This is a genomic window from Paraburkholderia sp. MM6662-R1 (assembly GCF_050436245.1).
Lineage (GTDB): Bacteria > Pseudomonadota > Gammaproteobacteria > Burkholderiales > Burkholderiaceae > Paraburkholderia > Paraburkholderia tuberum.
On the sequence record NZ_JBNDLV010000004.1, the window covers coordinates 1832148 to 1945887 of the forward strand.

The 113740-nt window shown below is 63.0% G+C and carries 95 protein-coding genes and 12 pseudogenes (1 of these 107 running past the window's edge); 70 read left to right on the forward strand and 37 right to left on the reverse strand.

The features are described 5' to 3' along the window. From OKW39_RS38305 to OKW39_RS38345, 9 genes and pseudogenes are all read left to right on the forward strand, one after another. Positions 1 to 157 carry the final stretch of a hypothetical protein gene (locus OKW39_RS38305; RefSeq protein ID WP_429565014.1) on the forward strand. Its footprint begins 614 nt before the window's first position, so only the last 157 of its 771 coding nucleotides appear in the window; the start codon falls outside the window, past its left edge; the stop codon is at positions 155 to 157. Between the two features lie 5 nt (positions 158 to 162). Then, positions 163 to 1167 (forward strand): LysR family transcriptional regulator, encoded by a 1005-nt coding sequence (locus OKW39_RS38310; protein WP_090809103.1) that lies wholly within the window; start codon positions 163 to 165, stop codon positions 1165 to 1167. Positions 1168 to 1405: 238 nt separating this feature from the next. Continuing rightward, positions 1406 to 2428 carry an AAA family ATPase gene (locus tag OKW39_RS38315; RefSeq protein ID WP_018424618.1) on the forward strand — a complete coding sequence of 341 codons (1023 nt, stop codon included), beginning with the start codon at positions 1406 to 1408 and terminating at the stop codon, positions 2426 to 2428. Positions 2429 to 2449: 21 nt separating this feature from the next. Further along, positions 2450 to 3361, forward strand: a complete 912-nt coding sequence (locus OKW39_RS38320) for a DUF58 domain-containing protein (RefSeq protein WP_429365073.1) — start codon at positions 2450 to 2452, stop codon at positions 3359 to 3361. Further along, positions 3358 to 4281 (forward strand): calcium incorporation protein MxaA, encoded by a 924-nt coding sequence (locus OKW39_RS38325; protein WP_429565015.1) that lies wholly within the window; start codon positions 3358 to 3360, stop codon positions 4279 to 4281. The genes OKW39_RS38320 and OKW39_RS38325 overlap by 4 nt, the downstream gene beginning before the upstream one ends. Beyond that, positions 4278 to 5265, forward strand: a pseudogene (locus OKW39_RS38330) (vWA domain-containing protein). The gene OKW39_RS38325 and the pseudogene OKW39_RS38330 overlap by 4 nt, the downstream one beginning before the upstream one ends. Next, a complete protein-coding gene (locus tag OKW39_RS38335) occupies positions 5262 to 5807 on the forward strand; it encodes a tetratricopeptide repeat protein (RefSeq protein ID WP_429565016.1) in 546 nt (181 codons plus the stop codon). The pseudogene OKW39_RS38330 and the gene OKW39_RS38335 overlap by 4 nt, the downstream one beginning before the upstream one ends. Next, a complete protein-coding gene (locus OKW39_RS38340) occupies positions 5804 to 6799 on the forward strand; it encodes an MxaL protein (RefSeq protein ID WP_429565017.1) in 996 nt (331 codons plus the stop codon). The genes OKW39_RS38335 and OKW39_RS38340 overlap by 4 nt, the downstream gene beginning before the upstream one ends. Positions 6800 to 7175: 376 nt before the next feature. Continuing rightward, the gene (locus OKW39_RS38345) at positions 7176 to 7736 is read left to right on the forward strand and encodes a hypothetical protein (RefSeq protein ID WP_090809118.1); all 561 of its coding nucleotides are present in this window, start codon (positions 7176 to 7178) and stop codon (positions 7734 to 7736) included. Positions 7737 to 7772: 36 nt separating this feature from the next. Here the strand turns inward: OKW39_RS38345 and OKW39_RS38350 are convergent, their stop codons facing one another. After that, on the reverse strand, positions 7773 to 8747 hold the full coding sequence (locus tag OKW39_RS38350; RefSeq protein ID WP_429565018.1) for a GlxA family transcriptional regulator: 975 nt from the start codon (positions 8745 to 8747) through the stop codon (positions 7773 to 7775). 160 nt (positions 8748 to 8907) lie between these two features. On the opposite strand from OKW39_RS38350, the gene OKW39_RS38355 reads away from it, so the two are divergent. The 6 genes from OKW39_RS38355 to OKW39_RS38380 all read left to right on the forward strand — a co-directional run bounded on the left by OKW39_RS38355 (position 8908) and on the right by OKW39_RS38380 (position 13451). After that, positions 8908 to 9585: a DJ-1/PfpI family protein gene (locus OKW39_RS38355; protein ID WP_429565019.1), complete on the forward strand. Its 678-nt coding sequence runs from the start codon at positions 8908 to 8910 to the stop codon at positions 9583 to 9585. A 107-nt stretch (positions 9586 to 9692) separates the two neighbouring features. Next, entirely contained in the window at positions 9693 to 10133 is a 441-nt protein-coding gene (locus OKW39_RS38360; protein ID WP_018424627.1) for a zinc-finger-containing protein, read from the forward strand. A gap of 262 nt (positions 10134 to 10395) precedes the next feature. Beyond that, a complete protein-coding gene (locus OKW39_RS38365) occupies positions 10396 to 11802 on the forward strand; it encodes a selenium-binding protein SBP56-related protein (RefSeq protein WP_429565020.1) in 1407 nt (468 codons plus the stop codon). Between the two features lie 8 nt (positions 11803 to 11810). Further along, on the forward strand, positions 11811 to 12482 hold the full coding sequence (locus OKW39_RS38370; protein WP_316251716.1) for a hypothetical protein: 672 nt from the start codon (positions 11811 to 11813) through the stop codon (positions 12480 to 12482). A 126-nt stretch (positions 12483 to 12608) separates the two neighbouring features. After that, entirely contained in the window at positions 12609 to 12761 is a 153-nt protein-coding gene (locus OKW39_RS38375) for a DUF6496 domain-containing protein (RefSeq protein WP_018437257.1), read from the forward strand. A 27-nt stretch (positions 12762 to 12788) separates the two neighbouring features. Then, positions 12789 to 13451 (forward strand): UdgX family uracil-DNA binding protein, encoded by a 663-nt coding sequence (locus OKW39_RS38380; RefSeq protein ID WP_184039215.1) that lies wholly within the window; start codon positions 12789 to 12791, stop codon positions 13449 to 13451. On the opposite strand, the gene OKW39_RS38385 is transcribed toward OKW39_RS38380, so the two are convergent. Beyond that, positions 13443 to 14354, reverse strand: a complete 912-nt coding sequence (locus OKW39_RS38385; protein ID WP_429565021.1) for a DUF72 domain-containing protein — start codon at positions 14352 to 14354, stop codon at positions 13443 to 13445. The genes OKW39_RS38380 and OKW39_RS38385 overlap by 9 nt on opposite strands. A gap of 62 nt (positions 14355 to 14416) precedes the next feature. Then, positions 14417 to 14650 carry a DUF2795 domain-containing protein gene (locus tag OKW39_RS38390; RefSeq protein WP_429565022.1) on the reverse strand — a complete coding sequence of 78 codons (234 nt, stop codon included), beginning with the start codon at positions 14648 to 14650 and terminating at the stop codon, positions 14417 to 14419. A gap of 201 nt (positions 14651 to 14851) precedes the next feature. Here OKW39_RS38390 and OKW39_RS38395 point away from each other — a divergent pair, with 201 nt between their 5' ends. Next, positions 14852 to 15790, forward strand: a complete 939-nt coding sequence (locus OKW39_RS38395) for an NADP-dependent oxidoreductase (RefSeq protein ID WP_429565023.1) — start codon at positions 14852 to 14854, stop codon at positions 15788 to 15790. Positions 15791 to 15810: 20 nt separating this feature from the next. Here OKW39_RS38395 and OKW39_RS38400 read toward each other — a convergent pair whose 3' ends face one another. After that, positions 15811 to 16311, reverse strand: a complete 501-nt coding sequence (locus tag OKW39_RS38400) for a MarR family winged helix-turn-helix transcriptional regulator (RefSeq protein ID WP_429565024.1) — start codon at positions 16309 to 16311, stop codon at positions 15811 to 15813. A gap of 185 nt (positions 16312 to 16496) precedes the next feature. On the opposite strand from OKW39_RS38400, the gene OKW39_RS38405 reads away from it, so the two are divergent. Both OKW39_RS38405 and OKW39_RS38410 read left to right on the forward strand, forming a co-directional pair. Further along, positions 16497 to 17582 carry a Rieske 2Fe-2S domain-containing protein gene (locus OKW39_RS38405; protein WP_429565025.1) on the forward strand — a complete coding sequence of 362 codons (1086 nt, stop codon included), beginning with the start codon at positions 16497 to 16499 and terminating at the stop codon, positions 17580 to 17582. Next, positions 17579 to 18544 (forward strand): PDR/VanB family oxidoreductase, encoded by a 966-nt coding sequence (locus OKW39_RS38410; RefSeq protein ID WP_429565026.1) that lies wholly within the window; start codon positions 17579 to 17581, stop codon positions 18542 to 18544. Before OKW39_RS38405 ends, OKW39_RS38410 begins: the two co-directional genes overlap by 4 nt. Positions 18545 to 18587: 43 nt before the next feature. Here the strand turns inward: OKW39_RS38410 and OKW39_RS38415 are convergent. Beyond that, positions 18588 to 20935 (reverse strand): annotated as a pseudogene (locus tag OKW39_RS38415) (penicillin acylase family protein). A gap of 264 nt (positions 20936 to 21199) precedes the next feature. Here OKW39_RS38415 and OKW39_RS38420 point away from each other — a divergent pair. Beyond that, entirely contained in the window at positions 21200 to 21529 is a 330-nt protein-coding gene (locus tag OKW39_RS38420; protein WP_429565027.1) for a hypothetical protein, read from the forward strand. 491 nt (positions 21530 to 22020) lie between these two features. On the opposite strand, the gene OKW39_RS38425 is transcribed toward OKW39_RS38420, so the two are convergent. From OKW39_RS38425 to OKW39_RS38435, 3 genes are all read right to left on the reverse strand, one after another. After that, entirely contained in the window at positions 22021 to 22494 is a 474-nt protein-coding gene (locus OKW39_RS38425) for a DUF2778 domain-containing protein (protein ID WP_429565028.1), read from the reverse strand. Positions 22495 to 22635: 141 nt separating this feature from the next. After that, positions 22636 to 22911 (reverse strand): hypothetical protein, encoded by a 276-nt coding sequence (locus OKW39_RS38430; RefSeq protein ID WP_429565029.1) that lies wholly within the window; start codon positions 22909 to 22911, stop codon positions 22636 to 22638. Continuing rightward, entirely contained in the window at positions 22908 to 23345 is a 438-nt protein-coding gene (locus OKW39_RS38435; RefSeq protein WP_429565030.1) for a DUF2778 domain-containing protein, read from the reverse strand. Before OKW39_RS38435 ends, OKW39_RS38430 begins: the two co-directional genes overlap by 4 nt. Positions 23346 to 23702: 357 nt before the next feature. On the opposite strand from OKW39_RS38435, the gene coxB reads away from it, so the two are divergent. The 5 genes from coxB to OKW39_RS38460 are packed head-to-tail and all read left to right on the forward strand — an operon-like array spanning position 23703 to position 29174. Further along, entirely contained in the window at positions 23703 to 24764 is a 1062-nt protein-coding gene (gene coxB, locus OKW39_RS38440) for a cytochrome c oxidase subunit II (protein WP_429565031.1), read from the forward strand. A 28-nt stretch (positions 24765 to 24792) separates the two neighbouring features. Next, positions 24793 to 26790 (forward strand): cytochrome c oxidase subunit I, encoded by a 1998-nt coding sequence (gene ctaD / locus OKW39_RS38445; protein ID WP_429334304.1) that lies wholly within the window; start codon positions 24793 to 24795, stop codon positions 26788 to 26790. Between the two features lies 1 nt (position 26791). Further along, positions 26792 to 27433 carry a cytochrome c oxidase subunit 3 gene (locus OKW39_RS38450; RefSeq protein WP_429334303.1) on the forward strand — a complete coding sequence of 214 codons (642 nt, stop codon included), beginning with the start codon at positions 26792 to 26794 and terminating at the stop codon, positions 27431 to 27433. Continuing rightward, entirely contained in the window at positions 27430 to 27846 is a 417-nt protein-coding gene (locus OKW39_RS38455; protein ID WP_090810418.1) for a hypothetical protein, read from the forward strand. Before OKW39_RS38450 ends, OKW39_RS38455 begins: the two co-directional genes overlap by 4 nt. Beyond that, positions 27846 to 29174, forward strand: a complete 1329-nt coding sequence (locus OKW39_RS38460) for a c-type cytochrome (RefSeq protein WP_429565032.1) — start codon at positions 27846 to 27848, stop codon at positions 29172 to 29174. Before OKW39_RS38455 ends, OKW39_RS38460 begins: the two co-directional genes overlap by 1 nt. Before the next feature lie 16 nt (positions 29175 to 29190). Here OKW39_RS38460 and OKW39_RS38465 read toward each other — a convergent pair whose 3' ends face one another. Continuing rightward, entirely contained in the window at positions 29191 to 29595 is a 405-nt protein-coding gene (locus OKW39_RS38465) for a Fis family transcriptional regulator (protein WP_184067430.1), read from the reverse strand. 173 nt (positions 29596 to 29768) lie between these two features. Then, the gene (locus OKW39_RS38470; RefSeq protein ID WP_090809155.1) at positions 29769 to 30509 is read right to left on the reverse strand and encodes a 3-ketoacyl-ACP reductase; all 741 of its coding nucleotides are present in this window, start codon (positions 30507 to 30509) and stop codon (positions 29769 to 29771) included. 370 nt (positions 30510 to 30879) lie between these two features. Here OKW39_RS38470 and OKW39_RS38475 point away from each other — a divergent pair, with 370 nt between their 5' ends. Both OKW39_RS38475 and OKW39_RS38480 read left to right on the forward strand, forming a co-directional pair. After that, complete coding sequence (locus OKW39_RS38475) at positions 30880 to 32580, forward strand: Na/Pi cotransporter family protein (RefSeq protein ID WP_429565033.1); 1701 nt, start codon at positions 30880 to 30882, stop codon at positions 32578 to 32580. 329 nt (positions 32581 to 32909) lie between these two features. Further along, positions 32910 to 33182 carry a hypothetical protein gene (locus tag OKW39_RS38480; protein ID WP_013091148.1) on the forward strand — a complete coding sequence of 91 codons (273 nt, stop codon included), beginning with the start codon at positions 32910 to 32912 and terminating at the stop codon, positions 33180 to 33182. A gap of 272 nt (positions 33183 to 33454) precedes the next feature. Here OKW39_RS38480 and OKW39_RS38485 read toward each other — a convergent pair whose 3' ends face one another. The 3 genes from OKW39_RS38485 to OKW39_RS38495 all read right to left on the reverse strand — a co-directional run bounded on the left by OKW39_RS38485 (position 33455) and on the right by OKW39_RS38495 (position 35455). After that, positions 33455 to 33856, reverse strand: coding sequence for a DUF3597 domain-containing protein (locus OKW39_RS38485; RefSeq protein ID WP_090809158.1), 402 nt, complete (start codon positions 33854 to 33856; stop codon positions 33455 to 33457). A gap of 219 nt (positions 33857 to 34075) precedes the next feature. Beyond that, on the reverse strand, positions 34076 to 34870 hold the full coding sequence (locus OKW39_RS38490) for a molybdopterin-dependent oxidoreductase (protein WP_429565034.1): 795 nt from the start codon (positions 34868 to 34870) through the stop codon (positions 34076 to 34078). A gap of 3 nt (positions 34871 to 34873) precedes the next feature. Further along, on the reverse strand, positions 34874 to 35455 hold the full coding sequence (locus OKW39_RS38495) for a cytochrome b/b6 domain-containing protein (RefSeq protein WP_429565035.1): 582 nt from the start codon (positions 35453 to 35455) through the stop codon (positions 34874 to 34876). Between the two features lie 219 nt (positions 35456 to 35674). Between OKW39_RS38495 and OKW39_RS38500 the strand changes: the two genes are divergently transcribed. The 5 genes and pseudogenes from OKW39_RS38500 to OKW39_RS38520 all read left to right on the forward strand — a co-directional run bounded on the left by OKW39_RS38500 (position 35675) and on the right by OKW39_RS38520 (position 39490). After that, entirely contained in the window at positions 35675 to 35821 is a 147-nt protein-coding gene (locus OKW39_RS38500) for a hypothetical protein (protein WP_167368753.1), read from the forward strand. Positions 35822 to 36247: 426 nt separating this feature from the next. Continuing rightward, positions 36248 to 36985 (forward strand): annotated as a pseudogene (locus OKW39_RS38505) (MFS transporter); the annotation flags it as partial. Between the two features lie 71 nt (positions 36986 to 37056). After that, complete coding sequence (locus tag OKW39_RS38510; protein WP_429565036.1) at positions 37057 to 38082, forward strand: amidohydrolase family protein; 1026 nt, start codon at positions 37057 to 37059, stop codon at positions 38080 to 38082. Positions 38083 to 38084: 2 nt separating this feature from the next. Further along, positions 38085 to 38768 carry a 4-carboxy-4-hydroxy-2-oxoadipate aldolase/oxaloacetate decarboxylase gene (gene ligK / locus OKW39_RS38515; protein WP_429565037.1) on the forward strand — a complete coding sequence of 228 codons (684 nt, stop codon included), beginning with the start codon at positions 38085 to 38087 and terminating at the stop codon, positions 38766 to 38768. A 14-nt stretch (positions 38769 to 38782) separates the two neighbouring features. Beyond that, positions 38783 to 39490 (forward strand): substrate-binding domain-containing protein, encoded by a 708-nt coding sequence (locus OKW39_RS38520; protein WP_429365093.1) that lies wholly within the window; start codon positions 38783 to 38785, stop codon positions 39488 to 39490. A gap of 152 nt (positions 39491 to 39642) precedes the next feature. Here the strand turns inward: OKW39_RS38520 and OKW39_RS38525 are convergent, their stop codons facing one another. Both OKW39_RS38525 and OKW39_RS38530 read right to left on the reverse strand, forming a co-directional pair. Next, the gene (locus tag OKW39_RS38525) at positions 39643 to 40659 is read right to left on the reverse strand and encodes an ATP-grasp fold amidoligase family protein (RefSeq protein WP_429565038.1); all 1017 of its coding nucleotides are present in this window, start codon (positions 40657 to 40659) and stop codon (positions 39643 to 39645) included. 58 nt (positions 40660 to 40717) lie between these two features. Then, positions 40718 to 41650 carry a GlxA family transcriptional regulator gene (locus tag OKW39_RS38530; RefSeq protein ID WP_429334293.1) on the reverse strand — a complete coding sequence of 311 codons (933 nt, stop codon included), beginning with the start codon at positions 41648 to 41650 and terminating at the stop codon, positions 40718 to 40720. 808 nt (positions 41651 to 42458) lie between these two features. Here OKW39_RS38530 and OKW39_RS38535 point away from each other — a divergent pair. The 6 genes from OKW39_RS38535 (at position 42459) to OKW39_RS38560 (ending at position 51086) form a co-directional block, all read left to right on the forward strand. Next, positions 42459 to 44780 carry a polysaccharide biosynthesis tyrosine autokinase gene (locus OKW39_RS38535; protein ID WP_429365094.1) on the forward strand — a complete coding sequence of 774 codons (2322 nt, stop codon included), beginning with the start codon at positions 42459 to 42461 and terminating at the stop codon, positions 44778 to 44780. A gap of 59 nt (positions 44781 to 44839) precedes the next feature. After that, positions 44840 to 45955, forward strand: coding sequence for a glycosyltransferase family 4 protein (locus tag OKW39_RS38540; protein WP_184064855.1), 1116 nt, complete (start codon positions 44840 to 44842; stop codon positions 45953 to 45955). 18 nt (positions 45956 to 45973) lie between these two features. Then, complete coding sequence (locus tag OKW39_RS38545) at positions 45974 to 47431, forward strand: hypothetical protein (protein WP_429565039.1); 1458 nt, start codon at positions 45974 to 45976, stop codon at positions 47429 to 47431. A gap of 69 nt (positions 47432 to 47500) precedes the next feature. Then, positions 47501 to 48511, forward strand: a complete 1011-nt coding sequence (locus OKW39_RS38550) for a glycosyltransferase family 2 protein (protein ID WP_429565040.1) — start codon at positions 47501 to 47503, stop codon at positions 48509 to 48511. Between the two features lie 16 nt (positions 48512 to 48527). Further along, the gene (locus OKW39_RS38555) at positions 48528 to 49844 is read left to right on the forward strand and encodes a lipopolysaccharide biosynthesis protein (RefSeq protein ID WP_429565041.1); all 1317 of its coding nucleotides are present in this window, start codon (positions 48528 to 48530) and stop codon (positions 49842 to 49844) included. A 51-nt stretch (positions 49845 to 49895) separates the two neighbouring features. Further along, positions 49896 to 51086 (forward strand): glycosyltransferase family 4 protein, encoded by a 1191-nt coding sequence (locus OKW39_RS38560; RefSeq protein WP_429565042.1) that lies wholly within the window; start codon positions 49896 to 49898, stop codon positions 51084 to 51086. On the opposite strand, the gene OKW39_RS38565 is transcribed toward OKW39_RS38560, so the two are convergent. Continuing rightward, complete coding sequence (locus OKW39_RS38565) at positions 51062 to 52375, reverse strand: O-antigen ligase family protein (protein ID WP_429565043.1); 1314 nt, start codon at positions 52373 to 52375, stop codon at positions 51062 to 51064. The genes OKW39_RS38560 and OKW39_RS38565 overlap by 25 nt on opposite strands. 634 nt (positions 52376 to 53009) lie before the next feature. Here OKW39_RS38565 and OKW39_RS38570 point away from each other — a divergent pair. From OKW39_RS38570 to OKW39_RS38590, 5 genes are all read left to right on the forward strand, one after another. Continuing rightward, positions 53010 to 54530, forward strand: a complete 1521-nt coding sequence (locus OKW39_RS38570) for a mannose-1-phosphate guanylyltransferase/mannose-6-phosphate isomerase (protein ID WP_429565044.1) — start codon at positions 53010 to 53012, stop codon at positions 54528 to 54530. 41 nt (positions 54531 to 54571) lie between these two features. Then, on the forward strand, positions 54572 to 55954 hold the full coding sequence (locus OKW39_RS38575; protein WP_090809184.1) for an undecaprenyl-phosphate glucose phosphotransferase: 1383 nt from the start codon (positions 54572 to 54574) through the stop codon (positions 55952 to 55954). Positions 55955 to 55956: 2 nt separating this feature from the next. Next, positions 55957 to 57042, forward strand: a complete 1086-nt coding sequence (locus OKW39_RS38580) for a sugar-transfer associated ATP-grasp domain-containing protein (RefSeq protein WP_090809186.1) — start codon at positions 55957 to 55959, stop codon at positions 57040 to 57042. 36 nt (positions 57043 to 57078) lie between these two features. Continuing rightward, positions 57079 to 57414, forward strand: coding sequence for a hypothetical protein (locus tag OKW39_RS38585; protein ID WP_429565045.1), 336 nt, complete (start codon positions 57079 to 57081; stop codon positions 57412 to 57414). Between the two features lie 256 nt (positions 57415 to 57670). Then, the gene (locus tag OKW39_RS38590; RefSeq protein ID WP_429565046.1) at positions 57671 to 59008 is read left to right on the forward strand and encodes an MFS transporter; all 1338 of its coding nucleotides are present in this window, start codon (positions 57671 to 57673) and stop codon (positions 59006 to 59008) included. On the opposite strand, the gene OKW39_RS38595 is transcribed toward OKW39_RS38590, so the two are convergent. Continuing rightward, complete coding sequence (locus OKW39_RS38595) at positions 58983 to 59918, reverse strand: LysR family transcriptional regulator (protein ID WP_429565047.1); 936 nt, start codon at positions 59916 to 59918, stop codon at positions 58983 to 58985. The two genes, OKW39_RS38590 and OKW39_RS38595, sit on opposite strands and share 26 nt — an antisense overlap. A 137-nt stretch (positions 59919 to 60055) precedes the next feature. Here OKW39_RS38595 and OKW39_RS38600 point away from each other — a divergent pair, with 137 nt between their 5' ends. From OKW39_RS38600 to OKW39_RS38610, 3 genes are read left to right on the forward strand one after another with little or no spacing between them, the layout of a single operon-like run. Then, on the forward strand, positions 60056 to 61396 hold the full coding sequence (locus OKW39_RS38600) for an MFS transporter (RefSeq protein WP_429565048.1): 1341 nt from the start codon (positions 60056 to 60058) through the stop codon (positions 61394 to 61396). A 31-nt stretch (positions 61397 to 61427) separates the two neighbouring features. Beyond that, positions 61428 to 62603, forward strand: a complete 1176-nt coding sequence (locus OKW39_RS38605) for an L-rhamnonate dehydratase (protein ID WP_429565049.1) — start codon at positions 61428 to 61430, stop codon at positions 62601 to 62603. Between the two features lie 23 nt (positions 62604 to 62626). Next, positions 62627 to 63628, forward strand: coding sequence for a 4-hydroxythreonine-4-phosphate dehydrogenase PdxA (locus OKW39_RS38610; protein WP_429565050.1), 1002 nt, complete (start codon positions 62627 to 62629; stop codon positions 63626 to 63628). A gap of 4 nt (positions 63629 to 63632) precedes the next feature. On the opposite strand, the gene OKW39_RS38615 is transcribed toward OKW39_RS38610, so the two are convergent. Then, positions 63633 to 64649, reverse strand: coding sequence for a LacI family DNA-binding transcriptional regulator (locus tag OKW39_RS38615; RefSeq protein WP_090809209.1), 1017 nt, complete (start codon positions 64647 to 64649; stop codon positions 63633 to 63635). A 205-nt stretch (positions 64650 to 64854) separates the two neighbouring features. On the opposite strand from OKW39_RS38615, the gene OKW39_RS38620 reads away from it, so the two are divergent. From OKW39_RS38620 to OKW39_RS38645, 6 genes and pseudogenes are all read left to right on the forward strand, one after another. After that, positions 64855 to 65181: an ATP-binding cassette domain-containing protein gene (locus OKW39_RS38620; protein WP_429565051.1), complete on the forward strand. Its 327-nt coding sequence runs from the start codon at positions 64855 to 64857 to the stop codon at positions 65179 to 65181. A 171-nt stretch (positions 65182 to 65352) separates the two neighbouring features. Further along, a complete protein-coding gene (locus OKW39_RS38625; protein ID WP_429565492.1) occupies positions 65353 to 66552 on the forward strand; it encodes an ABC transporter substrate-binding protein in 1200 nt (399 codons plus the stop codon). A gap of 90 nt (positions 66553 to 66642) precedes the next feature. Beyond that, a complete protein-coding gene (locus tag OKW39_RS38630; RefSeq protein WP_090809213.1) occupies positions 66643 to 67548 on the forward strand; it encodes a carbohydrate ABC transporter permease in 906 nt (301 codons plus the stop codon). Between the two features lie 27 nt (positions 67549 to 67575). Next, positions 67576 to 68427: a carbohydrate ABC transporter permease gene (locus OKW39_RS38635; protein WP_429565052.1), complete on the forward strand. Its 852-nt coding sequence runs from the start codon at positions 67576 to 67578 to the stop codon at positions 68425 to 68427. Between the two features lie 60 nt (positions 68428 to 68487). Beyond that, positions 68488 to 70452 carry a beta-galactosidase gene (locus OKW39_RS38640; protein WP_429565053.1) on the forward strand — a complete coding sequence of 655 codons (1965 nt, stop codon included), beginning with the start codon at positions 68488 to 68490 and terminating at the stop codon, positions 70450 to 70452. Between the two features lie 34 nt (positions 70453 to 70486). Continuing rightward, positions 70487 to 70660, forward strand: a pseudogene (locus OKW39_RS38645) (glycosyl hydrolase 53 family protein); the annotation flags it as partial. A gap of 12 nt (positions 70661 to 70672) precedes the next feature. Here OKW39_RS38645 and OKW39_RS38650 read toward each other — a convergent pair. From OKW39_RS38650 to OKW39_RS38660, 3 genes and pseudogenes are all read right to left on the reverse strand, one after another. Continuing rightward, the gene (locus OKW39_RS38650; protein WP_429334277.1) at positions 70673 to 71005 is read right to left on the reverse strand and encodes a hypothetical protein; all 333 of its coding nucleotides are present in this window, start codon (positions 71003 to 71005) and stop codon (positions 70673 to 70675) included. 384 nt (positions 71006 to 71389) lie between these two features. After that, complete coding sequence (locus OKW39_RS38655) at positions 71390 to 72748, reverse strand: MFS transporter (protein ID WP_090809219.1); 1359 nt, start codon at positions 72746 to 72748, stop codon at positions 71390 to 71392. A gap of 500 nt (positions 72749 to 73248) precedes the next feature. Next, positions 73249 to 74331: pseudogene (locus OKW39_RS38660) on the reverse strand (tartrate dehydrogenase). A 177-nt stretch (positions 74332 to 74508) separates the two neighbouring features. Here OKW39_RS38660 and OKW39_RS38665 point away from each other — a divergent pair. The 3 genes from OKW39_RS38665 to OKW39_RS38675 all read left to right on the forward strand — a co-directional run bounded on the left by OKW39_RS38665 (position 74509) and on the right by OKW39_RS38675 (position 76333). Beyond that, positions 74509 to 75339 (forward strand): hypothetical protein, encoded by an 831-nt coding sequence (locus OKW39_RS38665; RefSeq protein WP_429565054.1) that lies wholly within the window; start codon positions 74509 to 74511, stop codon positions 75337 to 75339. A gap of 12 nt (positions 75340 to 75351) precedes the next feature. Further along, a complete protein-coding gene (locus OKW39_RS38670) occupies positions 75352 to 75702 on the forward strand; it encodes a hypothetical protein (protein ID WP_221307645.1) in 351 nt (116 codons plus the stop codon). A gap of 355 nt (positions 75703 to 76057) precedes the next feature. Next, positions 76058 to 76333: a hypothetical protein gene (locus tag OKW39_RS38675; protein WP_090809227.1), complete on the forward strand. Its 276-nt coding sequence runs from the start codon at positions 76058 to 76060 to the stop codon at positions 76331 to 76333. Between the two features lie 58 nt (positions 76334 to 76391). On the opposite strand, the gene OKW39_RS38680 is transcribed toward OKW39_RS38675, so the two are convergent. Together OKW39_RS38680 and prpR are read right to left on the reverse strand one after the other, a co-directional pair. Further along, positions 76392 to 76724: a hypothetical protein gene (locus OKW39_RS38680; protein WP_429565055.1), complete on the reverse strand. Its 333-nt coding sequence runs from the start codon at positions 76722 to 76724 to the stop codon at positions 76392 to 76394. A 54-nt stretch (positions 76725 to 76778) separates the two neighbouring features. Continuing rightward, the gene (gene prpR / locus OKW39_RS38685; RefSeq protein ID WP_429565056.1) at positions 76779 to 78737 is read right to left on the reverse strand and encodes a propionate catabolism operon regulatory protein PrpR; all 1959 of its coding nucleotides are present in this window, start codon (positions 78735 to 78737) and stop codon (positions 76779 to 76781) included. Between the two features lie 237 nt (positions 78738 to 78974). Between prpR and prpC the strand changes: the two genes are divergently transcribed. From prpC to OKW39_RS38705, 4 genes are all read left to right on the forward strand, one after another. Then, a complete protein-coding gene (prpC, locus tag OKW39_RS38690; protein ID WP_090809234.1) occupies positions 78975 to 80144 on the forward strand; it encodes a bifunctional 2-methylcitrate synthase/citrate synthase in 1170 nt (389 codons plus the stop codon). A 112-nt stretch (positions 80145 to 80256) separates the two neighbouring features. After that, entirely contained in the window at positions 80257 to 82854 is a 2598-nt protein-coding gene (gene acnD / locus OKW39_RS38695; RefSeq protein WP_429334269.1) for a Fe/S-dependent 2-methylisocitrate dehydratase AcnD, read from the forward strand. A gap of 106 nt (positions 82855 to 82960) precedes the next feature. After that, complete coding sequence (gene prpF / locus OKW39_RS38700) at positions 82961 to 84148, forward strand: 2-methylaconitate cis-trans isomerase PrpF (protein WP_429565057.1); 1188 nt, start codon at positions 82961 to 82963, stop codon at positions 84146 to 84148. Positions 84149 to 84369: 221 nt separating this feature from the next. Then, the gene (locus tag OKW39_RS38705) at positions 84370 to 85611 is read left to right on the forward strand and encodes an MFS transporter (protein ID WP_090809240.1); all 1242 of its coding nucleotides are present in this window, start codon (positions 84370 to 84372) and stop codon (positions 85609 to 85611) included. Between the two features lie 13 nt (positions 85612 to 85624). Here the strand turns inward: OKW39_RS38705 and copM are convergent. Further along, a pseudogene (copM, locus tag OKW39_RS38710) lies at positions 85625 to 86019 on the reverse strand (CopM family metallochaperone). Positions 86020 to 86209: 190 nt separating this feature from the next. Here copM and OKW39_RS38715 point away from each other — a divergent pair. Further along, positions 86210 to 86524, forward strand: a complete 315-nt coding sequence (locus OKW39_RS38715) for an antibiotic biosynthesis monooxygenase family protein (RefSeq protein ID WP_018424703.1) — start codon at positions 86210 to 86212, stop codon at positions 86522 to 86524. A 99-nt stretch (positions 86525 to 86623) separates the two neighbouring features. Next, positions 86624 to 87631 (forward strand): zinc-dependent alcohol dehydrogenase family protein, encoded by a 1008-nt coding sequence (locus OKW39_RS38720; protein WP_429565058.1) that lies wholly within the window; start codon positions 86624 to 86626, stop codon positions 87629 to 87631. A gap of 335 nt (positions 87632 to 87966) precedes the next feature. On the opposite strand, the gene OKW39_RS38725 is transcribed toward OKW39_RS38720, so the two are convergent. Then, the gene (locus tag OKW39_RS38725; RefSeq protein ID WP_429334266.1) at positions 87967 to 88590 is read right to left on the reverse strand and encodes an ABC transporter ATP-binding protein; all 624 of its coding nucleotides are present in this window, start codon (positions 88588 to 88590) and stop codon (positions 87967 to 87969) included. Positions 88591 to 88718: 128 nt separating this feature from the next. After that, the gene (locus OKW39_RS38730; RefSeq protein WP_429565059.1) at positions 88719 to 89567 is read right to left on the reverse strand and encodes a shikimate dehydrogenase family protein; all 849 of its coding nucleotides are present in this window, start codon (positions 89565 to 89567) and stop codon (positions 88719 to 88721) included. 603 nt (positions 89568 to 90170) lie between these two features. On the opposite strand from OKW39_RS38730, the gene OKW39_RS38735 reads away from it, so the two are divergent. Further along, positions 90171 to 92069: an ATP-dependent metallopeptidase FtsH/Yme1/Tma family protein gene (locus tag OKW39_RS38735; protein WP_429565060.1), complete on the forward strand. Its 1899-nt coding sequence runs from the start codon at positions 90171 to 90173 to the stop codon at positions 92067 to 92069. A gap of 113 nt (positions 92070 to 92182) precedes the next feature. Here OKW39_RS38735 and OKW39_RS38740 read toward each other — a convergent pair whose 3' ends face one another. Both OKW39_RS38740 and OKW39_RS38745 read right to left on the reverse strand, forming a co-directional pair. After that, positions 92183 to 93307, reverse strand: coding sequence for an acyltransferase family protein (locus OKW39_RS38740; protein ID WP_429565061.1), 1125 nt, complete (start codon positions 93305 to 93307; stop codon positions 92183 to 92185). 249 nt (positions 93308 to 93556) lie between these two features. Next, positions 93557 to 94360, reverse strand: coding sequence for an IS5 family transposase (locus tag OKW39_RS38745; RefSeq protein ID WP_429363759.1), 804 nt, complete (start codon positions 94358 to 94360; stop codon positions 93557 to 93559). Positions 94361 to 94548: 188 nt separating this feature from the next. Between OKW39_RS38745 and OKW39_RS38750 the strand changes: the two genes are divergently transcribed. Both OKW39_RS38750 and OKW39_RS38755 read left to right on the forward strand, forming a co-directional pair. Then, positions 94549 to 95925, forward strand: coding sequence for an IS4 family transposase (locus tag OKW39_RS38750; RefSeq protein WP_090812824.1), 1377 nt, complete (start codon positions 94549 to 94551; stop codon positions 95923 to 95925). A gap of 150 nt (positions 95926 to 96075) precedes the next feature. After that, positions 96076 to 96371, forward strand: a pseudogene (locus OKW39_RS38755) (IS6 family transposase); the annotation flags it as partial. Positions 96372 to 96418: 47 nt separating this feature from the next. On the opposite strand, the pseudogene OKW39_RS38760 reads toward OKW39_RS38755, so the two are convergent. The 5 genes and pseudogenes from OKW39_RS38760 to OKW39_RS38780 all read right to left on the reverse strand — a co-directional run. After that, positions 96419 to 96985, reverse strand: a pseudogene (locus tag OKW39_RS38760) (YadA family autotransporter adhesin); the annotation flags it as partial. Positions 96986 to 97105: 120 nt separating this feature from the next. After that, positions 97106 to 97396: pseudogene (locus OKW39_RS38765) on the reverse strand (hypothetical protein); the annotation flags it as partial. Continuing rightward, positions 97278 to 100268, reverse strand: a complete 2991-nt coding sequence (locus tag OKW39_RS38770) for an ESPR-type extended signal peptide-containing protein (RefSeq protein WP_429565062.1) — start codon at positions 100266 to 100268, stop codon at positions 97278 to 97280. The pseudogene OKW39_RS38765 and the gene OKW39_RS38770, both read right to left, overlap by 119 nt. A 904-nt stretch (positions 100269 to 101172) precedes the next feature. After that, a pseudogene (locus OKW39_RS38775) lies at positions 101173 to 101254 on the reverse strand (IS6 family transposase); the annotation flags it as partial. Between the two features lie 127 nt (positions 101255 to 101381). Continuing rightward, positions 101382 to 101450 (reverse strand): annotated as a pseudogene (locus OKW39_RS38780) (transposase); the annotation flags it as partial. A 66-nt stretch (positions 101451 to 101516) separates the two neighbouring features. Between OKW39_RS38780 and OKW39_RS38785 the strand changes: the two are divergent. The 4 genes and pseudogenes from OKW39_RS38785 to OKW39_RS38800 all read left to right on the forward strand — a co-directional run bounded on the left by OKW39_RS38785 (position 101517) and on the right by OKW39_RS38800 (position 106263). Further along, positions 101517 to 102632 carry an OpgC domain-containing protein gene (locus OKW39_RS38785; protein ID WP_429365117.1) on the forward strand — a complete coding sequence of 372 codons (1116 nt, stop codon included), beginning with the start codon at positions 101517 to 101519 and terminating at the stop codon, positions 102630 to 102632. A 35-nt stretch (positions 102633 to 102667) separates the two neighbouring features. Further along, positions 102668 to 104322 (forward strand): annotated as a pseudogene (locus OKW39_RS38790) (tannase/feruloyl esterase family alpha/beta hydrolase). Between the two features lie 256 nt (positions 104323 to 104578). Then, positions 104579 to 105505 (forward strand): ABC transporter ATP-binding protein, encoded by a 927-nt coding sequence (locus OKW39_RS38795; RefSeq protein ID WP_090810431.1) that lies wholly within the window; start codon positions 104579 to 104581, stop codon positions 105503 to 105505. Beyond that, positions 105502 to 106263: an ABC transporter permease gene (locus OKW39_RS38800; RefSeq protein WP_184060479.1), complete on the forward strand. Its 762-nt coding sequence runs from the start codon at positions 105502 to 105504 to the stop codon at positions 106261 to 106263. Before OKW39_RS38795 ends, OKW39_RS38800 begins: the two co-directional genes overlap by 4 nt. A gap of 76 nt (positions 106264 to 106339) precedes the next feature. Here OKW39_RS38800 and OKW39_RS38805 read toward each other — a convergent pair whose 3' ends face one another. Next, positions 106340 to 107341: an autoinducer binding domain-containing protein gene (locus OKW39_RS38805; RefSeq protein WP_429565063.1), complete on the reverse strand. Its 1002-nt coding sequence runs from the start codon at positions 107339 to 107341 to the stop codon at positions 106340 to 106342. Positions 107342 to 107523: 182 nt separating this feature from the next. On the opposite strand from OKW39_RS38805, the gene OKW39_RS38810 reads away from it, so the two are divergent. From OKW39_RS38810 to OKW39_RS38820, 3 genes are all read left to right on the forward strand, one after another. Next, positions 107524 to 108435 carry a helix-turn-helix domain-containing protein gene (locus tag OKW39_RS38810; protein WP_429334259.1) on the forward strand — a complete coding sequence of 304 codons (912 nt, stop codon included), beginning with the start codon at positions 107524 to 107526 and terminating at the stop codon, positions 108433 to 108435. 300 nt (positions 108436 to 108735) lie between these two features. Beyond that, complete coding sequence (locus OKW39_RS38815) at positions 108736 to 109161, forward strand: DUF3830 family protein (protein ID WP_018424716.1); 426 nt, start codon at positions 108736 to 108738, stop codon at positions 109159 to 109161. Positions 109162 to 109292: 131 nt separating this feature from the next. Continuing rightward, positions 109293 to 110327 carry an SGNH/GDSL hydrolase family protein gene (locus OKW39_RS38820; RefSeq protein WP_429565064.1) on the forward strand — a complete coding sequence of 345 codons (1035 nt, stop codon included), beginning with the start codon at positions 109293 to 109295 and terminating at the stop codon, positions 110325 to 110327. A 74-nt stretch (positions 110328 to 110401) separates the two neighbouring features. Here OKW39_RS38820 and OKW39_RS38825 read toward each other — a convergent pair whose 3' ends face one another. From OKW39_RS38825 to shiA, 3 genes are all read right to left on the reverse strand, one after another. Further along, on the reverse strand, positions 110402 to 110530 hold the full coding sequence (locus OKW39_RS38825) for an MFS transporter small subunit (protein ID WP_090809263.1): 129 nt from the start codon (positions 110528 to 110530) through the stop codon (positions 110402 to 110404). Between the two features lie 10 nt (positions 110531 to 110540). Continuing rightward, a complete protein-coding gene (locus tag OKW39_RS38830) occupies positions 110541 to 111944 on the reverse strand; it encodes an L-lactate MFS transporter (RefSeq protein ID WP_429565065.1) in 1404 nt (467 codons plus the stop codon). A gap of 414 nt (positions 111945 to 112358) precedes the next feature. Further along, complete coding sequence (gene shiA, locus OKW39_RS38835) at positions 112359 to 113678, reverse strand: shikimate transporter (protein ID WP_429565066.1); 1320 nt, start codon at positions 113676 to 113678, stop codon at positions 112359 to 112361. Positions 113679 to 113740 lie beyond the last annotated feature (62 nt).

A 113740-nucleotide genomic window follows, 5' to 3' on the forward strand; every position in this document is an offset into this window, starting at 1 on the left:
GGTCGTGCAGATCCGCACCGACGTGCCGGGCCCCCACAACGACTTTGCGCATCCGGCGCATACGGAGTCGTTGAGCTTTCAATCCGCACTGAACAAGTTGCCTTCGGGCAAGGCGCCGGCGAAACCGTCATCGAATGCGCCGCGAGCGAGTCGCTGAATCAAATGCAGAACGCGAGTTTCGCGACGAACCGGGTCAAGCTGAATTTCGTTCGCACGCTGACCCTGCGGCAGTTGCAGATTTTCGTCGTCGCGAGCCGCTATACGAGTTTCGCGCGCGCGGCCGAGGAGCTGCATCTGACGCAGCCGGCGGTGTCGATGCAGATTCATCAGCTCGAAGAGGCGGTCGGCCTGCGGCTGTTCGAGCGCATCGCGCGCAAGCTCACGCTGACCGAAGCGGGCGAGGTGCTGACCCATCACGCGAGCCGCATTCTCGGCGAAATCAAGGACACCGAAGACGCGATGATGTCGCTGAAGCAGGCCGACAGCGGCTCGATCAACGTGGGCATCGTCAGTTCGGCGACCTACTTCGCGCCGAAACTGCTGGCGATGTACTCGCATCTATACCCGAAAGTCGACGTGCACTTCTCGGTCGGCAATCGCGACGCGTTGCTGCGTCTGTTGCAGGACAACGCGATCGATCTCGCGATCATGGGCCGCCCGCCGCCCGAACTCGATACGACGGCCGAGCCGCTCGCGAGTCATCCTCAGGTGGTGATCGCGCCGCTCGATCATCCGCTGTGCGGCGCGCGCCGCTTCGATCTGCAGGAGTTGCGCCGCGACACCTTCCTGCTGCGCGAGCCGGGCTCGGGTACGCGCATGGCCGCCGAGGCGATGTTCCGGCAGCATCTGTTCACACCCGCGAAAACCATCACGCTCGGCAGCAACGAAACGATCAAGCAGGCGGTGATGGCGGGCATGGGCGTGAGTCTGATCTCGCTGCATACGTTGCAGCTGGAGTTGCGCACCGGCGAGATCGCGCTGCTCGACGTGAACGGCACGCCGATCGAACGCGCGTGGCAGGTCGTGCATCTGCGCACGAAGCAGCTTTCGCCGACCAGCATGATGTTCCGGCAGTTTCTGCTCGAGCATGCGGCTGTGCATCTGGAGCAGGAATATGCGCAGTTTGCCGGGGTGTTTGCGAAACCGCCGGTCGGCGCGCAGCGGTAGCGTCATGCGCTCGTCGGCTTGCTGGTGAACGACGCGTCCCAGCCAGCGTCGATGGCACAGTCTGTACCCGGCTGTCGTGACAGGCTGCCAACTTTTCGCATTCGATTTAACTCCTGGGTCCCGTGCGCACGATCGGCATAAACCATGCTTGAACGGAAGGCTGGCGAGCGCTTGAAGCGCGTCGACGTTCGAGCGTCGTGCAAATAAACGCCAGCCACCACGGAAGGGGATCGCAGCGATGGTTTCCGGCGAGCAGCTTCAGGACTGGCGTTCTCACGCCCAGCGGATCGAAAACGAAGTCGCGAGAGTCGTCGTCGGTCAGCAGCAAACGCTGAGACTCATCAACGTCGCGTTGTTCGCACGCGGCCACGTGCTGCTCGAAGGCGGCGTCGGGGTCGGCAAGACGACCGTGTTGCGGGCGTTCGCGCGCGTGGTCGGCGGCGATTTCGAGCGCGTCGAAGGGACGATCGATCTGATGCCGGGCGACCTCGTCTATCACACCTATGTCGATGCCGACGGCAAGCCGCGCATCGAACCGGGCCCGCTGCTGCGCCACGGCGAGCAACTGACCACCTTCTTCTTCAACGAGATCAATCGCGCGCGTCCACAGGTGCAATCGCTGCTGTTGCGCGCGATGGCCGAACGTTCCGTGTGGGCGTTCGACCGCGAGCACCGCTTTCCGCACATGACCGTATACGCCGACCGCAACAAGGTCGAGAAGGAAGAGACCTTCGAGCTCGCGTCGGCGGCGCGCGACCGCTTCCTGTTCGAGCTGAACATGCCGACGCCGACCGACGAGGACGCGCGGCGCAGCCTCGTCTTCGACACGAGGTTCCATGACGTCGACGGCCTGCTCGCGCAACTGACACCGTCGATCGTGCCGTGGGAGCAGTTGAACCGGATCGGCGCGGCGATCCAGCAGGGCGTGCAGGCGAGCGAGACGATCGAGCGCTACGTGCACGACATCTGGCAGGCGACGGAAACGCCGGCGCGCTTCGGCATCGCGCTCGACGGCGTCGACATGGAGCAGCTGATTCTCGCGGGCGCAAGTCCGCGCGGCATGAGCGCGCTGCTGCGGGCCGCGCGCGTGGTCGCGTGGCTCGCGGGACGCACGCATCTGCTTCCGGAGGATATTCACGAAGTGCTGCTGCCGGCGCTGGGGCATCGCGTGTTCTTCACGCCGATCTACGAGCTGCGCCGCCAGGAGCTGGCCGAGGCGCTGATCGCGCGGATCGTCGCGAACGTCGCCGTGCCTCGCTGACCGCCGGCGCGCGCACCCACGATGAACGACACCGCGGAATTCCACTACCGTCTGCCGATGCGCGCGGCCGGCGCGCGGCCCGGCTCGCATCCGGGCTCGAGCTTCGGCTCGGGTCAGCAGTTCGCGATGCACGGCCGGTTGTTCGACTACCCGGACCCGCGCCGGCTCGATCTGCGCGCGAGCTTGCGCGCGGCGCGCGACGAGTGGCTCGTGCGCGTGCATTTGCAGCGCGTCGCGGTGCCGGTGTTCGTGATCGTCGACGTATCGGCGTCGATGCGGTTCGGCAGCCGCAAAACGAAGCTGGAGGTCGCCGCCGATTTCGTCGAAGCGCTCGGCCATAGCGCGTTCCGGGTCGGCGACCGGCTCGGCATGCTGGCCTTCGATGGCGGCGAACGCGACGATCTGTTCATGCCGGCGCGCACGGGGCGGGGCACGGGCTCGCTGCTCGCGAGCATGCTGCGCGAACGCGCCGGTGAAACGGCTGATCGTCAGGCGAATGGTCAGGCAGAACGTCAGGCCGGAGGTCAGGCCGGACCCGCGGCCGTCGAAGGATTGCGGCGTTGCGCGATCCGTATCGCTGGACGCCAGGCGCTCGTGTTCGTCGTGTCCGATTTCCACTGGCCGCTCGCGCGACTGTCGTCGGTACTCGACATGCTGGTGCATGCGTGCGTGGTGCCGATGGTCGTGTGGGACGCGGCCGAGATCACGCCGCCGCAGCACGCCTCGCTGCTGGCCGTCAACGATGCGGAGTCCGGCGAGGAGCGTCGCGTGTGGCTTTCCCGCGATGTGCGCGAGCGCTGGCGTGAAGGCGTCGCGCGCCGTCGCGACGAACTCGCCGCGGGGTTCGGCGCGCGCGGCATCCGGCCGTTCTATGTCGAAGGCGCGTTCGATCCGGAAGCGATGTCGCGCTACTTTCTGGAGATGACGGTATGAGCGCGCGCGGTGTGCGCGGTGGCGTCGCTCGTCGGGCGGCGCTGCATATGCTGATCGCGTCGCTTTGCGGCGCCGCGAGCGCGACGGCCAGCGCCGCCGTGGCGACCGCGCTCGTTCAGGAGCCGCGCGCGTTCGGCTATGTGCTCGGCGATGTGCTGACGCAGCGCGTGCTGCTGGAGGCCAACGATCGGGACATCGGCGCGGTCACGCCGCCTTCGGTCGGACGCACGGGCGTGTGGCTCGAACGCCGGCCCGTGACGCTCGAAACCGATGCCAACGGCCGCAAGTGGATGGTGATCGCGTATCAGGTCGTCAACGCGCCGCAGACGCTCACGCAGATCACCTTGCCCGCGTTGACGTTGACGTCGGCGGCGGGCACGCAATTGCAGGTCGCCGAATGGCCGGCGAGCATCGGACCGTTGACGCCGCAAACCGCGTTCGCCGCAGGGGATTTGCAGCCGCTGCGGCCCGATCGTCAGGCACCCATGCTGGGCACGGCCGGCTGGCGTCGGCAGATCGCGTGGGCGCTCGGCCTGCTGCTCGCGACCCTGCTCGCGTGGGCGAGCTGGTGGTGGGCGCGCAACCGACGCGAGGCGGCACGGCTGCCGTTCGCGCGTGCATGGCGGCAGATGCAGCGGCTGCCGGAGGCGCCCGCTGCTTCATCGAACGATGCGTGGGTCTGCCTGCATCGCGCACTGAACGAAACCGCCGGCCAGGTCGTGCATGCGGCTTCGCTATCCGCGTTGCTCGCGCGCGCGCCCTATCTGCAACCGCTGCGCGCGCAGCTCGAACGTTTCTATCTGGCGTCGTCCGAGCGCTTTTTCACACCGGTGCCGAAGGCCGTCGGGAATCCCGGTGAGCTGTCGTTGCACGCGCTGTGCCGTGCGTTGTATCGGGCGGAGAGGCGCCATCAGCGATGACCATGAGCCTCGATTTCGCCCTGCCGTGGATGCTGGTGCTGCTGCCGCTCGCCGCGCTGCCGCTGCTGCGGCGACGCAGCGACACGCTGGTGTTTTCGAGCGTCGCGTGGCTGCCCGCCGACGATCTCGGGCGCGCGGCCGGCTGGCTCGTACGCGGCGGCGCGGCACTGGCGATCGCCGCGATCGTCGTCGGGCTGGCGGGGCCGGGGCGCTCGCAGTTGCAGGTGCTGCGCACCGGCAGCGGCGCGCAGATCCTGATCCTGATGGACCGCAGCGCGAGCATGGACGAGCCGATGGGCAGCAAGGGCGTCGAGGCGCCGCGCGGCGACTCCAAGAACCACGTGGCGCGCGCCGCGTTGACGCGCTTCGTCGAGCAGCGGCCCAACGACCGGCTCGCGTTCATGATGTTCGGCACCAACCCCGTGCTGGCGATGCCGTTCACGTACAACCATCGCGCGATCGAGGCCGCTGTCGCGGCGACGGCGATTGGCCGTGGCATGCCGGACACCGAGCTCGATCGCGGCATGCTCGCGGCGATCGCGCAGTTCGACGGGGCGCCTGTCGTCGGGCCGCCGCGCGATCGTGCTCGTCTCCGATGGCGGCGCGATGCTCGACGAAACGATGCAACGGCGCATCGAGGCGGGACTGCGACGCAACCTGATCGCCCTGTACTTCATCTACTTGCGCAGCAGCGTCTTCAGTCCCGATCTGAACGCGACGCAGCCCGTCAGCGGAACCTCGGCCGAAGCGCAGCTGCATCGCTTCTTTCTGACGCTCAGGACACCGTATAGGCTGTTTCAGGCCGAAGACCCGAAGGCGATGATGGCGGCGATCGCCGAGATCAACCGGCAGCAGAACGCGACGACGACGTTCGTCGAGCATCTGCCTCGCCAGGACCTGAGTCTGTACTGTTTCGCGCTCGCGCTGTTCTGTTCGGCGCTGCTGGTGCTGCTGCACCAGTTGCAGGTCAGGAGCTGGGCATGAAGCGCACGCTGATCCATACGCTGTTCGGCACCGTGGCGATCTGTTGCGCCGCGTGGGCCGCGTCTGGCTTCGTTCGTCTGCAGCACGCGGAGCGCGTCGATCAGGCCATTCTCGCGACGAACGCCGCTTGGCGCGACCAGCCTGCCGGCGACGACGCGCGCGAGGTCCAACTGGCCCGCGCGATAGCGCTGTCGAAAGCGGGCGCGTATGACGCGGCGGCGCGGCTCTATAACGGTCTGATCCCCGAGGGCAGCCCGCCTGACGAAGTCGGCCGCGCGGCGCTGTTCGATCTCGGCAACCTGTACCTGCGCGAAGGCAGCGGCGACACGGCGCAGACGGTCAGGTCTCTCGCGATGATCGGTGAGGCCAAGGCGCGCTACCGGCTCGCGCTGCGCGCGGCGCCCGACGATTGGGACGCGCGCTACAACCTCGAGCGCGCGCTGTGGCTTGCGCCGGAAACGCCGTCCGCGCTCGCCGGGCCCGATGTGAAAGAGCAGCACGACGTCAAGCTGCGTGACCCGCAGAGCCAGGACTTGCCATGAGCGGCGTCTCGCGCGAGCGCGGCTTCGCCAGATGGCGTCACGCGTTGACGCCGCTCGCGCTCGTCGCATTGATCGCGGCGGTTGCGATGCCGGACGTCACTTTGCCGCGCAACACGTTTAACTACATCGTGACGTTCGATATCACGCAGAGCATGGACGTCGAGGACGTGGTGCTCGACGGCGCTCCGGTCAGCCGGCTCAAATTCGCGCGGGCCGCGATGCGCGACGCGCTCGGGCGCTTGCCGTGCGGCTCGAAGGTCGGCTGGAGCGTGTTCACGGGGCAGCGGGTGTTGCTGCTGATGGCGCCGGTCGAAGTCTGTGGCAACTACGACGCGCTGCTGGTGTCGCTCGATGGCATCGACGGGCGCATGCGCTGGACCAACTGGAGCCGCATTGCCGAGGGCGGTGTGTATTCGGCCGTGCGGGTCGCGCAGGAGGTCGGCGGCGGCGCGGCGATCGCGTTCGTCACCGATGGTCAGGAGGCGCCGCCGGTATCGGCGGCGCGCCCGCTGATGGAGGGCATCAATGCCGCGCGAATCAGGGGCTGGCTGATCGGCGTCGGCGGCGACCAGCCCGCGGCCATTCCGAAGACCGACGCCGACGGTAACCGGATCGGCTACTGGCAGGCCGACGACGTGATCCAGCTGCCGCCGACGCCAGGCTCCGGTGTCGAGGCGCAAACGCACGAGGAGTTGTCCGAATTGCGCGGCGAGTACCTTGCGTCGGTGGCGGGGCAGACTGGCCTCGACTACCGGCGCCTGCTGAACGTGACGTCGTTCGGCGATGCGCTGCTCGATGCGCGCTTCGCTCGCCGCGAACCGGTGCCGACCGATCTGCGCTGGTGTCCAGCGCTGCTCGCGTTGCTGCTGCTCGTCGCGCGCTTCATGCCGGATGCCGTTCTCGCATGGCCGCGCGCCTGGCGAAAGCGCATTCGAACGATCGTTTTGCAGATCGCGCCGGCATTCAATGGCCGGCCGACACGAGTCGACTGACTCACGCGAGCGCGAACGTTGACGCTGCAACGGTTGAAGGTGCGGGTACCCAATCGAGCAGCGTAGTCGCTTGCGAAACCTCGCAAGAGTTGCCGGGTTCGACCGACTCACGAAGCTTGCGCCAGAAGCTCTTGCCGGTCTTCGAGGCCGGAGAGCGTTGCCAGGAATCATTCTCAATCGGTCCACTTCGACGTCGACTCCAGCGCTGAGTCGCGAAGGCGCATGCGCTCGCCACACACGCGAGATACCTCACTTTGACCTACCAGTACGCCAATGACTGACTACAATGTCTGAGTGCAAGCGACGCTGCAAGGCGCTCGGTTCGACGGGAGCGCCGTGTCATGTGACATTTCAATTCCTTCACTGGAGGCATGCGATGACGTGCCAAAACGAGAGGATTGTCGGAGCGGTACTCGTCTTGATGAGCGGCTACGCGTTTGCGGGCGGCCCCTTCGGCGATGTGCCGCAAGCGATGATGGTCGCCAACATCGTCGCGTCGCCCGTCGAGGTCGTGCCGCCGATTCCCGAGCCTCGGCACTACTTCGAGCAGCAGCGCTATGCGATGGAGTATCACGGGGATCAGGGCAAGCCGTTCTTCGCGCAAATGGAGAATTACTATAGTGTGGACGTGACGCGCGATGTCCAGCTCGGCACTGCGAAGGCATTGGTGTCGTCCGGACCGGAGTTCGCGCCGGTGTCCGAACCGGGCGCAAAACCTGCCGCGCAAAATGCTTCGAATCCTCTGCAGCTGGGTCCATCTACCGCGCCGCAATTGTCCATCGTTCAGATGAACAGTTCAGTGTTGTCGATAGGCGCGTCACCGCAGCGACGCTTGTCCTTGACGATCGACGACTGGGTGTTCTCCGGCACCGCGCGCGTCGCGGTTCTGCATTCTCACGATACGGGCGCGACGCTGATCGTCAAACGTCGCTACTGAGTGATGTCGGACGGCCGCGCATTTCACGTCGACGAGTCACGTCGACGAAAAGCGCTCGCGATACACCTGCGGCGCCACGCGCAGCTGACGCACGAAGCTGCAGCGCATCGTTTCCTCGCTGCCGAATCCACACCGCGCCGCGATTCGTTTGATCGACCAGGATGTCTCGCTTAGCAAGCGCTGTGCCGCTTCGATGCGCAACTGCTCGACCGCGCGGGCCGGCGTGCGGCCCGTTTGCGCCTTGTAGTGGCGCATGAAGCTGCGCTCGCTCATATGAAGCCTTCGCGCGAGCGCGGGGACCGACAGGTCGGATGCGAGATGCGACGTCATCCATGCATGCAATTCGCCGAAACGGTCGTCGGCATGTTGCAGCGACAGCGTCGCGCTGAACTGCGACTGACCCCCCGGCCGCTTCAGAAACACGACGAGCTCGCGCGCGACATCGAGCGCCAACGCGCGCCCGTGATCTTCTTCGAGCATGGCCAGCGCGAGGTCGATGCCGGCGGTGACGCCCGCCGATGTCCAGATAGCCCCGTCGCGAATAAAGATTGGATCGGCTTCGACGCGCAGTTGCGGATACGCCTGCGCGAGTTCGTCGCAGCGCCCCCAATGCGTGGCGACGCGGCGGCCGTCGAGCAGTCCCGCCTCGGCGAGCAGGAACGCGCCCGAGCAGACCGAGGCAACGCGTCTGCAATGCGGCGCATGGCGCTGCGTCCAGCGGATCAGACGCTGATCGGCCGATGCCTGACGAATCCCCCAGCCGCCCGGAACGATCAGCGTATCGACCGGCGCTTTCACCGAGCGCAGCGAACCGGCGAGTACCGCAAGTCCCGACGACGACGTGACGGGCCCGGCTTCGGCTGCCACGACGCGGGGTGAGTAGAGTTCGTCGAGCCCACGCTGCGCGACGAGTTCATTGGCGGACGCAAATACCTGCAGCGGACCGCTGACGTCGAGCAGTTGCATGTTGGGGAAGGCGAGCAGCACGATGGAGGGGGGAGCGCTGGACATATCGTGTGTAACAGGGGCTGTAAGAGAGAGAGCGCGCGCGTGGCAGAAAAACTGGGGTTAATGGCAGTCTTGCCAAAGCCTACGCGCATAGAATCAGTCCGTCCACCTGGAAGAAGCGGCGGATCACGTGTTTCGATTTCTCCCTGAATAAGGTATCCCTATGAACCTGCAAATCGGTTTTCTGGTGTTTCCGAAAGTACAGCAACTCGATCTGACTGGCCCGCACGACGTACTTGCATCGTTGCCGGGCGCCACGATGCATCTGATCTGGAAGACACGGGAGCCCGTGGTGTCGAGTAACGGGCTCGTGCTGACGCCGAGCACGACCTACGAAAGCTGCCCGCCGCTCGACGTGATCTGTGTGCCAGGCGGAAGCGGCGTGACCGACCTGTTGCAAGACGAGCAAACGATCGACTTCGTTTGCCGACAGGCCGCCAGCGCGCGCTACGTGACGTCGGTCTGCACCGGCGCGTTGCTGCTTGGCGCGGCCGGCTTGCTGCGCGGGCGGCGCGCGACGACTCACTGGGCGTTTCACTCGCTGCTTGCACCGCTCGGCGCGATACCGACGCATGCGCGTGTGGTCCGCGATGGCAATCTGATTACCGGCGGCGGCGTGACAGCGGGCATCGATTTCGGGTTGACCGTCGCGGCCGAACTGGCGGGAGCAGAAGAGGCGCAGGCGATCCAGCTCGAACTCGAATACGCGCCAGCCCCGCCGTTCGACGCGGGCGATCCGGCGTTGGCGCCGCAAGCGGTGGTGGAACTGGTCCGGCGACGGTCGGCGGAAGGCCTGGCGGCGCGGCGCCGGGTGGTGATGGAGATCGCGGAGAGAAGCTAAGTCTTGCATGCGGATACGGGCATTCCATTAAACTGTGTGGCTTTACCCGTTTCCGCCAGTCGGATCGATGCGATGAAGTACGGCGAATTTTCCCCGGGGCACTCCCCATGCGCGTAGGCAAGCCCGTCAAGGCACTGCCGCAGCCGTCATGCGACTACTGCGGCAACCGTGCGTTGCTCGCGCGTTACGGCGACGAGTCCTACCCCTATCGCAGCGATCAAGGGCCGCTGTGGATCTGCACCGCATGTCAGGCGTGGATCGGCGTTTATTCGCGCAGCAAACACAACCTGCCGCTCGGCCGCCTCGCCGACGCAACGTTGCGCGAGTCGAAGAGCAAGCTGCACGATGCGCTCGAACCGCTCGTTGCCGGGAAGGTGCGCCGCGATGGTGTCAACGCGTTCGAAGCCCGCGCGAAAGCGATCCGGTGGGTCGCGACCGAGCTTGGCTTCGATCCGGTTCCGGCGAGCATTCACGCGTTCACGCCCGAGCAGTGCGAACAGGCGCTGCGTTATGTCGAGGCCTTTGTCGAGGCTCGGCGTGCGAGATAGCGTGATATCCCCAAGCGACTAGCATCCTTTCATTCCTCCAATACCACGCCGCCATACCTCCTTCCCCGCGCCTCTTCACCCCCACCAGATTGGCAGTTCTCGTGCGATGCGGCCCGGCAGTCGGACCGCACCTGCGTTCGGGTGCATATTTCCGGTTGCGTCCGTCGCTATCGTGAACTACAAATCTAAAGTTACGCTGGCTCGATTTTTGGCGGGCCGGGCTTCCGTTCAGAACCGTTCGAACGACAGGGAGAGTGCCATCATGAGAATGCGCCCCGATCCTACCTTTCATGCATCGCCGAAGCTCGCGATGGATGCGCCGGCGGAAGAATACGCGTACACGGTGCTGCTAAGTCCGGACTCCTCGCGGCCCGACGCGCTCGCCGTGATCGACGTGAAGCCCGGTTCGCCGACTTATAGCCAGGTGGTCCACACGGTGCCGGTGCCGAACAAGGGCGACGAATTCCATCACTTCGGCTGGAACGCGTGTTCGTCCGCGTTGTCGCCGTTGACGGGCCACGCGTTTCTGGAACGTCGCTATCTGATCATTCCGGGCATGCGCTCGTCGCGCATCTATATCGTCGATACGAAGCCGCATCCGACCCAGGCGAAGATTCACAAGATCATCGAGCCGGAGGAAATTTTCCGCAAGACCGGCTATTCGCGTCCGCACACCGTGCATTGCGGACCGGAGGGCATCTACGTGAGCACGCTCGGCGGTGGTGGCAAGGACGGCACCGACGGGCCGCCCGGAATCTTCATCATGGACTGCCAAACATTCGAGGTGCTGGGCCGCTGGGAAATCGAGCGCGGCGCGCAGGAAAAGCATTACGACTTCTGGTGGAATCTGCCGCGCGACTACATGGTGTCGACCGAATGGGCGCTGCCGCCGCAATTCGAAAACGGCATCGTGCCCGAAGACCTGCTCGCGAACAAATACGGCCACCGCGTGCACTGCTGGGATCTGCGCGCGAGGCGCAACGTGCAGACGCTCGATCTCGGCGCGAATCATCAGATGGCGCTCGAAGTGCGGCCCGCGCACGACCCGAGCCGCGAGTACGGCTTTATCGGCGTCGTGGTCGATACGACGAATCTGGAAGGGTCGATCTGGACCTGGTGGCGCGAAGGCGGCCACTTCCACATCGAAAAGACCGCGACCATTCCACCGGAGCCCGCGCATGCCGACGAGTTGCCGCCGCTGCTGCAAGGTTTCGGCGCGGTGCCGCCGCTCGTCACCGACATCGATCTTTCGATCGACGATAAATTCCTCTACGTCTCCTGCTGGGGCACCGGCGAGATGCGCCAGTACGACGTGAGCGAACCGCGCAAGCCGAAATTGACGGGCTCGGTGCGCATTGGTGGAATTGAACATTGCGCGCCGCATCCGAACGGCAAGGCTTTCGCCGGCGGTCCGCAGATGGTCGAGATCAGTCGCGACGGCAAGCGCATCTACTGGACCAACTCGCTCTATTCGACGTGGGACGACCAGTTCTACCCGGATGGGGTGCCCGGCGTGCAAGTGATGGCGCATGCCGAGCCCAATGGCGGTCTCGAGCTCGCCGAAGATTACTTCGTCGAGTTTCCCGCCGGCTATCGCGCGCACCAGATTCGCCTCGAAGGCGGCGACTGCTCGACCGATTCGTTCTGCTATCCCTCGGTGGGCGTTTGAGCGGCGCGGTGTCGCCGCAAGCGGCACTGTGGCTGGCCGTCCTCGCGAGCGGTGTGTATCACGGACTCAATCCGGCGATGGGGTGGCCGCTCGCGGTGTCGAACGCGCTGATGCAGCGGCGCTCGCAAGCGCTGGTCGTAGCGCTTCTTTATCTCGCGGCGGGGCACGCGCTCGCCATATTGCTGATGATGCTGCCGTTCGCGATGCTGGCCAGCGTGCTCGCGTGGCAGCGTCAGATGCAGATCGGCGCGAGCGTGCTGGTGATCGGCTTCGGTCTGGTGTTGCTGATGCGCCGGCGCCATCCGCGCGTACTGGCGAGAATTCCGCCGTCGCGGCTCGCGCTCTGGTCGTTCGCGGTGGCGATCGCGCACGGCGCCGGCTTGATGCTGGTGCCGATCTACCTCGGTCTGTGCCGCGCAGACGCAATGGACAGCGCGCACCAAGCCGCCCAAACGCTGATCGAAACGAGTCTGCGCATGGCGCTGTCGGTCTCCGCGGTGCATGCGGCCGCGATGACGATGGCCGGCGGCGTGCTCGCATGGCTCGTTTATCGCTACCTCGGGCTCAGGTTCGTGTCGCGCAGCTGGTTCAATCTCGATGCGGTATGGGCGTCGAGTCTGATTCTGGTGGGCGGCGTGTCGCTGGCGTTGAACGCGGTGGCAGCGGGCGTTTCCGGTTGATTTCGACGCGGCCGATCCGGCCGATGAGGCTCCCGGGCACAGCATATGCTGCGTAGCTTCGGTGCAGGGACGCCATTCCGTGCGGGTCCTGATTTTTCCTCTCGTCATCTACACCCGGAGAAGATCATGCCGCTGAAGAAAGGGACATCGAAAGAGACCGTGTCGCACAACATCAAGACCGAGTCGAAGCATGGCAAGCCGCACAAGCAGGCTGTCGCGATCGCGTTGAATCAGGCGCGCAAGTCGGGCGCGAAGATTCCGAAGAAGAGTGAGAAATAAGCTGCTTCAGCACGCGCGGTCGTACCCATGACCGACAGGCCGCAGAAAAAGCGCGCGCATGGCGACCCGCAATCGGAGCCAGCGGATGTCGAACCCGATCAGCATCCGGCGAAGCTCGACGATTGCCGCCGTTGCGCGCTCTGGCGCAATGCGACTCAGGCCGTGCCCGGCGAAGGGCAGCGGCACGCGTCGATCGTGCTGGTCGGCGAGCAACCCGGCGACATGGAGGATCTGCAGGGCAAGCCCTTCGTCGGGCCGGCCGGCGCGTTGCTCGACAGCGCGCTCGAAGAAGCGGGCGTCAAGCGTAACGACGTCTACGTGACGAACGCCGTCAAGCATTTCAAGTGGATCGCGCGCGGCAAGCGTCGCTTGCACAAAACGCCCGCTCAGCGTGAAGTGGATGCTTGTGGCTACTGGCTGGAGCAGGAACTCGACATGCCGCATGTGCGCGTGGTCGTGGCACTGGGCGCGACCGCGTTGAAAGCGGTTGTTCACGACTCGCACGCGCGCTTGCAGGACGCGTTCGACAAAACGCTCGAGCGCGGCGAGCAACGCGTGGTCGCGACGTACCATCCGTCGTTTGCGCTGCGCGCGCCGGACCCTGAAACGCGTCGCGAGGTGTACGAACGCATCGTCGCAGCGTTGCGCACCGCACAGAAGCTGGCCCACGGCGGCAAGCGCTCAGGATGACGCCGGCGCGTGCGTCGCTCGTAATCCGAGGCCTTTCATCAATCGTTGTGCGTCGAACGGCGCCCGAGCTTTTACATCGTTGTCGAAGTAGCAGTAGACGTCTCGCGCGGCTCGGCGAGGCGGCCGGAGTTGCGGCGCGATCAAGCGCGCGTCGGCAGGCTGGGAGCCGCCGCGCCATGCATCGATTCGCTCGGCCCATCGTTGCAGAGCGTCGTCCCCATACGAACCCGAGTATTTGGCTTCGCTGCCGTGCAGGCGAAGATAGACGAAGTCCGCCGTCAGATCTTCGGCGACGGGCCACGGTTCGGTGGAATCTGAAACGACGAGCGCGACCCCGTATTGCCGAAGCAAGGTCACGAACGCCGGATCGACGAAGCTCGCGTGGCGCACTTCGACCGCGTGACGCAACTTCCGCTTGCGATCGATGGCGACGTAAGGCGTCTTGACACGCGCATCATGGTGCTTCGCCAGCGCCGATGCGCTCGCGACGTCGGACGGTAACACGCTCAGAAAGCGCTCCATTGCCTCGGGCTCGAATCGGAACGACGGCGGAAATTGCCATAGGATCGGACCAAGCTTTTCGTTCAACGCGAGCAGCCCCTGCGCGAAGAAGTTCGCGATGCCGACACGTGTGCTCGCATCGCGAAACCGCAGCACATGAGTCAGGTAGCGCGCGCCTTTGATGCCAAACACGAAGCCGTCAGGCGTTTGCGCGTACCAACGCTGCCAGCTATCGAGCGATTGAAGGCTGTAATGCGTGCCGTTGATTTCGATCGTGCCGAACAGCGCCGACGCGTACTTTAATTCCGCTGCATGTTTGAGATCCTCTGGGTAAAAGCTGCCGCGCCAACCTTGGTAGCGCCAGCCGGAAATGCCGATACGCACATCGCCGGTTTTCTTCATTCGCGCGTCGGGTCCGGCGGAATGGGGTTCGGAGTCCGGCTCCGACTCGACGGATCGCAGCGTCATTGAATACGCGCGATTTGCTTCGCCACCGCGGCCGGGCTGTCGAAATTGTGATCGGGCAGACGGTCGACCAGATCGACGATGTCGGTATTCGCGTGATTTTTGCGCGCCTGCGCGGCCAGCTTTTCGCGTGTGGTCGGGTAATTCACATCACTGATTGCTTTTTCGACGTCAGCGGGATTCGGCTGACCGGGGTGGCGGTGATCCTGGGAATGGGCGGGGTGCTGTGACATGGTTCCTCCGTGAATGAGTACATCACGACTGCGCGCCTACCGGTACCTCTCGCATATCTCGTGCCTCGGCGCGCGGGCTCGAGTTGCGTTTTCCAGCGGCGCACGTCGTGCGGATGAAAAAGAACCCAGCGAGGAACGCGAATTGCGCGCAGCCGGCAAAATAGCGCCGCTGACACAGGACCTTTCAAGGAGAAGGCCATCATGAGCACGATGCTCGCATATCGCATTCACCGCTTCGGCGGTCCCGAGGTGTTCAAGGCCGAGAAGATCGAGATCCCCGAGCCTGGCGCCGGCCAGGTGCTGGTGCGCGTGCGCGCGGCCAGCGCCAATCCGGTGGACCTGAAGACGCGCTCGGGCCAGTACCCGTTGATTCGCGAAGAGAAGCTGCCCTATACGCTCGGGCGCGATTTTTCCGGAGTGGTCGAACGGGTCGGCGAGGGCGTCGGGCAATGGCGCGCGGGCGAGCGGGTGTATGGCTTCGTTGGCCAGGGACAGGGTGCGTACGCGGAATTCGTCGTCGTGTCCGCGAGCGCGTTAGCGCATGCGCCGGAAAAACTGGATGTGGGGTCCGCGGGCGCCGTGCCGCTCGCCGCGTTGACCGCATGGCAGGGGCTGTTCGATCACGGCTGCCTCGAAGCCGGCGGCCGCGTGCTGATCCATGCGGGCGCGGGCGGCGTTGGACATTTCGCCGTGCAGTTCGCCAAGCAGAAGGGCGCGCAAGTGTACGCTACGGCGTCCGGCGACGGCATCGAGTTCGTGCGCTCGCTCGGTGCGGATCGCGTGATCGACTATCACGCGCAGCGCTTCGAAGACGTCGCGCGCGACATCGACCTCGTGTTCGATCTGATCGGCGGCGATACGCAGCGCCGCTCGTGGTCGGCGGTCGCGACCGGTGGCGCGCTGGTCTCGACGCTCAACGAGCCGTCGCAGACCGAGGCATCGAACCATGGCGCACGGGCCACGCGTTATACCGCGCGACCCGACGGCCGGCAATTGACGGAGATCGCGTCGTTGCTCGACAAGGGCAGCGTGCGTGTCGTGGTCGCCGAACGGTTTGCGTTCGATGCGACGGCCAAGGCGCTGGAACGGCTCGCGAAAGGCCACGTGCGCGGCAAGATCGTGGTGGAGATGGCGTCGTAGTACGGAGAGCGCGCTGTCTGCTAGTTCGGATTCGCGTCGTCGCTCGCGCTGCGCAGCGGCGCGCGGCTCTGATCGTTATTCAGATGCACGAACTTTCTCAACAGTCTCAATAGCTCTCGCGCATCCTCGTCTCCCATCCCGTCGAGCAGGCCGTGATTGAGCGCGTTGACGCCGGGGATCAATTCATCGAGCAACTGCTCTCCAGTCGGCGTCAGCAATAGACGACGCTGGCGGCGCGGCAGAACTTCGCGCACGATCCAGCCTTTCGCTTCGAGCCGTACCGCGATATCGGCGGTGGTCGACGTGTCGAGGCCGACTCGCTGCGCGAGCGTGACCTGATCGAGTCCGGGCAATTCCTGCAGCATTCTGAGCACCGCATACTGAACGGGCGTCACCTCGCGTCCGATCAGATCATGAAACATGGACACGGAAATCTGATGCGCGCGTCGGATCAAATGGCCGGGCTGGTCGTACAGATCGATGCTGATCGCGGAAGTGCTGGTATCGGTTGAAGTGACCATATTAGTTCTGAAGACCTCGCGCCTTTTCGTTGCGAATGGAAATGGCGAACCGGCGTTCGTGTTACCTGATTGAAAGTTCGTCTAGGGGAAAACCTTCATTTAATCATTAAAGACGCATTGAGTACACTGAATCTCAATGAGTAGGCTGAATGCAGTGAATGAATAATCCAGGGAGTGAGACTGACATGTTTCCCAAGAATGCGTGGTACGTCGCATGTATGCCCGATGAAGTCGCGGATAAGCCGCTCGGCCGGCAGATCTGCGGCGAGCCGATGGTTTTCTATCGCAACGCGGAAGGCGACGTGGTGGCGCTCGAAGACTTCTGTCCGCATCGCGGCGCGCCGCTGTCGCTCGGTTTCGTGCGCGATGGCACGCTCGTGTGCGGCTATCACGGCCTCGAAATGGGCTGTCAGGGCAAGGCGACCGGCATGCCGGGGCAACGCGTCAACGGCTTTCCATCGATTCGCAGCTATCCAGCGATCGAGCGCTATGGCTTCGTCTGGGTGTGGCCCGGCGATGCGGCGCAGGCCGATGCCGCCAAGCTGCATCATCTGGAGTGGGCCGAGAGTGCCGAATGGGCGTACGGCGGCGGTCTTTATCACATTCGCTGCGATTACCGGCTAATGATCGACAACCTGATGGATCTGACGCACGAGACCTATGTGCACGCGAACAGCATCGGGCAAAAGGAAATCGACGAAGCCGCGCCGAAAACCGTGGCCGAAGGCGATACCGTGCGCACGAGCCGTTTCATGGAAAACGTCGCGGCGCCGCCGTTCTGGAAGATGGCGTTGCGCGGCAATGGTCTCGCCGACGACGTGCCCGTCGACCGTTGGCAGATCTGCCACTTCACGCCGCCGAGTCACGTGCTGATCGAGGTGGGCGTCGCGCATGCCGGGCAGGGTGGCTATCACGCGCCGGCCGACCAGAAAGCGTCGTCGATCGTGGTGGATTTCATCACGCCGGAAACGGAAACGTCGATCTGGTATTTCTGGGGCATGGCGCGCAATTTCCGTCCCGACGATGCGGCGCTGACCGCGAGCATCCGCGAAGGGCAGGGCAAGATCTTCAGTGAAGATCTGGAGATGCTCGAACGTCAGCAGCAGAACCTGTTGCGCTGGCCCGAGCGCAATCTGCTGAAGCTCAATATCGATGCGGGCGGCGTGATGTCGCGTCGCGTGATCGATCGGCTCGTCGCGCAGGAACGCGCGGAGACGGGCGCGCCGCAGGCTGAAGTGACGCGCGTCATTCCCGTGCGGACGGCGACATGAATCATCCCGTGCTGAATGTGGTGGTCGCGCGCCGGCGCGACGAAGCGCTCGGTATCGCGAGCTTCGAACTCGCGAGCGAAAACGCTCAGGCGTTGCCGGCGTTCGACGCCGGCTCGCACGTCGACGTGCATTTGCCAAACGGGCTCGTGCGTCAGTACTCGTTGTGCAACGATCCGCGCGAAACGCATCGCTATCTGATCGCGGTGCTCCGCGACGAAGGGGGACGCGGCGGATCGAAAGCGGTGCACGATCTGGTCCGCGAAGGCGATCGCCTGCAGATCAGCGCGCCGCGCAATCATTTCGCGCTCGCTGACGATGCGGCTCATCATCTGCTGCTCGCGGGCGGGATCGGCGTCACGCCGATTCTTTGCATGGCCGAGCGGCTTGCCGCCACGGGCGCTTCGTTCGACATGCACTACTGCACGCGCTCGAAGGAACGCACGGCGTTCGTCGAGCGTCTTGCACAAGCTGGCTTCGCGAAGTCGGTCCAGCTTCATCACGATGACCATCCGGGCGGCTCGACGTTCGATATCGAGCAGACGCTCAGCGATGCGCCGGCCGGCACCCACCTGTATGTCTGCGGACCGCGCGGCTTCATGGACTTCGTGCTCGAGACCGCGCGTGCGAAGGGCTGGCCGGAACACAGGCTGCACTACGAGTTCTTCGGCGCGGCCGCGAATCAGGCGGCGACGGGCGGCAGCTTCCAGGTGCGCATCGCGAGCAGCGGCGCGACGATCGACGTGCCGCCCGAATGCACGGTCGTGCAGGCGCTGGCCGCGCATGGCGTCGAAGTGATCACGTCGTGCGAGCAGGGCGTGTGCGGTACCTGTTTGACGCGGGTGCTGTCCGGCGAGCCGGATCATCTGGATTCGTATCTGACCGACGAGGAACGCGCGGCAAACGATCAGTTCCTGCCGTGCTGCTCGCGCGCGAAATCGCCGCTGCTGGTGCTCGATCTGTGATTTTCCGCGGTACGACGGGCCTGTTGCCCGTCGTACCGCTTATTTATTGCGCTTTTCCCTCGGAATCCGACGAACTTACCGTGCGCACACTCAACGCCGGATCGTGCGCAATCGCTTCTTCGGAGAACGGAATAATCGCCCAGCGTTGGGCCGCGTAATCGCGCGTCCCGTCGGCATAGTGCGGCGACGCCGGGTCATCCGATTCTGACGGTGCGAGCAGCGTGCGCGCGATCACCTGAGCGCCGGCGAACGACACTATCTGCAGATAGGTGTCGCCCATTGGCTTGACGTTCATCGAATAGCCGCTCGCATCGAAGGGATGCGCGGCACACGCCGAGGTGAAATAGCCGCCCGCGTCGCAACCCCCGAATAGCGCAATGCGCTCGTCGTTGCGTTGCACGTAGAGCGCCACGCTGCGCGGTGCATCGATCGCGATGCCGGCGCGTTGCAGTGCCGCGAGCGCGTCATGCAGCGCGGCGGCGAGCTGCGGCGGATCGGCGGCGATGCCCGCGGGTGTGGTCAACGGCTTCGCGGGATCGAACGGTACCGCGTATAGCTGCGCGGGCCGTATCGTCAGCAGACGTCGCCACAGTTCGTCCCACAAGGTTGCCCCCACTGCGTCGGCCGCGGCCGTATCGTCCCATGCGGCGAGTACCTTGCACGCCGCGCGCTGCGGGTCGGCGTTCGGGCCGGCCGGCAGGGCCGCGAGTGCGTCGCTGCCGCACAGACGGTCGAGCACGGGTTGCTTGAACAGCAACGCCGACATCGAGCGGCTGTCGAGCGCAGCGTGACCGAGTGTATCGGCGCAAACGCCATGCGGATCGCTCTGCAATTGCGCCGCGATCGTATGGCCCAGTCGCGTGCGCAGCGTCTGCGGCGTCGCGGTCGCACCGATGATCTTCGCATAGCCGGTCATCGGTGCGGCCGGGTTGCTGAGCCAGTAACTGTCGTTGAAATTGCCGACATAGTCGCGCCGAAGCAGCGACGGCATCTGCGCGACCGGCAACGCATGATGCTGTACCGCGCCGGGCTCGTCGCGCCAGTCGCAGTCGCTGCGCGAACCGTCGAGACGCGCGGATCGTCACGGCCGATCGCGAGCGTGTTGACCCACGGCACCGCCGCGTTCTTCTTCTGGATGGCGATGAAATCGTCGAGCGAGGCCGCCTGATTCCATGCGCAGAAGTTTTCGAACACGCGGAAGTTGTCGGTATTGATATCGCGCAGCGCGAACGCCTGCTGCGCATTCCACGCGAGCGCGGGCGACATCGTGCCGAGATTGACCAGCGGTCCGAAGCGCGAACGATACAGCGTGCGCGACACGGTATGCAGCGAACCGTCGGCGGCGCGTACCTCGACGTTCACGCGCGTCGGCGTCATCGCTTCGCTGTTGCCGTCGACCTGATACCGGGTTGGCGCGCCAGGTTCGAGCGTCAGCTTGAAGAGGCCGAAGCGCTTCGCGGTGGAGACGGTATGGGTCCAGGCGACGTTGTCGTTGAAGCCGATCATGATCAGCGGTACGCCGAGAAACGACACGCCGCTGACGTTCAGCTTGCCAGGAATAGTGAGTTGAGCCTGGTAGAAGCGATCGGGGCCGGTCCAGAACCAGTGCGGATTGCCGAGCAGCAGCGCGCTGCCGGTGTGCGTCGCGTCCGCGCCGAACGCGAGAGCGTTGCTGCCGATGCCCGCATGGCCGCCGAATTCCGCGAGCGGTGGGTCGACGGGGGCGCCGTCGTGCAACGCGCTTGGCGGCGGCACCGGCATCGGCTGGGGCGGTTGCGCGGTCGCGATCGCGTTGATGAAGCGCGCCTCGCCACCGGCCAGATTCGCCGCGATCTGACGCCGGTACAAGTCCGCGTTGCTGACCTTGCCGAGCCACGGCGCCGCGCGGCAGGCCGCATGCGCGCCCGGGAAATCCCCGTGCGCGAGATCGGCGACGTAGCGGTTATAGCCGGCGACGAAGCCGTCGATCAACGCGCGCATGTCGTCGGTCTGGCTTTTGCGGTAACGCGCGACGGTCGCATCGTCGACGATGAAACGGAAAAAGAAATCCGCATTGAGATTGTTGGGCTGGCCGAACGTCGCGCCGAGCGTGGGCCGCGCGTCGGCGCCGAAGAAGCGCGAGCGTTCGCCGCGATAGGTGACGAAGCTTTCGGCCATCGTGCACAGATTGTCTTGCGCCTGCGCGTAGCCGTATCCATAGCCGAGGCTGCCCCAGTTGTCGGCGTTGATGTGCGGAATGCCGAGCGCGGCGCGGCGGATGTCGGCGCGATACGGGCCGGTGTGCGCGACGTTGTCCGCATCGGGGCTCGCGCAGCTTGGCAGAGCGGCGGCGACGGGTAGGGCGATCAGCAGGGCGGCGAGGCGGCGGAGCAGAGAGACGTTCGAACGCATGGCCTTTTGTGGTTGGGCGAACGTTGAGCGGTGACGGGCGTGTCGCTCGGCGTCAAGAAAGATTGTGACTGGACGCCCCGATTGGGCGTGCTCTGATTTCTTTCGAACTGTCAGTTAGCTATTAATGTCAGGTGGCTAGAAAACAGTGCTCCCGCATTCCGGTCATCAGTAGTTTACGAACGTTGAATCTGGAGCGAGAAGCTATACCCCGTGTCATCGATCGTCGTGCATTTTTGATCAATGAATGTCTTCAGGAGCAAGGCCTTGCGATCGCTTCCCGCCAGGGTGTTCATCGTAACGATGAGTGCGATTATCGCGCTCGGGGCGGTCCAGTATCGTTCCGCGGTCACGCAAATAAAAGGAGCCACATTTCACGATCAGAAATCAGATGACGGGAAATACATCGCGCGGTATGCATATCTGCCCCGTCACCGGATCGCCTTGAGGCTGTACCGCGCAACTACGGCGGAATTGCTCGCCGAGCGAGTTTATCGATATCCGGAGCGAATCCGGCTGTTCTGGACAGAGGACTATCTGATATACGACACATCGGCGGAAGGCGGCGACGGAGAAATTGAGCTACCGCCGTCATGATGGGACCGTGCCAAGGCAAAACTGCCTTGAAGAATGTTCTCAGTCCACGAGTGCAAGAAGCCTTGCCGAAAGCGCTGGGCGCCGTCAATCGCATGACACGGTTTTCAAGGCTGCGCGACCGGACGTGCGAGCGGAGCTAGCCGCGCGAAACCCGCTGGGCGGCGGGCTTCAGGCGCAACATGTGGTGCTGAGATAGCGATTATTTCCACCGGGAGACGGCTAGTTGTCAAGCTTTCGCTGACCACGCTTCCTGCTCCGCCGGAAAACCAGCACAGCTGCGGCGAACCCTAGCGCGATTGCGGCCGACGATATGAGGAAGGCCAAGTCGGATTCTTGATACGCCGTCTTGACCCCATACATACGAACCGCCCATTTCCATATCGGGTTCGAAAAGTTCAAGGGCGTATCCGGATGCCAAATCCACCAGACTGCATTAGCAGAGATTGCGAGCACGAAAGCTATGCCGACAGCTAGACAGAGCAGGATTGTTTTCATGCCACCGTCACTACGCCGTACGCTTTAAGTTCAGACCCGGGTACTGATACTTTCGGTGTATCGGTGAGTATCGAGCGGATACGCTGCCAATCACTTTGCTGGTCGATCCTTATGCACCCCTCGCTCCTACCGAATCTCCCCTTTGGATGCAAACGAAACTGGCCGCGAACGATGTTATCGCAAAGGACCGAGTCATCGTCGATATTCCCGTCGATTGCATGGAGCGCAAACCATTCGCTCTTGTTATTGCCGTTCAGGTTGAGCGCATCTTTCCACGGGCCGAGCTTCCCGCCAGATCTTCGATCAAAGAGATAGTATCTGCCGACCGGTATGGCGCCGAAGACCGGCGTGCACGTTAGGGCCACCTTATTGATATAACCTTGCTGCCCAGAGTAAGCGGAAAACGATAGTGCGCCAATCCGAAATTCGCTCATCGGTTTATTATTCAGTTTGAATGAGCATTGAAGCATCAGTCCTCCATATCGACTGGAAAGAGTGAAATAAAAAATAGTTCGGTGATGCCGTGCGGCCATTTTAAAGGCGATTTGTTTTGAGAAAACCGCTATTAAAAAATTTCCGCGCCAACAGCGATTATTTCCACCGTGAGATGGCTAGTCGTCAAGCTTTCGCTGACCACGCTTCCTGCTCCGCCGGAAAATCAGCACAGCTGCGGCGAACCCTAGCACGATTGCGGCCGACGACATGAGGAAGGCCAGGTCGGATTTTTGATATGCCGTCGTGACCCCATACATACGAACCGCCCATTTCCATATCGGATTCGAAAAGTTCAAGGGCGCTTCGGGATTCATCATCCACCACAGCGCATTGGCAAAGATTGCGAGCAGTAAGCCGAAACCGACCGCGAGGCAGATTAGGAGCTTTTTCATCTCACCGTCACTTCACCGTACGCTTTAAGTTTCGATCCGGGAACTGAGACTTTCGGCGTATCGGAAAGTATTGAACGGATATGACGCCAGTCCGCGAGTTGATCGATAGTTATGCAGCCCTCGCTCTTCCCCAATCTTCCCTTTGGATGCAATCGAAATCGGCCACGAGCGATGCCGTCGCACAAGAGCTCATCGTCATCAATATCGCCGTCGATAGCGTGGAGCGCGAACCATTCGCTCTTGTTATTGCCATTCAGGTTAAGCCGATCTTTCCATGGTCCGAGAATGCCTCCGGATCTTCTGTCGAAGATGTAATATCTGCCGACGGGAATAGCGCCATACTTCGGCGTGCACATTCCAACAGCCTTATTGATATAATTCTCCTGCCCCGAGTATGCAGGAAAGGATAGAGCGCCAATGCGAAATTCGCTCATTGGCTTATTATTCAGTTTGAATGAGCATTGAAGCATCAGTCCTCCATATCGACTGACAAGTGTGATATAAGAAAAATAGTTCAGTTATGCCGCGCGGCCATTTTAAAGGCAATTTATTTTGAGAAGGCCATTATTGAAAAAATTTCCGCAGCAACAATTCCTGCCTACGCAGCAACTCGTCTACGCGTTCGCATAACCGAGCGAATGCACCCTTCTGCTGACCTGTTCGAGTCAGTGCGAACCTCACGCCCGCACCCTCGGCAGACGCGGCCTGATTTTTGCTGATGTGCTCGGACGTCGCCTCGTTCGCAGGGGACGGCGCGTGTCGAAAGGTCATCACTGTCAGCGGGGTTCTCAGTGGCAGCAGCGGAAGCATCCAGAACGTCAGGCCGGCGCGTCACGCGCGGCAGCGTCACGTTGTTACCGGCGCTCGCTATCGGTTTCGCCAACTCCGCACACGCGAACACGGTGGCGCCGCTGAACTACTTCCTGCATGCGGCTGGCCCGGCCGCTCGTCCGACGCTGTACCTCGGCTGGGTTTTCACCGCGATCGTGACGCTGGTCACGCTGTTCGTCGCTGGCCTGTTGATCGGCGCGATGGTCCGCAAGCGTCCCGCGGCGCAACCGGATGCGCTGAGCGCCGAGCCCGGCGGCATCCGCTGGGTGTTCATCGGTACCGCGGTGTCGTCGGTCGTGCTGTTGGCGATGCTGGTCTATGCATTGATCACGCTCGAATCGGTGGCGTCGCCCGCGTCGGATCCGCAATTGACGATCACCGTGACCGCTTACGACTGGTGGTGGAAAGCCGATTACCGCGACGATCCGAACCCCGCCCGCAACTTCACCACGGCGAACGAGATTCATATTCCGGTCGGTGAGCCGGTGAAGATCGAACTCAAAAGCGCGGACGTCGTGCACGCATTCTGGGTACCGCAACTCGCGGGCAAGACGGAGACGATTCCAGGCCAAACCAACGAGCAGTGGCTGCAGGCGGACCGTCCCGGTATTTATCGTGGGCAGTGCTCGCAGTTCTGCGGCGCGCAGCACGCGCATATGGCGTTCGAAGTGATCGCGCAGGACGCCGCGGCGTTCAACGCGTGGCGCGACGCGCAGGGACGCGCTGCCACCGTGCCCACGGGCGACGCGGCCGTCGCGGCCGGCCAGCATCTGTTCGAGGAGCGCTGCGCGGGCTGCCACACGATTCGCGGCACCAAGGCGACTGGCGTGCAGGCACCCGATCTGACCCATCTCGGTTCGCGTCGCACGGTCGCGGCAGGCGCGCTCAGCAACACGCCCGACCATCTGCTCGACTGGATCGAGCACGCCCAGCGGATCAAACCCGATGCATTGATGCCCAGTATCGCGCTGACCACCAGCGAGGCCGCCGCGTTGTCGGCGTATCTCGCGACGCTGCATTGAAGCGCATCGCACTCGAGGAGCCCGTTCAATGTCCGATCATCCCGTTTCCGCTTCGCTACCCGCGCTGACCCGCACGCCGCGGCGCGGCCGTGTCGAGCTCGGCAGCGAGCAGGAAAAGCGGCTGCGCGAAATCTGGGAGTCGCGGCCCGGCTGGCGCGGCTGGTTCTCGACGGTCGATCACAAGACCATCGGCTTGCGCTACCTGGTGACCGCGTTCATCTTTCTGCTGATGGGCGGCGTCGAAGCGCTGATCATGCGCGTTCAACTGGCGCGCCCCAACGCAACGGTGCTGACGCCCGAACAGTACAACCAGCTGTTCACGATGCACGGACTGACGATGATCTTTCTGTACGCGCTGCCCGTTCTGTCCGGCTTCTCGAACTATCTATGGCCGCTCGTGCTCGGCGCGCGCGACATGGCCTTTCCGCGCCTGAACGCGCTGTCGTATTGGGTGTTCCTGTTCGCCGGCATCTTCCTGTATGCGAGTTTTCCGACGGGACAGGCCCCCGACGCCGGCTGGTTCAACTACGTGCCGCTGTCCGACCTCGAGTACAGCAACGGCCCGAATATCGACGTGTACGCGCTAGGCATGGTGCTGCTCGGCATTTCGACGACGGTCGGCGCGATGAACTTCGTCGTCACGCTACTGAGGATGCGCGCGCCGGGCATGTCGCTCGATCGCGTGCCGGTGCTCGTGTGGGGCACGCTGACCGCGTCGGCCGGCAATCTGTTGGCGGTGCCGTCGGTGAGCCTCGCGTTTCTGATGCTGTGGATGGACCGCCGCATCGGCACGCATTTCTTCGACGTGCTCAATAGCGGGCGGCCGCTGCTCTGGCAGCACCTGTTCTGGATTTTCGCGCACCCGTGGGTCTACGTGGTCGTGTTGCCGGCCATGGGTATCGTGTCGGATGCGTTGCCGGTCTTTTGCCGCCGGCCGCTGGTCGGTTACGGGCCGGTCGCGTTGGCGACGGTCGCGACGATGGTGGTCGGCTTTGCCGTGTGGATTCACCATATGTTCGCGACCGGTATCCCCGCGCTCGCGCTGTCGTTCTTCGGCTCGGCCAGCATGGTCATCGCGGTGCCGAGCGCGGTCGCGACGTTCGCCTGGGTCGCGACGATCTGGACCGGTCGCCCCGTGTATCGCGTGCCGTTCCTGTTTTTCGCGGGCTTCGTGCTGCTGTTCGTGATCGGCGGCGTCTCCGGCGTGATGACGGCCGCGGTGCCGTTCGACTGGCAACTCACCGACACGTACTTCGTCGTCGCGCATCTGCACTACGTGCTGCTTGGCATCAACGTATTTCCGGTGATCGGCGGCATCTACTTCTGGTTTCCAAAATTCACCGGCAGGATGACGAACGAGCGTCTCGGCAAGCTCGCGTTCTGGGTGCTCTTCATCGGCTTCAACGTCGCGTTCTTTCCGATGCATATCGCGGGACTGCTCGGCATGCCGCGCCGCATGTACACGTATCCCGCCGACATGGGCTGGAACACGGTGAATCTCGTCACGTCGCTCGGTTCGTTCCTGTTTGCGGCCGGCGTGCTGCTGTTTCTGATCGATATCGCGGTGAGCCTGAGGCGCGGAAAGGTCGCCGGCAACAATCCGTGGGACGCGCCGACGCTCGAATGGTCGATCAGCTCGCCGCCGCCGCCGTACAACTTCGCGGTGGTGCCGACGCTCGCGAGCCGGCATCCGTTGTGGGAAGGCCGGATCGAGGAGCCGGGCGACGCGGTTCAAACACGCTCGCAACTCGACGAAGGCTATCTGCTCGCGCAAGGTCGCGAAGCGTTGGGCACGACCGCGCTCGAGGCGAGTCCCGACGTGATCCTGAAGATGCCCGAAGATTCGTACGCGCCGTTCTGGCTCGCGGTCTTTGCCGCGCTATTGTTCGCGGGGCTCGCCTTGACCGCCTGGGTGTTCGTGGGGGCGATGCTGGCCGGCTGCGCGGTCTCGATCATCACGTGGCTGTGGCCCGAGCGCGCGCTGATCCAGCGCGAGCCGGTCGCGGTCGAGGATGCGGGAGGCTGACATGAGCGATGCACTGGATCTCAATCGCTCGTCGAGCGAACCGGACGAGACCGCGCGTGCGTTGCCGGTTGGCAGCGCCGGCGAGCGATCGAGCGGCTGGTGGGGCTGCTTCACGCTGATCACGACCGAAGGCGCGCTGTTCGGCTATCTGATCTTCTCGTATCTGTATCTGGCCTCGCAAAGCCAGCAGCATTGGCCGCCGGAAGGATTGCCGAAGCTCGGGCTCGGCAGCGCGAATACGGTCATTCTGCTATCGAGCAGCGTGTTCGTCTGGTTCTGCGAGCGCTGCGTGCGTCGGCGGCGATTGCGGCTCGGTGTCGCGTCGATGGCGGTGGGCATCGTGCTGGGCTGCATCTTCCTGGGCATTCAGTTGCGCGAATGGCACAACCACCCCTATGGGCTGACCTCGCATCTCTATGGTTCGCTGTACTTCACGATTACCGGCTTTCACATGGCGCACGTACTGGTCGGGATCGTCGTGCTGACGCTGCTGGCGATCTGGACCGCGCTCGGCTATTTCGACGACAAACGCTGCGCGGCGCTGTCGGTCGGTGGGCTGTATTGGCACTTCGTCGATGCCGTCTGGCTGTTCATTTTCAGCACGCTGTATCTGACGCCGTATCTGTTTCGGGAGTGGTCATGACGACAGCGCCCAGAGACTCGCACATCTCGATGCCCTACGTGCTGATCGGTCTCCTCGCGGCGCCGTTCGCGTGGCTGTTGCAGATGATGCTCGCGGAAGCGCTCGCGGCGCAGGCCTGCTATCCGTACAACCATCCGCTCGGCGCGCCGCTCGTGTCGTGGATGCGTCCGGCGCTCGTCGCGCTCGGCACCGTGTGTCTGATCGCGGGCGCGTTCGGCACGTGGGTCGCGTGGCGCAATTTGCGCCGCGTCGCGCCACTGAAGTTCGGTGCGCTGAACGGCGAGCGCCGCACGCGTGCCGAACTCGACTGGTTTCTGACGCGCGTCGCGGTGATGTGCAGCACGCTGTTTCTGTTCGCATTGATCGCAACGGATGCCGCGGTCGCGATCGTATCGCCGTGCAGGTGGTGGTGATGAAGCGCGACGTTCTCAACGCGCTCAGGTTCGCCATCGCGGCCGCATGCCCGCTGACGATAGCAGCGACCGCAAACGCCGCCAGCGCCTCCACCGACGCCGCGCAGGTCGCGCGCGGCGCATATCTCGCCAAAGCCGCCGATTGCGCCGGTTGCCACACCGCCGCGCCGCGCGTGCCGCATCCGGGGGCGGCGCCTGAAGCAACGCCGCCGTTTGCCGGCGGCCTCGGCATGGGTTCGCCGTTCGGCAAGATCTATACGGCGAACATCACGCCGGACCCGCAATACGGCATCGGCCGCTATAGCTATGACGACTTCGCGCGCGCGTTGCGCGAGGGCATCGCGCCTGGGGGCAAGCGGCTTTATCCGGCGATGCCGTACCCGTCGTTCGCGAAGATCACCGATGACGACATGCATGCTCTCTACGCATACTTCATGCACGGCGTGCAACCGGTCGCGGCGCCCGCCCCGCAAACGCGCTTGCCGTTTCCATTCAATCAGCGCTGGGTATTGATGTTCTGGGACTGGGCATTCGCGCCGAAAGGCCAGTTCAAAGCCGATGCGAAACGCGATGCGCAATGGAATCGCGGCGCGTATCTGGTGCAATCGCTCGGCCATTGCGGCGCCTGCCACACGCCGCGCGGACCGGCGTACGAAGAGCGCGGCTATGACGAGTCGGCATCGGCCTATCTGACGGGAGGCACCAACGATCACTGGTTCGCGCCGAACCTGAGCGCCGACCCGGGCTCGGGGCTCGGCCGCAGTTCCGCGACCGACATCGTCGAGTTCCTTCGAAACGGCCACGGCGGCGGACTCATCCCGTTCGGCAGCATGGTTCAGGTCGTCGAAGACAGCACGCAGTACCTGAACGACGACGATCTCGCGGCGATCGCCGCGTATTTGAAGAGCCTGCCGCCGCGCGCGCCAAGCGGCTATTTCAACGCCCGCTCCGCCGCCGCGCAGCAAACCGTACGGGCGCTGAAAACCGGGGATGTGGAAAGACCCGGCGCGGGCATTTACGCATCGTATTGCGCGCGCTGTCATCAGATGGATGGGGCGGGGGTGCCGAACAAGTATCCGCGCCTCGCGGGCAACCCCGCGGTGTTGTCGGCGTCGAGCGCGTCATTGGTGCGCTTGCTGGTCGAAGGCGGGGGCAGTCCGCATACCGAGTCGGGACCGGAGCCGCGCAAGATGCCGTCTTTCGCCGGCAAGCTGACGGACACCGAAATGGCGCGCGTGCTCACGTTTGTTCGGACCACATGGGGAAATATGGCCGGACCGGTCACGCGAAACGATGTGTCGAGCGTGCGCGGCGCATTGCGCAAGTAAATGCCAACGCGCCTCGTCATGCGGTGTTCTCGTTGCCGTCGCAGTGGCCATTGGCGGCGCTGAACAGCGTCTTCAGCTTCGCATTGACCGCGATCAACTCCCGTACTGGCGCCGCCGCGAGTTGCTGATCGAAGAGCGTGAGAACCTGACCGAGTAGCGCGTAGGCGTCGTGATCGACCACGCAGAGGCCCGTTTCGAGTCCTGCCTGCCGGCAGCGCAGAATCGCGCCCTCCGCGTCGCGAAACAGCTCGGGTACGGCCGAACCATAGCCGCGCTGATTCAGCAGCATCGCCATGTAAATGGCCTGCGCCATGCTGCCGACGTGATATTGATTGGCGACGCCGCTGCGTAATGCCTCGAGCGTCATGTGATAGTCGAGCGAAATTTCGCCTGCTTTGGCAGGTACGATCGGGCGCAGCATAGCCTTCGGGTGCGTGCGCGGCGACTTCGCGGGTGCAGCGCGAGTAGGGCTCGCTTTTCTGGTCATAAGCTCACTGAGGCGGCCGGCTCGCGCCGGCCGCTACACCATCACGGAACCTGACAACGTCCATAACGGAAAACGGCTGCGCCGCGCGCGACGCGGCGCCGTTCCCGTTAGCCCATATGCAGACCGCCGTTCAGCGAGAAATCCGCCCCGGTCGCAAAGCCCGCTTGATCCGACGCGATCCACGCGACGATCGACGCAATCTCTTCCGGCGTGCCGAGACGCCGTACCGGAATTGTCGCAACGATTTTTTCCAGTACTTCCGGACGGATGGCCTTGACCATGTCGGTGCCGATGTAGCCCGGCGACACGGTGTTGACCGTCACGCCCTTGGTCGCCACTTCCTGCGCGAGTGACATCGTAAAGCCATGAATGCCGGCCTTGGCCGTGGAGTAGTTGGTTTGCCCGAACTGGCCTTTCTGGCCGTTGACCGACGAGATGTTGATGATGCGCCCAAAGCCTCTGCCGACCATGCCCTCGATGACCTGTTTGGTCACGTTGAACAGGCTCGTGAGATTGGTGTCGATCACCGCTTCCCAGTCTTCGAACGTCATCTTGCGGAACATGCCGTCGCGCGTGATGCCCGCGTTGTTGACGAGCACGTCGACTTCACCAACTTCTTTCCTGACCTTCTCGAACGCTTTCGCGGTGGACTCCCAATCCGCGACGTTGCCTTCCGATGCGACGAAGTTATAGCCGAGCGCTTTCTGATCTTCCAGCCATCGGGCTTTGCGCGCCGAGTTCGGGCCGCAGCCCGCGATGACGGTGTAGTTCTCTTTGTGCAAGCGCTGGCAAATGGCGGTTCCGATACCGCCCATGCCGCCGGTTACGTATGCAACACGGTTTGCCATAAGTCCTCCTTCTTGTTTGGGTGAGTTGAGCAAGTTTGATTGGAGGATGGACCTATTATTGGCAGCGGCCAATGGCTGGGACGATGGGCATTTTCACCTACGGGTTAACTGCCAAATCAGGGGTGGAATCGTTGCTTGACGGGGCAATGAATTACGTCGATTGCGGGTTGCATGCTTTGCGAACTCCGGGGGCGCTCGAGACTGCCGGCCGCCCTCCCGTCCTTGCCTGCGCGCCGTCTTCCTCTTACCCTTAGCCTTAAGTACCTGCCCCGGACACCGTGCGGCAGGCTGCCTGCACGGTCGTCGATGCGGGGCGCGAAGCCGTCCCTCGCTCCCGCTCTATTCGTGTGATCATCAGAGGCGCATCAGGATGGCTGACTATCTTGCTGACATCGATCCCGACAGGTTGAACTTCCTTGGGATCTTCGGGCTGTTGATTGGCGGCCTCGCGCTGTTTCTTCTCGGTCTGGAGTTCTTGACCGGCGGCCTGAAGGCGATCGCGGGATCGAAACTGCAGTCGCTGATCGGCGTGCTGACCGCAAGCCGGTTTCGCGGCGTGGTGGCGGGCGCCGTCGTGACCGCGCTGCTGAATTCGTCGACCATCACGACGGTGCTGATGGTCGGTTTCGTGTCCGCCGGCCTGATGACGTTGACCCAGGCGGTGCCGATGATCATGGGCGCGAACATCGGCTCGACCATCACCGCGCAGATCATCGCCTTCGACGTTTCGCGTCTGACGCCGTACATGCTGTCGATCGGCTTCGTGCTGCACGCGTTTGCCCCGCGCGAGCTGCTGCGGCAGATCGGACGCGTCGTAATGGGGCTAGGGCTGCTGTTCATGGGCATCCAGCTGATGGGCGAGTCCACGCATCCGCTGCGCACCTATCAGCCGTTCATCGACGCGATGCAGGACATGCGCAATCCGCTCGTCGGCGTCATCGTGGGGGCGGTCTTCACCGCGGTTGTGCAAAGCTCGGCGGCGACGCTCGCGGTCGTGATTGCGTTGAGCGGCCAGGGCTTGATGCCGCTCGAAGCCGCCATCACGCTGATTCTCGGCGCGAATGTCGGCACCTGCGGCACGGCACTGCTCGCCTCGATCGGCAAGCCACCGGAAGCGTTGCAGGTCGGCGTCGTGCATCTGATCTTCAATGTGCTCGGCGTCGTGATTGCGCTCTTCCTGATTCCGCAGATGGCGGAGGTCGTGCGCTGGATATCGCCGTCGCATCCGGAACTGCAAGGGCTTGCGCGCCTCGCTGCCGAAGCGCCGCGTCAGGTAGCCAATGTGCATACGCTGTTCAGCGTGGCGAACACGCTGCTGCTGATCTGGTTTGCCGGTCCGATCGCGCGGCTCGCGCAACTGGTCGTGCCGAAGCGCGCGAAGGCCGCCAAACCCGCGGGTGATCCGCAGTATCTCGACGAGACGTCGCTGGCGGTGCCGGCGCTTGCACTGCAACGCGTGCGTATCGAGCTGACCCGGCTCGGCGCGCAGGTGCTCGACGTTGTGCAACGCGGCTCGCAAATAGTGTCGACCGGCACGATGGAAGAGATCAATCAGATGCTCGATCAGGACAAGGAAAGCGACCGGCTGGCCTTCGAGATTCTTCAATATATCGGCCGCCTGTCGCAGCGGCAGCACTCGGAGGAAGAAGGTCAGCAGGTGGTCGGCTATACGCAAGTCACGAGTCATCTGGAGAGCATCAGCGGCATTGTCGGCATGACGCTGATGACGGTCGGACAACAACGAATGACGCAGCAGATCGATCTGCTGCGTCTGCGCGATGCGGCGACCACGCAGTTTTCCGAGGCGGTGATCCGCAATCTCGAGCAGGCGATTCGCACGATCGAGACGAGCGATCCGGAAGAGGTCGCGAAGGTCGTCGACGCGAAGGCCGGCATCGACAAGCTCGCCGCGACCGCGCGTCAGGTCGTGCTCGCGAAGCTTCAGCTGGCGGACAAGGCGGACGTGGTCACGTTCCGGATCGCCATGGATCTGATCGAGCAGGGCCGGCAGATCGCGCAGTTCGCGCGGGCCATTGCGAAAAATGTGGCAGCGCTTCAAGAGCTGCAATAACGCGCGACGCATGATTGGAGATCGATATATTCGCGCAAAGTGATCGCCAGCACACGGACGTTGGGGTTGCACGAGCTCTAAGCTTGTGGCGTGTCATCCTCGTGACACGCTTTCAAAGAGAGTGGGATTGCCCGCCTTTGCTGTGCGGGCTTTTTTCGCCTCGCGCGTGTTGTGGTATCAGTAGTCAAGGCGCGGCGGTGAAGTCGATCGTGCGACGACCCACGGTAGCTCGCACAATAAGCAACGCCTGAAGCGATTTAACACACGCCGCATCCATAATTTGATAGCCTTTGTCGCAGCAGAGCATTGAACTCAAGGAGGGCTTCACCATGATAAGGTGGCTTGCTAACTGGGCTTCACAACATGCTCCTACTCCCGAGAAACAGGCCGAACGCGCGCTGAACAACTTGCGCATGGAACTGTTTCAGGCCGAACAGCTCGTGCTCGACGCACAGCTGCGTGCCGATTACTATCGGGCTCGCCTGACCTTCCTCGAAGAAGTCACGAGAAAGGGAATCGAACAGGTATCGGACGAACGCAAGGCTCCTCTGGAGCCTCCCCAGCCGTTGCGGCCGGGACTCAAGCTCACCGCGGCGCAATAGCCGCGTCTATTCCATCGCAATGTGTTCCGTCACCCGCGTTTCGATACGTGGGCTGATGGCAATCGTGCTGTCGCGGGCAGTGCGCGCTCTCGATAGTCGATTGTGCGAGCATTGATTGCCGAGCGGAGAAGTGTCCGGTTGCCCGGTTTCGTGCTTCGACCGGGCAACCTGGACTGAGGGTTTGATTTTTACTGCGTGATTTTTACTGCGTGATTTTTACTGCGCGACTTCCACTGCGCCTCGCTTACTGCGAAACGCCTGCTTCGTCCTGCTTAACTTGCCAGATCGGGCGGCAGCTTGCCGCCGTTTGCCGCGAGCGCCTGCATCACCTGCTTGTGCAGCCAGATGTTCATGCTCGCGGAGTCGTTCATGTCCCCGCTGTACTTCAATTCCTGCGCAAGTTGCTTGCGGTGTTCGAGACTGCTGTCGACGCCGAGTGCCTTCATCGTGTCGACAATCGACGTACGCCAGTTCAACGTCTGTCCGCTTTCGCTGACGAGTTGATCCATCACGGCGGCCACGTCGACGTCGGTCAGCGGCGCGGGCGCGGCGGGAGCGCTGGGCGTCGCGGCTTGCGCGGCGGCCGGGTCGGGGGTGGGTTCCGTCGCGGGGGGAGGTTGGTCCGGCTTCGCTTTGCCGAACAGCTTGTGCACGATGTCACCAAAAATACTCATTTCCGAAATCTCCGCGGTTGAATGACGAATGCGAGTGGGGGCGCTCGCAGGACATACCCCCACTATGCTACGCGATCTACCACAGTGAAAAACGTAATATTTTGTCAACCCGTCGACTGCTCGTATTGGTTCGCGCGCAATGATCCTGGCACGACTTAGCCCGCGTCACGTCAACATGACGCTGTGCGTGGTTGATGGAACGAGCAAAACATCATTGCGTCACGAGCCGCTGAACCAGTTGTATCCCTGGTTCTCCCAATAGCCGCCCGGATACTGGTTCGTGATTTCGATAGCGACGACATGCTTGGGATTCTTGAAGCCGAGCTTGGTCGGCACACGCAGCCTCATCGGGAAACCATACTTCGGCGGCAGCACGTCACCGTCGTAAGTCAGCGTGAGCAGCGTCTGCGGGTGGAGCGCCGTCGGCATGTCGATGCTCGTCCAGTAGTTGTAGTCCGCGCAATGAAGCGACACGTACTTTGCACTCGTGTCCGCGCCCGCGCGGCGCAGGAATTCGGAAAAGCGCACGCCGCCCCAGCGACCGATCGCGCTCCATCCTTCGACACAGATAAGACGCGTGATCTGGCTTTCCTGCGGCAGCGCGCGCAGTTCGTCGAGCGTCCACGTACGCTTGCCGTGCGCGAGGCCGCTGACCTGCAGACGGTAGGTCGCGGCATCGATTTCGGGCACCTCGTCGACGCCATAGAACGCATTGAACGGAAACGGCCGTGTGATCATCGATGCCGGATACGTGGGCGCCAGCTTGTTCGGATCGAACAGCAGTGCCTGCACGTCGTCGTTGAAGAACGAGATGCGGCGCAGCGCGGTATTCACCGCCTTGTCGTCGGTCAGATCGCAACCGGACAGCAGCGCGATGCCGCCTAACGTCAGCAGCCGCCGGCCGAACAGCCGGCGCGCAGGCGATTTGAGTTCGCGCTGAGCATCGCGAATGATCGATTCGCCATGCGTCGCGAGGAAGGTGCCTTGTTGCGCGGTTCGTTTTTGGATCGTCATGATTTACCGTCCGCGTAGCATCAACAGCAGCGAGCGGGGCACGAGCGCAACCATCGCGAGGTGAATGACGAAAAACGCCACCAGGACGCTCATACACATGAAGTGCACCACGCGCGCGTTGTCATATCCGCCCATCAGCGTGCGCAGCAGCGGGAACTGCACCGACTTCCAAATGGCGAGCCCGGACAACACGATCAGCAGGATGTCGGCGATCACGACGAGATAGGCGAGCTTTTGCACCGAGTTGTAGTGCGCGAGGTCGTCGTGTTTCAGGCGCCCGCTCAGCGCAGAGAGCAGATCGGCGACCAACTGTTTCGGCCGGACAGGCAGCAGCTTGCGTCGAAAGCGTCCGGTCGCCAGATTCAGCGCCAGATAGACGATGAAATTGGCGACCAGCAGCCACATCACTGCGAAATGCCATTGCAGCGCTCCTGCGAGCCAGCCGCCAAGCGTGATCGAAGGTGGAAACTCAATTGCGGGAAAGATCGGCGACGCGTCGTAGATCTGCCAGCCGCTCATTACCATCACCACGACCGCGACAGCATTGATCCAGTGCGTAATTCGCACCCATCCGGGTTGAACCATGTTGTGCCTCAAGACCACTCCATGCTCGTTGACAATCATTCCGGTGCCGCGGAAGCCGTCAACGGGATGCCGTCGGCGCCGGTATGGGGCCGCAGGCAGGATCGGGCGACGAGGTACGCTGCGAGCGTCTGACTGGCATTGCGCCCGAAGCGGTATCGCGATCGATCGACGGTTATTCCGTCGTGTCTGAAATCTTTTCGTTCTTGCTATCGACTTTCAATGACGATGCACATCGCGCAGGAAGGCCGTCCCGCCGCATGGGAAACGCAGCATACGACATTCCTGACTACGGACGGACGCTGGCTCGAAGGTTGCAGCGCGGAAGGGGTGTCGCAGCACCCTGAGCCGGGTAGCGCACAACGGTAATTGAGTACCAGCCGGTCTCGCGAGGCCGGCTCAGCCCGAAGCGGAATGGCCATAGCACGGTCATGCCGCTTTTTTTTGTGCTCTTTTTGCGCGGGGCAAATTCGCTACCAGCGCGGCGCATCCATGTTGATCGGAAAAGCGGGGCGTCTCACTGCCGTTCTATGCGAGTTCATTCCCGCTTCATCTGTTCTGTTTATCGGGGTGTGCACCAGCAGGCGTTCGAAAAGCCCGCTTCGAAGGGCCGTGGCTCTGGTTTGAACGCTTGTCCAGCGGGGCTTTGCGCGAATCGGACGGGCTTCGCCGATGCTATGCGGAACGCTGAGAATGCGGATACTCGCATCGACCCAATGGTTAACCCGCGCTTTGGCCCGCGAAGGACGAAACGTACCTTCATGCCAGTTATTTGAGTAAGCCGTGTAGGAGCCCATGCTCGCGGTGCGCGGCGCGCCCGCGCAGCGTATCGGCAAGGTGCTTGGCCGGGTGTGCGGCGCGCACTTCGCGGGCAATGAAGTGTTCGTCTCGAACGAACCGCCGCTGCCGACGCGCAAGCCGATCGGCGTGCTGTTCTCGCAAGGCTATGGCTCGATGACGATCGCGCTGTGGGTCACGTATTTCATGGGCCTGCTCGTCATCTATCTGCTGACCGGCTGGCTGCCGACGCTGATGAAGGATGCGGGTCTGTCGGTCACGACCGCGGCCAACGTCACGGCGATGTTCCAGATCGGCGGCACGATCGGCGCGATCCTCGTCGGCTGGCTCATGGACAAGGCACGTCCGGCGCCGGTCATCAGCGCTGCGTATATCGGCGGCGCACTGTGCGTGCTCGGGCTCGGCCACATCGGCGCGCTGTCTTCGTCGCTCGCATTGCTGGTGTTTGCCGCGGGCTTCTGCATGAGCGGCGCGCAAACCGGTCTGAACGCATTTGCACCCGGCCGCTACCCGACCGTTGCGCGTGCGACTGGTGTGAGCTGGATGCTCCGCATGGGCCGCTTCGGCAGTATCTTCGGCTCGGCGATCGGCGGCGCGCTGCTCGGCTTCGGCTGGCAGTTCGGCGCGATCCTGGCGATGCTCGCGATCCCCGCCACACTCGCCGCTATCGCCATCCTGGTGAGCCAGCGTGTGGCCGGCGCCGAAACGGTGGCGCAGCCGAATATCGCGCATTGAGGCGTGAGGCAACGCGGCGCGCGTGCGTTTCGCGGGCGCCGCTGGATAAATTCATCTACTGAGGAATCACGGTGATCATCGACATTCACGGACACTACACCACCGCGCCGAAAGCGTTGGAGACGTGGCGTAACCGCCAGATCGCAGGCATCAACGGTCCTTCCGGGATGCGGAAGGGGTCGGAATTGCAGATCAGCGACGACGAGCTGCGCGAGTCGATCGAAAACAACCAGTTGAAACTGATGCGCGAGCGCGGCCTCGATCTGACGATCTTCAGTCCCCGCGCGAGCTTCATGGCGCACCACATCGGCGACTTCGAAATCTCGAGCACGTGGGCCGCGATCTGCAACGAACTGTGCTATCGCGTGAGCCGGCTGTTTCCCGAGAACTTCGTGCCGGCCGCGATGCTGCCGCAAAGTCCGGGTGTCGATCCGGCCACCTGTATTCCTGAACTCGTCAAATGCGTCGAGCAGTACGGCAATGTCGCGATCAACCTGAATCCCGATCCGTCGGGCGGCCACTGGACCAGCCCGCCGTTGTCGGACCGTTCCTGGTATCCGATCTACGAGAAGATGGTCGAGTACGACATTCCCGCGATGATTCACGTGAGCACGAGCTGCAACGCGTGCTTCCACACCACCGGGTCGCACTACCTGAATGCGGATACCACCGCGTTCATGCAATGCCTGACCTCGGACCTGTTTCGCGATTTCCCGACGCTGCGTTTCGTGATTCCGCACGGCGGCGGTGCGGTGCCGTATCACTGGGGTCGTTTCCGCGGCCTCGCGCAGGAACTGAAAAAGCCCTTGCTGAAAGACCATCTGCTGAACAACGTGTTCTTCGACACCTGTGTCTATCATCAGCCGGGTATCGACCTGCTCACGCGCGTGATTCCCGTGGACAACATCCTGTTCGCGAGCGAAATGATCGGCGCGGTGCGCGGCGTCGATCCGGAAACCGGTCACTATTTCGACGACACGAAGCGCTACGTCGAAGCCGCGGATATGAATCCGGAGCAGCGCTACAAGATCTACGAAGGTAACGCGCGGCGCGTCTATCCGCGTCTCGACGCGTTGCTGAAAACGAAGGGGCTGTGATCATGTATGAAATCGGAGTCGTCTATCGCAACATCCAGCGCGCGGATGCGGAGGTGGCAGCGAAACTCGGCGCGCTCGGTTCGGCCACCGTGCATGAAGCGATGGGCCGCACGGGCCTGCTCCAACCGTATATGCGCCCGATCTATACCGGCGCGCGCGCGAGCGGCACGGCCGTCACGGTGCTGCTGCAACCGGGCGATAACTGGATGCTGCACGTCGCGGCCGAACAGATCCGGCCGGGCGACGTCGTCGTCGCGGGCGTCACCGCACAGAGCACCGACGGTTACTTCGGCGATCTGCTGGCCACGAGCTTCAAGGCGCGCGGCGCTCATGCGTTGATCATCGACGCCGGCGTGCGCGACGTCAGCGTGCTGAGCAAAATGAACTTCCCGGTCTGGAGCAAGGCGATTTCCGCGAAAGGCACGGTCAAGGCGACGCTCGGCTCGGTGAACATTCCGGTCGTGTGCGCGGGTGCGTTGGTCACACCGGGCGACGTCGTCGTTGCCGATGAGGACGGCGTGGTCGTGGTGCCGGCGGCCGCCGCGCAAGCCGTGCTCGACAAGGCTGCGGGGCGCGAGGCCAATGAAGCCGGGAAGCGCGCGAAACTCGCCTCTGGGGTGCTCGGTCTCGACATGTACAACATGCGCGGGCCGCTCGAGCAGGCCGGACTGCGTTACAAGGACTGACAGGCGTGGTCGCAATGATCAACGATCAAGCCACGCGCGCGCCGATCACCGGCATTTCGTCGATGGCCATGCGCCAGGTGCTGGCCGGACTCGCCGCGTTCTACGAGCGGCGCACGGGGCAGGGCGTCGCCATCGAATCGGTCGGCGGCGTCGATGCGGCGCGCCGGGTCGAGGATGGCGAAGTCTTCGACATCGTCGTGCTTGCCGCCGACGCGATCGAGCGGCTCGTGGTGACGGGTTGTGTCGAGGCGGCGAGCCGCGTCGGGCTCGCGCGCTCGGGCATCGCGGTCGCGGTCGCGGCCGGAGAAACGCACCCGGACATCGCGTCCGAAGCAGCGCTGCGCGACGCGATTCTCGAAGCGCGCAGCATCGGTTACTCGACGGGGCCGAGCGGCACGCATCTACTGAAGCTGTTCGAACGCTGGGGCATTGGCGGGCAGATCGCTTCGCGTATCGTGAAGGCGCCGCCGGGTGTGCCGGTCGGCACGCTCGTCGCGCGCGGAGAAGTCGCGCTCGGCTTTCAGCAGATGAGCGAATTGATTCACGTGGCGGGCATCGACGTGCTCGGCGAGCTTCCGGCCGCCACCCGGTCCACCACGACTTTCACCGCCGCGATCTGCACGGTGGCGCGCCAGCGTGAAGCAGCCCAGGCGTTGCTGGCGTTTCTGGCCTCGCGCGAGGCCGACGGCGCAAAGCTGCAAAACGGCATGTCGCCGGCTTGATGGCGGGCGGCGCTCGCCGCCCAGGCTTGTGTCCTTGCCTTTTCCGCCTCCATCTCTTTGCGCGAGCGCATGCTCGGCTTCGAAACGCTGACAGCGCCGACCGGCACGCCCGATCGGATGGAGGAGGCAAAACGCTACGAATGAAAGCGGATTCAAGCCAGCAGCTTGCCCCACTCGTAATCGATACTGTCCGGCGTGAAGGGCAGCACGCCCGCGCCGGGCGTAAATGTAAGTTCGCCGAAATAAACGAGGTCGTCCGGCGCATACAGGTCGACGCGCACATAGTCGAAGTCTTCGCACAGACGGGCCGCGACATCGAGCACGGCCTGTAGATGCGGCGGGCGCGGAGCGGGCAACGCGCTGCGCTTGTAGTCGCCGATTGCGATATCGAGGTGATTCCAGTCGGCGTCGTACACGTCGCCGTGCGTCGCGTCGCCGAATCGATCCGAGATCACGAGGATATAGATGATCGGCCCGCCAGGACGGCCGCCAAAGCAGTGCATTTTGAAATCCGCCGGAATCTGGCCGCGCCGATCGAGCAGCAACTGCTCGAAGAAAACGCGCGGCTCGATCGTCCGATAGTGCCGCTCGCGCCCAACGTAATAGAATTCGGCGCGCAACCATTGGTCGGCGAGCTTCTTCAGCTTCTCGAACGAGGTCTCTGATTTGTTTCTCACCACTTCGACGTAGCTGCTGCCGTGATTGGCTTTCATGACGAAAGCATCCGGCAGTGCGTCGAACACTTCGGGCGTGAATGCATCGGGCGCTGCGATCAGCGGTATCAAATGCTTGTCGCCGATTTTCCGGGCAATATATTCCCGCACCAGAAGCTTGTCGGTCAGGTCGATATAGCGCGGATCAGGATGAAGATTGCGCTGCAGGATCTTCTCATTGAAAGTCACCGGACGAATCAGGTTCGGATAGCGGCCAATGCATTTGTGATGTAACAGGCTTAGGAAAAGGGCGTCCGGCAATAGCGTTTTCGCCGCTTCCTTGATTTTTCTCGCGGTAGATGGCGATTGCCCGTGCGCCGCATGCGCACCGGTGTGCAAGCCCGGCTGCCCGCAGGGCGCGGCCAGAGCACTGTCACCGGAGTGTAGGGAGGCCATGTTTTTCGGCGCGACGGCCGCATCCTGCGCGGCCAGCTCGGCGGATTTGATGATCGTCATGTTCTAATCCCTTTGCGGTCGAGTCGACGAGTCGTCCTCGGAGTAACGGGAATTGAAATCAAAGCGCCAGCGGCGCTTGCCGCAACATCTCGGTCGCGGCACTCCAGCTTTCCTCCGGCGTTAGCCAGCGTTCCTCCGCATCCACATGCTGTTGCGCGCGGAATTGCGTCGGCGACATGCCATAGCGCTCCTTGAATAGCCGCCCAAGCCGATTACCGTCGCCCATTCCGCAGCGGCGCGCAATCTTGTCGACCGGCAGATCGGTGTTCTTCAGCATCGAGCGAACGATCTCGAAGCGTGTGCGCAGCAGATATTCGAGCGGCGTCATGCCGAACTCGCATTTGAAGCGGCGCTGGAAATTGCGCTTGCTCATCGCCACCGATTCGGCCGCCTGCGCAACCGAAATAGCCTTGCTGTAGTTTTCCTTGATCCAGCGCGCCGATTCGCGAATCTTCTCCGTCGTCGTCGTGATGTTGACGTCGTCGAACTCGGAGCGGCTTTTCTCGGCGTAGCCGTTTTGCAGGATGCGGCCGATCTTGCGGGCAGTGTCGGTATTGATGTCGCGTTCGATCTGCGCGAGCGCGAGATCGGTCGGCGTCACATTGCTTTGCGTGCGCGCGGCGTCGCCGCTGTCGTCGAACAGAAAAATCGGCACGATCGATTGCAGCGGATCGTTGCAGACGACCGCGAGATTTGCACCCTGTTGCATGCCGAAAGATGCAATCGATCCTTGCAGCGAGATCCACGACAGAAAGCGGTCGTTGGATTCCGCGACTTCGGTGACGTCGCGGCAGGCCACGAAGAGCGCGTGGAAATCCGCGAGGCAGTAGCGTTCGAGGCCTTGCGTCCAGATCGATATGCCGGACGAACTGGTCACCAGACCGCCGCCGTCGGACACCACGGTAAACCGGTATGGCGCCTCTTCGCCAGCCGTTCTCTTGAACTCATTGGCAAGCCGGAACGCGTCGCCGATCGCGCCGGTACTTGCCATCGAACAATCCTGAAAGACGAATAGACCAATGTGCTTCATGACGCGAGCTTCTCCAGTCAGGAAAATCTACGCATTGAGATTAGCGCATCGATTTGGGCGAGACGAGCTTGGCCGGCATGCGTGGGTGTTTTGGCGTAATCGTCAGGATTCAAGAAATTCTTACCTCGCTATTCGCAGAAATGCGTGCTACTAATTAACGTTGCACGGAATTTTTTTCCCGATCAATTAGCGCGATTCTTGCAAGCGACATGCTGGGGCATCGGCGGAATGCGCCGAGTGGCTTGGATTCGGCGCGATTTGCGGGATAACAAGGGCATTCCTGGCACTTGAGCCGTGCAATTGGCGTTCTGTCGCGATGTACGATGCCTGTCGTATTACTCTGTTACAGCAATTGCAGATCGCAACAAGCCTTTCTGGCTTCTTTTCATTTGTAAAGGGCTCCGCATTATCGGCCAATAGCACCCTACTTTGGGCCGCCGGCGAATGCCTCGATCCTTTGCGGACTATGCTTCAGCGCAACATCGAGAGAGAAATTGTCAATCGCGGATTACGTGAATGGCGGGTTTCGCATTTGCTGATTCGTGAGAAGAACAATCGGCAATACCGCGGTGGATAAGCAATAGGTGTGTAGCCTTCCGTGGTTCGAGAGGTCCCGAACACGGCTCCCCGACCTAACCCGACACAGCACGTCGCTTCGCCGTGCTGCCAGCCAATCGAGGGTCTATCCGGCCGGCGGCATAAATAGCGACGTGGCGACGCAAAGCGATCGCCGATCGTTTTGTTTCATCAACCTGCAAGGATCAGACCGGTGGATTACTATCCGCAAAACTCGCTCTATCCCGCTGTTGATACCGAGCGTAGACAACTCAGTGCCCGCGCGATGCTCACGCTAATGCGCGACCACATCTGGGAGATCGTGGTGACGACGGTCGTCGTCCTCACGTTCGCGGTCGCATATCTCCTGATTGCCACGCCTATCTATTCCGCTGACGTAATCATTCGCGTGGACCCACCCGAGCCAAATGCCCTCGGACTCGCGTTGCAGAACCAGGAACTGTTGCCGCCACCGACGCCGTCGTCGGTAACCGAAATGGCGGTCATGGAAAGCCGTGCAGTTTTGCAGCCGGTGATGGACCAGTTCCGTTTCGACATTTCGGTGAAGCCGCACAAGCTTCCGGTTCTCGGCGACATCGCCGAAAAATTCGCTACACCGGGACAGCCCGCGGCGCCGTGGCTCGGGCTGAAATCGTTTGCATGGGGCGGCGAGCGTGTGCAGATCGCCGCGCTCGACGTGCCGCGCGAACTCGAGGAAGAGAAGCTGACCTTGACCGCGCTCGACAATGGCGCCTTCGAATTGCACGGCCCGTCCGGCGAGTTGCTGGCGAGAGGCACGGTCGGCATGCCGCTCAAGCAGAACGGCGTGTCGATGCTCGTGAAGGAACTCGATGCGCGGCCGGGTACGAAGTTCGAGGTGATCCGCTGGAATGAGCTCGATGCCATCAAGCGCTTCACCAGTCTCGTCAAGATTGGCGACAAGGTGAAAGACTCCGGGCTGATGCAAATCCAGTACCGCGACAAGAGTCCGGACAAAGCCGCGGCCGTCGCCAATGCATTGGGAGAGCAATACCTCGCATCCGCGGTGGCGAGCCGGCAAGCGAACGACACGCAGACGCTCGCGTTTATTGACGGCGAACTCCCGCGTCTACTCGGCGAATTGCGAAAAGCCGAGGAAGCGCTGAAGAACTTCCGGTCGCGCTCGCAATCGATGCAGCCGACCAACGAGGCGCAAGCTTATTTGCAGGGCGGCCTCGATCTCGACAAGCAGATCGCGGCGCTGCAATTGCAGCGCACGCAAATGCTCGAGCGCTATACGGGACAGAGCCGCTGGGTGCAGAACGTCGACGAGCAACTGGCGCAATTGAAAGAAGCGAAAGCGAAATTCTCCGACCATTTCAACGGCATGCCCGCGTCGGAACGCGCGAGCGTCGATCTGATCCGCGCGCAGAAGGTCGCGGAAACGGTGTATCTCGGCATGGTGCAGAAGGCCGAGCAATTGCAGGTTCGCCGCGCCAGCACGACGGGCGGCGCGCATATTCTCGATCGCGCGATCAGACCGCATATGCCGGTCATGCCACAGCCGATTCTCGTGCTCGGCGGCGGATTGGTGCTCGGTATCGTGTCCGGCGTCGTGTTGGTCTTCATGCGCCGCCACGTGATGATCGGCGTGACCGACCCGCGCTATGTCGAGCGCCAGATGAGCGTGCCGGTGTTTGGCGAGATTCTGTTCAGCCATCAGCAACTGCTGCTCGACCGCGATGCGACCGCGGGGCGCAAATCGCTGCCGGCAGCAGCCGGGCGCGGCCATCCGCCGATGCAGAAGAGTCTGCACGAGATTCAGTTCGATTCCGGCGTCCAGAACAGGATTCTCGCCGCGCGCTTTCCACACGACACGTCGGTCGAAGCGCTGCGCAGCGTACGGACCGCCGTCACGCGCGATCTCGCGCATGCACGCAACAACATCGTGATGATCATCGGGCCCACGCCGTCGGCCGGCAAGAGCTTCGTCGCCGCGAATCTGGCGATCCTGCACGCTGAAATCGGCTCACGGGTGGTGCTGATCGATGCCGACATGCGACGCGGTCATCTCGCCTCGCTATTCAACGAGAGCAATCGTGGAGGCCTTTCCGAAGTACTGTCCGAACGCCTGCCGCTCCGCAATGCGCTGCGCTCGACCCGCATCGACGGATTGACGTTCCTGTCATGCGGCGTGCGCCCGGAGAACCCCGCCGCGCTGCTGATGAGGCCGCACCTGAAGGATGTGCTCGAGCGGCTGTCGAGCCAGTTCGATCTGGTGATCATCGATACGCCGCCTTTCCTCGCGGTCACCGACGCCTCGATCGTCGCGAACGAGGCGGGCGCGTCTCTGCTCGTGCTGCGCTCGGGCATGCAAAGCGAGGAGGAGATCGCCGACACGCTCAGAAAGGTGGAACGCGCGGAAGGGCGCATCGCGGGCGCGGTGTTCAACGGCATTCCGCTGCGTCGAAGCACGAAGAACTATGGCTACGAAACGAACTATGCCAGCGATTTCGGCGAAAACGACGTCGGACAGCAAGCGCCGCGAGGCGCCTGAGCGTGTGGAGACCCCAACGCGGTAAAGCGCGTTCGCGATGGCGTAAAACGGAGAACCAGATGGCCTTTGCAATCAACGGAAAGTTTACTTCTCAGTCCATCACGGGGGTTCAACGCGTTGCGTATGAGCTGACGCGGGCCATGCAGATGCGCGCCGCGCCCGGTGATGAACCGGAAGTGTTCGTGCCGCAAAACGCCGTCGAGCCGGGGGCGCTGCTCAAACCGCAACGGCGCTTTCCGTGGCTGCGCGGCACGCTGTGGGAGCAGATCACGCTGCCAATCGCCGCACGCGGCATCACGCTGCTGAGTTTGTGCAATACGAACCCGCTGTTCAAGCACAGTCAGGTCGTGATGGTTCACGACATGGCCGTCCTTGACATGCCACAAGGCTTTTCGAGGAAATTCCGGCTCTGGTATCGCATCTGTTTCGCGCTCTTGCCGCGCACGCATCCGATCGTTCTGACGGTCTCGACGTTTTCGAAAATGCGTATCTGCCATCACCTGAAAATCGACGAATCGCGTGTGAAAGTGGTGGCGCCCGGCGCGGATCATTTCGACCGGATCGTTGCCGACCCATCGGTGCTGCAACGGCTCGAATTGAACAAGGACGCCTATTGCGTGATCGTCGGCAGTCTCGATCCGCGCAAGAATCTGCGCGGCGTGCTCGATGCGATCGTGCGGCTCGGGCATCTGCGCGACGTCAAATTCGTCATCGTGGGAAAACAGTATCCGCGCATCTTCAGCGGTGCAGGCGTCGAGCATCCTGTGCATTCGCGGCAGGTCGTGTGGGCAGGTTTCGTGTCGGACGCGGAGTTGAAGGCACTGTACGAGAGCGCTGGCTGCCTCGTGTTTCCGTCGTTATACGAAGGTTTCGGCCTGCCGCCTCTGGAAGCGATGTATTGCGGCTGTCCGGTGATCGCGTCGGCGCGCACGTCGATACCCGAAGCATGCGGCGATGCCGCAATGTACTGCGACGCGACCTCCGCGGACGACATCGCCGCAAAGATCGCGCAGATGATGAGCGACGCCGATCTTCGCCAACGTTATCGCAGCGCGGGGCTGCTGCATGCGCGCGAGTTTCGCTGGGAGCGCGCGGCGCAAACGGTGCTCGAAATCCTCGATGTCAAGACTGGCGAGCGGCTGCCCGAACTGACGCCGCGCGCGTCCGCGAGCTAGCGATGGGTGGGCACGAACATGGATCGCATGAAGACCCGTGCTGGCAGAAGACGTGCATTGCGCACACTCGCCGCGTTGGCGGCGGGTGCGGCCGCGCCGTTGTCGACTCTCAGGCCCGCTCTCGCATTGGTACCGGACCCAGCGCCCGCGAACGCGCGCGCCCGCATGATGACCGATCTGATCGGCACGAACGGCTGGGCCGGATCGGAAGCCGACATCGAGATGTGGCGAGCGATGGGCATTAGCTGGGGCCGTGACACGGTCGGCCCTGGTCAACCTGATCGGCCCGGCGAGGCGATGCGCATCGACAAAACGAGCTCGGCGTTCGATATCGATCTGCCGTCGGCACTGTTGCGAAACGAACGCAATGGAATCGGTTCGCTGTTGATGCTCGGCTATACGCCGAGATGGAATGCGACTGTGCCGGGTGACAGCAATTCGGCACCCGTCGACGTGGATGTATGGAAGCAGTATGTCGACGCGGTGGTGCGCAAGTATTCGGCGCCGCCTTATAACCTGCGCTATTTCCAGGTTTGGAACGAGGCGGCCGGCAAATTGTCCGGCGGCTTGCCTCAGTCCGTGTTCTGGCACGGCCCGGAGTTCAGCAAGGACGAAAAACGCTCGAAACCGTACGAACGCGCGATGCAGGATTACGTCGAGCGGATTCATATTCCGGCGGCCCGCATCATTCGCAGTTATCGCGCGTATGTGGTGTATGGCGGCTGGCCGGACCAGGGCGGCCTCGATAACTTCCGCCGCTGGCTCGAATATCGCAGTCCGGTCTTGAAAGAGCGCATGCTCGATTGGGTCGACTACATCGACACGCACTACTTGCCGGTTGCCGATATGGAATCGCTGTACCAGCGATATGTGAAGAACGGTCCCGCGCGCGGCATCTGGCAAACGGAGATCGGCAACGAGTACATGAAAGACCCGCACTATTTGCCGCGTTATTTCTTCGACTTCGCGGTGTGGGCGCTCGGCAGGAATTGGGACGACCCGAACAAGTACCTGTCGATGATCTATCACTGGGACGGCTATGAACCTTTTCGTCTCACGCATCCCGGCCCGCCTGAACGAACCTACAACGTTTCCGGTCGAAGCTTGGTCGTGTTGCATCAAACAGCGGGTGGGCATCTGGCGAGTTTTTCGAAGCCGCTGCAATGCGGTCCGGGTGTTGCTGCAAATGCCTTGCTTTCCGGCAACGACCTCGTGATGCAGGTGAGCAGCAGCGCGGGCTGGCAGAACATTTCCATCGGCGGGCTGCAGCCGCTGCGCTCCCACGCGGTGCAGGTCGATTTCATCGATGCGCTGAGCGGCGAGGCGAGCGCACCGGACAAGGTTGCATCGAGTTGGGACGACGATTTGATGAACGTGCGATTCAAGGTACCCGACCAGGTGAACGGCGCTGGTAATAATCCGCCCAAACATCTGGCTTATCTCGTGGTGCGTCGTGTGACGCAGGCAGTGGCATAGCGATATTTCGCGAGCATGACGACCGCCGGGAGCCGGCGGATCGAACCTGACGGATAGCGTTGACACATCATGAAGCAGGTCACCATTGCGATTTGCAACTACAACTACGAGCACTATCTGGCCGCGGCGATCGACTCGGCGCTCGCGCAGGATTATCCGGCGACCACCGTCATGGTCGTCGACGATGGCTCGACCGACGGTTCGCGCGCGATCATCGAAAGCTATGGCGATCGCGTACTGACGTTGTGCAAGAAAAACGGCGGGCAAGTATCCGCCTACAACTATGCAATCGCGTCGCTCACCACCGAGTATGTGATCCTTCTCGATTCCGATGACGTGCTGTACCCATCCGCGGTTACCGAAGTCATGCGCTTTTTCGAGGGCGGCGAGTGGGCCAAGGTGCAATTCCGGCTCGACGTGATGGACAACGAAGGCGCATTGACGGGCGCCTATGTGCCGAATAGCGAGCCGCCACACGACTGCGGCAGGCTGCTGCGCGGCGGGTGGCTCTATCCGTCCCCGCCCGCGTCTGGCAATGCTTACCGGGTGAGCGCGCTCAAGCAGATCTTCCCGGTTCCCGAAGAGGGCGTGAATCGCTATGGCGCGGACTTTTATGCGATCTATGGCGTCGCGCTGGCTGGACCGATCGCTACCGTGTCGAAGTCGCTAGGTGGCTACCGGGTGCATAACGCGGGCAGTGAAACGGTGTCGTTCGCGAACTCGGAACAACTGACGAAAGCACCGCGCGCGTTCAACATGCGCTGGGCCATTCTGCGCAATATCGCCAAAGATCGGCTCGACATAGAACTACCGGCAACATTTCTCGACTTCTCACACGAGAAGGCGACATTCTGCTCTTCCGTTTATCGCGCGACCCTGTTCCGGCGTTGGCATTGGATGATCCTCGATTCGCGCAACTATCTGCACACGATCATTGCAAATCCGTTCTGGAGCCTGAAGAAGAAGCTCGGCACGCTCGTACTGTCGAGCCTGTGTCTCGTGCCTTATTCGCCGCTGTCGGATTTCGCGGTGCGTTATATCGCGAACCCGCTCGCGCGCCGTCGCGTCGCAAGACGCTGAGGCGAAGGAGGACGGCATGGATAGACGAACGAGCGCCAACCTGATCGTATTTGTTTACGCCGGTTATTTCATGAGGTACGTGTACCTCATGATCGTCGTGCCGTTCTATGGCCGGGTGCTCGGCGTGGCCGAATACGGCCGGGTACTCGCGTCGATGTCGCTGATGAACGTGATATGGATGCTCGTCGGCTTCGGCTTTACCTTCGTCGGCATGCGCGAGGTGGCGAAAGCGCAGTCGACCCAGGAATGCAATGCGATCTATTCGCTGCATGTCAGCGCGCGGCTGACACTCGCCATGATCGGCGCGGGCATCGGCATCATTGCGACGTTCTGTTCACCGTTACTGTCGGAGCGGCCGCTGATCGGCCTGCTCGCGACCTTGCTAGGTATCGTGTCGGCATGCAATCTCGGCTGGCTGTTTCAGGGGCGGCAACACATTCGAACGCCGATCATGATCGAAGTGTTCGGCTTCGCGCTGAGTCTCGTGCTGGTGCTGACTCTCGTCAAAGGACCGAACGATGCCGTATGGGTGTTGGCGAGTTTGCTGATTGCGGGTATCGCCTCCTTGATCATTGCCTACGGTTTGACGACGTGGCAACTCGGCTGGCCGCGGCTGGCGTTTGCCGGCGTCCTGCCGCTCGTGCGCCGGTCGACGATGCTGTTCTGCTATTCGTCCGGCTCCGTCGTGCTGACGGCATCGTCGACGTATTTGCTGACCTTGTTCTCGACGCCCGCGGAGGTAGGCTATTTCGGCGCGGCCGAGCGTTTCGCGACGATCGGACTGAGTCTGATGGCCCCCGCGGCGCAAGTCTTTATTCCGACGATAAGCCGGCAACTCGCGCAGGGCGACAAGGCGGGCGCGCATGTCACGACGCGGCGCGGCGCCATCTTGCTGCTCGGCTATGGCGTGCTCGTGCTGTGCGGCGCGTTGACGCTGTCGCCTTTCGTGTTGCCGCTGATTCTCGGCGCCGCGTTCGAGCCGAGCGTGCACGTGTTGCAGGTGTTTGCATGGATGTTCCCGTTCGCGGCTTTCAACGAGTTCGTCGCGCTCTATGTATTCGTGCCGCGCAGGAGAGACCGGGTGCTCGCGATTGCCGGCGTCGCCTCGGCGCTGGTCAATCTCACAGCGGCGCTCGTTCTCGCGCCGCGTTTTGGCGCGATTGGCATGGCCTCTGCTCGGGTGATCGGCGAAGCGGCGCTGTCGGTGACGCTGCTCAGCGTGTTGATTCGCCTCGAGCTGGTCGGGCTGTTGCCGGGCGCCGAGCGTGCGCTCGAGCGGGTGCGGGTGGTGTGCGGGCTGAGTACGCAGGCGGGCGGCGCAAAGGACGATTGAAGTGGCGCGTGAGTGTGTGGGAGTTTGGGTGGATTGTCACAGGAGGTCGAAGTGAAAGTCGCTATTGTTCACGATTGGCTGGTAGTGTCCGGCGGCGCCGAGAAAGTATTGAAGAACATCATCGAGTGCTTCCCGGATGCGGACGTCTTTTCGATTGTCGATTTTCTCGAAGACCGCGATTGCGTGAAGGGGAAGTCCGTCAACACGTCATTCATCCAGAAGATGCCGTTTGCGCGAAGACGATACCGCGCCTATCTACCGTTGATGCCGATTGCGATCGAGCAGGTGGATCTGTCAGGCTACGATCTCGTCATTTCGAGTTCGCACGCGGTCGCGAAAGGCGTGTTGACCGGGCCGAACCAGATGCATATCAGCTACATTCATTCGCCGATCCGCTATGCGTGGGATCTGCAACATCAGTACCTGCGTGAATCCCATCTCGACACAGGGCTGCGCTCCGCGTTGGCGCGCGTGCTGCTTCATTACATTCGAGGCTGGGATTCGCGCTCCGCGAACGGCGTCGATCATCTCGTCGCGAATTCTCAGTTCATTGCGCGGCGTATCAGAAAGGCCTATCAGCGCGAATCGACCGTGATCTATCCGCCAGTCGATCTGGTGAACATGCCTATTGGTACGGAGAAAGAGGATTTCTACGTGACGGCGTCGCGGATGGTGCCTTATAAGCGTATCGATCTGATCGTTCAGGCCTTTTCGCAATCGCCTGAACGCAAGCTGGTCGTGATCGGCGACGGTCCCGAGATGAAGAAGATCAAAGCGGTGGCCGGCGACAATGTCCAGATTCTCGGGCATCAGCCGTCCGACGTGCTGGTCGATCATTTGCGGCGCGCGCGCGCGTTCGTGTTCGCGGCGGAAGAAGACTTCGGCATTTCGGTGGTCGAAGCGCAGGCATGCGGCACGCCGGTGATCGCCTTCGGCCGCGGTGGCGCGCTTGAATCGGTGGTGGGATTGCCGCTAGAGCGACCCACCGGGGTTTTCTTCGGTGAGCAAAGCACCGCGTCGTTGCTCGAAGCCGTTACCCGGTTCGAGAGCAACGCAGCCCTATTCGACGCACGCGTGTGCCGCAAGAATGCCGAGCGGTTTTCGTCGGAGAACTTCAAGAAGGCCCTGATGGGCTTCGTCGACGCGCGGCTCCCGTATGCGTGCGTCGAACAGTTTCTTCCCTATGCGCCGAGTCAGTCGCTGCCGGCCGAAGAACGTCATCTTGCCGACGTTACGCCCTGAGTCGGGCGCTGGGGCTGGGGTACGGGCTGTGCAGCTCGCGTGCCCACGTTGCCCGCCTTGCGCGCTGCGCGCGGGCCGGGCCTGAATGCGGTGGCCGCCAGCGGACGCGCGGCTAGCAGCAGCGAGATCACCAGAGAAAGAATCAATACATTCGACGGCGAAACGAGCCGATGCTCGGTTGCCGACATCACCAGCAGGCAAACCGACGAAATCTCCACGAAGCGGAACGCCGCGAACTGGCGGCCGCCCTCGACCAACGCGGCATACGCCGCCCCCTGCCTGCTCCACTCGATCAGTCTCCAGAAGAACGCGAGGATCAGCGTCAAGCCCACTACGCCGAGCTCGGCGAGGATATTCAGATACGAGTTGTGAGCGTGCGAGTCGCTGTGCTCGATCACTATGTCGGACGGCACCGCGAACAGATGGAAGTACGAGGTGAGGCTGCCGATGTGGTCGTCGAAGGAGCCGAAGCCGAGACCGACAAGCGGGCTTTGCACGAAATACGCGAGCGCTCTCGGCCACAACCACTCGTAGCGAATGTCGAGGTTGTTGACCTTGGCGTCATTGGCGTGAATCGCGAACGTATAGCCCATGTAGTCGACGTTCGGCTGGGTATGGTAGATCGCGACGGCGACCGAGGCTAGCAGCAGCACGGCTATCAGCGTGCCGAGAATCCAGCGCTTGCGGCCAAAGTACAGATAGGGCAGAACGGCCGCCGCGCCAAGCAGCGAGCCACGGCTGTAGGTCGAAAACAGCATCAGCACATTGCAGGCGAGCAGCGCGATCAGCAGCTTGCTGCGTTTTTGCAGGTAGCACGCTACGCCGAGACAGAACAGCATCGCCAGGAAGCCGCCGGCTGCGTTGCGCGCAATGAAGTAGCTGCCGAAACTGTCGGCCGGATTAACGAAGATGCTGAACAGCCCGTTCGTGGCGATGTAGTAGACGTACATCGGCAGATTGATGACGACCGCGAAAATGAACAGCGCACGCAGTACCTTGTGCAGATCCCAGCGGTGCGCATACACGAAACCGGCAAAAATGGGCGCATAGGAAATGAAAAAATTGCCGTCGCGCCGATAAAAGTCGAACTCGAGGAACGACTGCGGATCATAGAGCAGCGTCGAGACCGTCGCGAGCACCGTGAAAGCGGTAAGCGGCGCGATGAATGCGGGATAACTGCGGCCGTAAAAGCGCCATGCCAGCAATAGCAACGGGACAAAGCCGATCGCACTGATGGGCACGAAATTCGTGACCGTCAGGAAAAGTGCGACTAGCGAAATATAGGCCATTGCAACTCCAGAAAAACGAATGGCGCGCCGGTTAGCGTTGTGCCCATGCGCTGGATGATGGCGAGATTGGGAACGGCGGAAAGCTCACAGTGTGGGCCGCGCGGGCATCACACCGCTGTTTATCTTTGACATGAATGCCACGGGACGTTCATTAAACGGTAGCACGTGTCGCTGCTTATTTCCATCGTGCGCCCTGCAATAGAAGTGCAAGCTCGTTCGCAAGCTTGTTAAATCAAGTCCGCGAGCACCGCCAAAACTTCCGCGCTTCGCGCCAGATGGGCTGCGTCGCAATGCGGTCTAACTATGATGAATTCATCGGGGCACGATGTCGACTAGATCCGATGCAGGTTGTTTGCCGCATTCGATCTTTCGTTTCAATCGTTTTCCGGTCGTCGTTGTCGAGCAGACCATTGCGATTCGGCCAGTCAGTTTCCGTACTTCCCGATCGAGCCGGATTCGCCGTAGGCGCATGCATCTTTCACTGCGAACTGAACTACTGGTCTGGTCCGTTTGACGCGGACGCCTGTCATAAATCACATCAGACGGTATTTGCGTGGATCGCGGCACACCGCGTTATGCGGTGTCCTCGAGGGAAACGCGTTCCCGAGCCGGTTTCAATGCGAAGGAGTGAGCGATGGGCAAGGTTACCGCGGCAGCAGCCGCAGCGGATGTCGAAACGATACGACAGGATTCTGCCGAGGCGGAGTTGCCGACGCTCGTGCAGGTGATTCTCGCCGGTGGTTCCGGCACCCGGTTGTGGCCGGTGTCGCGCGAACAGTTTCCAAAACAACTGATCGACGTGATCGGCAATCAGACTTTGCTGCAGGCAACCATGGGGCGCATGGCGGGTTTTGATGGCGCATGGAACGTCGCGGCCGATCCCGTGATCGTCTGCGGAACCGAGCATTATTTCGCCACTTACGAACAGGCGCGTGAGATCGGCGTGAACGCGCGGATCGTGGTCGAACCCGCGCGTCGCGATACGGCGCCGGCATTGACGCTTGCCGCGTTGACGGCATGCGCGGAAGACGCAGACGCCATTCTGGTCGCAATGCCCGCCGACCATGCGATCGCGAATCTCGAAGCGCTTCACCACGCGCTGGACATCGCCGCGAGGCATGCGCGCGACGGCGCGATCGTCACGCTAGGCGTACCGCCCGAACGGCCCGACACGGGCTTCGGTTATATCCGGCTCGGCGACGCGTTGCCAGACGGCGCGCGCCGCATCGAGCGCTTCGTCGAGAAGCCCGCGACGGAACTCGCGGCCCAGTACGTCGCGTCGGGCAATTACTGGTGGAATAGCGGCATCTTCGTCGTGCGAGCGTCGGTTTGGCTCTCCATCATCGAGCAGTTTCAGCCGGACATGCACGCGGCCTGCGTTCAGGCATACCGCGACGCGAAGAAGACTGAAGAATGCATCATGCCGGACGCCGAGGGGTTCCTGGGTTCGCCGTCCGACTCGATCGACTATGCGGTGATGGAACAGCTTGGCAATCCGGAGTCGGCGTTTTCCGGCGTCGTGGTGCCGCTCGAAGCAGGCTGGTCCGATCTCGGCTCGTGGGATGCCGTATGGCAAGCGATGGAGAAGGACGACTGCGGTAACGCGGCCAGCGGGCGCGTGCTGTTCGAAGGGGCCACCGCGACCTACGCACGCTCGCAAGGAGGCAGGCTTCTCGCCTGCGTCGGCACCAACAACATGATCGTGATCGAAACCGACGACGCGGTGCTCGTCGCGGATCGCTCGCATGTGCAGGACATCAAGGGACTCGTGTCGCGCATCAGGGCCGAGAAGTCGCCGGAGGCCGATGCGCACAGAAAAGTGCGTCGCCCGTGGGGCTTTTACGACTCGATCGATCATGGCGAGCGCTTTCAGGTGAAGCGCATCGTCGTGATGCCCGGCGGCCGTCTGTCGTTGCAGATGCATCATCATCGCGCCGAGCATTGGGTCGTGGTGTGTGGAACCGCACACGTCACGCGTGGGGAAGAGCAGTTTCTTCTTGGCGAAAACGAATCGACCTATATCTCGTTGGGTGTTCGCCATCGGCTCGAAAATCCGGGCCGCGTGCCGCTGCAGATCATCGAGGTGCAGTCGGGTACTTATCTCGGCGAAGACGACATCGTTCGTTTCGACGACAAGTACGGGCGTTGCGGCTGATGCGACGGAGTCGACCTGCTACGTCCTATGAGGGGGCTGTGATGCGATTGCTGACTGGTCTACTGGCGAGAGCGTTCGACGTCGCGATGATCGTGGCTGGGGCATTTGCGGCCTCCCAGATCCGCTTCGACGGCGGCTCGCAACGGAGCTTTTATTTCGCCTTCGTCGCTTTTGCCGCGGCGTTCGCTCTCGCGGTCTTTCCGGCGCTCGGCGTCTACCAATCGTGGCGTGGCCGCTCGAAGAGAGTGCTGGCGAGCCAGGTGGCGCTCGGCTGGCTCGTCGTGCAGGCCTGCGCGATGGTGCTGATGTTCTCGCTGCACCGGATCGATTTCGTGTCGCGACTCTGGTTCGTGTACTGGACCGGCATTTCGGGCGCGGCAATGATGGCCGGCCGGCTGGTCACGCATGCGTTGCTTGGGCGCATGCGTCATGCGGGGATGAACTTGCAGCAGGTCGCGGTGGCGGCGTGCGGCGAACATTGCGACGAGATCATCCATAAGATCGAGACGTCGCCCGCGGCCGGCTTTCGCGCGAATGCGCTGTATAACCTGCACCCCGGCTGCTGCATTCCGCCGCGCTCGTCGGTGCAGGTCTTCGAAGAACAGGGTGCGTTCGCTCGCTACGTGCGCGAACAGCAGATCGGCGAAGTGTGGCTGGCGCTGCCGCTCACCGAGGAGCGCGCGATTCTCAAGCTGGTGGCGGAGTTTCGCAACGACCTGATCAATGTGCGCTTCATGCCCGACGTGCGCTCGCTTGCGCTGTTCGAAGGCAGCATGACCGAGTTGCTCGGCTTGCCGACGATCAATCTTGCCGCGTCGCCGCTGCCGCCGAAGGCGTTGGTGCAAAAAGACCTGTTCGATCGTCTGTTCGCGCTCGTCGCGTTGATCGCGATCTCGCCGATACTGCTGGGCTGCGCGATCGCCGTCAAACTGAGTTCGCGCGGGCCGGTGTTCTTCACGCAGCGTCGCAAAGGCGCCGACGGCCGCGTATTTACGATCTACAAGTTCCGCACGATGCGCCTGCACGAGCAGAAGCCGGGCATTCTCGAACAGGCCACGCGCGACGATCCACGCATCACGACCGTCGGCGCGTTCCTGCGCCGCACGAGTCTCGACGAACTGCCGCAGTTCTTCAACGTGCTGCGCGGCGATATGTCGGTGGTGGGGCCGCGCCCGCATGCGCTCGAACACGACGATCTCTATCAGAACATCGTATCGGGCTATATCCACCGTTATCGGATCAAACCCGGCATTACCGGCTGGGCGCAAATCAACGGCTATCGCGGCGAAACCGATCGTCTGGAAAAGATGGAGGGCCGCGTCGCACACGATCTGTACTACCTGCGCAACTGGTCGTTCTGGCTCGACATGAAGATCATTCTGGCCACGATTTTCAAGGGGCTTCATCATCCAAACGCGTACTGAGCATGATGCTATCCGGAGTTGAAAACATAGTAAGACGATCTGCGAAGCGGGTCTCGCTTTACCGCTTTCACCACGATCACGACTTGCAAGCGAGAAAAATATTGGAGCGACTCGAAAGCAGGTATGGCAAGACCGATCCGAACAAACTGCGGCTCGCGGACACCTATGCGCGAGACGTGTTCGGCGACCCGGTCTACGCACCCTGGCTGCGCGTTTATACCGCGTTTTGCGGCACCTTCAAGGAAGGCTGGATTCCGGACAACTACTACGGCATCGTCGTCGTGCCGCAAATGCAAGGCTGGTACGGCAAGATTTCGAGCCTCAAGCCGATTTCACGGCTGATCTTCGACGGCGACGAATTGCCGGACGTCGCGTACTTTGCCAATGGGCTGTTCTTTACCGACAAAGGCGTCGTGGTGCCCGAGCGCGATCTGACAGACGTCGTGTTCGAGCATACCGAACGCGTCGTATTCAAGCTCGACGGTTCCGGACAGGGCAACGGTGTCTACTTCTTCGACCGTGCCAACTTCGACCCCGCGGTCATCAGGTCGCTCGGCAATGGCGTGATTCAGACGTTCATCAACCAGCACAGTCTGTTCGCTACGTTTGCTGCGAAGCCGGTGGCGACATTGCGCTTCACGACCGTGGTGGACGAGGCCGGTCGCATTTCCATTCGGGCTTGCTACTTGCGACTCGGCAGAGCGGACGATACGCATGTGCTGAGCGATCGCGAGATATGCGTGCCGGTCGAACTCGAAACGGGCGAACTGTGCGACGAGGGGTATATGAGCGACTGGGCCGCGGTGGATGCGCATCCAGACTCGGGCGCGCGCTTTGCGGGCCTGAAGATCCCATGTTTCGAGAAATGCGTGGCCACCGTGCTACGCCTGCACAGGAAGATTCCGTTTGCGCGCTGCATCGGCTGGGATCTCGCGGTCGACGCGAACGGCCAGGTCAAGGTGATGGAGTGGAACGGCAAGCACAACGACGTCAAATTCAGCGAGGCGACGCAAGGCCCGTGCTTCGCTGATCTGAACTGGGAACGGCTGAGGGCCGAACCTGAGTTTGCACGGCTGTCACTGGGCTGATCGGGCAGGCCAAAAAAACGTAGTAGGAGACGCGACATGAGCGAACAGTTATGGTGCGTCCATATCGAAGGACTGAACGACTTCATTGCCGTCGATTCGGAGGAATCGGCGCGGGACGAGGCGTCGCAGATCAATGCGTATATCGATCGCGCCGACAGAAGCTCGCGCGCCGCCCGCTTGCGCGCGGTGGTGGTCGAATGGCCGTATGGCGCGGACGCTCACGCAAGAGTGCTCGATGACGACTGGCACGATCTGCAATGTATGCCACACAGACAGCAGGCCGTCGCGCGGTCCGGCGGCCCGTTGTCGAATCTCGCGCGACGCGTTAGAGAACTGCTGAGCATCGCGCGCACGGGGAAGGACGATGCGTGAAGCGCGGCTATGGGCACGCCGCGCTATGTGGGCCGGCAGAGGCACGCCTTCTATCCGGGGCCACCAAGCAACACCTGACAGTCAACGCTCGGCTATGGGCGAAGGATGAAAGCGATAACCCCCAGTGATCGCTGTATCCAAACAATTCATTGGTCAACTATCACCCGGCTTCTGATAATGTGCGCACAAAACAGGCCATAGCGGACGCCAACGTCGGAGCATCGGCGCGGGCTCACGCGACAATCCGGAGGAGACGATGCTGCGACCCAAGGTCAGCCGGGCGGTTCTCGCACTCATGTGCGCGATGTCGTTCATCTTGTATCTCGATCGCGTCAACCTGTCGGCGGCGGCCGGGCTGATCCGCGACGATCTGCATCTGAGCAATACCAACGTCGGCCTCGTGTTCGCCGCGTTCGCATACACGTACGCGCTGTGCCAGGTGATCGGCGGCTGGGTCAGCGACCGCTTCGGCGCGAAGCTCACGCTCGTGACCTGCGCAAGCATCTGGATCGTCGCGACGGTCGCGACCGGTCTCGCGGGCGGGCTCGCGTCGCTGTTCGGCGCGCGGCTTTTGCTCGGCATAGGCGAAGGCGCGGCGCTGCCCGCGCAGGCGCGGGCGCTGACCAACTGGTTTCCGTCGAACCGGCGCGGCTTCGTGCAAGGCCTCACGCATTCGTTCTCGCGGCTCGGCAATGCGATCACGCCGCCGCTGATCGCGCTGCTGGTCGCGTATTCGTCGTGGCGGGTGTCGTTTCTCGCGGTCGGCGCGCTGACCTTCGTGTGGGTCGTGGTCTACGCATGGTATTTCACCGACGATCCGCGCAAGCATCGCCATATGACCGCGGAGCAGGAAGCGCAATTGCCGCCGGTCCGTCAATCCGCGGTCGAAGCGACGCGCGAGCCCACGCCGTGGTGGCGTCTGCTCAAACGCATCGCACCAACGATGCTCGTCTACTTCTGCTACGGCTGGACCGGCTGGCTGTTCTTCACCTGGCTGCCCACGTTCTTCATGCACGGTCGCGGCCTCGATCTGAAAAGCTCGGCGATGTTCTCCGCGGGCGTGTTTCTGTCCGGCGTGGTCGGCAATACCGCGGGCGGCGTGCTCAGCGACCGCGTGTTGAAGCGTACGCGCAACGTCGTCGCGGCGCGCCGCAACGTGATCATCTGCGCGTTTCTCGGCGCTTTGGTGTTCCTCGCGCCGGTGATGGTCGTGAAGTCGCTGCCGGTCATGGCAGCGTGCATGAGCCTGTCGTTCTTCTTCCTCGAAATGACGATCGGGCCGATCTGGGCCGTGCCGATGGACATCTGCCCGCAGCACGTCGGTGTCGCGAGCGGGCTCGTGAATGCGGGCTCGGCGGTTGCGGGGATTTTCACGCCGATCGTGTTCGGCCTGATCGTGGACCGCACGGGTAGCTGGACGCTGCCGTTCGCGGGCTCGCTCGGACTGCTCGCGCTCGGCATCGTCGCGACCTTCTTCATGCGGCCGGATATTCCGCTCGACGCGGCTCGCGCTCACCCGGATCTCGCGGACATCAATGCGGGCGGCGAATTGCGCTTCGCAGAAAACCTCACGCCGCGCGAATCGAATCGATGACCAGTTGCATCGCCGGCGTGATGCGCCGGTTTCTGCGCAGAATCAGCCCATACGGTGCGAGCCGGCCGCGTAGCGGCGTCGCGATCGCGGCGATAGCATCGAGCGCGACGTAGTACTGCGCGACCGAACTCGGCAGCACGGCGAGCATGTCCGAGTCGCGCAGCAACGACAGCGTGGTCAGAATCGACGACGTCTCGACCGTGCTGACCGGCGGCGCAACGCGCGACTCGCGAAACGTTTGATCGATGACCTGGCGCATCGGGCTCGGATGCGGCTGGATGATCCACGGATAACGCGCGAGGTCCGCGAGCTTCGGCCGCGTGCCCGTTTGTTTGCCTGTTTTCGCGGCCGGATGATCGGGCCGCACGACGATCGACAGCGCCTCTTCCGCCAACGTCTCGAAGCTCAGATCGAGCGCCGGAAAGCCATCGGGAATCCGGCCAATCACGATATCGAGCTGATCCTGTTGCAGCGACTGCACGAGTACGTCGCTGGTGTCGATCGTGACCGCCATCTGCAGGCGCGGGTGCGCTTCCTTCAGCTTGACGATCGTGTGCGTCAGCAATTCGGGCGACGGCGCCATCACCGCGCCGATGCGCACCTTGCCGATGTCGCCGGCCTCGATGCCGGCCAACTGCTCGCGCAGCTCGTCGAGATCCTGGAACACGACGCGCGCATAGCGCATCACGGCCTCGCCGAAGATCGTCGGCTCCATGCCGCGCGCATGGCGCACGAACAGCGATACGCCGAGCGTGTCTTCGAGTTCCTGCAAGGCCTTGGTCGCGGCGGGCTGGGTCATCGCGAGATCGTCGGCGGCACGCCGCAGCGATTCCGTTTCCGACAGCGCGACCATCAGTTGCAGATGACGCAGGCGCAAGCGTTTGCGAATGGTGGAGGCGGGCGGGATCATGAGCGATAACTTTAGCGAATCGGCCGATTCGAATTATTCAGTGGTCAGTTATCGGATAGTTTCGCACACTAGCGGTTATCGCAGGACGGCCAATCGCAACGCCGTTCGCGTTGACAAGACAAAACCGGAGACGACGCATGACGATGACCGCGTGCCCCGCGCTCGACAGCGCGATTACCAAAGCGCGCACGAGGCTGCTGCCTTTTCTGATCCTGATGTACGTACTGGCGTTCATCGACCGCGCGAACGTCGGCTTCGCGAAGAACGTGCTGCAGGCCGACACGGGCTTGAGCGACGCGGCGTTCGCGTTCGGCGCCGGCATTTTCTTCGTCGGCTATGCGGTGTTCGAAGTACCGAGCAACCTGCTGATGTACCGCTTCGGCGCGCGCATCTGGATGAGCCGCATCATGGTCACGTGGGGCATCGTGTCCGCGTGCACCGCCTTCGTCGACAGCGCCACGAGCTTCTATGTGCTGCGCACGCTGCTCGGCATCGCCGAAGCCGGTTTCTTTCCCGGCATCATCCTGTTCCTGTCGAACTGGTTTCCCGCGAAAACGCGCTCGCAGACGATGGGCATGTTCTATTTCGGCTTCCCGCTCGCGCTCCTGCTCGGCAGCCCGATCTCGGGTCTGCTGCTCGATGCGGGCAATCCGTTCGGCATGCATCCGTGGCAATTGCTGTTTGTGGTCGAAGGGCTGGCGGCGTCGGTGGTGGGTGTCGTCGCTTACTTCTATCTGACCGACTGGCCCGTGCAGGCGCACTGGCTCGATGCCGAAGAGCGTGACGCGCTTGATCACGCGTTGCGCCAGGAAGACCGCCAGAAGCTCGCGCATGGTCCGGCTTCGGTGCTCGCGGCGCTGCGCGATTCGCGCGTACTGTTCTGCGGCCTGATCTACTTCGCGGTGCAGATGAGCGTGTATGGCGTCGTGTTCTATCTGCCAACCCGCATCGCCTTGCTCGCAAGCGGCGGCCATGTCGGCGTCGAGGTCGGAATGCTGACAGCGATTCCGTGGATCGCCGCGATCATCGGCACGTTCTGGGTGACGCGCTACGCCGATCGCCACGGTCATCACCGTATCTGGGCCGCGGCGATGCTCGCGCTCGCGGCGTTCGGCATTGCCGCGTCGGCGATGACGTCGTCGGTCACGCTTGCGATTGCCGCCTTCTGTTTCGCCGCCATCGGTTTCGTCTGCGTGCAGCCATTGTTCTGGACGCTGCCCACCGGTTACCTGGGCGGCGCCGCGGCCGCGGGCGGCATCGCGTTGATCAATTCGATCGGCAATCTGGGCGGCTTCGTCGCGCCGAATCTGAAGGGGTTGGCCGAGCGCGCGATCGGCTCTTCGCAGGCGGGTATGTTCTCGCTCGCGGTGGTCGGACTGATCGGCGCATTGCTGCTGCTGACGTTCCGCTTCGCCCCTGCCGCCTCCCATTCCGTCTCTCATCGCAGCGGCCCGCTCGGCGAACGCCCGGGCCACTGACTCTCTGATTCTCTGAAGGAAATCGTCGAACATGAAAATCAAGCATATCCGAACGCGTGTTTTCGAGTGGAAAGGCAAAGTCGTGCCGCCGCAAGCGCATTTCTGCACGAACGCGGTCGATATTCTGTACGAGCGTGGCGATGCGATGGGGTCGTTCCGCTTTCACGGCTGGCTCGTCGTCGAAGTCGAATGCGACGACGGCACCGTGGGCATCGGCAATTGCGCGCTCGCGCCGCGCATCGCGAAGCAGATCATCGACGAATACCTCGCGCCGATCGCGATCGGCGAAGACCCGTTCGACAACGAATACATCTGGCAGAAGATGTATCGCCGCACGCTCGCGTGGGGCCGCAAAGGCATCGGCATGGCGGCGATCTCCGCGATCGATATCGCGCTGTGGGACATCATGGGCAAGGCCGTGAAAAAGCCGGTGTTCAAGCTGCTCGGCGGGCGCACGAAAGAAAAGATCTGGTGCTATGCATCGAAGCTTTACAACAACGATGATCGCGACGCTTTCCTCGGCGAAGCGGAAAGCTATCTGGACAGCGGCTTCACCGCGATGAAGATGCGCTTCGGCTACGGTCCGAAAGACGGCCCGAAAGGCATGGCGAAGAACATCGAACAGGTGCGTCTGTTGCGTGAACTGGTCGGCGACGAAGTCGACATCATGCTCGAATGCTATATGGGCTGGACGCTCGAATACGCGCGCAGAATGCTGCCGCGCCTCGCCGAATTCAATCCACGCTGGATCGAGGAGCCGGTGATCGGCGACGACATCGAAGGCTATCAGGAGTTGAAGAAGATGAACCTGATGCCGGTGTCGGGCGGCGAGCATGAGTTCACGAGCTATGGCTTCAAGGATCTGCTCGAACGCCGCGCGATCGACGTGATCCAGTACGACACGAATCGCGTGGGCGGGATCACGGCGGCGCGCAAGATCAACGCGATGGCCGAAGCGTGGTCGGTGCCGGTGATTCCGCATGCGGGACAGATGCACAACTATCATCTGACGATGTCGAGCACCGCGAGCCCGATGTCGGAGTTCTTCCCGGTGTTCGATGTCGAAGTTGGCAACGAATTGTTCTACTACATCTTCGAAGGCGAGCCGCAGCCGGAAAATGGCTATCTGCAACTGTCGGACGACGTGCCGGGTCTTGGCATCAAGTTGAGCGACAAGTATCTTGCCGACTTCAACATCGTCGAATGAGTGGACCGATCCGAGGAAAGCACATGAAGCCACGCATCGCAGTCCTTCTTGGCGACCCCGCCGGTATCGGTCCCGAGCTGATCGCGCGCCTGTTCGCGCAGCGGGCGAACCGCGCGCGCGCGGAGCTGCTGATCATCGGCGACCGGCGCGAGCTCGAAACCGGCATGAAGATCGCGCAGCAGCGCTTCGATTACGACGTGGTCGAAGATGCGCATGCCGCGTTTCAACGCGAGGGCGTGCCGTCGCTGATAGATTTCCGTCTGCCCGGCGATCAAGCTTTCGAGCGTGCGGTGGCGACCGAACACGGCGGCCGCTATAGTCTCGCCGCGTTCAGGCACGCGCTCGCGCTGACGCAAAGCAACGTCACCCAAGGCATGCTGTTCGCGCCGGTCAACAAGACCTCGCTGCATCTGGCCGGCATGGAAACCGGCGACGAGATGGAGTGGTTCGCGAAGCAGCTCGGCTACACGGGCAGCTTCTGCGAGTTCAACGTGCTCGACGAGCTATGGACTTCGCGCGTGACCTCGCATATGGCGTTGAAGGACGTCAGCGCGAAGCTGTCGGAGGAGCGCATCGTCGGCGCGGTGCGGCTGATTCACGAAGGCCTGAAGCGAGCCGGCCATCCGCAGCCGCGTATCGCGGTATGCGGTTTCAATCCGCACAACGGCGACAACGGCGCGTTCGGCCGCGAGGAGATCGACGTGATCGCGCCGGCCGTCGAGGCCGCGCGCAAGCTCGGCTACGACGCGCAGGGACCGTTTCCCGCCGACACGATCTTCGTGCGCGCGCGCGATCAGAAGGCCTTCGACGGCGTCGTCACGATGTACCACGATCAAGGCCAGATCGCGATGAAGCTGATGGGTTTCTGGCGCGGCGTGACCGTGCACGGCGGCTTGCCGATTCCGGTCGCGACGCCCGCGCACGGCACCGCGTTCGACATCCACGGCCAGGGCAAGGCCGACGTCGGCGCGACGCAGAAGGCGTTCGACATCGTCACGCGGATGGCGACCGAGCGCGTGAACTAACGCGTCAGCGTTTCCTGCGCGGCCCGGTCGAGGCGCGCACCACGAGCTCGGGCGGTGGCCCGAGCACCATCGACGGCTGCCGCTCCGGCGTCTGGATCAAACGGATCAGGCTCTTGATCGACAACTCCGCGACGGCCGCGGTTTGAATCGCGACCGTGGTCAGCGCCGGATGCACCTGATGCGCGAGCTGAATGTCGGTGATGCCGATCACCGACACGTCGTCGGGCACTGAGCGGCCGAGCGTGATCAACGCCTGGATCGCGCCGATCGCGAGCAGGTCGTTGGTCGCGAAGATCGCGCTCAGTTGCGGGCGGTTCGCCATCAGTTCCATGCAGGCGGCGAAGCCGGCGTCGATCGAGTCGCGAATCTGCAGCACGGCGGCCGCATCGGCTTCGATGCCGGCCATGCGCATCGCGGCGCGAAAGCCGTTCGAGCGCGCGTCCTGCAAACCGCCGCAGCCGTCGCCGATCAGCAAGCCGATCTCGCGATGGCCGAGTCCTAGCAGATGCCCCGCGGCCAGCTCGCCGGCACGCGCGAAGTCGACTGCGATGCACGGTAGCTCGGGCGGCGACTCGGGGTGCTCCCACATGGCGAGCAGAATCGGCGCGCTATGCGTCGCAGACGCGCACAGGTCGTTGATCGTGATGTCCGTGTTCATCACGAGCACGCCGTCGGCGAGCGTGCCGGCGATCTGGTTCAGATATGCGCGGCCGATTTCGGCATCGTCGTCGGTATTGCAGACCATCAGGAAGTGGCCGGTCTTGCGCGCCGCGCGCTCGGCGGCGAGCACGAACTCCGGGTAAAACGGGTTCGAGATGTTCGACAGCATGAGCGCGAGCGTCGACGAACGGCCTTCGGCGAGCGCGCGCGCATTCAGGTTCGGCCGGTAGCCGAGTTCGGCGATCGCCTGCAGCACGCGCTCAGCCGTTTCAGGGCGGACTTTCTCGCGATTGCGCAGCACGTTGGAGACCGTGGCGGCGGTAACCTGCGCGCGTTTCGCGACTTCGGACAACGTGACCATGTCGGGTTATCCCATATTTAGGGAGGTCAATTCAAATGTTGCAAACGGCCTGCGACATTGCTAACTTTCTCGAAAATGTAACGGAGACACCCACCATGACTTTATCCGTCGAACTCGAATTTAAGCGATTAAATGCAGTCGGCACAAGGCTAGGGCGTTTTATTTCGGCCAAAATTTAAGCGGGTTAAATCGAGGCGGAGACAGCATGGCGACGATTCGTTTGAGCGATGTGCAAAAGGCCTACGGCGACCATCCGCCGGTGATCCGGCGCGTGAATCTCGAGATCGCGCAGCATGAATTCTGCGTGTTTCTCGGCCCCTCGGGCTGCGGCAAGTCGACCTTATTACGGATGATCGCCGGTCTCGAAGACCTCAGCGAAGGCGAGCTGCGTATCGGCGGCCGCCTCGTCAACGACGTGCCGGCCGCCGAGCGCGTCCGCGTCCATGTTCCGCCCGCTGCCTGTCATCTGTTCGACGAACAGGGACTCGCGCTGCGGCGTAGCACGTTCGAGCCGGAACGCGCGGCCGCCTGAACGATCGTCGACGGCGGACCTGCTTCAACGGTTCGTCAGACTGAATTCCGCCATAGAGCGGGTTACATCGCCGGCCACGCTGCGTAGCCGGTCAACAAGGTAGACAAGGAGACATAGATGATTGCTCTTCGCCTTCGCCGTTTCGCACAGGTGTCGATCGCCGCCGCCGTGATGGCCGGCGCGCTCGGCAGCGCCGCGGTCGACGCGGCCACGCTGAACGTCAACGTATCGGCGCGCGGTAATCAGCGCTCGACCTGGCAGGATGCGTTCGACCAGTTCAAGAAAGCCAATCCCGACATCGACCTGAAAATCACCTACGTGACCGAGGAAGCCTACAAGGTGCAGATGGGCGGTTGGCTCGCCACCGATCCACCCGACGTCGTCTCGTGGCACGACGGCGAGCGGATGGCTTATTACGCGCAACGTGGTCTGCTCGAAGATCTGAGCTCGGACTGGGCGAAGAACGGCTGGTCGCAGCAGTATGCGTCGGTCAAGGACGCGTCGACTTACAAGGGCAAGCAGTATGCGGCACCGCTCGGCTATGACGCGTACGGCTTCTTCTATCGCAAGGATCTGTTCGAGAAGGCCGGCATCAGGAGCGAGCCGAAAACGTGGGACGAACTGCTCGAAGCCAACAAGAAGCTGAAGGCGATCGGCGTCGCGCCGATCGCGGTGGCCGCACGCGACAGCTGGACGCTGGCCGCCTGGTTCGACTATCTCGATCTGCGCATCAACGGCAACGAGTTCCATCAGAAGCTGATGGCCGGCGAAATTCCGTACACCGATCCGCGCGTGAAGAAGGTCTACACGACGTGGAAGACGCTGCTCGACAATCACGACTTTATCGACAATGCGCTGTCGTACGACGTCGATTCGATCGGCCCGATCCTCAACAACGGCAAAGCCGCGATGATGCTGATGGGCACGTTCTTCTCGGCGAGCTTCCCGCCGTCGATCAAGGACCAGATCGGCTTCTTCCGCTTTCCGGTGCTCGACGCGAACGTGCCGATGGCCGAGGACGGCCCCGTCAACGTGCTGCTGATTCCGGCGAAGGCGAAGAACAAGGCCGACGCGCGCAAGCTGCTCGCGTTCATGGAGACGCCGAAGATCAACGCCGAACTCGCGAAGGGCTGGGGACAGTTGCCGTCGAACAGCCAGGCGGCGGCGCCTGAGGACGCGATCTCGAAGGTCGGCTTCCAGACGCTCGCGAACACGAAGGGCGGCATCGCGCAGTTCTACGATCGCGATATGCAGAAGGAAATGGCCGACGAAGGCATGAAGGCCATGCAGCAGTTCTACAGCGATCCGTCGCAACTCGACAGCGTGCTCGCTCATCTCGAAGCGACGCGCAAGCGCATCTACCAGAAGTAAGTCCCGCCGCGCCGGCCGCCTGAGCGCGGCCGGCTTGCGGGTCCCCTTGCGGGTCCCAATTCCGCCTTCGATTTCCGACGAGGCCGTTCCATGTCACATACAGCAGCGCGCCGCCTGCCCGCGGCGCGGCACCGTCGCGTCTCGACGACGCGCCGTCATCAGCATCGCGCCGCGTTTTTCTTTCTGCTGCCGGGCTGCGCGTTGTTCGCGCTGTGCGTGATCTATCCGATCATCAGCAGCATTTCGCTGAGCTTCTACCACTGGGACGGCATGACGCCGAAGACCTTCGCCGGTCTCGCCAATTACGTCGAGCTGTTTCAGTCCGATACGTTCTATACGGCGCTGAAGAACAACCTGATCTGGCTCGCGCTGTTTCTACTCGCGCCACCTCTCGGTCTGCTGTTCGCGCTGTATCTGAACCAGCAGGTGCGCGGCATGCGCGTCGTGAAGTCGCTGTTTTTCGCGCCGTTCGTGCTGTCGGGCGTCGTGGTCGGCCTCGTATTCAGTTGGTTCTACGATCCGACGTTCGGGCTGCTGCGGCTGATCGTCGGCCGTGGCATTCCGGTGCTCGGCGATCCGCATACGGTCACGTTCGGCATCATCTTCGCCGCGCTGTGGCCGCAGGCGCCGTTCTGCATGATCCTGTATCTGACCGGGCTCACCGGCATCAATCCCGAGGTGGTCGAGGCCGCGCGCATGGAAGGCGCGCAAGGGCTGCGACTGCTATGGCACGTGATCCTCCCGCAATTGCGGCCCGCCACCTTCATGGCGGTGGTGCTGACCGTGATCGGCGCACTGCGCAGCTTCGATCTGATCGCGGTGATGAGTGGCGGCGGTCCGTTCGACAGTTCCACCGTGCTCGCCTATTTCATGTACGACCAGGCGATCAAGTACTACCGCGAAGGCTATTCCGCCGCGATTGCGGTCGTGCTGTTCGCGATCATGCTCGTCTATATCGTGTTCCATCTGCGCCGCATGTTGCGCGAGGAACGCTGATTCTCTGAACCTCAGGAGTACCCGCTCATGTATCCGCTTCCCGTCGAACGCTGGAAACCGCTGAATCGCATGCTTTACAAGGCCTCGCTGCCGCTGGCGCTGTTTATCTGGCTGCTGCCGATGCTCGCCGTGCTGCTGACCTCGATCCGCTCGACGGATGAGTTGTCGCAAGGCGACTACTGGACGTGGCCGAAACACTTCGCGTTGCTCGAGAACTATGGCACCGCGCTCACGCAAACGCCGATGCTGCATTACTTCGCCAATAGCGTGCTGATCACGGTGCCGTCGGTGATCGGCGCGATCGTGCTCGCGTCGATGGCGGGCTTCGCGTTGGCGACGTATCGCTTTCCGGGCAACACGGCCGTGCTGTTGGCGTTCGTCGCCGGCAATTTCGTGCCGATCCAGATCCTGATGATTCCAGTGCGCGACATGGCGCTGAAGTTCGGCCTGTTCAACACCGTGTGGGCGCTGGTGATCTTTCATGTGTCGTTTCAGACCGGCTTCTGCACCTTGTTTCTGCGCAACTTCATCAAGCAACTGCCGTTCGAGATGATCGAGGCCGCGCGCGTCGAAGGCGCGGGCGAGTGGACGATCTATCTGCGCATCGTGCTGCCGCTGATCCGCCCCGCGCTCGCCGCGCTCGCGATCCTCGTGTTCACGTTCGTGTGGAACGACTACTTCTGGGCGCTGTGCCTCACGCAAGGCGACGACGCCGCGCCGATCACGGTGGGCGTCGCCGCGCTGAAAGGGCAGTGGACGACCGCGTGGAACCTCGTCGCGGCGGGCTCGGTGCTGGCCGCGTTGCCTTCGGTGCTGATGTTCTTCGGCATGCAAAGGCACTTCGTCGCCGGACTGACCTTCGGGGCGAGCAAGGGATAAACGGCGCCTGAAACACGATTGAAACGACGGCTCGACGTCAACTCACCACGAGACTTTCACATGCAACTTGGTGTCTGCTACTACCCGGAACAATGGCCGCGCGCGATGTGGGCTGACGACGCGCAACGTATGGTCGAACTCGGCATCACGCATGTGCGGATCGCTGAATTCGCGTGGAGCCGTATGGAGCCGCGCGCCGGCGAATTTGACTGGCAATGGCTCGACGAAGCGGTCGAAACGCTCGCGAAAGCGGGCTTGAAACTCGTGCTCGGCACGCCGAGCGCGTCGCCGCCGAAGTGGCTCGTCGACGCGCATCCGGACGTGTTGCCGGTGCGCGCGGACGGCGCGCGCTGGCGTTTCGGCTCGCGGCGTCACTACGATATTTCGAGCGACACATACCGGCGCGAATGCGTGCGCATCGTCACCGCGATGGCGAAGCGCTATGGCCGGCATCGGTCGATCGTCGCATGGCAGACCGATAACGAACTCGGCTGCCACGACACGGTGCCGAGCTATTCGGCCGCGGCGTTGCAGCGCTTTCACGCGTGGCTGCAGCAGCGCTACGCAACGATCGGCGCGTTGAACGACGCGTGGGGCAACGTGTTCTGGAGCATGGAGTACCCGTCGTTCGACGCGATCGGGCTGCCGACGCTGACACCCACCGACGCCAATCCGATCCATCTGCTCGACTTTCGCCGCTTCATGTCCGACGAGGTGGCGAGCTTCCATCGCGAGCAGATCGAGGTGTTGCGCGAGCATGCGCCGAACGCGGATCTGCTGCACAACTTCATGGGCTTTTTCACGACCTTCGATCACTATCGCTTCGCCGCCGACAACGCGATCGACGTCGCCGCATGGGACAGCTATCCGGTTGCGCGCACTGAGTCGATCGCGTTGCCGGAGGAGCAGAAGGCGCGCTTCGCGCGTACCGGACATCCCGACGTGTCCGCGTTCGATCACGACCGCTACCGGGGCATTGGCGGCGGGCGCTTCTGGGTGATGGAGCAGCAGGCCGGTCCGGTGAACTGGGCGTCGTGCAATCCGATTCCGGCGCCGGGCATGGTGCGGCTATGGGCGTACGAGGCGTTCGCGCATGGCGCGGAGCTGGTGTCGTATTTCCGTTGGCGTCAGTGCCCGTATGCGCAGGAGCAGATGCATTCCGGGCTCAATCTGCCGAACGACGAACTGTCGCCGGGCGGTCTCGAGGTGCAACGGGCCGCGCGTGAGATCGCGGGCAGTACGGCGCTGGCGACGCTCGCCGCGCCCGCGCGCGCGGCCACCGCGCTGGTATTCGACTACGAGACGCAGTGGATGTTCGAAATCCAGCGTCACGGCAAGGGCTTCGACTACCAGACGCTCGCGTTCGACTACTACGAGTCGCTGCGCGAACTCGGGCTCGATGTCGATATCGTGTCGAGCCGGGCAGATCTTTCGCGCTACCAGCTAGTCGTGGTGCCGAGTCTCGCGGTGATCGACGCCGCGCTCGTCGAGCAGATCGCGCGTTCGAACGCGCAATGGGTGTTCGGCCCACGCAGCGGCTCGAAAACCGACGCGTTCGCGATTGCCGGCAATCTGCCGCCCGGCGCGTTGCAGCGCGCGCTGCCGATCCAGGTGCTCGAAGTCGAAACGCTGCGGCCGACGCTCGCGCCCGCGCTGTCGATCGACGGCACCGAGGGTCACGCGCTGCACTGGCGCGAGCATGTGCGCGCCAATGGCAAGACACGCATTGCCGCGCGCTTCGACGATGCCTGGCCCGCGCTGCTGACGCACGGCAACGTGCGCTATGTGGCCGGCTGGCTGTCGCATGAACTGCATCGCACGCTGTTGCGGCAGGCGGCGCGCGATGCGGGCCTCGATACGCAGGTACTCGCCGATGGACTGAGGCTGCGCCGCCGCGGCGGCTTGACCTTCGCATTCAATTTCGGCGCGCAACCGGTGCAGGCGCCAGCACCGCGCAATGCGACGTTCGTGCTCGGCGAGCCGCGCCTGAATACCGGCGACGTCTGCGCGTGGAAAGACGCGTGACGTGGTGTGGTTGTCACGTCACGGCAGGAAGTCAACCGAGTGGGTGCAGATCGGCAATGAGATCACCGGTGGCGTGCTGTGGCCGCTCGGCAAGTACGATCAGCTCGATAACCTCGCGGCGCTGCTGAAGGCCGGGCACGACGCGGTCAAATCCGTCGACGGGCGCATCAAGGTGATGCTGCATATCGACAGCGGCGGCATCGCGGGTGACACGCCGGCATCACTGTGCCGGCGATGCCTGCCCCTTGTGCTGGTTCACGCACTCCGACGTGATCGCCATGCTCGCCTGATCGGGCGTCATGTGTGGCGCGTCGGGGCTGTAGATCTTTTCGATGATCGCGTCGACGGCCGCGCGGTCGGACGGATCTTTGTAGTAGCGGGCGGCCTGCTCGAGCGCCTGAGCTTTGGTCTTTTTGTGTGCGTGCCACGACGCGACCTGGCCGGCGATATCGCCGAGCGCGAAACATTGATCGCTGACGGTCTGCGCGACGGCCTGAGCGGCCGGCTGCGCGATGCACAGCGCGACGAGCGCGGATACGACTACGCGTTTCATTACCGGAGTCCTGACATGAGACGGCGGCGGCGCGGCAGCGGCGGTGATCGCCGCGCCTGGCCGCGCGCGGAAAATTGTTGCGTAGTGTATCGGGAAGTAGGCCGGGGCGCTTTTCGCCGCCGTGGATCACAATGCCGCAGGCGAACGGGTGTGACGTCGATGCGTCACAGCGGCAGCGGCCGATCCTTTAGCCAGGTTTCAGGCGCGGCGATGGTTCTGATTGCCGTGCTGCTGTGTGTCGAGCAACTGCTCGCGTTCAGGTAAGCGAGAGATCCCAGGCGTTCAGCGAAACAAAAAGCCGCCCTGCGATTCGCAGGGCGGCTTCTGGGTCACCACTCGGTCGAACCGTTACCGGTCCGCTGGCGCGCACATCTCATTGCAGGCTCAATGGCCGAACGACTCCGTCTTCGACGCACCCGCTTCCGCCGCCTGCGGCCGTGCCGCCTGCTTGATCAGCAGCGCGACGCACGATAGCAGACCCGCCACCGCGATCGTCGCGAAGATGCCGCCGAACGAGAAGTGGCGGCGCGCCAACTCGGCTACGAGGAACGAACCCGCAATGCCGCCGAAGCGGCCGACGCCAAGCATCCACGCGACGCCCGTGCCGCGGCCCACGGTCGGGTAGAACGCGGCGGCGAGCGCCGGCATCGACGATTGCGCGGTGTTCATCAGCACGCCGGCAATGAACACGATCAGCACGAGCGCGCCGACGTTGCCGGCCGCCTGACCGATGAAGTACACGCTGACGGCGGTCAGTGCATAGCACACCGCAATGACGCGGTTCGCGTTGAAGCGGTCCATCAGCACGCCGGCCAGTACCGCGCCGACGCCGCCGAGCGGGAACAGCGCGGAGATCAGCGTCGCGCGTTGCGGCGTGAGGCCGGCGTCCTTCAGCAGGATCGGCATCCAGTTGATCGATGCGTAGAAGATCACGAGGCCCATGAAGTACGCGACCCACAGCATCACCGAACCGACGATGTACGAGCGCGACAGCACGACGCCGAGCCCCTTGCCGCCGGTTTGCGGCGCGGTTTCGGTCATCGTGAAACCGACGGCCTGCACCGCGTCGCCGGAAATGCGCGCGAGAGCGGCGCGAATCCGCTCGGCCGGCTTGTTATTCGCGACCATGTAGCGGACCGACTCCGGCATCTTCGCGAGCAACAGCAGCAACAGCAGCAGCGGCGTGACGCCGCCGAGGATCAGCACGCTGCGCCAGCCCAGATGCGGAATCATCCACGCGGCGAGGAAACCGCCGAACGCGGCGCCGAGCGGGAAGCCGCAGAACATCAGGTTGATCACGGTGGCGCGGCGGTTGTCCGGGCAGTACTCGCCCATCATCGTGACCGCGTTCGGCATCGCGGCGCCGAGGCCGACGCCGGTGACGAAGCGCAGCACGGTCAGTTGGTCGATGCCGGTCGAAAACGCCGACGCGAGGCAGGCGACGCCGAACAGCAGCACCGAACCGACCAGCATCGAGCGACGCCCGAGGCGGTCGGACAACGGACCCGAGCCGAGCGCGCCGCACGCGAGGCCGAACAGCGCGGCGCTCAGCACCGGCGCGAGCGCGGGCTTGCTGATACCCCATTCGGTGATCAGTGAAGGCGCGATGAAGCCGATCGCAGCAGTGTCAAAACCGTCCAGCAGGACGATGACGAAGCACATGAAAAAGATCAGCCACTGGAACGGCGAAAACGGATGCTCGTTGATGAAGGTTTGAACGTTCACAGCGGGGCTGCGGTTCATGATGGTCTCCTGGCAGCGAAAGGCCCGACACGACGAGCTATTCTTCTCTAAGACTGTACGCCGTCTGGCAACGGCGTACGATGCCTGCGGCGGGCCAACTGGCCGTTCATCGGCAATGAATCATCCCGGACGGATCGGTTTGACGGAATCGCGCCGGGCGAGGGAATTTGTTCGAATAAAGAACTGTGATTCTCTATGCGAACGCGCGCCACTGTAAGGAATGAATTCGATGCGGTCAACGGGGGAATACCCGAGCTTCGCAGTGGCCGACGTGCCCGCCGATGCGTGGGAGGCGGCGCGCTGCAATCGGGCCGCAGAAAGGACGAGGCGATAGCGAATGCGATGTCGCCCTGGTGACGCACGAGGGCGAATGGTCGCTCTACGAGCGGCGCAACTGTCGATAACGGCGCATCCGGCGTTGCGCCGTCATCCCTTCATGTCGAACGATCGGCGGCCAGGCATTCGCAGCGCGCTTTGATGGGCCTGGCGCGCCGTTCATATCAGGCGAGTTTTGCCGCGATCGCCTCGCCGACTTCGCTCGTGCTTGCCTTGCCGCCGAGGTCGCCGGTGTGCGGACCCTCGATCAGCGTCGCCTCGATCGCCTTCAGGATCGCGTCGTGCGCTTCGCGCTCCTTGCCGCTCGAATGACCGAGGAAGTCGAGCATCATCGCGGCCGACCAGATCATCGCGATCGGATTCGCGATGTGCTTGCCGGCGATATCGGGTGCCGAGCCGTGCACCGGCTCGAACAGCGACGGAAATTTGCGGTCCGGATTCACGTTGCCCGACGGCGCGAGGCCGATCGTGCCCGTGCACGCGGGGCCGAGATCGGACAGGATGTCGCCGAACAGATTGGTCGCGACGACCACGTCGAAACGGTCCGGGTTCAGGACGAAACGCGCGCACAGGATGTCGATGTGCTGCTTGTCCCACGTGACGTCCGGATACTGCGCGGCGATGCCGGCCGCGCATTTGTCCCACCACGGCATGCTGATCGCGATGCCGTTGCTCTTCGTTGCGACGGTGATTTTCTTGCGCGCGCGGCGCTGCGCGAGATCGAACGCGAACTTCACCACGCGCTCGCTGCCATGCCGCGTAAACACCGACTCCTGCAGCACGAACTCGCGCTCGGTGCCTTCGAACATCACGCCGCCCACCGACGAATACTCGCCCTCGGTGTTCTCGCGCACGATCCAGAAGTCGACGTCGCCGGCCTTGCGTCCCGTGAGCGGCGAGGGAACGCCCGCAAAGAGCCGTGCGGGCCGCAGATTCACATACTGGTCGAACTCGCGGCGAAACTTCAGCAGCGACCCCCACAGCGAGATGTGATCGGGCACGGTGTCGGGCCAGCCGACCGCGCCGAACAGGATCGCATCGGCCGATTGCAGTTGCGCTTTCCAGTCGTCCGGCATCATCTTGCCGTGCTTCGCTTAGTAGTCGCAGCTCGCCCATTCGATGTGCCGATATTCGAGCTCGATGCCGAAGCGTTGCGTCGCGACTTCGAGTACGCGCAGCGCTTCGGGCATTACCTCGACGCCGATGCCGTCGCCGGGGATGACGGCAATCCGGTATTTGTTCGACATGCTGGGCTTCTCCTTTGAAGAATTGGGTTGGGGATGTGGTGGCGGTTATTTTATTCGTGGTGCATTCGTTCATGCCGTGCCAGGCGCGGCGTGCCCCTCCTGCAAGGCTTAACCAGGAGTTTTTTGGGATGGTACCTTGATGCACAATCGGGCCTCCTTTATTGACTGTGAGGCACGATGACTTCACTCTCCCTGGGTACTTACCATGAGGTCCGTGAAAGGCGGCACGGACATCTCTTCTCGGTCAGCCTTTACAGATCGTTCAACCTTCACATCAGGTCTCGCTGGTTGTTTGACGTGGATCGGTGGTTCCATTTTGCATTGCCGGCGAGCACAGCCCGCGAAGCACACGATGACATTGTGCAGGGCATGGAGGAAGCGCGCGCGGCGTGGCTGCAACATAGCCCATCCGTGCTGCTGTCGCACCAGCCATACGAGTTACGCGATATGCTCGGCCGGAGTGACAACCGCTTTCATATGTACAGGATGAAAGACGATGAGGTTGCCAAAGCCCTCTACAACGAAGTGAAGGACGGTAGCCTGATCTTCGTCCCTGAGCGGGACGAGATGCGCAAGTGCGTGCAGGCGATACGGGAGCAGCGGGAAAAGGCGTCCCGGACAGCGTCCGCGCGCGCGCAACAACCGGCCGACGCGGACATGCTAAGTTCGCTCTATGGCAACAGCCCCCGGGTGCCGCAGAATGCCGGTACGCCGTCGTATTCTCCCCGTGTTGGTTCGTTAGGCGAAGCTCAGCCGTTCGAGTACAGCGAGGACATTCCCACGGGCGGTGAAATGCAAACGGCATGGCTTCCCTCAGAAGGAGGGTCACCTAACCAATGGGTCGAAAACACATCGGGCAAGAAACAATGGCGCTTATATGACGGAGACGGTAACGCGGCCGTCGATATTGATTTCGGTCACGATCACGGGTTTGGCGTTCCACACTCCCATAATTGGGAAAATGGCGTTAGAGATAAGGGAAATGCATTTTCGCTGCTACCTTGGTAAAGGATTTGTTTGATGGACAAACTCAAGGAATTTGGTTACTTCCACGACTGGTATATCAACGCTCTCGTGGTTCGGGATAAGCATAAACTTATTGTCATGTTGGAGGATGAAGGGAAGCGAGCAACGGCAACTTTTAGCGGAACCAGTCGCTGCACCGTTGAACATTTCAGCGTGTCCAATAACATCGTCTTTGAGATGAAGATCCTCACGCCGGGGGACACGAATTACGATCTCGCCCGCGCCATGCTCTCTAAAAGCGAGCGGTTTTCGAAGACGCCGGGGTCTCAAGTAGCGCTAGTCCTCGCAACGGCCGGCGCGGAGCTAGCTGTGGAATTTGAGACGCTCGACATCGACGCTGAGTAGGCGATTCGACTCGTGAATCTCCGACTACGGGAATCGGCGCCTTTCGGGAAGCAGTGGCCGTGATGCTAAATGACACTGTACCCAGTGTTAAGTTCGCTCTATGGCAACAGCCCGCGCGCGCCGCAGAACCTCGGCAATGCTCAGGCGTTCAACTATCAGCCAGATGCCGTGAGTGACGATGTGCAGGACATTGCGGCGCGCGGAGTGAGCGATTTTCACGAGACCGAATGCTTCGCGCAGTACGAACGGGACCTAGACCTGTGCAACGCACTGCTGGCCCAATGGGCGGTACACGTGGCATCGCGCTATGCAAAACGCAGGCATTCCAGAACTATCAACAGTGCAGAGGATATTGATGGCTACTCATCCGCCGTATTCCGTGGTTCTAACCTATACAGAGGACCGTCAACGGCTCACGGTGCAAACCGTTGACCCAACCAGGCTTGCCCCGTTGCTGGCCGGGAAAATCGAAATGCCGATCCTTCTCGATGAGTACGATTTCAAACTCGACGACGAATTTGCGCGGAGGCTTGGCGTCGCAATACTCAACGTGATTGCGCTCGGTCAGCCTGACATCAAGCAGTACATGTCAGTTACGCAAGAGCCGATCGACAAGCCTTCACAGACGTAGCCCGCCGCCCGCGCACTTATGCGCTGTGCGTGCAACGGGCATTCGGGAATTATCAAACCTACTGTTGCGCATCCGGCGCGCGCAGGGCCGCGAGCGCTTCAGGAAGTCGCGCGAGCGCTTCCGCTAGCGAACGTGCGCCGCCGAGTAGGAGAAAGCCGGCAAAGCTGTCGTCGTCATCCACCAGCAGCCCCTCGAACTGCCCAGTGCTGTCGCGATAGACGATCACGTCTGCCCGCCGCCCGCCCATCCTTGCGAGTACCGCCGCCACGACTGCTCCGGCTGCGTTGGTCTCGCTGCGGCAACCGGGCGTGTCCAGGTCGTGAATGACCGGCACGCCCGAGACGAAGCCGACCAGCGCGGAGCGCGCGCAACAACCGGCCGACGTGGACATGCTAAGGTCGCTCTATGACAACAGCCTGCGCGCGCCGGGAAACCGTAACCATCTCTACCGCCCCGCATTCAACTTGCGCCACAGCGTCGTCTTGCTGATGCCCAACGCGGCGCAAGCCGCATCGCGATCACCGTCGTGAACCGCGAGCACCGCGCGGATTTCATCAGCCTCGACATGACGGCTGCGCTCGCGCAGCGTCAGCGCCGCCGGCTTCGCGCGCGCGACGGGCTCGACGACTTCCGGCGCGATCGCGCGCAGCATGTCGCGCGTGACGAGCGCCGCACTCGCATCCGTGTCCGCATCGCCATCGGCGAGTTCAACCGCGATCCGCTCGATCACGTTCTGCAACTCGCGCACATTGCCCGGCCACGCATAGCGCCGCAACGCCGCGCCCAAACCCTCCAGCATGCGAGCGGCGGTCTGCGCGTCGGGCACGCGCGCCGCCAGCCTCGGCTCGCGCGCGGCCGCCTGGCGCAACAGTTCGGCGGCGAGCGGCAGCAGGTCGTTCGGCCGCTCGCGCAGCGGCGGTAGCGCGATGCTGAGGATGTTGAGCCGGTAGTACAGATCGGTACGGAAACTGCCCTCTGTGACGGCGTCGGTCAGCGCGCGATGCGTCGCCGCGACGATGCGGATATCGACGCGCATCGGCTCCGTCGATCCGAGCCGCACCACCTCGCGCTCCTGCAACACGCGCAACAGGCGGCTTTGCAACGGCAACGGCATCTCGCCGATCTCGTCGAGAAACAGCGTGCCGCGATGCGCGACCTCGATCAGCCCCGCCTTGCCGCCCTTGCGCGCGCCGGTGAACGCGCCTTCCTCGTAGCCGAACAGTTCGCTTTCGAGCAGCGCCTCCGGAAACGCGCCGCAATTGATCGCGACGAACGCGAAGTCGCGTCGCGCGCTCAGTTGATGCATGCTCTGCGCGACCATTTCCTTGCCGGTGCCGCTTTCGCCGAGAATCAGCACGGTCGCGTCCGACCTCGCATAACGCACGACGAGCGCGCGCACCCGTTCGATCGATTCCGACGCGCCGACGATATCGTCGAGCCGGTAGCGCGCGGTGAACTGCTGCACGCGTTGACGCGCGCGCAGCGTCCGATCGAGCCGTTCGACCGCGCGCGATTCCTGAAACGTCAGCACGGTGCCCGGCGCCGCGCCGCTGCTTGCGAGCGGCCCGCGATGCACGACATAGCTGGCGCCGCGCACCGTGCAGAAGCTGTCGCCCTCCGCGTCCGGCAGACTGCCCGCGAGGTCGGGCGCGAGTTCGAGCAGCGCGCGGCCGACGGCCTTTGCCGCATCGATACCGAGCACGCCCGCGAGCCGCTGGTTCATCAGTTCGACGCGGCCTTGCGCATCGAGCGCGACCACGCCGTCGCGCAGGTGCTGCAGCAGCGTGTCGAGCCGCTGGCGTCGCACGGTTTCGCGGCGCGTCGCCTGCGCGACTTCGAGCGCGGTGTCGAAACCGGCCCGCACCGACGCGCGCGAGTACAGAAACACCGCGCCCATGCCGGCGTTCGCGGCGAGGTCGGTGACCATGCCTGGGCCGACCACGACGTCGATGCCACGATCGCTAAGATCGAGCACGACGCTCTCCGCGTCCTGCGCCGACTGGTACGACGCGAACGTGACATCGAGCGCGTACGCGGCGGCGAACCGCCGCACTTCGTCGGGCGTGTCGCCGTGCGTGACGAGCGCGACGCGCGCGCCTTCCCGACGCGCGCGGGCGAGCGCATGCATGACGTCGTAGCCGGTCGGACTGATCCGCACGACCGGCACCGACACGCGCGTCTTCAGATACGCGCCGTTCGAGCCGCCCGCGAGCACGACGTCGGGCCGCGCGGCGCCCGCGGCCTCGATTTCGCGCACCGCGTCTTCGAAGGCGTGCGACACGATGCGAACATCCGCGCGTTCCACGTATTCGCCGGCGATGTCGAAGAACAGATCGCGCAGGCGGCTAATGCTGAGCGCCCAGACGCGCGGACGCTGCGGCGGTTCATAAAGAGGCGTGCTCAAGGCGGACGGCTCGCAACGGGATGGTTGGGGACCTCCATTATGCGAGCATTCATTGCCGATTTGAAATCCGGAGTTTCATTAATGAAATCGAGCGTCGGACGGGGTCGCGTCATTGCTTCGCCGGACTCCCGCCAAATCAGGCACTTAGCTGGTGGTGAACGGGCTGGCCCGTTCCTTGCGTACAAGGCAGCCCAGTCGAAGCAATGGCCAAATTCCAACCCTTTCTGGAGACAATCGATGAGCGAAGCAGACAACAGCACGCCGAACGCAGGCGCTTTCAAACCGAAAAAATCCGTCGCGCTGTCGGGCGTGACCGCGGGCAACACCGCGCTGTGCACGGTCGGCAAGACCGGCAACGATTTGCACTATCGCGGCTATGACATTCTCGACATCGCCGAAGCGTGCGAATTCGAGGAGATCGCTTATCTGCTGGTCCACGGCAAGCTGCCGACCCAGGCCGAACTGACCGCGTACAAGACGAAGCTGAAGTCGATGCGCGGCCTGCCCGCCAACGTAAAAGCCGCGCTCGAATGGATTCCGGCCGCCGCGCATCCGATGGACGTGATGCGCACCGGCGTGTCGGTGCTCGGCACCGTACTGCCCGAGAAAGACGATCACAATCTGCCCGGCGCGCGCGATATCGCCGACAAACTGATGGCCTCGCTCGGCTCGATGCTGCTGTACTGGTATCACTACTCGCACAACGGCAAGCGCATCGAGGTCGAAACCGACGACGATTCGATCGGCGGTCATTTCCTGCATCTGCTGCATGGCGTCGAGCCGTCGAAGGCGTGGGTGGATGCGATGCACGTGTCGCTGAACCTGTACGCGGAGCACGAGTTCAACGCGTCGACGTTCACCGGCCGCGTGATCGCGGGCACGGGCTCGGACATGTACTCGGCGGTCACCGGCGCGATCGGCGCGCTGCGCGGCCCGAAACACGGCGGCGCCAATGAAGCCGCGTTCGAAATCCAGTCGCGCTACCAGACGCCCGACGAAGCCGAAGCCGACATCCGCCGCCGCGTCGAGAACAAGGAAGTCGTGATCGGCTTTGGCCATCCGGTCTACACGATCTCGGACCCGCGCAACAAGATCATCAAGGAAGTCGCGAAGAAGCTGTCGAAGGAAGCGGGCAACACGAAGCTGTTCTCGATCGCCGAACGGCTCGAATCGGTGATGTGGGACGCGAAGAAGATGTTCCCGAACCTCGACTGGTTCAGCGCGGTGTCGTATCACATGATGGGCGTGCCGACCGCGATGTTCACGCCGCTGTTCGTGATCTCGCGTACGGCAGGATGGAGCGCGCACATCATCGAGCAGCGCGTCGACAACAAGATCATCCGCCCGAGCGCGAATTACACCGGACCGGACGATCTGCCGTTCGTGCCGCTGGCGAAGCGCGTTTGAGCTGAGGCCGCGAGCTAAACTACCCGCACTGTCCGGCCGGCGCGCGAGCGAAGCGCCGCCCGAGGCCGCCGGCATACCGTCCGGCGGCCGATAACCGTCCTGTTCCTACGTCATGAATACTGCCAACCGCAAACGCCTTCCGGGCACCGAGCTCGACTTCTTCGATACGCGTGCCGCGGTCGACAAGATCGAGCCCGGCGCCTACGACAAGCTGCCGTACACGTCACGCGTGCTCGCCGAAAACCTGGTGCGCCGCTGCGACCCGGTGACGCTGACCGCTTCGCTGCAACAGATCATCGAACGCAAGCGCGAGCTCGATTTTCCGTGGTTCCCGGCGCGCGTCGTGTGCCACGACATTCTCGGCCAGACCGCTCTCGTCGATCTGGCGGGTCTGCGCGATGCGATCGCCGCGCAAGGCGGCGATCCGGCGCTCGTGAATCCGGTGGTGCCGACGCAACTGGTCGTCGATCACTCGCTGGCCGTTGAGTGCGGCGGTTTCGATCCGGATGCGTTCGCGAAGAATCGCGCGATCGAAGATCGCCGCAACGAAGACCGCTTCGATTTCATCAACTGGACCAAGCGCGCGTTCCGCAACGTCGACGTGATTCCGCCGGGCAACGGCATCCTGCATCAGATCAACCTCGAACGCATGAGCCCGGTCGTGCAGGTGAAGGACGGTGTCGCGTTTCCCGACACGCTGGTCGGCACCGACTCGCATACGCCGATGGTCGATGCGCTCGGCGTGATCGCGATCGGCGTCGGCGGCCTCGAAGCGGAGAGCGTGATGCTCGGCCGCGCGTCGTACATGCGGCTGCCCGATATCGTCGGCGTGGAGCTGAGCGGCAAGCCGGGCGAGGGCATTACCGCGACCGACGTGGTTCTGTCGTTGACCGAGTTCTTGCGCAAAGAGAAGGTGGTCGGCGCGTACCTCGAGTTTTACGGCGAGGGCGCGGCGAATTTGACCTTGGGCGATCGCGCGACGATCGCGAACATGGCGCCCGAGTTCGGCGCGACTGCCGCGATGTTCTACATCGACGAGCAGACGATCCGCTATCTGAAGCTGACCGGCCGCGACGACGAACTCGTCAAACTCGTGGAAACCTATGCGAAGCAAACCGGCTTGTGGGCCGATACGCTGAAGCACGCCGACTACGAGCGCGTGCTCGAGTTCGATCTGTCGAGCGTGGTGCGCACGCTCGCGGGGCCGTCGAATCCGCATCGCCGCTTGCCGGTGTCGGAGCTGGCCGCGCGCGGCGTCAGCGGCAAGGTCGAGAACGAGCCCGGTCTGATGCCGGACGGCGCGGTGATCATCGCCGCGATCACGAGCTGTACCAACACGAACAATCCGCGCAACATGATCGCGGCGGGCCTCGTCGCACGCAACGCGAACCGGCGTGGACTCGTGCGCAAGCCGTGGGTCAAGAGCTCGCTCGCGCCGGGCTCGAAGGCGGTCACGCTGTATCTGGAAGAGGCGGGGCTCTTGCCTGAACTCGAACAGCTCGGCTTCGGCGTGGTCGCGTATGCGTGCACGTCGTGCAACGGCATGTCCGGCGCGTTGGACCCGGTGATCCAGAAGGAGGTGATCGAGCGCGATCTGTATGCGACCGCCGTGCTGTCGGGCAACCGCAACTTCGACGGCCGGATCCACCCCTACGCGAAGCAGGCATTTCTCGCGTCGCCGCCGCTGGTCGTCGCCTATGCGATCGCGGGCACGATCCGCTTCGACATCGAGAAGGACGTGCTCGGCGTCGATGCGGACGGTCATGCGGTCACGCTGAAAGATCTGTGGCCGTCGGATGCGGAGATCGATGCGATCGTCGCCGCGAGCGTGAAGCCCGAGCAATTCCGCAAAGTGTATGAACCGATGTTCGCAGTCTCCCCCGACACCGGCGCGAAGGCCGACCCGCTGTACGACTGGCGCGAAGAAAGCACCTATATTCGCCGTCCGCCGTACTGGGAAGGCGCGCTCGCCGGCGAGCGCACGCTGAAGGGTATGCGCGCGTTGGCCGTGCTCGGCGACAACATCACGACGGACCACCTGTCGCCGTCGAACGCGATTCTGCCGGACAGCGCGGCCGGCGAATACCTGACGAAAATGGGCCTGCCCGAAGAGGACTTCAATTCGTACGCGACGCACCGCGGCGATCACTTGACCGCGCAGCGCGCGACCTTCGCGAACCCGACGCTGAAGAACGAGATGGTGCTGGAGAATGGCCAGGTGAAGGCCGGTTCGCTCGCGCGTATCGAGCCCGAAGGCAAGGTCACGCGCATGTGGGAAGCGATCGAAACGTATATGGAGCGCAAGCAGCCGCTGATCGTGATCGCGGGCGCCGACTATGGCCAGGGGTCGTCGCGCGACTGGGCCGCGAAGGGCGTGCGGCTGGCCGGCACCGAAGCGATCGTCGCGGAAGGCTTCGAGCGGATTCACCGCACGAACCTCGTCGGCATGGGCGTGTTGCCGCTCGAATTCAAGCCGGGCGTGAATCGCCTGACGCTCGGCATCGACGGCACCGAGACGTTCGATGTGATCGGCGAGCGCAAGCCGCGCGCCGATCTGACGCTGGTGATTCATCGCCGCAACGGTGAGCGCGTCGAAGTGCCGGTGACGTGCCGGCTCGATACGGCCGAAGAGGGGTCGATCTACGAAGCCGGTGGCGTGCTGCAGCGTTTCGCGCAGGACTTTCTCGAGTCGACCAGAGCGGCGGCTTGACGGGTAGACGCGCGTTTTGCAGTGAACGTCGCAACAGACCAGGGCGATGCGGCTTGACGAGCCGCATCGCCCTTCATCAAAGAACATGTCACCTCAGGACACCTTCATGGCCCACCTTCCCCAGATCAAGATTCCGGCCACCTATATGCGCGGCGGCACCAGCAAGGGCGTGTTTTTCCGTCTGCAGGATCTGCCCGAGGCCGCGCAGCGACCGGGCGCCGCGCGCGACGCGCTGCTGATGCGCGTGATCGGCAGTCCCGATCCGTACGGCAAGCAGATCGACGGCATGGGCGGCGCGACGTCGAGCACCAGCAAGACCGTGATCGTTTCGCGCAGCAGCCGGCCAGATCACGACGTCGATTATCTGTTCGGGCAGGTGTCGATCGACAAGGCGTTCGTCGACTGGAGCGGCAATTGCGGCAACCTGTCGGCCGCGGTGGGGCCGTTCGCGATCAGCGCGGGCCTCGTCGAGGCGAGCCGCGTGCCGCGTGAAGGCGTCGCGATCGTGCGCATCTGGCAGGCCAATATCGGCAAGACGATCATCGCGCACGTGCCGATGAGCGATGGCGCGGTGCAGGAAACCGGCGACTTCGAACTCGACGGCGTGACCTTTCCGGCCGCCGAAGTGCCGCTCGAATTCATGGACCCGGCCGCCGACGAAGAAGGCGCGGGCGGCGCGATGTTCCCGACCGGCAACCTCGTCGACGACCTGGAAGTGCCGGGCGTCGGCACGTTGAAGGCGACCATGATCAACGCGGGCATCCCGACGATCTTCGTCGCCGCCGAGGCGATCGGCTACAAGGGCACCGAGTTGCAGGACGCGATCAACAGCGACGCGAAGGCGCTCGCGATGTTCGAGACGATTCGCGCGCATGGCGCGCTGCGCATGGGGCTAATCAAACATCTGGATGAGATCGCGACGCGGCAGCACACGCCGAAGGTCGCATTCGTCGCGAAGCCGGTCGATTACGTGGCGTCGAGCGGCAAGCCGGTGCGCGCGGGCGACGTCGATCTGCTGGTGCGCGCGATGTCGATGGGCAAGCTGCATCACGCGATGATGGGCACGGCGGCGGTCGCGATCGGCGCCGCGGCGGCGATCGCGGGCACGCTCGTCAATCAGGCGGCGGGCGGCGGCGAGCGTGAGTCGGTGCGCTTCGGGCATCCGTCGGGCACGTTGCGCGTCGGCGCGCAGGCGAGTCGGAAGGACGGCGAGTGGGTCGTCACGAAAGCGATCATGAGCCGCAGCGCGCGCGTGTTGATGGAGGGGTGGGTCAGGGTGCCGCAGCAGGGCTGAGGCGGCGCCGATGTCGGCCAACGTCAGCGGCACGGAAGGCTACGTAGAGCAGGCCGCCGCGCTCGCGGCGATGGGGGCATACGGTGCTCGCGGTCGAACCGGACGACGCATTGCGCAACGCGGCCGATGCAAACCTTCGCGTCGTCTACAATGGCCGCTCCGGCCGCGCTCCCATAACCACTCCCCAGCGGCCGACTCAGTCCCGACGCAGAGGAGCCACGATGCAGAACAGGCTGGACGCCGACGCAACGAAGTCCGGCGACGCGGCGCACGACATCGCGCGCGCGAGACGCGCTGTGCTCGTGATCGCGATTGCGCAATTGCTCGGTACGTCGTTGTGGTTCAGCGCGAACGGCGCGATGCGCGATCTGCAGATCGCCTGGCATCTGAGCGCGTCCGGTATCGGCTGGCTGACGAATGCAGTGCAGGCTGGCTTTATCGTCGGGACCTTGCTGTCGGCGACCACCGGACTCGCGGATCGCGTGTCGGCGAGCAAGGTGTTCGCCGTCTGCGGCGTGCTCGGCGCGACCTTGAATGCGCTGTTCGCGCTGTGCAGCAGCGGGCTCGCGTCGGCGCTCGTGTTTCGCTTCGGCGTGGGCGTCGCGCTTGCCGGCATCTATCCGCTCGGCATGAAGCTGCTCGTTACGTGGGACCCGCGCCGCGCCGCGCAGACGCTCGCGTTGCTCGTTGCGATGCTGACGCTCGGCACGGCGTCGGTGCATGCGATTCGTGCGTTGCTGTCGAGCGTGCCGTGGCAAACCGTGGTGCTCACTTCGTCGGGACTCGCGGTGATCGGCGCGCTGCTGGTGTTCGTGCTCGGCGAAGGGCCGCACGCGCGGCGCTCGGGCAGCCGACGCTTCGGTTTGTCGGCGGGCGTCGGGCAGGTCGTGCGCATCAGCGAGTTTCGCTCGGCCGCGCTCGGCTATTTCGGTCACATGTGGGAGTTGTACGCGTTCTGGACGCTGACGCCGCTGCTCGTGCAGCGCGCGTTCGCGAGCGGGGCGCCGGCGGCGCCGGGCACCGTCGCGTTGTGGTCGTTCCTGATCATCGCGATCGGTGCGCTCGGCTGCCTGTTCGGCGGCAGACTCAGCCAGGTGGTCGGCAGCGCGCGTACCGCCGCTCTCGCGCTGACGATCTCGGGCACGCTGTGCGCGATTTATCCGCTGACCACGGGGCTCGGCACCGCCGCGCAGCTCGGGTTACTACTCGTGTGGGGCATCAGCGTGATCGCCGATTCGCCGCAGTTTTCGGCGCTGTCCGTGAAGGCCTGTCCCGCCGACAAGATCGGCGGCGCGCTGACGCTGCAGAACAGCTTCGGCTTTTTCCTGTCCGCCTGCTCGATCCTGTGGTCGACCAGCGTATTTCACGCGCTCGACGTGCGCGTCGCATGGCTGCTGCTGCCTGGGCCGATCATCGGTCTGATCGCGATGACGCCACTGTTGCGCAAGCAGCCACGCTGGTGATGCTCGCGCTGCGTTACTTGCCGCCGTGCTTTTCCTGCCAGCGCTGCATGAACGCGATCTCGTCATGCTGCGCCTTGATGATGTTGCGCGCGAGCCGCTTGATCTCCGGGTCCTTGCCGTATTTCAACTCCGCCTGCGCCATCTCGATCGCGCCCTGGTGATGCGGGATCATGTGCGCGACGAAATCCCGGTCGGCGTCGCCGGTGTATTCGGGGCGCTCATCTCATGCATCATGCGCTCGTCGGCGGCCTTGAAGGCTTGCGTCGATGCGCCCGCGTCGGTATGCGCCGAATCCGGCATGTCCATGCCGGGCATGCCCTGATGTTGCGCGTGAGCGGGCAGAGCCGCCGCCGCGAATGCCAAACCGCCGAACACACAGAGAGCGCGCAACGCGCGAAGGTTTTTCAGATTGGTTTTCCGTTGTTGAAGAGTGTGGCGACGTGATCCGCGCGATTCTAACGGTCACGTCGGACATCGTGGAGCCTCCTGCCGTGGTAAGGTCAAGCGGAGGCAAAGCAACGCACGCCTATAATGAAACGCGACTGGATGACCAAGCCAGCATCATTGGCAGCATCACTCACTCAACGAGGCTGACAGCATGTACATCGCGATGAACCGCTTCAAAGTGGCGCCCGGCTCCGAGGACGCCTTCGAACATCTGTGGACCACGCGCGACACCCATCTGAAAGAGGTGCCGGGCTTCGTCGAATTTCATTTGCTGAAGGGACCGCGCAAGGACGATCACGTCCTCTATTCGAGCCATACGATCTGGCGCGACCATGGATCGTTCGAGGCATGGACGAAGTCCGACGCGTTTCGTGCCGCGCATCGAAGTGCCGGTAACGAAAACCGCGTGTTGTATCTCGGCCACCCGGAATTCGAAGGCTTCGAAGTCATCCAGACCGTCAAATAGCGCGGTCTCGCGCGGGCATGGCGCATGCACATCCGACGCGCATCGCGCGTGGACATCGAGCTGCTTACGGCAGCGCACCACTCACCAAGGATCGAAAACATGAAAGCCGTCAGAATCGGTTCTCCCGCCACAGTCGATAGCCTGCAGGTCGTCGATCTCGCCGATCCCGGTCAGCCCGAGGCCGGGCAGATTCGCGTGCGCATTCGCGCTAGTTCGTTGAACTACCACGACTACGGCGTCGTCTGCGGCAATCTGCCGGCCGAAGCGGGCCGCATCCCGATGGCCGATGGCGCGGGCGTCGTCGAAGCGGTCGGCGCAGGCGTGCGCGAATTCAAGGCCGGCGATCACGTCGTGTCCTGCTTCTTCCCACACTGGGAAAACGGTTCGCCCGCGATCGGCGATTTTGCGACCACCCCCGGCGACGGCGTCGACGGCTACGCGCGCGAAGTCGTCGTGCTGCCGAGCCACTACTTCACGCGCGCGCCGGCCGGCTACAGCCACGCCGAAGCCGCGACGCTGACCACGGCGGGGCTGACCGCGTGGCGCGCGCTGGTCGTCGACGGTCAGTTGAAGGCAGGCAGCAGCGTGCTCGTGCTCGGCACCGGCGGCGTGTCGATCTTCGGCTTGCAGATGGCGAGGGCGATGGGGGCGTCGGTGATCGCGACGTCGTCGTCGAATGCGAAGCTCGCGAAGCTGCGCGAACTGGGTGCCGACCATACGATCAACTATCGCGACAATCCCGAGTGGGGCAAAGAAGTGCGTCACATCACCAACGGGCGCGGTGTCGATCACGTAGTCGAGGTGGGTGGTCCCGGCACGCTGCCGCAGTCGATCACCGCATGCCGCATCGGCGGGCACATCGCGCTGATCGGCGTGCTGACCGGCCGCGCGGGTCCGGTGCCGACCGCGCATCTGATGGCGCGGCAACAGCGTCTGCAAGGGCTGATCGTCGGCAGCCGGCAGGATCAGATCGACATGGTGCGCGCGCTCGAGACCACGGGCATCAAGCCGGTGATCGACAGCATGTTCGCGCTGGACAAGCTCGCCGACGCGTTCCGGCACGAGGCATCGGGTGCGCACTTCGGCAAGATTTGTGTGGCGATCTGAGGATTCAACGCTCGCGCCCGGCCCGCATGACCCGCGCGATCGCTAGGGCCTGTTCACGCTAATAACGGGCTTGCGAACGTGCCTTTCCGCCCGTAGTGCAAGGAGAGAGGAGCGCCGTTTGGCCGAGCCAAACAAGCGACGACCGACGCCGCAATACGGGCGCAAAGGCACGTTCCCCTGTTTTAAAAAAACCTTCAAAGGGCTGGCCGCCAGAAGGGCCGATCGCCGCGTCATGCTCCTTGCGAATACGTCGAGTATTCGTTGCGTCGCAATCCTTGCGCTCGGCCCTTCTGGCGGCCAGCGCAAGCCCGTTATTAGCGTGAACAGGCCCTAGCTCAAATGCCCCTCGCGAGGTCCGCGAAACAGACACCCGTCGCCTCGCAGGCCTGCGTGAACCCTTCGTCGTAACTCGTGAAAAACACCGTGCGCGTCGTGCCGAGCGTTCTGAACAGCTCGGCGAGCACCGCGCGCGCTGACGCGTCGAGTCCGCCGGCCGGTTCGTCGGCGATCAGCACGCGGGTTTCGCCGAGCGCGGCCGCCGTCAGAAACACCTTTTTGCGGCTGCCATACGACATCTGCTCGAAGCGTTTGTCCAGATGCGGCGCGAGGCCGAAGCGTTCGGCGAGCGCGAGCACGTCGTCGGTCAGCGCGGTGTGCCGCGCCGCCGCAACCTGCCGCAGATAATCGCGGCAGGTCTGATCGGGCCAGCTCATGCTGTCTTCCGGCACATACGTGAGCAGCGCTTGCGCGGCATCCGGCGCGGCGCGCAGCGAATGACCGCCGAGCCATACGTCGCCGGTGTCGGGTTCGAGCGCGCCGGCGAGGATGGCGAGTAACGTCGATTTGCCGCTGCCGGATTCATCGTTCAACGCGACGCAGCCGGACGTCGCGTCGAAGTGCAGTCCTTCGAACAGGACGCGGTCGCTATAGCGCTTGCTGAGGTTGTCGAATCGAAGCATGGGTTGGCGCGCAGAGGGCGATGTGAACGCGGCGCAGGATTGCGCCACGCCTCGTGCATGCCGTGCGGGATCTGCGCCACGGCAATTTCGCGCCAGTGTAGCAGCGCGCGCCTGGTTCCTTCGCGCCGTTACGCAGACGTCGGCGTGTCCAGAAAGAACTCCACCATCCGATCACACACGCGTTCGAACATCTGCGTGCCCGTCACGGTCGGGCAACCGCGCGCGCGTGCCGCTTCGATCAGCGGCGTAAGTGGCGGTTTCGTTACGACATCGCCGACAAAAGTCGTGGCCGGCAAGCGCGCGACGTCGATCGGCAACGAATCGCCCGCGCGCATGCCGAGCGGCGACGCGTTGACGACCACGTCATACGGACTCGGGTCGAGGTCGGCCGCCGCACCGCGCGCCGTGCCTCGGCCGAGCGCATTGAGCCGTGCGGTCAGCGAGCCGGTGCGTTCGACGTCGTTGTCGCGCACGTCGAGCGAGCCGACGCCACGCTGAATCAGCGCATGGCCGATCGCCGAGCCCGCGCCGCCCGCGCCGACCAGCAGCGCGCGCTTGCCCTGTAGTTCGCAGCCCGCCGCGACGAGCGCCGCAACGAAGCCGGTGCCGTCGAACATGCCGCCATGCCAGCTGCTGTCGGCGTTGCGGCGCAGCGTGTTGACCGCGCCAAGGAACGCGGCTTCTTCGGCGAGCGTCGCGCAATAGCTCGCCGCGGTGAATTTGTGCGGCACCGTGATGATCACGCCGTCGACGTTGCGCATCGGCGCGATGCCCGCGAAAAAAGCCGGCAGATCGGCTGGCGCGACGTGCGCGGGCACCACCAGCGCATCGCGGCCGGCCGAACGCAACGCGGCGGTCACGCCGGACGGCGAGCGCACCTGCGCAATCGGATCGCCGACGATGAAATACACGCGCGTCGCGCCGCTCAGACCCGCGTCGAGCGACGCCGCGAAGGAAGGGTTTTCAGCCCGCTGCATGATCGAATCTCCTGAGTGCAGCATAGGAAAGAACCGTCGATGCCGCTCGGCGCCGGCGCCCAAAAGCAGAACCTGAGAGAAAGTGTCGATGATGCGAACGGGTCCGTAGAGAGCCGTCGCTCATCCTGCCAGCTGATTCCAAAATCCTGACTTAATCGTGGCCTATTTTCAGATCATTTAGGTCCGTCTAATCACGTTTTGTCAGTAATTGTGACTGATTTTAATTGGGGTGCGGTTAGATATAGACATTAAAAACACGCGCTGCTTTTTACGCTGATAAACTGTGCGCGGAGCCAAGGCGGCGACGCCCTACGCGCGCTTGCCGCGTAACCTTCCGGCGTGTCGATGGTCGGATAGATGGTACAAATAGGCCTTTTCCGCGGCTTTGACAGACGCGTGCCGCCGGCATACTACCTTCGGCTAATGCGGCTCACCGGGATGCACAGATCGTCGTCCTTCTGAATTGTCCTTTGAGCCTCGCCGTGTGGCGCTTCGCCCCCAGCCGATTTTCCGCAGACTCCGCCTTCCGATTTCGACAGGTAAGTTTGACAGAAAGCTTGATTAAGTAAGGGCTTGTTCAAGTCCGCATTTTGGAAATGACTCATGAAGCCGGGAAATAATTCGCTTGGGAAAAAGCGCGCACGCAAAATTGCGGTGGCGGCTGTGACGGTGCTGATCGCGGTGTTGGTCGGTTGGGGCGTCTGGTATATCCAGCATCGCGCCGAGCCGCAGGCGCCGGCGCTGAGCGGCATTGCGAGCCAGATGCGTCACGATGCATCCGCGTGGACGCATGCGGAGAAGGATGCATCGACGATGCTGCGCGACATTCACGACACCAACGTCGCGGCGATCGGCGTGAGTCCCAACGCGATTCTGGTGTCGCTGCGTGACGGCTCGAAGTACTTCGTCACCGATCACAACGCAACCTTCTCGCACGCGCTGCTGCTGGGCGAGCGCTCCGACGCCGCCGCGTACCAGCTCGTGTGGCTGCCCGACGTCGACATCCACAGCGACGGTGCACGCTGGACCCAGCTGTTCGACCAGTTCCGCGACGCGCTGAGCGTGCTGCTGCCGCTCGTGCTGATCGGCGGCATGGCGTGGTTCATGCGACGCGAGATGAAGGGCGGCGCGAAGCTGCTCAGCGAAACACCGACGCTGCGTTTCGACGACGTGATCGGCGCGAACGAAGCGAAGGCCGCGCTCGCCGACATTCGCGGTTACCTGTCCGATCCGAAGCAGTTCTCGTCGCTGGGCGTGCGCGCGCCGTGCGGCATCCTGATGGTCGGCGCGCCCGGCGTCGGCAAGACGCGGCTCGCTCAGGCGTTGGCCGGCGAATGCGGCGCGAACTTCATTTCGATCACGGGCAGCTATTTCAGCGCGAAGTACTACGGTGTCGGTATCCAGAAGGTGCGGCACCTGTTCGAACTCGCGCGCAAGAATGCGCCGACGGTCATCTTCATCGACGAAGCGGACGGTCTCGCGAAACGAACCGACACCGGCGGTGGTCCGGTCGAAGCCGAAAGCAACCGGATCATCAACCAGCTGCTCGCGGAGATGGACGGCTTCGAGTCGAACGAGGGCGTGATCGTCGTGGCCGCGACCAACCATCCCGACAATCTCGACGAAGCATTGCGCCGCCCCGGCCGTTTCGATCGCACGGTGCAGGTGCGTCTGCCGGATCGCGAAGACCGCGCCAAGATTTTCCGTTTCTACGCGCAGCGGCTGAAGTCGAAAGCGGCGGATATCGACTACGACCAGCTCGCGCGTTTGACGACTGGACTGTCGCCGGCCACCGTCGCGATGGTCGTGAATCAGGCGGGGCTGATCGCGCGCAAGGCGGGCGATAACGAAATCGCCGCGAAGCACTTCATGGAAGCGATCAAGATCGCGCGCATCGGCGACGTGAGCGGCGCCGAGCGCGCGCTCACCGAGGACGAGCGCAGGCGCATCGCGGTGCATGAGGCGGGTCATGGTCTGGTCGCGGCGCTGCTTGGCACCGGCGTGCTCGAGGAAGTGACGATTCTGCCGCGTGGCGGCGCGCTTGGCGTCGCGCTGATCACGAAAGCGCAGGACAAGCACCTGTACCGCGAAACGGAAATCCGCAACGAGATCCAGGTGCTGCTCGGCGGACGCAACGCGGAGATTCTGATGTTCTCCGAAGCATCGAGCGGCGCCGCGTCGGACTTGCAGGAGGCCTCGCGTATCAGCCTCGACATGGTGTCGAAGTTCGGCTTCAACAGCGACGGCGATCTGTTCAGTCTCGCGGCGCTGCCGTCGCAGTATGCGGGCCTGCAAATGAAGAGCGCAATCGAGCATGCGAACGTGCTGCTCAAGGAGCTCAACGAACTTTGCTACGGGCTACTGCACGCGTACGAGCCGGTACTGCGCGACATTTCGGACCAGTTGCTCGAGCACGAGACCGTACCCGGGGACACCGTTTATCGGTTCATCTCCGAGCACAAGAGCACGCTCAAGATCGTGCACGAGCCTGCGGCGGCTTGACGAGCCTGATGATGCGCTACGCGAAGTCCGACGATCCCGGGTCGGTCGGGTGGTGAGGCCGAATGATAGCGTGAGGCGCGTGGCCGGATAGATCGGCGACCTGGTTCGCTCTTTCAGGCTACGTCGGAAGCGACGTTCTCCGCCGCTTTCAATACCGATTCGCCGCGCGTCTTCACTCGCAAAATCGGCGCCTCGATCAACCGCCACGACAGCACCGCAATGCCAAGCGAAATCGCAAACGATGCGACGATGCCAAGCATGTGTGCCCACATCGGCACGGTGCCGCCAAACAACGCCTCGGCGTGACGGTTACGCGTCAGATCGGGGATCAGGTTGTGATACAGATAGAAGCCGTAACTGATACGCCCAAGACCGGCGAGCCAACGCATCTGTAGCAGCCCCATCACGGCAGCATTGCGGCAACACGCGATCGAAGCCACCAGCGCCGCGATACCGATCCCGTACGTTGCGCTGATCGCGGTAAACAGTAAGGGATCGTCGAGCATGTTCCACCTCGGCTCGGCCGCGCACAAACCGATCACGACCAGACTCAGCGCGAACAGCGTCAGGCCATGACCGAGCCAGGCACGCACGCGGCCGCGATCGTCCTCGATCACCAGACCACCGATGCCGCCCAACGCGAGCAACCAGACATTGCTCAACGGGTGCGTATAGATCGTGATCTCATCCCAATGCGCGGCACGCATCGCGAACAGCGCGGCAAGGCCGAGCGCCACGATCGCCCAACATGCCACTCGATGTCGCCGCGTCGCGAGCAGCAGCAAAAACGGCGCAACGACGAGATAGAACTGCTCCTCGATCGCGAGGCTCCACAAGTGCGAATAGCGGCCCGGCCAGTAACGCAGCACCGAGCCGATCCAGAAGTTGGACAGATACGCGAAGTGAAACGGCATGCCGCTCGCCAGTTCCGGATTCGCGAGGCCGAATGCCATCAGCACGCACATCACGACGAGCGTCAGGTAATAGATCGGAAAGATGCGCACCGTGCGACGAAACAGAAAGCGCCCGAGTTCGGTGCGGAAACAGCTGTCGCCCTCTTCGATGCGCGCGCGCCGCGACGACAGGATGCCGATGATCAGAAAGCCGCTCAGCGCAAAGAAGATCCACACGCCGAGATGCCCGATTTCGCCGATGTCGCCGAAGAGTCGATGCTGCAGAAACACCATCAGCACGGCGATCGCGCGCAATCCATCGAATCCGGCAATTCTGTTTTTCATAAACCTCTATTCGCAAAGCGGCGGAAAACCACGAAAACATCGTACGGGGAAAAAATGCGAAAAAAATCGCAGCGCGCGTTCGATGATTTATTTTCGAGGCTCGCGTTCCGTCCATGAAGACGGGTGTCCCTGTTTCGTGCATGAAAAGCCGCAAAACTTTCCGCGTGTTCGCTAAAGACGCGCCGAGTATTACCAGTCGCCAACGACTCCATGTCAGAAAGCCGTTGTGAAAGCGAACATTAGAGCGTGTTAGGTACTTTTCATAATCGGTGCAGCATGAACGAGCATGAGCATGGCGAAGACGACGAAGTGCAGGCCTGCCAGGGTTTCGGGCAGGCGCTCGTAGTCGCGTGCCAACCGCCGGAAGCGGTTGAGCCAGCCGAAACTGCGCTCGACCACCCAGCGGCGGGGCAGCAGCACGAAGCCCTTCTTCGCCTCAGGCAGCTTGATGACCTGCAGCTCAATGCCTTCATCACGTGCGGCCTGTGCAGCAGTGTCGCCCGTATAGCCCTGGTCAGCAAACGCAAGTTTCACCGTCTGACCGGTGACGTGCTGAACCTGACGCGCAAGCTCGGCCACCTGCGCGCGCTCCTGCTCGTGGGCCGGCGTAATGTGCACCGCGAGCAGCATCCCCAGTGTGTCGACAGCCATGTGAACCTTGCTGCCCCGCTTGCGCTTGTAACCGTCGTAGCCCGCACGTGGCCCGCTTTCACACGTGGACTGCAATGTGCGTCCATCGAGAATGACCGCGCTGGGCTGGCCCTGACGCTGTTGCGCCACGCGCAGCACCGAGCGCAAATCGTTGACCATCGCCTCGAAACAACCCGCGTTCAGCCAGCGCTGCGTTTGCTGGTAGACCATTTCCCACGGCGGAAAGTTGGTCGGCAGCATGCGCCACGATGCACCCGCGCGCGCCATCCAACGAAGCGCGTTGAACATTTCGCGCAGTTCGTATCGGCGCTGCGGTGCATCTTCGTTCATCAAGGTCAGATACGGAGCGGCGAAGCTCCATTCCTCGTCCGAAACATCTGTCGGGTATGGCTTGCGTTCTATCATCCCGCCAGGTTACCAGGTCTGACAGAAAGTGCCTAACACGCTCTAGAGGGAATGGCACTTACTTAAGCCTACATGGAGGAGAAGACGCGGGTAAGTGCTTGAAGAGAAAGGGAGGGGGCTGATCCAGGGATTGATACGATGGTTGTTACCAGGCAAACACCGTCTCATTCCAAAGATCAGCCCCCATGGATCGTAATGCACGAAGTCATCACAGGCAAACACGAAGCAGGGTTCAAAGCCGGGCGTGCAGGGCCCAGGCGGTAGACTACTTCAACATACTGACGAGCCCGGGGCTGTTGGGCATAACGGAAGCGTATTTGCCAGAACATCGGGAACGGCTGTATCCGCCGACGGTGACACTGTCGATGTTCATGCGCCAGGCGCTGGAAGAGGACGCCTCCTGTCAGAAGGCAGTCAACGGGTGGGCGGCGCAGCGAGCTGCCGACGGGCTGCGGCCCATGAGTGTGCGTACGGGAGGCTACTGCCGCGCTCGCCAGAGACTGCCGCTGACGATGGTGCGGGAGTTGGCGCGCGAGACGGGGCGCCAACTGCATGAGCAGGCCGAGGCTGCCTGGAAGTGGCGCGGGCGCCCGGTCAAGCTGGTTGACGGCACCGGGATCTCGATGCCCGATACGCCGTCGAACCAGGCCCGTTTCCCGCAGTCCAGTGCTCAGGCCGAAGGAGTGGGCTTTCCATTGGCCTATCTGGTTGCGGTGATCTGTCTGGCAAGCGGCGCAGTACTGGAGTCGGCGGTCGGAACTTACGCGGGCAAAGGCAGCGGGGAGCTGACGGCGTTTCGCATGCTGCAAGGCACGTTTCGCAAAGGTGACGTGATCGTCGCCGATGCCTTGTACTGCCACTACTTTCTGATGGCCTCAATGATCGCCGCCGGGGTGGACGTCGTGATGGAACAGCATGGGGCACGCCGCACCGACTTTCGGCGAGGCCGGTCCCTGGGCACGCGCGATCACATTGTGACGTGGCCCAAACCCCGGCAGCGTCCTGACTGGATGACGCATGAGCAGTACCAGGCCTTCCCCGATGAGCTGATGGTGCGCGAGTCCAGGCTGCATCACCGGGTGCTGGTCACCACGATGCTTGATGCACGCAAGACCAGCAAACAGGACCTCTCGCAGTTGTACGCCAGGCGCTGGAACGTGGAACTGGATCTACGTAACATCAAGACGACGATGGGCATGGATGTGCTGCATTGCCAGACTGCCCACATGAACGAAAAGGAGATCTGGGTCCATCTGCTGGCCTACAACGTGATTCGGCTGCTGATGGCTCAGGCCGCCAGTCACCATGCCACTGACCCGAGAACACTGAGTTTCAAACACACGGTGCAGTTATGGACTGAATGGCTGGCCAGAGGTCTGACGGCAACTCACAACCAGAGTCTCCTGTTCAACCTGATCACGCAGTCTTGCGTTGGGAGTCGCCCCGGTCGCATCGAACCACGAATGCGCAAACGAAGACCGAAGTCCTACCCATGGCTGAAAGAGCCTCGTCACATCGCACGTGAGCGCGTCCAAAAATATGGGCACGCTCCACGGGCTTAAGTAAGTGCCATTCGCTCTAGAGGCGGATCGTCAGCACCTTCGCCTGCGTCATAGGTGATGCATTGAACGATCGAGTCTTTTGTCGTTCGCACAGGTCGGCACGCTGATGGGCACTGTCACGTTGCTGAGATGTTCGAGTAAGATCGCGTGATGAAGAATGAAAAATCGCTTTACCACGGTCATCGCTTTCCAGCGGCGGTCATCAGTTCCGCGGTCCGCTGGTATTTCAAGTTTCAGCTCAGCCTGCGTGATATCGAAGAGCTGCTATTCGAGCGGGGGTTATCGTCAGCTACGAAACAGCCCGACGCTGGTGCGATAAATTCGGTGCCCGTTTCGCCCACCGTGTCAAAGCGGCGCGTCGCAAGCCCGGCACGACATGGCACCTTGACGAAGTATTTGTGACGTTGCGCGGCGAGCCTTACCTGCTGTGGCGCGCTGTTGATCAATCGTGAAAAAGCGGGAGAGGGCACACGCACCCTTTCCCGCCGACCGCTTACCACTGATACGAGGCACCAATCCCGGCAGTCGTGCCACCCGCGGACATCCCAACACCCGCTTTCACCTTGATGTTGTCCTTGATACGAGCCGTACCGCCCAGTGCGATCGCCTGATAACCGTTGTAAGTCGCTGCCGCGATACCGAACGACAGTTTCTTGCCTTGATCGACTTCTGGAATCATCGTCAGCGCGGTAGCGGCGGCGATTCCCGAGTAGGCGTTCCTGGCGAGATTGTTGACCGCCTGGTTGGTCGCGTTGATACGCTGATCGGTGTAGTTGTTGGCCTGCTGAACGCCTTGTGCGACCGAGCTGTTCATCTGACCGAAATTGACTGCATCCGTGTCTGCGGTACCCGCTGCGACGTTGGTGATCTGGCGTTCGTGACCCGCTGAACCCACCGATACCGAGTTATCGCGATCCGTCACCGAGCCCTGACCCAACGCCACCGAGTTCGCATTGCCAGCCTGCGAGCCCGTGCCGATCGCCGTCGAGTTGACGCCGGTCGCCGCCGCATTGGCGCCCACTGCCACCGCGTTCTCCGCTGCGGCGCTGGCGTTTGCCCCAACCACCGTGCTGCCCGCACCGGTACCCGGCATCGCCGCGTTAGCCACTGCTTCACTGTTGCGGTCCGACGACGAAACATCCGGAGTGACCGGCTGGATGTTCGACACCTGGGAACCGAGATCCTTCACCTGGCCGTTGAGATCCGTCACCTGGTCCTGCAACGCCGACAGCTGGCCGTAGTTCACCGCGTCATACTGGCTCGTGCCGTTCGCCACATTGGTCAGGATTACCGGACCTGCGCTCTGGCCTCCGCCCAGCGTCACGGAACCGAAGTTCACCGAACCGTCAACGTTACGGTCGTACTGCACCGCGCCCGACAGTTGTGTTCCGACGTCGCCCACCTGGGTTCTGCAGCTTCGTGATGTCCGTGGTGTTCTGCGTGACCCGGTCATCCAGGTTGGTGACGGCATCGCCTACGCTATGCACGGTCGTACCACCCACGCTGTAGCTCGGCGCGCTGACCGTACCGTCCGGGTTCACAGTCGAACCGCCACCCAGTGCCTGGGCCATGCTCGACGCCGTGCCATACAGCTGGCTGCCGTTCACCGCATCCACGCTCGACGCGTTCACCGCGCCTGCGGCCACGCCTGTCACTGTGCGGTCGCCCGCCGTGCCCGCCATGTTCACCACCGTACCGTCGGTGTCCTTGGCAACCGTAATGTCACGGGTGGTCGCGTCCTGCTGGACCAGGCCCACCGAGCCATCAGCCAGTTGGTTCTGCACGTTCGTGATATTCGCGGTGTTCTGCGCGATGTCACTCGCGTTCTGCGTCGTACGGCCGTCGATGTTGGTAACAGCATCGCTGATGCTATGCACTGTCGTGCCGCCCACGGCGTAGCTCGGTGCGCTGATCGTGCCGTCCGCGTTCAAGGTCGAACCGCCACCCAGTGCCTGGGCCACGCTCGATGCCGTGCCGTACAGCTGGCTGCCGTTCACCGCGTCCGTGCTGCTAGCCGACAGCGTACCGGCCGCCACATTCGTGATCTGGCGTTTGAGCGTCGCGTTGCCAACCGACACCGCATCGTCGCGGTCTGCGATCGAATCTGCACCCAGCGCCACCGAATTCGCCGCCTGTGCATTCGCCTTCGCGCCAAGTGCCGCGGATTTGTCGCCCGAGGCAGTCGAAAAGTTACCCATTGCCGCTGCACTTCCTCCGGTGGCAAGGGCGTTGTACCCCAGCGCAGAACTATCCGCACCCTGGGCCATCGCGCCTGCGCCGACCGCGGTTCCATGCGAGCCAGCTACGGTGTATGCGCCCAGCGCTACACCAGAATAACTATCGCTTACGGCCGTGTCGCCAAGTGCAATACCGCCCAGCGAAGCACGAGCGTTAGCTCCGATAGCAACACCATTGATATCCGTGTTGGAGCCGTTGCCCAAGACAAGAGGATTATTCCAGCTAGCGGTTGCTGCGCTGCCCACATTGGCGGATGCGCCCGCACCGACCGCAACCGACTTGGCTGCCGCGATCGCATCGTCCGTGCCATCCTCCAGGCCGCCCGCCTTGAAGTAGCGACTCGCGTTCGCGATTACCTGGTTGGTCGCGTAGAGCTGCGAACCGTTCACCGCTTCGGTGCTGGTGTCGCTCAGCGCACCGGCCTTCACGCCGCTCAGCGTGCGCACGCCATCGGTGCCACCGAAGTCCACCGTCGTGCCGTCCAGGTCCCTGGCCACCGTGATGGTCTTGCTGGTCGCGTCCTGCTTCACCAGGCCGACGCTGCCGCCGTCCAGTTGCTGCGTCAGGTTCGTGACCGAGCCTTCCACGTTGGTCACGCGGCCGTCGATGCCGGTGATCGCCGTCTTGTTGGCCGCAACGTTCGTCGTGTTGGTCGTTACGTTCTGGTTGGTCGCGTACAGCTGCGAACCGTTCACAGCTTCGGTGCTGGTGTCGCTCAGCGCACCGGCCTTCACGCCGCTCAGCGAGCGCACGCCATCGGTGCCACTGAAGTCCACCGTCGTGCCGTCCAGGTCCCTGGCCACCGTGATGGTCTTGCTGGTCGCGTCCTGCTGCACCAGGCCGACGCTGCCGCCGTCCAGTTGCTGCGTCAGGTTCGTGACCGAGCCTTCCACGTTGGTCACGCGGCTGTCGATGCTGGTGATCGCCGTCGTGTTGGCCGCAACGTTCGTCGCGTTGTCGGCGATGTTCGTCGTGTTGGCCGCAATGCTGGCCGTGTTGGCCGTCACGTTCTGGTTGGTCGCGTACAGCTGCGAACCGTTCACCGCTTCGGTGCTGGTGTCGCTCAGCGCACCGGCCTTCACGCCGCTCAGCGTGCGCGCGCCCTCAGTGCCACCGAAATCCACCGTCGTGCCGTCCAGATCCCTGGCCACCGTTATGTTCCGGGTCGCTGCGTCGTGCTGCACCAGACCGATCGTGCCGTCGTTCAGGCTGTTGGTGACGTTCGTGATGTCGCCACTCATCTTCGTGATGTCGGCTTTGTTGATCGCGATGTCCTTGCTGTTGTCGAGCGCGATGTTGTGGATCATCACTAGGCCATCGTTGAGGTTATCCATCAATGTGGCGTTGCGGCGCACGCTTTCGTCGATGTTGGCAAACGCGTCACCCACGTTGTTGACCGTCGTACCGCCCACGCTGTAGCTCGGCGCGCTGATCGTGCCGTCCGACTCGATCGCCGCCCCACCGCCTAGCGCATTCACCACTCCGCCGAGCTGGCTCAGATTGACGGCATCCGTACTTTGGGTACCTGCAGCCAGGTTCACAATCTGGCGTTGGCCGGTGGACGTGCCTACCGACACCGTATTCGCCCGGTCGGCCACCGAATTCACGCCCAAAGCTACGCTATTGGTCGCGGTGACCGTGCTCCCGAAACCGAGCGCCACAGAATCTGAGGCACTCACGGTTGAAGCTGGGCCGAAAGCTGCCGAGCGATCACCGTTGACAACGGCCATTTCGCCGAGCGCAATCGTGCCACCCCCGTTCGCCTCGGCTGAATCGCCGATGGCAATGGCCGAGCTACCGTCATAATTAACGTCGCCTTTAGCGTTTGCACCAGCACCAATCGCTATCGATCCAGGAGTGCTGGCAGAAGCAGCGACGGCGGTGCTGGTCGAATTGTCAATAGCAATGTTGCCATAGGCGCCAATAGGGTTCGCAACTTTAGCAGCAGCATTCCCACTGTAGCCGGCAATCACACCCAAGGCTACGCCGATGCTACCCATCACGCAGCGTGACTTGCTGCGCTTGCCGCGACGTGCAGTGTGCTCGGATGCAGCCACCCACGACCCAAGGGCTTCACTCCAGATGCTGACATAGGACTTGTTCATGACATGATTCCTTTTAAAGTTTGAAAAAGAACTGAGGTATGCGAACTAATGCCAAATCGCCGTTGCCATTTCTTGCTGTTCGATATCAGCTGCAAAAACGGGGGCGATGACGATCCAGAAAGCTCATGGCCGCAGTAAGAATCGGCCAGATTTCTGCCGAGTCAATCTGGGGCAGGCCTTTGCTAAATCTCTGTAACTGGGTTCAGTCTATATTTTTGAGATTGGATAAAAATAGGACCGGTCCGAATCGGCGCGGGCCGGTATTTGAGCGCTGCAGCGCTTGAGATGGCGGCACTGCCTGCTAACGCGGAGAGCGTGGCAAGGTCAGAAATCTTGACGGGACGGCAGATAGTGGAAAGGGTGCCCTATGTGTTTCATCAACTGTCAACAGTTCAGCGATGCCCGTCGCCAATGCTTGCGCTGACGAGTGCAACCGCGCGCCGAACGGGTTTCAGTCGAGCTTCACGTAACAGGCGACGACCAGAAGTGAAGGCGGGGACAGGCGCAAACCGCAACGCCGCCCGCCACAGGCGGCTCAATCGACATCAAACACGCAACGAGTCGGAATCGCCGTATGATGCGGAAATCATTCCTTGCGTCCCTGATTCAGGTCCGCCATGCCATCACAGAGCACAGATTCCAGCAGGCATGGACGCGTGGTTCACACGCTCAACCGCGACTCACGCGTTGATGAGCCGAGCAGGCTGAACCGCTATCAGCGGACGCTCGTCATGGGCGCGGGCGTCGCGGTCTCGTTTGTCCTGGTGCTGTTGACCGGCGTTGTGCTGAAATCGACGGTCACGGACTACGTCGAGGATCGCTATACCGATTTCGCTCTCCGGCAGACTCGCCTGCAGCTGGAGTTTCTCGAGCGGGAAAGAACGCTGAGAGCCGCCATCCTCCATGAAGATATCGAGTTCAGTCCCGTGTTGATCAACAGCGCGCCACAGCAGGTACGGCTCGCCGCGCAACGTCACAAATACTTCTGCCGTGCACGCCGCAGAGACCCAACTGTGGTCAAGCGGTTAGTTGAGGACAGGAGTGCGACATGGTTTCCGCCAGCCACCGATCCCTTTAGCAAACAGCCCGCCATCCGGCTGGTCATGCCGGCCTTCGCTTGAGCGCGAAGTGCTGACGGATCGGACCGAAGCTCGATAAGAAAGCCTGCGTGCGTTCAGGATCGCACCCGCTGATGCGTGGCCATTGACGTTCTTGCGTGCCGCCAGCGCGCATTCTTCGAGAAGACGAATGGAAACCCCAGGCCGTGGCCGTGGACGATCGGTCGAAGTCGATTTTTTTCGCGGTATCGTGCTGATCGTCATCGTGCTCGATCACATTCCCGGCAGCACGCTATCGCATCTGATGCTGCACGCGTACGCGTTGTGCGATTCGGCCGAGGTGTTCGTGTTTCTCGGCGGCTATGCATCGGCGGCGGCGTATACGGCGGTGCTTGCGCATCGCGGCGAACACGCGGCGCAGCTGCGCTTCCTCAAACGCTGCGGGGAGATCTATCGCGCGTATCTGTTGACGGCGGTGCTGACGCTCGTGTCCGGCGCGATTCTCGCGCTGCTCGATCTGAATCGGCCGATGGTAGAAATGACCGGCTGGCCGCCGTTCGCGTTGCAGCCATGGCGTCAAGCATTCGATATCGCGCTGTTGCGCCGGCAACCGTATCTGTCCAGCGTGCTGCCGATGTACGTGCTGTTCGCGCTATGCGTGCCCGTGATGGTGCCGCTCGCGCGCCGCTCTGCATCGCTCGGGCTCGCGGTGAGCGTCGCGGTGTGGGCCGTCGCGAGGCCGCTCGCCGCGTTATTCAGCATTGACGCCGTCGCCGACTGGGCTTTTAATCCGTTTGCGTGGCAACTGATGTTCGTGCTCGGTATGCTGTGCCGCGTGCAGCCGATCAGCGAACGTTTTCATGCGAGCTATACCGCGCAGTGGCTCACGCGCGTCGCGGTGGTCGCGGTGCTTGGCTTTGCGATGGTCAAACTTTTCGTGCTGACGCAGCCTTTGTCCGGCACGCACAAGCAGAATCTTTCAGTGGAACGTGTGATCAATTTCATCGTCATCGCGTGGCTCGCCGCCCAGTTCGTGCGGATGGGCAGTATCGCGTGGCTAGCGAGGCGGCTGCCCGCCGTCGTGACGGTGGGGCGCACCGGACTCGTGTGCTTCGTGACCGGCACGCTGGTGTCGTTGATCATCGACACGGCGACACCGCACACGTTTCACGGCTTTCGCGCGGTGCTGGTCGGGCTCGGCGGCGACCTCGCGGCGATCGGCGCGCTGCTGATGATCGCGCGCGGCTGGAGCGGCTGGAAAGGGCAGCAGTCGGGCGCACAGGCGAATGGCGCGGGTTGCGGATGACACGACGCGAGCGCCGCGGGCGCATCACGACCACGATGCACACGACGCGCAAGCTCGTTGGACTCGCGACCGTGATGAGCGTCGTCGTGCTCGCGTGGCTCGCGATGCATCGCACGGCCGCGCAGGCCAAAGAGACACCGTTCGCGATGCACTGCGCGGAGTTCGCGGGCGCGGTGCTGTCGCCCGAATTGATCGAGATCCCGACGGCCGGCGCGCTGATCGAAAGCGCGGCGATGATCGGCGCGACCGCGCCGGGCAATCAGCAAGGCGGCGAGTATTGCCGCATCACGGGCCGCATCAAGGCGCTGAATCGGACAACGCCCGACATCCGCTTCGATCTGAATCTGCCGAGTCGCTGGAATGGCCGTGCGTTGCAGATCGGCGGCGGCGGGTACAACGGCGTGGTTGTCAGCGGCACCGGCGTGATGCCGTTCTCGCCGGATCGCGCGCCGCTCGCGCAAGGCTACGCGACGTTCGGTGACGACTCGGGGCATGTCGGCGATTCGTCGCTCGCGGCGTTTGGTCTCGTCGATGAAGCGGTGACGAACTTCGGCTACGCGCATCTGAAGAAAACCCATGACGTCGCGCTCGCGTTGATCGCGCACGCGTACGGCAGGCCGCCGCAGCGCATGTATTTTGCCGGCGGCTCGACGGGGGCCGCGAAGGCTACACGGTGATGCAGCGCTTCCCCGACGACTACGACGGCGTGATCGCCAATGCGCCCGCGCTGAATTTTTCCGGCGTGCGGCTGATCGGCGTGAAGCTCGGCCAGGCCGAGTACGGTACGCCGGGCGGCTTCGTGCCGCCGGCGCTGCTCGAACGCGTCTATCAACGCACGCTCGAGGTATGCGACCGGCTCGACGGCATGGCGGACGGGATCGTCAGCGACGTCGAAGCATGTCGCGCGCACGAAGCGCAAATTGTCGATTCGCTGCGTTGCGCGCTGCGCCTTTCATCTGACGATGCGTGTCTGACCGACGCGCAACTGGCCACCTTGCTGGCGATGCGCGACGGGCTGTCGCTGCCGTATCGGCTCGCGTGGGACGTGAGCGGCTATCGCGGCTACAACGTGTTCCAGGGCACGCAACTGACCGGCGCGCTCGGGCTCGCGCATCAGCCGCGGCGTCAACCGGTGCCGACGTTCTATGCGAACGGCTATCTGTTCGCGCAAGGCGACGGCTATCTGCGCTACTTCGTCGCGCGCGATGCGGACTTCGATTCGTTGACGTTCGATTCGCAACGCCCCGGCAAATATCGCGCGCGACTGATCGCGCTGTCGGGCACGATCGGCGCGATGAACCCCGACCTGTCGCGTTACATCGCGCGCGGCGGCAAGCTGATCACGCTGCAGGGTCTCGCCGACGAAGTGATCAGCCCGAACCAGACGATCGCATATCACGACGCGCTAGTCGCGCGTTTCGGCAAGGACGAGGTGGATCGCTTCATGCGGCTGTACATGGTGCCGGGGTTTCAGCATGGCAACGGCGTGTTCATTCCATCGGTCGATCTGCTCGGGGCGCTCGACGCGTGGGTCACGCGCGGCGTCGCGCCCGAAACGCTGATGGCCACAGATCTCGCCGCGGCGACGAATGGACGCTCGCGGCCGCTGTGCCGCTATCCCGGGTTTCCGCGCTATCTCGGCCGAGGCAATGTAAATCTGGCGAGTAGTTTTGTCTGTGCGCAGCCTTGAGGTCTGAGTCGTCGCAGCGCCTGTTTGACCGGCGAGCCGCGCTAGAAAACGTGCGGACCGAGCCGGGGCCCACGCCCGACGAGCCGATAGCCCGAGCGCCACCGCCTTTTCGCGCACGTAGCGCCGCAACCGCACGATCTGTTCGTCCGCTCGCGTGCGCTGCACGCTTTCGCACTTTCCATTACATTGCGGATGCGGCGCGTTCCTTCGCGCCGTTTCCTGTCATTCAACAGCGGTGTCGGCCATCATCGAGTCCATGCAGCCAATCGTTTCGGTCACGAATCTGTCGAAAACCTATGCCAGCGGTTTTCAGGCGCTGAAGAACATCAATCTGGCGATCCACCGTGGAGAAATCTTCGCGCTGCTCGGGCCGAACGGCGCGGGCAAGACCACGCTGATCAGCATCGTCTGCGGCATCGTCAACGCGAGCGAAGGCGGCGTGACGGTGGACGGCCATGACATCGGCTCCAACTATCGCGCGGCCCGCTCGCTGATCGGCCTCGTGCCGCAGGAGTTGACCACGGACGCGTTCGAAACCGTCTGGGCCACCGTGTCGTTCAGCCGCGGCCTGTTCGGCAAGCCGAAGAACCCCGCTTACATCGAGAAAGTGCTGCGCGACCTGTCGCTATGGGAGAAACGCGACAACAAGATCATCACGCTGTCGGGCGGCATGAAGCGGCGCGTGTTGATCGCGAAGGCGCTGTCGCACGAGCCGCGCGTGCTGTTTCTCGACGAGCCGACCGCCGGCGTCGACGTCGAGCTGCGGCGCGACATGTGGAAGCTCGTGCGCTCGCTCGCGGCGAGCGGCGTGACGATCATCCTGACCACGCATTACATCGACGAAGCCGAGGAGATGGCCGACCGCATCGGCGTGATCAACGCGGGCGAAATCATGCTGGTCGAAGAGAAGACCGAGCTAATGCGCAAGCTCGGCACGAAGCAGTTGACGCTGCAACTGGAGAGCCCCCTCGACACGGTGCCGGCTTCGCTCGCCGGCTACGGGCTCGCGGTCGCGAACGGCGGCAACGAACTGACCTACACCTATGAAGGCGAGGGCGGGCGCACCGACATCATCGCGCTGCTGAAATCGCTCGACGACGCCGGTATCCGCTTCAAGGACCTGCACACCACGCAGAGTTCGCTCGAAGACATTTTCGTCAGTCTGCTGCGGGGGAACCCATGAACATCTACGCAATGCGCGCGATCTACAAGTTCGAAATGGCGCGCACGTGGCGCACGCTGATGCAAAGCATCATCGCGCCGGTGATTTCCACGTCGCTGTACTTCGTCGTGTTCGGCTCGGCGATCGGCTCGCGTATCAAGGAAGTGGAGGGCATCAGCTACGGCGCGTTCATCGTGCCGGGTCTGATCATGTTGTCGCTGCTGTCGCAAAGCATCGCGAACGCGTCGTTCGGGATTTACTTCCCGCGTTTCACGGGCACGATCTACGAGCTGCTGTCGGCGCCCGTATCGTATCTGGAGATCGTCGTCAGCTATGTGGGCGCGGCGGCCACCAAGTCGATCCTGCTCGGGCTCATCATTCTCGCGACCGCCGCGCTGTTCGTGCCGTTGCAGATCATGCATCCATTATGGATGGTGCTGTTTCTCGTGCTGACGGCCGTCACGTTCAGTCTGCTCGGCTTCATCATCGGCATCTGGGCGGACAGCTTCGAGAAGCTGCAACTGGTGCCGCTCCTGATCGTCACGCCGCTCACGTTTCTCGGCGGCGCCTTCTATTCGGTGGACATGCTGCCGCCGTTCTGGCACGCCGTCACGCTGTTCAATCCGATCGTTTATCTGGTCAGCGGATTTCGCTGGAGCTTCTACGAGTTGGGCGACGTCGGCGTCGGCCTGAGTCTCGGCATGACACTGCTGTTCCTCGCGGTGTTCCTCGTGATCGTCGGCTGGATCTTCAGGACCGGCTATCGCTTGAAAAGCTGATAAGACCGCGCGATTAGCAGAGGCCGCGACAGCGAAAAGCCGTCGCGCCCTCTTCATCGATTCGCGCAGACGCCGACTACAACAGATACGCCTGCGCGACATTGATCAACTGCACGCGGTTGCGCACGTTGAACAGCTGCCGCAAGCGCCGCAGATGATAGTCGACGTTATGCGGCGACAGCCCGAGGAAATACGCGATTTCCTTGTCGCGCTGCCCCTGCACGACCGCCTTCAGCACCGCGTGCTGCAGCGTGCTCAGCGCGACGCGCTGCTGCTGCGCGGGCGCGATGCCGATCACGCTTTTCGCGTGCATCCAGATGAACTCATGAATCGAGTGCGCGAACATCAGCGTTTCCGCGACGATCGATTCGGTCATCCAGCGCGGGTTGCCGATCTCCGAATTGAAGCACAGGCTCGCGCTCAGCTCCGGCTCCGGCAGCGGCATCTGCGTGAGAATGCCGCTCTTGCGGTCGGTCGCCTCCAGCATGTCGATCAGCGCGCCGAGCCGCTCGCTGCGCAGCTGCGCGCGCGGCAGGTCGGCGCGCAGGTCGGCGGTATTCCACAGAAACGGCATGCCGGTCGGCGACGCGAGCGCGACGCGCGGGTCGAGCTCGAAATAGCGCTCGCGGAAATAGCGCGTGAGCCATGCCTGCGACTCGTAGCTCGTCAACACGAACATCGTCTTGTGATGCGAAGACGTGCGCGTGGCGGTATAGCTGAACGAGTCGAAGCCCAATTGCCTGATGCGCCGACGCACGAACTCCATGCGGTCCTGCGCGCTGCCGAACCGTCCGAGCGGACCGATCAGCGGCGCGGCCCGCCCCGCCGCGGGCGACGGCGTGCCGATTTCTTCCTCGGTGAACAGAGTCAGAAAGCCACTGCGACCCGCACCATTCGCGGCGCGGGGAGACATCTTCACTGCTTCAGCCGCGTGGGCTGATTGCGCGGCGTGCCGCGCGCCGGCCGGGTAAGCCGGTTGGGCGGATGCCGCTCTCGGGTGTGCTGCCGACGCGTGCCCGGCTTCGCCTTGCGGCGAGCCGGTCAGCCATTGCGGCAGCGTATCGCATTCATGTTCCATGAAACGGTAGCTCCGGCGTTCTAAACGCGTGAAAGACGACAACCTCAATGATTAGCGATTTCGTGAAAGGTCGGTAGCCGGTTCCTTGCTATCATTTTTGTGATCTTGCGCTGACAGTGGACCGGCAATACGGGTACGGCGGCGTTTCTCCTTCCATACGGCACCTCCTTCGAGGGGATGTGATGGCACGAATTCCCAAGCTCACGACGACGCTCGCCTACGACCGCTACATGGCCGGCCAGCGACTCGTGTCGAGCGTGGATCGCGAGTGGCGGCATCTGGTGCTGCGCTCGTATCTCGAGCCGGTGCGGCAAGACCTGCTCGAAGCGCCCGGTTTGCGCGACTTCACGCTGATGACGCTCGCGAGCGGCGCCGAGCATCTCGAACGCAACCTCGGCGGAGCTTGGGAAAGCGCCGATATGCGCGTGAACGACCTGTGGTTCGTGCCGCCCACGCCGATCTCGTGGCGCTGGCATTCGATCAGCGACGAGCCGTTGTCTACGTTGCACGTGCACATCGAGCGCGATTTGATCGACAGCGTCGCGCAACAGATGGGGCTCGACGCGTCGCGTGAACTGTCGCTCGGCGACGCGATGCGCTTCCACGATCCGCTGATCGCCGCGATGCTTGCCGCGCTGCATCGCGCCGCCCGCGATCCGGCCGATTCGCGTCTGTATGTCGATACGCTGGCTCACGCGCTCGCCGCGCACCTGCTGCAGCACTATTCGAGCGGCAACGATGCGCGGCGCGGCGGCGCGACGCGGCCCGAACGGCTGGTGCCGCGCCGGATTCGCCGAGTGACCGAGTACATCCGCACCAATCTCGCCGAAGATCTGGCGATCGCCGAACTGGCCGAGCAGGCCGGCCTAAGCAGTTTTCATTTTGCCAGGGTGTTTCGCCGCGAGACCGGGGAGACGCCGCATCAGTTCGTGACGCGCTTGCGGCTCGAGGAAGCGGCGAGGCTGCTGCGCGCCACGGATCGAACCGTGCTGCAAATCGCGCTCGAAGTTGGCTTCGAGAATGCCAGTCATTTCTCCGTGCAGTTCAAGCGTGGCTATGGTGCGACGCCGCTCGCCTACCGGCTGCGCGCTTGAGATGCACGCCGGCTGATGCTTGCCTGCGCACGCCGTAGCGGCTCGCCTTTCTACAGTCGGAATCACGCACTTGCGCAGTGTGCTTTGCATTGCGCGGCTTGCAAACTACGAACTTTCGTGGCGGCGCGCGGTGCAAACTGGCATGGCACGTGGAGCAAGGCTTCGCGGTTCGGCCGGCCGCCCGCGATCGGACGTGGTCTAACTGGACTGACCGCGGCGCCGACAACTGTATCTGTCGAAACCTTGCATCGGACGACAGAATCGAACCGCTTTTGAACCCCACATACCGGATAACGCGCCATGACCCGACTCAAGATGACCGCCTGCGGCCACGCCTTCATCGCCGAAACCCATCCCGATGCGCCGCAGACCGTGGCCGCGTTCCTGAAGCTGCTGCCGTACCGGCAGAAGCTGATCCATGTGCGCTGGAGCGGTGAGGGCTGCTGGGTGCCGCTCGGCGAATTCAAGCTCGAGAACGACGGCGTCGCGGTCGGCTTCGAGAATCACACGAGCCATCCATCGGTCGGCGACATCCTGTTCTATCCGGGCGGCTATAGCGAGACCGAGATCATCCTCGCATATGGTTCATGCTGCTTCGCGAGCAAGATGGGGCAACTCGCGGGCAATCATTTTCTGACGATCGTCGAAGGCAAGGAAAAACTGCGCGAGCTCGGCACGAAGGTGCTGTGGGAAGGCGCGCAGGAGGTGGTGTTCGAGAGGCTTTGAGCGAGCCGCATTTCCTTGCTGGGCACACGCGATGCTTGTTGGAAGAGCCGCGTGCGGTCAGGTACCGATCCGGCACCGACCACGCACGTGAGGCACTCGATACCGCTGGCCCGCCCGGCGAGGAGGAGCAAATGCGAGGCATAAATGACAAGGTCCGCGCTGTAGTTTTTGCCATGTCGATCGTGGTGCTTTCGGCTTGCGGCGGGGGCGGTGACGGCAGCGGCGGGTCGAGTAGCGGCGGCAGCACGGCGGCCGAGCCGGCTGGCGGCGTCATGCTGCAGGTCGTGACGTTCGGCGACAGCCTGTCGGACGTCGGGACTTATGCGCCGCTCGCGAGCGCGGTGGGAGGCGGGCGTTTCACGACCAACCCCGGCCAGGTGTGGGCCCAGGAGGTCGCGCAATACTACGGCGATACGCTCAGCGCCGCGTTCACGATCGATTTCACGCATAAGCTGAGTGCGCAGAGCGGCCTCGGTTACGCGGAAGGGGGCTCGACGGTGGCGACGCCGGCGAACCAGTACGACTATCTGAGCGACGTCATCGGCAACATCGAAATGCCTGTCAATCAGCAACTGTCGAGTTATCTGAGCGCTCACGGCAGCTTCAATGCCAATCAGCTCGTGCTCGTGTGGGTGGGCGCGAACGATGTGCTCCGCGCCGGCAACCTGCCCGCCGCGGCGCCGATCGTGCAGGCGGCGGCCACCACGCTCGCCCAGCTCGTCGGGCAGATCGTGCAGAACGGCGGCACGCATGTGGTGGTGATCAATCTGCCGAATATCGGGCTGTCGCCGAAGGGGCTCGCTTCGGCCGATGGTGGCGCGAATCTCACGCAGTTGTCGCAGCTTTTCAACGCCACGTTGAACGCCGCGTTGCAAACCGATGGGCTGCAGTCGAAGGTGATCGAGGTCGATTCGTACACGTGGACGAATCAGGTCATCGGAAGCTTTCAGGCGAACGGTTTTACCGTGTCGAATACGGGGCAGGCCTGCGATCCGAAGAAAACGCCCGATGACACCGCGCTGCTATGTTCGCCGGCAACCTACGTGAGCGCCAATGCGGATCAGACTTACATGTTCGCGGATGATTTGCATCCGACGACGCATATGCATGCGTTGTTTGCGCAGTTCGTCGAGCAGCAGATCGCGCATAGTGGGTTGGGGCGGTGAGGGGAGACTACGGCGGGGCGCGCTGTCGGCACCCCGCCCCTCAACCAGGCCGCGGTGCGCACCCCATCAGGTCATCACTTGAACAATTTCATCGCCTGCGTCAGCGTATTGATCACCCCCCAGGCAAGCGGAATCATCACATACACCCAGAACACCGCGAGCATCACCTTGTTGGTCGGATGTACGGTTTGAACGGTCGACATACGGATCTCCTCACGCGCCCTTGGCGACTTGTGCATCGGTCATGTGGTGCTTCTCATCCACACGCTTGACCAGCAGGTTGCAGATAAAGCCGATCACGAGCAGCACGGCCATGATGTGCACGGTCATCGTGTACGCGTCCGCTTTGGCGACACCGTTCGCGACTTCATATGCGCGGATGTAATTGACGAGCACCGGACCCGCTACACCCGCCGCCGCCCACGCGGTCAGGAGCCGTCCATGAATACCGCCGACGAACGCCGTACCGAACATGTCGGCGAGATAGGCCGGCACCGTCGCGAAGCCGCCGCCGTACATGGACAGGATGACGCAGTACGTCAGCACGAACAGCGCGATCTGTCGGTTCGCGGCAAAGCTGGGCACGAAGTAGTAGAGCACCGCGCCGAGCACGAAGAAGATGGCGTAGGTGTTCTTGCGACCGATCCAGTCCGATGCCGACGACCACACGAAACGTCCACCCATGTTGAACAGCGACAGCAATCCGACGAAGCCGGCCGCAGCCGACGCGGTCACGGTGTTCTTGAAGCTCTCCTGGATCATCACCGAGGCCTGGCCGAGAACGCCGATCCCGGCCGTCACGTTCAGGAACAGCACGAACCAGATCAGATAGAACTGCGGTGTTTTCAACGCCTGATCGATATGCACGTGGTTGCGCGAGATCAGCCGGTGCTGCGTGACTTCGGGCGGCGTCCAGCCGGCCGGCTTCCAGTCGGCGGGCGGCACGCGGATCGCGAGCGCGCCGATCGTCATCGAGATGAAGTAGACGATGCCGAGCACGACGAAGGTCTCCGCGACGCCCACGCTCGTTGCGCTATGAAAATGGTTCATCAGCGCGACCGACAACGGCGCCGCGATCATCGCGCCGCCACCGAAGCCCATAATCGCCATGCCGGTCGCCATGCCGCGGCGGTCCGGGAACCAGCGGATCAGCGTCGACACCGGCGACACATAACCGAGCCCCAGCCCGATCCCGCCGATCACGCCGTAACCGAGATATAGCAGCACGATCTGATGCAGATAGACGCCGAGCGCGGACACCAGGAACCCGCCGCCGAAACAGCATGCTGCCGTGAACATGGTGCGGCGCGGACCGACGTGTTCGAGCCATTTGCCCGCGAATGCCGCCGACAAACCGAGGAACACGATCGCGAGCGAAAAGATCCAGCCGAGCGAGGTCAGCGACCAGTCATCGGGCGCGGACTGCGTGATGCCGATCACTTTGGTCAGCGGTCCGTTGAATACCGAGAACGCATAGGCCTGACCGATGCACAGATGCACGGCGAGCGCCGCGGGGGGCACCATCCAGCGCGAAAAGCCGGGCTGTGCGACGGTGGCCTGTTTGGAAAAAAATGGGGCTGAGCCTCGTTGGCCGCCCGGCTCGCTGATGCTACTCATAAGTGGGTCTCCTTACAGTTGTTCTGTTTATCGGCGCTTCGTGCATATACCTTGAGGCGGCGGAGTGTAACTTGCACACGCCGTCGCGTCATCGCTATATGTACTTTCATTTCATATGACCTGGATCCACGTACCCAAAATCGCGCCTGGCTCGACAATAGGACGTGGACGATGGCTTCGCAATATGAATCGGGCGGACATAAGGTGTGAACCTAGTGAAACGTGGGTATTCTTCACGCGATCGTGCAAATCGTGGGACGCTCCGAGCGGGTTGCTTCGTTCTTCCGACTAGAGCCACTATGCAAAGTCAGCAATAAAGGAGACGCGCACGACGCGCGGCACAAAAAGAAACGGACCGGCGCGGCTTCTTCGCCGCGCCGGCCCGTCGTGTATCGACGGCGAGTTCCGCCGGTGTCACTCGATCTTGCGCCCGGTCTTCATGCGTGCTGCAACGAGTACCGAGATCAGACAGCCGATCGCCAGATACGCGGCCACCGGATGCCACGAGCCGCCCGCGAAGCTGACCAGCGCGACCGCGATGAACGGCGTGAATCCGCCGCCGACCACGCTCGCCACCTGATAGCCGACACCCGCGCCGCTATAGCGGTACTCGGTGCCGAACAGCTCGGTGAACATCGGCTGCTGGACGCTGACGACCATGTCGTGCGCGATGTTGGCAAGCATCACCGCGAACACGACGATCCATACTGTCGAACGCGCTTCGAGCGCGAGGAAGAACGGCACCGCGCTGAACACGCCGACCAGCGCGCCGATCATATAGATGCGACGGCGGCCGAAGCGATCCGCGAGCCAGGCGAAGCACGGAATCGTCACGCAGCTGAGCGCGCCGACGACGAAGCCGATCGTCAGGAAAAACTCGCGCGGCATGTGCAGGTTCGTGGTCGAGTAGCTCAGTGCGAACGCGGTCACGATGTACATCGTGAACAACTCGGCGAGCCGCAGCGCGATGATCAGCAGGAAGGCTTTCGGATGGCGCAGCAGCGCTTCGACGATCGGCAGGCGCACACGGCGCTCGCCATGCTGGCCGACTTTCTCGACGAACTCCTGAGATTCCTCCATGCTCGAGCGGATCCACAGCGCGATCAGCACCAGTACGACGCTGAACAGAAACGGCAGACGCCAGCCCCAGTTGAGGAACGCGGCGTTGTCCATCGAGCGGCTGATCAGCGCGACGAGTCCCGTCGACAGCACGAGCCCGACGCCGTAGCCGACCTGCACGCCGCTACTGTAGAAGGCCTTCTTTTTCTCGGGCGCGCTTTCGACGGCCATCAACGCCGCGCCGCCCCATTCGCCGCCGACCGCAAAGCCCTGGATTGCGCGCAGCGTGACGAGCAGCACCGGCGCCAACCAGCCGATCGTCGAGAACGCCGGCAGCAGACCGATCGCGGCCGTCGACAGACCCATCATCATCACGGTGAGCACGAGCATGCGCTTGCGTCCGAGCCGGTCGCCGTAATGGCCGAACACGAAGCCGCCGAGCGGCCGGAATAGAAAGCCGACGCCGAAGGTCGCGAACGCGGCAAGCGTGCCCATCGCCGGGCCGACGTTCGGGAAGAACTCGGCGTTGAACACGAGCGCGGCGACGATGCCGTACAACAGGAAGTCGTACCAGTCGACCACGGCGCCGATAAAGCTGCCGAGCGCGGCCTTGCGAGCCCGACTGCGCGCATTGCGGTGAGTGGCCACTGTGGCCTGCGGGTGGGTGGTGCTCATCGAGTCTCCTTCAATGTGATATGTGCTTTAATCGATCGCGCCGCCCGGGCAAGGCTTTCGAC

Excerpts from the sequence above, each read along its gene's own strand:
- OKW39_RS38540 (WP_184064855.1), top strand. The coding sequence starts at position 44,840 with ATGGCCTTTGCAATCAACGGAAAGTTTACTTCTCAGTCCATCACGGGG.
- OKW39_RS38395 (WP_429565023.1), top strand. The coding sequence starts at position 14,852 with ATGAGCACGATGCTCGCATATCGCATTCACCGCTTCGGCGGTCCCGAG.
- OKW39_RS38530 (WP_429334293.1), bottom strand. The coding sequence starts at position 41,650 with ATGGCAAGTACCGGCGCGATCGGCGACGCGTTCCGGCTTGCCAATGAG.
- OKW39_RS38550 (WP_429565040.1), top strand. The coding sequence starts at position 47,501 with ATGAAGCAGGTCACCATTGCGATTTGCAACTACAACTACGAGCACTAT.
- OKW39_RS38580 (WP_090809186.1), top strand. The coding sequence starts at position 55,957 with ATGATGCTATCCGGAGTTGAAAACATAGTAAGACGATCTGCGAAGCGG.
- OKW39_RS38815 (WP_018424716.1), top strand. The coding sequence starts at position 108,736 with ATGACCCGACTCAAGATGACCGCCTGCGGCCACGCCTTCATCGCCGAA.
- OKW39_RS38525 (WP_429565038.1), bottom strand. The coding sequence starts at position 40,659 with ATGACGATCATCAAATCCGCCGAGCTGGCCGCGCAGGATGCGGCCGTC.
- OKW39_RS38485 (WP_090809158.1), bottom strand. The coding sequence starts at position 33,856 with ATGAGTATTTTTGGTGACATCGTGCACAAGCTGTTCGGCAAAGCGAAG.
- OKW39_RS38495 (WP_429565035.1), bottom strand. The coding sequence starts at position 35,455 with ATGGTTCAACCCGGATGGGTGCGAATTACGCACTGGATCAATGCTGTC.
- OKW39_RS38795 (WP_090810431.1), top strand. The coding sequence starts at position 104,579 with ATGCAGCCAATCGTTTCGGTCACGAATCTGTCGAAAACCTATGCCAGC.
- OKW39_RS38475 (WP_429565033.1), top strand. The coding sequence starts at position 30,880 with ATGGCTGACTATCTTGCTGACATCGATCCCGACAGGTTGAACTTCCTT.
- OKW39_RS38735 (WP_429565060.1), top strand. The coding sequence starts at position 90,171 with ATGAAGCCGGGAAATAATTCGCTTGGGAAAAAGCGCGCACGCAAAATT.
- OKW39_RS38455 (WP_090810418.1), top strand. The coding sequence starts at position 27,430 with ATGACGACAGCGCCCAGAGACTCGCACATCTCGATGCCCTACGTGCTG.
- OKW39_RS38315 (WP_018424618.1), top strand. The coding sequence starts at position 1,406 with ATGGTTTCCGGCGAGCAGCTTCAGGACTGGCGTTCTCACGCCCAGCGG.
- OKW39_RS38320 (WP_429365073.1), top strand. The coding sequence starts at position 2,450 with ATGAACGACACCGCGGAATTCCACTACCGTCTGCCGATGCGCGCGGCC.
- OKW39_RS38785 (WP_429365117.1), top strand. The coding sequence starts at position 101,517 with ATGGAAACCCCAGGCCGTGGCCGTGGACGATCGGTCGAAGTCGATTTT.
- prpC (WP_090809234.1), top strand. The coding sequence starts at position 78,975 with ATGAGCGAAGCAGACAACAGCACGCCGAACGCAGGCGCTTTCAAACCG.
- OKW39_RS38670 (WP_221307645.1), top strand. The coding sequence starts at position 75,352 with ATGGACAAACTCAAGGAATTTGGTTACTTCCACGACTGGTATATCAAC.
- OKW39_RS38335 (WP_429565016.1), top strand. The coding sequence starts at position 5,262 with ATGAAGCGCACGCTGATCCATACGCTGTTCGGCACCGTGGCGATCTGT.
- OKW39_RS38810 (WP_429334259.1), top strand. The coding sequence starts at position 107,524 with ATGGCACGAATTCCCAAGCTCACGACGACGCTCGCCTACGACCGCTAC.
- OKW39_RS38575 (WP_090809184.1), top strand. The coding sequence starts at position 54,572 with ATGCGATTGCTGACTGGTCTACTGGCGAGAGCGTTCGACGTCGCGATG.
- OKW39_RS38655 (WP_090809219.1), bottom strand. The coding sequence starts at position 72,748 with ATGAACCGCAGCCCCGCTGTGAACGTTCAAACCTTCATCAACGAGCAT.
- OKW39_RS38350 (WP_429565018.1), bottom strand. The coding sequence starts at position 8,747 with ATGTCCAGCGCTCCCCCCTCCATCGTGCTGCTCGCCTTCCCCAACATG.
- OKW39_RS38605 (WP_429565049.1), top strand. The coding sequence starts at position 61,428 with ATGAAAATCAAGCATATCCGAACGCGTGTTTTCGAGTGGAAAGGCAAA.
- OKW39_RS38520 (WP_429365093.1), top strand. The coding sequence starts at position 38,783 with ATGATCAACGATCAAGCCACGCGCGCGCCGATCACCGGCATTTCGTCG.
- OKW39_RS38570 (WP_429565044.1), top strand. The coding sequence starts at position 53,010 with ATGGGCAAGGTTACCGCGGCAGCAGCCGCAGCGGATGTCGAAACGATA.
- ligK (WP_429565037.1), top strand. The coding sequence starts at position 38,085 with ATGTATGAAATCGGAGTCGTCTATCGCAACATCCAGCGCGCGGATGCG.
- OKW39_RS38460 (WP_429565032.1), top strand. The coding sequence starts at position 27,846 with ATGAAGCGCGACGTTCTCAACGCGCTCAGGTTCGCCATCGCGGCCGCA.
- OKW39_RS38720 (WP_429565058.1), top strand. The coding sequence starts at position 86,624 with ATGAAAGCCGTCAGAATCGGTTCTCCCGCCACAGTCGATAGCCTGCAG.
- OKW39_RS38365 (WP_429565020.1), top strand. The coding sequence starts at position 10,396 with ATGAGAATGCGCCCCGATCCTACCTTTCATGCATCGCCGAAGCTCGCG.
- ctaD (WP_429334304.1), top strand. The coding sequence starts at position 24,793 with ATGTCCGATCATCCCGTTTCCGCTTCGCTACCCGCGCTGACCCGCACG.
- OKW39_RS38390 (WP_429565022.1), bottom strand. The coding sequence starts at position 14,650 with ATGTCACAGCACCCCGCCCATTCCCAGGATCACCGCCACCCCGGTCAG.
- OKW39_RS38680 (WP_429565055.1), bottom strand. The coding sequence starts at position 76,724 with ATGTCCACGTCGGCCGGTTGTTGCGCGCGCTCCGCGCTGGTCGGCTTC.
- OKW39_RS38650 (WP_429334277.1), bottom strand. The coding sequence starts at position 71,005 with ATGAAACGCGTAGTCGTATCCGCGCTCGTCGCGCTGTGCATCGCGCAG.
- OKW39_RS38620 (WP_429565051.1), top strand. The coding sequence starts at position 64,855 with ATGGCGACGATTCGTTTGAGCGATGTGCAAAAGGCCTACGGCGACCAT.
- OKW39_RS38830 (WP_429565065.1), bottom strand. The coding sequence starts at position 111,944 with ATGAGTAGCATCAGCGAGCCGGGCGGCCAACGAGGCTCAGCCCCATTT.
- OKW39_RS38385 (WP_429565021.1), bottom strand. The coding sequence starts at position 14,354 with ATGAAGAAAACCGGCGATGTGCGTATCGGCATTTCCGGCTGGCGCTAC.
- OKW39_RS38435 (WP_429565030.1), bottom strand. The coding sequence starts at position 23,345 with ATGAGCGAATTTCGCATTGGCGCTCTATCCTTTCCTGCATACTCGGGG.
- OKW39_RS38805 (WP_429565063.1), bottom strand. The coding sequence starts at position 107,341 with ATGGAACATGAATGCGATACGCTGCCGCAATGGCTGACCGGCTCGCCG.
- OKW39_RS38715 (WP_018424703.1), top strand. The coding sequence starts at position 86,210 with ATGTACATCGCGATGAACCGCTTCAAAGTGGCGCCCGGCTCCGAGGAC.
- OKW39_RS38360 (WP_018424627.1), top strand. The coding sequence starts at position 9,693 with ATGCGCGTAGGCAAGCCCGTCAAGGCACTGCCGCAGCCGTCATGCGAC.
- OKW39_RS38400 (WP_429565024.1), bottom strand. The coding sequence starts at position 16,311 with ATGGTCACTTCAACCGATACCAGCACTTCCGCGATCAGCATCGATCTG.
- OKW39_RS38705 (WP_090809240.1), top strand. The coding sequence starts at position 84,370 with ATGCAGAACAGGCTGGACGCCGACGCAACGAAGTCCGGCGACGCGGCG.
- prpF (WP_429565057.1), top strand. The coding sequence starts at position 82,961 with ATGGCCCACCTTCCCCAGATCAAGATTCCGGCCACCTATATGCGCGGC.
- OKW39_RS38665 (WP_429565054.1), top strand. The coding sequence starts at position 74,509 with ATGACTTCACTCTCCCTGGGTACTTACCATGAGGTCCGTGAAAGGCGG.
- OKW39_RS38725 (WP_429334266.1), bottom strand. The coding sequence starts at position 88,590 with ATGCTTCGATTCGACAACCTCAGCAAGCGCTATAGCGACCGCGTCCTG.
- shiA (WP_429565066.1), bottom strand. The coding sequence starts at position 113,678 with ATGAGCACCACCCACCCGCAGGCCACAGTGGCCACTCACCGCAATGCG.
- OKW39_RS38800 (WP_184060479.1), top strand. The coding sequence starts at position 105,502 with ATGAACATCTACGCAATGCGCGCGATCTACAAGTTCGAAATGGCGCGC.
- OKW39_RS38750 (WP_090812824.1), top strand. The coding sequence starts at position 94,549 with ATGGATCGTAATGCACGAAGTCATCACAGGCAAACACGAAGCAGGGTT.
- OKW39_RS38820 (WP_429565064.1), top strand. The coding sequence starts at position 109,293 with ATGCGAGGCATAAATGACAAGGTCCGCGCTGTAGTTTTTGCCATGTCG.
- OKW39_RS38340 (WP_429565017.1), top strand. The coding sequence starts at position 5,804 with ATGAGCGGCGTCTCGCGCGAGCGCGGCTTCGCCAGATGGCGTCACGCG.
- OKW39_RS38410 (WP_429565026.1), top strand. The coding sequence starts at position 17,579 with ATGAATCATCCCGTGCTGAATGTGGTGGTCGCGCGCCGGCGCGACGAA.
- acnD (WP_429334269.1), top strand. The coding sequence starts at position 80,257 with ATGAATACTGCCAACCGCAAACGCCTTCCGGGCACCGAGCTCGACTTC.
- OKW39_RS38450 (WP_429334303.1), top strand. The coding sequence starts at position 26,792 with ATGAGCGATGCACTGGATCTCAATCGCTCGTCGAGCGAACCGGACGAG.
- OKW39_RS38555 (WP_429565041.1), top strand. The coding sequence starts at position 48,528 with ATGGATAGACGAACGAGCGCCAACCTGATCGTATTTGTTTACGCCGGT.
- OKW39_RS38480 (WP_013091148.1), top strand. The coding sequence starts at position 32,910 with ATGATAAGGTGGCTTGCTAACTGGGCTTCACAACATGCTCCTACTCCC.
- OKW39_RS38325 (WP_429565015.1), top strand. The coding sequence starts at position 3,358 with ATGAGCGCGCGCGGTGTGCGCGGTGGCGTCGCTCGTCGGGCGGCGCTG.
- OKW39_RS38310 (WP_090809103.1), top strand. The coding sequence starts at position 163 with ATGCAGAACGCGAGTTTCGCGACGAACCGGGTCAAGCTGAATTTCGTT.
- OKW39_RS38430 (WP_429565029.1), bottom strand. The coding sequence starts at position 22,911 with ATGAAAAAGCTCCTAATCTGCCTCGCGGTCGGTTTCGGCTTACTGCTC.
- OKW39_RS38585 (WP_429565045.1), top strand. The coding sequence starts at position 57,079 with ATGAGCGAACAGTTATGGTGCGTCCATATCGAAGGACTGAACGACTTC.
- OKW39_RS38740 (WP_429565061.1), bottom strand. The coding sequence starts at position 93,307 with ATGAAAAACAGAATTGCCGGATTCGATGGATTGCGCGCGATCGCCGTG.
- OKW39_RS38425 (WP_429565028.1), bottom strand. The coding sequence starts at position 22,494 with ATGCTTCAATGCTCATTCAAACTGAATAATAAACCGATGAGCGAATTT.
- OKW39_RS38545 (WP_429565039.1), top strand. The coding sequence starts at position 45,974 with ATGGATCGCATGAAGACCCGTGCTGGCAGAAGACGTGCATTGCGCACA.
- OKW39_RS38730 (WP_429565059.1), bottom strand. The coding sequence starts at position 89,567 with ATGCAGCGGGCTGAAAACCCTTCCTTCGCGGCGTCGCTCGACGCGGGT.
- OKW39_RS38595 (WP_429565047.1), bottom strand. The coding sequence starts at position 59,918 with ATGATCCCGCCCGCCTCCACCATTCGCAAACGCTTGCGCCTGCGTCAT.
- OKW39_RS38345 (WP_090809118.1), top strand. The coding sequence starts at position 7,176 with ATGACGTGCCAAAACGAGAGGATTGTCGGAGCGGTACTCGTCTTGATG.
- OKW39_RS38380 (WP_184039215.1), top strand. The coding sequence starts at position 12,789 with ATGACCGACAGGCCGCAGAAAAAGCGCGCGCATGGCGACCCGCAATCG.
- OKW39_RS38470 (WP_090809155.1), bottom strand. The coding sequence starts at position 30,509 with ATGGCAAACCGTGTTGCATACGTAACCGGCGGCATGGGCGGTATCGGA.
- OKW39_RS38625 (WP_429565492.1), top strand. The coding sequence starts at position 65,353 with ATGGCCGGCGCGCTCGGCAGCGCCGCGGTCGACGCGGCCACGCTGAAC.
- OKW39_RS38465 (WP_184067430.1), bottom strand. The coding sequence starts at position 29,595 with ATGCTGCGCCCGATCGTACCTGCCAAAGCAGGCGAAATTTCGCTCGAC.
- OKW39_RS38375 (WP_018437257.1), top strand. The coding sequence starts at position 12,609 with ATGCCGCTGAAGAAAGGGACATCGAAAGAGACCGTGTCGCACAACATC.
- OKW39_RS38640 (WP_429565053.1), top strand. The coding sequence starts at position 68,488 with ATGCAACTTGGTGTCTGCTACTACCCGGAACAATGGCCGCGCGCGATG.
- OKW39_RS38615 (WP_090809209.1), bottom strand. The coding sequence starts at position 64,649 with ATGGTCACGTTGTCCGAAGTCGCGAAACGCGCGCAGGTTACCGCCGCC.
- OKW39_RS38500 (WP_167368753.1), top strand. The coding sequence starts at position 35,675 with ATGACGATGCACATCGCGCAGGAAGGCCGTCCCGCCGCATGGGAAACG.
- OKW39_RS38635 (WP_429565052.1), top strand. The coding sequence starts at position 67,576 with ATGTATCCGCTTCCCGTCGAACGCTGGAAACCGCTGAATCGCATGCTT.
- OKW39_RS38600 (WP_429565048.1), top strand. The coding sequence starts at position 60,056 with ATGACGATGACCGCGTGCCCCGCGCTCGACAGCGCGATTACCAAAGCG.
- OKW39_RS38405 (WP_429565025.1), top strand. The coding sequence starts at position 16,497 with ATGTTTCCCAAGAATGCGTGGTACGTCGCATGTATGCCCGATGAAGTC.
- OKW39_RS38355 (WP_429565019.1), top strand. The coding sequence starts at position 8,908 with ATGAACCTGCAAATCGGTTTTCTGGTGTTTCCGAAAGTACAGCAACTC.
- OKW39_RS38590 (WP_429565046.1), top strand. The coding sequence starts at position 57,671 with ATGCTGCGACCCAAGGTCAGCCGGGCGGTTCTCGCACTCATGTGCGCG.
- OKW39_RS38610 (WP_429565050.1), top strand. The coding sequence starts at position 62,627 with ATGAAGCCACGCATCGCAGTCCTTCTTGGCGACCCCGCCGGTATCGGT.
- OKW39_RS38565 (WP_429565043.1), bottom strand. The coding sequence starts at position 52,375 with ATGGCCTATATTTCGCTAGTCGCACTTTTCCTGACGGTCACGAATTTC.
- OKW39_RS38770 (WP_429565062.1), bottom strand. The coding sequence starts at position 100,268 with ATGAACAAGTCCTATGTCAGCATCTGGAGTGAAGCCCTTGGGTCGTGG.
- OKW39_RS38630 (WP_090809213.1), top strand. The coding sequence starts at position 66,643 with ATGTCACATACAGCAGCGCGCCGCCTGCCCGCGGCGCGGCACCGTCGC.
- OKW39_RS38675 (WP_090809227.1), top strand. The coding sequence starts at position 76,058 with ATGGCTACTCATCCGCCGTATTCCGTGGTTCTAACCTATACAGAGGAC.
- OKW39_RS38825 (WP_090809263.1), bottom strand. The coding sequence starts at position 110,530 with ATGTCGACCGTTCAAACCGTACATCCGACCAACAAGGTGATGCTCGCG.
- OKW39_RS38490 (WP_429565034.1), bottom strand. The coding sequence starts at position 34,870 with ATGACGATCCAAAAACGAACCGCGCAACAAGGCACCTTCCTCGCGACG.